The organism is Caulobacter sp. GW821-FHT12A07, assembly GCF_058807655.1.
In genome coordinates this window covers 470,263-583,440 of the sequence record NZ_JBXAQX010000001.1, presented here as the reverse complement: position 1 = coordinate 583,440, position 113,178 = coordinate 470,263, and the positions used below count along the sequence as shown (strand labels likewise).

Genomic DNA, 113,178 nt, shown 5'->3' with positions numbered 1-113,178 from the left:
GGTTCCTGGCCAGCCTGGAGGCGCTGTACGGCGGCACGCGGCTGGCGGCCCAGGAACTGGAGGGGATCGTCGTCGAGACCGACGGCGGCCTCTTCCGGGCCGAGGACCTGGCGCGGTGTCGCGGGGCGCCGCCGGCGCGGTTCGACCGGGTGGTGGTGGCGGTCGATCCGCCGGCCACGGCGCGCGGCGACGCCTGCGGGGTGGTGGTCGCGGGTCGCCGCGACGGCCGCGCCTATGTGCTGGCCGACCGCACGGCGCGCGGCCTGTCGCCCAACGGCTGGGCCAGCCTGGCGGTCGCGGCGGCGGTGGATTTCGACGCCGACGCCCTGGTGGCCGAGGCCAACCAGGGCGGCGAGATGGTCCGCTCGGTGTTGGCCCAGGCCGCGCCGCCGTGTCCGATCAAGCTGGTGCGGGCCTCGGTGGGCAAACGGGCGCGGGCCGAACCGGTGGCGGCTCTCTACGAGCAGGGCCGGGTGGTGCACTGCGGGGCGTTTCCGGCGCTGGAGGAGGAGCTGATGGGGCTGGGCGACGGGGATCTCGGGCACAGTCCGGACCGGGCGGATGCGTTGGTCTGGGCGCTCAGTGAACTGATGCTGGGCGGGGGGAAGGAGCCGAGGCTCAGGGTGGTTTAGGTGTTTTAGTCACTCCCCCCACCGGCCCTTCGGGCCGCCTCCCCCACAGGGGGAGGTTCGATTCCAGGAAACCTCCCCCTGTGGGGGAGGCGACCGCGCAGCGGTCGGTGGGGGGGAGGTTCGCGCGGATCGTCGCGACCACGTCGTCCACCGACTTGAGCACCTCGGCGGCGGGTATCCGCAGCGTTCGTATGCCGTACCCGGCCATGTAGTCGTCGCGGATCGCGTCACGGCGTGGACGGTCTCCGGTTTCGTGGGCGTAGCTGTCGACTTCGACGGCGAGCTTGAAGGCCGGGCAGTAGAAGTCGAGCACGTAACGGCCGAACGGGTGCTGGCGGCGGAAGCGCAGCCCATCCAGCTGGCTGCCGCGCAGGGCTTTCCAGAGCATCATTTCCGGCAGGGACATGTCCTTGCGCAGAGCGCGGGCGCGTCTGACGAGCGGGTTTTCGTCGGGCATCGGTTGTCGCTCCCCCCACCGATCGCTTCGCGATCGCCTCCCCCACAGGGGGAGGTTTCCTGATTTCGGCTTCGCCTTCACTCTACAATGTTCTCTATTTGTTCTCAACCCTCACGGGAGCGGCCATGCCCCTCTTCGCATCCCGGCGCGCGCCGGAAATCAAGGACTCCCGCGCCGCCAGGCTGGTCGCCCTGACCAGCGGCGGGCGGGCGCAGTGGACGCCTCGGGACTATGGGGCGTTGGCGGCGGAGGGGTTCGGGAAGAACCCCGTGGCCTATCGCTGCGTGCGGATGATCGCCGAGGCGGCCGCCGCCGTGCCGCTGGTGGTGTTCCATGACGGGCGGCGCAGCGACGATCATCCGCTGGCGAGGCTCTTGGCCCGGCCCAATCCCGAGCAGGGCGGGCCGGATCTGATGGAGCAGTTCTTCGGGCATCTGCAGGTGGCGGGGAACGGCTATCTGGAGGCGGCTGGGGATCAGCCGGAGGAACTCTATGCGCTCAGGCCCGACCGGATGGCGGTGGTTCCGGGGCCGCGCGGCTGGCCGGCGGCCTATGACTATCAGGCCGGCGGGCGGACGGCGCGGATCGCGCGCGACGCCGACGGCTGGCTGCCGGTGCTGCATCTGAAGCTGTTCAACCCGACCAGCGACCACTACGGGGCCTCGCCGCTGGAAGCCGCGGCCTTCGCCATCGACGTGCACAACGCCTCGGGGGCGTGGAACAAGGCGCTGCTGGATAACGCCGCGCGGCCTTCGGGGGCGCTCGTTTATGGCGGGCGCGACGGGGATCGGCTCTCCGAGGAGCAGTTCGAGCGGCTGAAGGCCGAGCTGGCGGGCGCCCACGCCGGCGCCGACAACGCCGGGCGGCCGCTGCTGCTGGAGGGCGGGCTGGAGTGGAAGCCGATGTCGCTGACGCCGGCGGACCTGGACTTCGTCGAGGGCAAGCACGCCGCGGCGCGGGAGATCGCCCTGGCGTTCGGGGTTCCGCCGCAGCTCCTGGGCATTCCTGGCGACAACACCTACGCCAACTATCGCGAGGCCAACGGCGCGTTCTGGCGGCACACGGTCGCGCCCCTGGCCGAGCGGGCGGCGCGGGCGCTGACGGCGTGGCTGGGGGTGAAGTTCCCCGGCGCGCGGGTGGCCTGCGACCTGGACGCCGTGCCGGCGCTGTCGGCCGAGCGGGACGCCCTGTGGGCGCGGCTGGAGGCGGCGAGTTTTCTCACCGACGCGGAGCGGAGAAGGCTGGCGGGGGTCGGGATCTAGAGAACCTCCCCCTGTGGGGGAGGCGATCGCGCAGCGATCGGAGGGGGGCGTGGGACGAAGCCGGCCGCTGCCTCGAAAGCTGAAAACGGCCCCCCACCGGCCTTCGGCCGCCTCCCCCACAGGGGGAGGTTTCTGAAAACTGGAGACTTCATGACCACGACAAACCGCTGGCGGCTGGACCGCCAGATCTCGGCCGCCGTGCTGGTGGCGGTGGTGCTGCAGGCGGCGGCCGCCCTGATGTGGGCCGGGCGGGCCAGCGCGCGGATCGACGATCTGACGCGGCGGCTGGAGGCCCAGGCGCCGGTGGCCGAGCGGCTGGCGCGGCTGGAAGCCCAGGCCGACGCCACGCGCGCGGCCCTGGTGCGCATCGAGGCCAAGCTGGATGGAGGCGAGCGATGACGGATCTCCGCATCGAGGGCTATGCGTCCCTCTTCTGGACCCGCGACCTCAATGACGACGTCACCGCCGCCGGGGCCTTCAGGGCGAGCCTGGAAGGCGGAGCGGGCGCGATCCGCATGCTGCACCAGCACGACGAGGCCGAGCCGGTGGGCGTGTGGGACGAGGCTTCTGAGGACACGCGCGGTCTCTTCGTCCGCGGCCGGATCATTACCGCGACGCCGCGCGGGCGGCTGGTGGCGGCGCTGGTCTCGGCGGGCGCTCTGGACGGGCTGTCGATCGGCTTCCGGCAGGTCAAGGCGCGGACGGACGGGCCCCTGCGGGTGCTCAGCCGGGTGGACCTCTGGGAGGTGTCGATCGTCACCTTCCCGATGCTGCCGGGGGCGCGGCTGAAGGTGGTTTGAGATCTCCCTTCCCCCTTGATGGGGGAAGGGCCGGGGTTGGGGGTGGAGCGGCCTTTCCGCGCCCCTGACGGCCGACGGCTTCGGGGGCGGACGCGCCGCGTCACCCCCATCCCAAACCCTTCCCCCATCAAGGGGGAAGGGCTTCTCACGGAGAACTCCATGAAGGAAACCAAACAGGTTCCGGCCCCGCCGGAGGCCAGGGCGGCGTTTGCCGAGGTGCTGGCGGCGTTCGAGGGCTTCAAGGCGGCCAACGACCAGCGGCTGGCCGCGATCGAGGCCAAGAGCGCCGACGTGCTGCTGGAGGAGAAGGCCGCGCGCATCGACGCGGCCCTGACCAGCGCCCAGGACCGGCTGGACCGCATCCTGGCCGAGAGCCGGCGTCCGGCCCTGGCCGGCGAGGCCCCGGCCGCGCGGGTGGACGAGCGCAAGGCCGCCTTCGACCGCTATGTGAAGACCGGCGAGACGGCGGGTCTGCTCGAGGCCAAAGGGCTGTCGGAGGGGACGGCCACGGCCGGCGGCTATGTGGCCCCGCCGGAGCTGGAGCGGCAGATCCTGCGACGCCTGGCGGCCACCAGCCCGATGCGCGAGATCTGCCAGGTGCGCACGATCGGCGGCGGGACGTTCCGCAAGCCGGTGAGCCCCGCCGGCCTGGCGGCCGCCTGGGTGGCCGAGACGGCCGCCCGTCCGGAGACCACGGCCCCGACGCTGGACGTCATCGACTTCCCGGCCGGCGAGCTCTACGCCAGCCCGGCCGCGACCCAGGCCCTGCTCGACGACGCCTATGTCAGCATCGACGAATGGCTGGCCGAGGAGGTGCAGGACGCCTTCGCCGCCCAGGAGACCAGCGCCTTCGTCTCGGGCGACGGGGTCAACAAGCCCAAGGGCCTGCTGTCCTACACGGCCGCGGCGGACGCTTCGTACACCTGGGGTCAGCTGGGGTACCTCGCCACCGGCGTGGCCGGCGCCTGGCCGGCCAGCAACCCGACCGACAAGCTGATCGACCTGATCTACGCGGCCAAGACCCAGTACCGCCAGAACGGCCGCTTCGTGATGAACCGCCGCACGGTCAGCGCCGTGCGCAAGTTCAAGGACGCGCAGGGCAACTACATCTGGAACGCGGCCCTGCAGCCGGGGCAGTCGGCCAGCCTGCTGGGCTTCCCGGTGACCGAGATCGAGGCCATGCCGGATGTGGCCGCCAATAGCCTGGCGGTGGCGTTCGGCGACTTCGAGAAGGGCTACCTGATCGTCGACCGGGCCGGGGTGCGGGTGCTGCGCGACCCCTATTCGGCCAAGCCGCACGTGCTGTTCTACACCACCAAGCGCGTCGGCGGCGGGGTGCAGAACTTCGACGCGGTGAAGCTGCTGAAGTTCGCGGCGAGCTGACCGCCGGGCCGCCCCTCGCGGGGCGGCCCCCTCCGGCCCTCCGGGCCACCTCCCCCAGAGGGGGAGGATTTAGCCGAGCTGATGCTCCCCCTCTGGGGGAGCTGTCGCGGAGCGACTGAGGGGGTCTTCCCCTCGCATTTCATCGAGAAAACCCATGCCCAATTCCGTGACCCTGGCCGAGGCCAAGGGGTTTCTGCGCGTGGGCGGGAGCGGCGAGGACGCGCTGGTTTCCCTGCTGATCGACGCCGCCGAGGCGCGGGTCGGGCAGGCGGCCGGCGTGGCGTTGACCTCCGCCTCGCCCGCGCCGCTGCGCCTGGCCGTGCTGGTCCTGGCCTGCCACGCCTATGAGCATCGCGACGGTGAAAAGCCGCCGCCGCTGTCGCTGGTCGAGCCCTGGCTCGCGCCCTATCGGGGAGCTCGGCTGTGAGCGGCCTCGAGAGCGATCTGGCCGCCGCCCTGGCCGGGGCGCTGGCGGCCGCGCCGGCGGTGAGCGCCATCGTCGGCGGGCGCATCCACGCCGATCCGCCGCGCATGCTGACCTATCCCTGCATCAGCGTGGGCCGGATCGAGAGCCGGCCGGTGGGCGAGGACCTGCTGGAGCACGTGGTCACCATCACCTGCGCCTCGCGGTTCGGCGGGCCGGAGGAGGCGCGGGCGATGACGGCGGCGGCGCGGCTGGCGCTGCACGACGCCGCGCTGAGCGCGCCGGGGCGCCGGCTGGCCTCTTGCCGGGTGCGCTACGCCGACGTGTTCGCCGCCTCGGACGAGGAGCTGACGCTGGGGATCCTGCGCGTGCGGGCCGTCAGCGAGCCGGCCTGACCCTTTCCTTTTCTCAAACGATGGAGGCGTCCATGGCCGCGCAAGCCGGCAAGGACATGCTGCTGAAGATCGGCGACGGCGGATCGCCCCAGACCTTCGTGACGGTGGCGGGGCTGCGGGCCCGGACCATCAGCCTGAACGCCCGCACGGTCGACGCCACCGACGGGGACAGCGCCGGCCGCTGGCGCGAGCTGCTGGCCGGGGCGGGCGTGCGCTCGGCTTCAGTGTCGGGCTCGGGCGTGTTCCGCGACGCGGCCTCGGACGCGGCGGTGCGCGACAGCTTCTTTTCCCAGACCGCCAGGACCTGGCGGCTGGTGATCCCCGACTTCGCCCAGCTGGAGGGGCCGTTCCTGGTCTCGGCGCTGGAATACGCCGGCCAGCACGACGGTGAGGCGGCCTTCGCCCTGACCCTGGCCTCGGCCGGGCAGGTGAGCTTCACGGCGATCTAGGGAGGGAACTGAAGATGACCATGCACAATCCGGGGCGCGGCGAAGTCACCGCCGTGCTGGCCGGGACGACGCGGACGCTGTGCCTGACCCTGGGCGCCCTGGCGCGGATCGAGGAGGCGCTGGGACTGGAGGACTGGAGCCAGCTGCCGGGGCGCATCGCCAGGATGTCGGCCCGCGACCTGCTGGCGGTGCTGCAGGCGCTGCTGGACGAGGACGGCCCGCCGCTGGACGTGGCGCGCCTGGACGTGCGCGAGGCCGCCGCCGCGGTGGCCAAGGCGCTGGCGGCCGCGGCGTGACCGGCTGGAGCGAGATGCTGGCCCGGGCGGCGCGGGAGTTCTGCGTGCCGCCGGCGGCGTTCTGGCGGCTGTCGCTGCCGGAGTGGCGGGCGCTGGCCGGTCCGCCGGCCTCGCCCGCCCTGCCGCGTCCGGCGCTGGAGGCGCTGATGGCGCGGTTTCCCGATGAGGAGGACGCGGCGTGAGCGGCTTCGACGACATGACGATCCAGGCGGGCGAGGCGGGGCAGGCCCTGGCGGCGCTGGAGGCCCCGGCGCGGGCGGCGGCGCGCTCGATCGAGGACGCCTTTTCGGCGGCGGGGACGAGTCTGGCCCGCTCGCTGGCGAGGGCCGCGGCCGACGGCGAGGTGTCGCTGGCCGAACTGGCGCGGGCGGTGCTGGCGGCCGTGCAGGCGGCGGCCGGCGGAAGCAGCGGCGGGGGCGGCCTGGGCGAGGCGCTGGGGACGGCGCTGACCTCGGCCTTCTCGGGCGCGCGGGCCGACGGCGGCGCGGTGACCGGCGGCGGCGCCTATCTGGTCGGCGAGCGCGGGCCGGAGGTGTTCCGTCCGGCGGGCGCGGGGACGGTGGAGCCGCTGGGCGGCGGCGGCATGAGCGTGACGGTGCAGGTCAGCGGCGGCGACGTCGGCGGCCTGGCGCGGTCGGACGCACAGCTGGCGCAGGCCCTGGCGCGGGCGGTGAGTTTGGGGGCGCGGCGGCTTTAAAATCCCTCTCTCATAGAGAGAGGGAGGGGCCCGCCGCGAAGCGGTGGGAGGGTGAGAGGTTTCACCGCCGGCCGGTTCGCAGAGCGGTCAGGATGTCGTCGGTTGTCCCGCCGGGGTCTGCCAGAACTCGCGCGTTGGAGAACCTCAGGACGGTGTATCCGAACAACTCCAGCACCTGGGTGCGGCGTTCGTCGTAGTCCTCGTGGTCCTCATGCATGGCGCCGTCCAGTTCGACGATCAGCTTGCCGGTCTCGCAGACGAAGTCGGCGAAGTAGCGATCGATCGAAACCTGGCGCAGGAACCGGAAGCCGCCGAGGCGGCGATTGCGGACCAGCGCCCAGAGCGCCTTCTCGGCCAGCGTCTGGTTACGGCGAAGGCGGCGGGCGTTGGTGGTCGGGTCCATGGCGGAAGCCGGACATGGCCCGTGGAAATACGCAAAGGAAGGAATGGGGGTTTTCCGGTGAGGGTGAAACCTCTCACCCTCCCACGCCTTCGGCGCGGGCCCCTCCCTCTCTCTATGAGAGAGGGGTCACGCGAAAGGCCCGCCGATTGCTCGGCGGGCCTCGGGATCCTTAGACGGCCAAAGCATGCAGGGGCGGGTCGCCCCAGCGGTTGTCGCGGGTCTGGCCTTCGGCGCAGCCGACCCAGAGGGTGAAGCCGACCGTGACCAGGAAGCCGAGGACGGCCGCGACGACCATGCCGCCGACGCTGGCCAGGGCGAAGATCTCCGGGTCGCCGCCGCCCAGGGCGATGGCGGCCGAGCCGAACACCAGCCACATCACCGAGCCCATCAGCAGCACGGGGCCGAGCAGGATCGGCAGCAGCTGCCACCAGGCGCTCTTGCCCATGTCGTGCAGGCGCTTGGCGTAGATGCAGACGAAACAGAACAGCGTGACCAGCGAGGCGGCCCATCCGATGAAGGGGATCCAGCCGGCGACCACGTTGACGCCCAGCAGCATCAGCCAGGCGATCCAGAACGCCTGACGACCGATGCGGCCGTCGGCGGTGAACATCAGGGTTTTCCAGTCCATGTCTTTTCAGTCTCCCAACCTTGAGGAGGAGACTAGGCCCGGCGGGCTCGCGCTTTAAGTGAAATGGGCGTCATGACAAGGGTTTAACCCGGCTCGGTGTGAAACCCAGCCAGGCCAGGAAGCCCAGCCAGATCAGGGCCATGGTCGGCAGGGCGATCAGGAAGGGCGTGATGACGGCCATGCCGTCGAGCCCGGCCATCCAGGCGCGGCCGCCGCCCTGCAGGGCGAGGTTGGCCAGCCAGACGGCGATCAGCACCCAGGGGCCGCGGCCCATGTCGCGCAGCCGCTTGAGGCAGAGCACGCCGCTGATCCAGGCCTGGAACAGCATCATCACCGCGCCCGTCCCCCAGACCTCGACGAGGCCGGGCAGGGCGGCGTCGGCGTCCATGTCGCCGAACCAGGGGCCGAGCACCGGGGCGGCGAAGAAGGCCCGCGCGCCGTAGGGCATGGCGGCCAGGCCCATGGCCGCGTCGATCGCCGCCAGCAGGAACAGCCCCAGCCAGAAGTCGCGGCGGCCGACGGCGCCGCGCGGCGACAGGAGCAGGGCGAGAAGGGGCACGGGCGGTCTCCGATCAAATGTAAGTAAGTGATCACTCACATTCCATATCCTTGTCAAGGAGGGCTCGGATGAGCGCCTTTCACGAGACGCGCCTGCCGCTGCGCCTGGCCTTCGGCGGGACCAGCGGGATCGAGCGGCGGACCGAGGTGGTCGGCCTGGCGTCCGGCTTCGAGCGGCGGTCGAGCCCCTGGGCGCAGGGGCGGCGGCGCTACCTGATCGGCACGGCCAGCCGCAGCCTGGACGAGGCGGCCGAGCTGGTGGCGTTCTTCGAGGCGCGGCGGGGGCGGCTGCATGGGTTCCGGTTCCGGGATCCGGCCGACTTCAAGTCGTGCGCGCCGTCGCTGGCGCCGGCGCCGACCGATCAGATGCTGGGAACCGGCGACGGGACGCGGACGGCGTTCCAGCTGGTCAAGGCCTATGGAAGCGGTGAGACGGCGGTGGTCCGCACGATCGCCAAGCCGCAGGCCGGAACCGTGCGGGTGGCGGTGGCGGGCGTCGAGCAGGCGGCCGGGGCCTTCGCGGTGGATGCGGCGAGCGGCGTCGTGACCCTGGCGGCCGCGCCGGCGGCGGGGGCGACAGTGAGCGCCGGCTTCCTGTTCGACACCCCGGTGCGCTTCGACCTCGACCGGCTGGACGTGACCCTGGAGGGGTTCGGCGCGGCCAGGGTCGGGGCGGTGTCGCTGGTCGAGGTGCGGGTCTGATGCGCGCCGTGCCGGAGGCGCTGGCCCAGCGCATCGAGAGCGGGGCGGCGAGCCTGTGCCACGCCTGGGTGCTGACCCGGGCGGACGGCGTGGTGCTGGGCTTCACCGACCATGACCGGGACCTGGTGGCGGAAGGCGCGGCCTGCCGGGCCGCAAGCGGCTGGAGCGCCGGGGCGGTCGAGGACGAGGCGGGTTTCGCGCCGGGCCTGGCGGCGGCGCTGGGGGCGTTCGACGACGCGGCGATCACGGCGGCGGATGTCGAGGCCGGGCTCTATGACGGGGCGATCGTGGCCTGCCTGCGGGTGGACTGGAGCGCGCCGGCGCTTTTCGTCGAGCTGTGGCGGGCCAGGGTGGCGCGGGTGTCGTGGACGGGCGGGGCCTTCACCGCCGAACTGGAGGGGCCGGCGGCGGCGCTGGAGCGGGTGGTCGGGCGGACCTACGCCCGCAGCTGCGACGCCAGCCTGGGCGATGCGCGCTGCGGCATGGATCTGGCGGCCTTGCCGGGCGCGACCTGCGACCGGCGGTGGGCGACCTGCCGCGAGGTGTTTTCCAACGGCGTCAACTTCCGGGGCTTTCCGAGCCTGCCGGGCGAGGACTTCCTGACGCTGTATCCAGTCGAGGGCGACCAGAACGACGGGGGGCGGCGATGAGCGCGCGCGGCTCCATGGGCGACCTCGTACTCGCCGAGGCGCGGGGCTGGATCGGCACGCCCTATCAGCATCAGGCCAGTCTCAAGGGCGTCGGCTGCGACTGCCTGGGGCTGGTGCGCGGGGTGTGGCGGGGGCTGGGCGGGGCCGAGATCACGCCGCCGCCCTATCGCCCGGACTGGGCCGAACTGGGCGAGGGCGAGCCGCTGCTGGCGGGGCTGGCGAGCGTGCTGATCCCGCTCGAGCCGACGGCGGCGCGGCCCGGCGACGTGCTGGTGTTCCGCATGGCGCGGGGCGTTTCGGCCAAGCACTGCGCGATCCTTTCAGGTGAAGGGACGCGGATGATCCACGCCTATTGGGGCCGGGCCTGCGTCGAGACCTGGCTGGGCGCCTGGTGGCGGCCCCGGCTGGCGGCCGCCTTTTCCTTTCCGGAGCATGTCTGATGGCCCAGATGATCCTGCAGTCGGTCGGCTCGCAGTTCGGCCCGGCCGGGAGCGCCATCGGCGCGACGATCGGGGCGGCGATCGACCAGAGCCTGATCGCCTCGCTGAGCCCGGCCCGGCAGGTCGGGCCGCGGATCTCGGAGCTGAAGCTGACGGCGGCGGCCGAGGGCGCGGCCATGCCGTGCGTGTTCGGCCGCGCGCGCGTGGCGGGGCAGGTGATCTGGGCGGCGCGGTTTCGCGAGCATCGCACGACCAGCGGCAGCAAGGCCGGGCGGACGCGGTCGTACGGCTACAGCCTGTCGTTCGCCCTGGCCGTGGGCGAGGGGCCGATCGACGGGATCGGGCGGGTGTGGGCCGACGGCAAGGCGCTGGACATGGACGGGGTGACGATGCGGGTGCATCGCGGAACCGAGGACCAGCTTGCCGATCCGCTGATCGTGGCGGTGGAGGGCGAGGACGCCGCGCCGGCCTTCCGGGGCGTCGCCTATGTGGTGTTCGAGGACCTGATGCTGGACGACTTCGGCGGGCGGCCGCCGCAGCTGTCGTTCGAGGTGTTCCGTCGGCCGGCGGGCGACGGGAGCGCGCTGGAGGACCGGCTGGAAAGCGTCTGCCTGATCCCGGGGGCGGGCGAGTTCGTGCTGGCGACCGACGTGGTGCTGCGGCGCTCGGGCCTGACGCGGACCAGCGCGGAGAACCTCAACAACGCCGAGGGGCGGGCCGATCTGCTGGTGTCGCTGGACCAGCTGCAGGCGCAGCTGCCGAAGGTGAGGCGCGTGAACCTGGTGGTGGCCTGGTTCGGGACCGACCTGCGCTGCGGGTCGTGCGAGATCCGGCCGGGCGTGGAGCTGGCCGACAAGCCGACCGAGCCGATGGCCTGGAGCGTGGCGGGCGTCGAGCGGGGCGCGGCGCGCCTGATCTCGTCGAGCGACGGCGGGGTGGCCTATGGCGGCACGCCGGCCGACGCGGCGGTGGTGCAGGCGATCGTCGAGCTGAAGCGGCGGGGTCTGGCGGTGACGCTCTATCCGTTCGTGCTGATGGACGTGCCGGCCGGCAACGGGCTGCCGGATCCGTACGGCGGCGCCGAGCAGGCGGCCTATCCGTGGCGGGGGCGGATCACCTGCCATCCGGGGCCGGGGCGGCGGGGGACGGCGCACAAGACGGCGGCGGCGACGACCCAGGTGAGCGCCTTCTTCGACGGGCCGTGGGGCTATGGGCGGTTCGTGCGGCACTATGCGGCCCTGGCGGCGCAGGCCGGCGGGGTGGACGGCTTCCTGATCGGCTCGGAGCTGGTCGGGCTGACGCGGCTGCGGGACGCGGCGGGCTTTCCGGCGGTCAGCGCGCTGAAGACGCTGGCCGGGCAGGTGCGGGCGCTGGTCGGACCGGCGACCAAGGTCGGCTACGCGGCCGACTGGAGCGAGTATTTCGGCAGCCAGCCGGCCGACGGCTCGGGCGACGTGCACTTCCATCTCGACCCGTTGTGGGCCGATGCGAACATCGATTTCGTGGGGATCGACTACTATCCGCCGATCACCGACTGGCGGGACGGGATGGATCATCTGGACGCCGTCGCCGGCTGGGGCGGGCCGCATGACTGGGCCTATCTGCGTCACGGGCTGACGGGCGGCGAGGGCTTCGACTGGTTCTACGCCTCCGACGCGGCGCGGGCCGCGCAGGCGCGCACGCCGATCACCGACGGGGCGCATGGCGAGGCCTGGGTGTTCCGGCCCAAGGACCTGCTGGCCTGGTGGAGCCATTCGCATCACGACCGGCCGCTGGGCGTGCGCTCGGTTAGCCCGACGGCCTGGGTTCCGATGTCCAAGCCGATCCGGTTGATCGAGTTCGGCTGCGGGGCGGTGGACAAGGGGGGCAACGCCCCGAACCTGTTCATCGATGCGAAAAGCGCCGAGAGCGCCCTGCCGCCGTTCTCGGACGGAACGCGCGACGAGTTGGGGCAGAGGCGGGCGCTGGAGGCGGTGCTGGGCTGGATCGCCGAGCCGGCGGCCAATCCGGTGTCGCCGGTCTATGGCGGGCCGATGATCGAGCAGGCCTGCGCGTGGTGCTGGGACGCGCGGCCGTTTCCGGACTTTCCGGCGCGGTCGGGCGTGTGGGCGGATGCGGGCAACTGGAGCCTGGGCCACTGGCTGAACGGCCGGGCGGGATCGATGGGCGTGGGTGAACTGGCTCTGGCGGTGGCGGCGCGGGGCGGGGTCGAGATCGATCCGGGCGAGGCCTCGGGCCTGGTCGCCGGCTATGTGATCGACCGGCCGATGCGCCTGCGGGATGCGCTGGCGCCGCTGACCGAGGCCTTCGGGCTGGACGTGGTGGAGCGCGGCGGGGGCGTGCGGCTGGTATCGCGCTCGGGGCCGGCCTTGGGCGCGCTGGCGGGTGACGACCTGGCCTGGCCGGAGGATCGCGAGGCGGCGCAGAGCGCGGCGCGGATCCTGGAGCCGGCGGCCGGCGCGGTGCGGCTGCGGTTCGTCGACCTGGCGCGCGACTATCAGGCCGGGGCGCTGATCGTGCGCCGGAATGGTGACGGCGAGACCCTGGACGTCGATGCGCCGCTGGTGCTGACGGCGGCCGAGGCGGCGGTGGTCGCCGGGCGGCGGCTGGACGCGGAGGCGGCCGTGCGGCGCGAGCGGATCGTGCACCTGTCGCCGCTGGCGGCGCTGCGCTGGCGGGCCGGGGATCGGCTGGCGCTGGACGGCGAGGCCTGGCGCGCAGCGCGGGTCGATATGGACGAGCGGCCGCGGGCGCGCCTGCTGCCGGTCCTGCCCGAGGCGGGCGCGGCAGGGGCGATCGACTGGACGCCGGCGCCGGCCGCGTCGGTGACCGGGCCGCCGGCCCTGGTGGTGCTGGACCTGCCGCCGCTGCCGGAGGCGGAGGACGATGCGCGGCCGCTGGTGGCGGTGTCGGCCCAGCCCTGGCGGGCTTTCGACGTGCATGCCGGCGTGGCGGTGGACGCGCTGCGCGTGCGGGCCAATGCGAGCGCGCCGGCGGTGGTGGGCGTGACCTTGAGCGACCTGCCGGCCGGACCGCGCCATCGCTTCGATCGGGGAACGCGGCTGGTCGTGCGGCTGGAGGGCGGCGTTCCACAGAGCCGTAGCCGGGCGGCGGTGCTGGCCGGCGAGAACCTGCTGGCGGTTCGGAACGGGGAGGGCTGGGAGCTCTTGCAGTTCCTGACCACCGAGGCGGTGGGGAGCGAGGTCTTCGCCCTGGGCGGCCTGCTGCGCGGGCAGGGCGGCTCGGACGTGGCGGACCTCGTTCCGGCGGGCGCCGAGGTGGTGCTGGTCGATGAGGCGCTGGTCCGCGCTGACCTGGGGTCGGCCGAGCGGGGGCTGCCGCTGGTCTGGCGGGCGGCGCCGGCCGGCGGTCCGGCGGCGGGGACGGCGATGGCGCAGGCGGCGGCGACGTGGCGGGGGCTGGCCCTGCGGCCGTGGTCGCCGGCGCATCTGCGGGCCAGGACGGTGGACGGCGATGTGCGGCTGTCGTGGATCGCCCGCGCGCGGATCGGCGGCGACAGCTGGGAGGCCGAGGTTCCGGCCGGCGAGGCGCTGTGGCGGGTCGAGATCCTGGCCGGCGAGACCGTGGTGCGGGCGGCCGATGTCGAGGCGGGGGGCTTCGTCTGGACGGCGGCGATGCGGGCGCAGGACCTGCCGTCAGGACCGTCCGGCGCCCTGTCGGCGCGGGTGAGGCAGGGCTCGGCGAGCTGGGGCTGGGGCGCGCCTGCGGCAACGGGTCTGTGATATTAATGCAACATTTGGCTTGCGCCCGGCGCGGAACGGCCTAAGTGAGGGGCTTCGGCTTTTATCCCTAGTCCTTCGAGGGCCTTCCTTGGCGCGCGACCCCTACCTGGAGCTTGGTGTTTCCCGCGGCGCGAGCGCCGATGAGATCCGCAAGGCGTTCCGCAAGCTGGCCAAGCAGTATCACCCCGACACCAACCCGGGGGACAAGAAGGCCGAGGACAAGTTCAAGCTGGTCAGCGCGGCCTTCGACATCCTCGGCGACGCCGAGAAGAAGAAGAAGTTCGACGCCGGCGAGATCGACGCCGACGGGCGCGAGACCATGCGCGGCTTCGGCGGGGCGGGCGGCAATCCGTTCGGCGGCGGCGGCTTCAACCGGGGCGGCGGTTTCGGTCGCGGCGGCGAGGGGCCCGAAGTCGACCTCAACGACCTGTTCGGCGACATCCTGGGCCGCAATCGCGGCGGCGGCGGTGGTTTTGGCGGCGGCTTCTCGGCCAAGGGCGCGGACGTGCGCGCCAAGCTGGAGATCGACCTGGAAGAGGCGATCAAGGGCGGCAAGAAGCGCGTGGCCTTCTCCGACGGCCGCACCATCGACGTGACCATCCCGACCGGCGCCCAGGAAGGCCAGACGCTTCGCCTGAAGGGGCAAGGCAGCCCGGGACGCGGCGGTCCGGGCGACGCCCTGATCGAACTGGCGGTCAAGGCCCACCCGATCTACCGCAAGGAAGGCGAGCACCTGGTCATGGACCTGCCCGTGTCGATCCCCGACGCGGTGCTGGGCGGCAAGGTCGAGGCCCCGACGCCCGACGGCCCGGTGAACGTCACCGTGCCCAAGGGCGCCAACAGCGGTTCGAAGCTGCGGCTGAAGGGGCGGGGCCTGTCGGACGCCAAGGGCCACCGCGGCGACCTCTACGCCCGGCTCATCGTCACCCTGCCCGAGACCATCGACGAGGACCTGGAAAAGTTCGCCCAGGCCTGGCGGGATCAGAAGCCTTACACGCCGAAGCGGCGGTAGGGCCTGGACCCCTCCCTCTATCCTCCGGAACTGCGCGCCAGGATCCTGAACGTCTGGCGCGCCCGGTCGCTGTTCTGGTGCTTCCGCGCGTCGCACGGCCTGGACCGGCGGCGGCCGCACACGGTTGAGGTGCGCCTCGACCTGCCCGCCGAGACGATCGCTGCGCTGACGCAGCCCAAAGGCTGGCGGATCGCCCGCGCCGACATCGAGCGCGAGATGCTGTTCCTGCGGCGCGAGCAACCCCTGACCAACCGCGCCCTGCGGCTGATGTTCCGCGAGGCGCTGGTGCTGGCGGATGCGCACGGCGGGCGGCTGCACTCGTGGCTGCACGCGCCGGGGCTGACCGAGTGGGAGGCGGCGCTGGGAGGTCCTTCTCCCCTTGCGGGAGAAGGTGGCGGCGAAGCCGACGGATGAGGGGTTTCTCAGATTTTGGACGCCGCGACAGCTGATCGGCTGTCGCGGCGTTTTGCGTTTGAGAGACCCCTCACCCTCCCATGCTGCGCATGGGCCCCTCCCTCTCCCGCAAGGGGAGAGGGATCAGAGTTGCGCCCGCGCCGCCTTGGCCGCCGCGACCATGTTGGCCAGGGCCGGCTCCACCTCTTCCCAGCGACGGGTCTTCAGGCCGCAGTCGGGGTTGACCCAGAGCTGCGACGACGACAGGCGCTGGCCGGCTTTTTCCAGGAGGTCGAGCATCTCGGCGGCCGCGGGGCTGCGGGGGGCGTGGATGTCGTAGACGCCGGGGCCGATCTGGGCCGGGTAGGCGTAGGCCTCGAAGGCGTCGAGGAGCTCCATCTTCGAGCGGGCGGTCTCGATGGAGATGACGTCGGCGTCCATGGCGCCGATGGCGGCGATGATGTCGTTGAACTCCGAATAGCACATGTGGGTGTGGACCTGGGTCTGGGGCTCCACGCCCGAGGCGGCGATGCGGAAGGCCTCGACGGCCCAGGCGAGATAGGCGTCCCAGTCGCCGCGGCGCAGGGGCAGGCCCTCGCGCAGGGCGGCTTCGTCGATCTGGATGATCTTGGCGCCGGCGGCTTCGAGGTCGACGACCTCGTCGCGGACGGCCAGAGCGATCTGGCGGCAGGTCTCAGAGCGGGGGATGTCGTCGCGGACGAACGACCACTGGAGGATGGTGACCGGGCCGGTCAGCATGCCCTTCATCGGGCGGGGGGTGAGGGATTGGGCGTAGGCCCACCACTCGACCGTCATGGGCGCGGGGCGCGAGACGTCGCCGTAGAGGATCGGCGGGCGCACGCAGCGCGAGCCGTAGGACTGGACCCAGGCGTGCTTGGTGAAGGTGAAGCCGGTCAGGCGCTCGCCGAAATACTGCACCATGTCGTTGCGTTCGAACTCGCCGTGGACCAGCACGTCGAGGCCGATCTCCTGCTGCCAGGCCACCGCGCGGGCGGTCTCGGCGCGCAGGAAGGCCTGGTAGTCGGCGTCGGGCAGCTGGCCCTTGGCGTGGGCGGCGCGGGCCTGGCGGACGGCGGCGGTTTGCGGGAACGAGCCGATGGTGGTGGTCGGCAGGGGCGGCAGGGCGAGCCTGGCCTGCTGCAGGGCGATGCGCTCGGCGAAGGGCGTGGCGCGGGTCGCGTCGGCCGGGGTCAGCGCGGCGGCGCGGGCCTGGACGGCGGCGTCGTGGATCAGCGGCGAGGTGCGGCGCGAGGCGACGGCGGCGCTGGAGGCGGCGAGCTGGTCGCGGACGGCGGCGCGACCCTGGTTGAGGGCCTTGGCCAGGACGGCCAGCTCCTCCAGCTTCTGGACGGCGAAGGCCAGCCACTGGCTGACTTGCGGGTCGAGGCTGGTCTCGATGGCGAGATCGAGCGGGGTGTGCAGCAGCGAGCAGGACGGGGCCAGGATCACGCGGTCGGGGCCACGGGCGGAGACGACGGGCTCGACGCGGTCGAGGATGGCCTCGAGGTCGGCGCGCCAGACGTTGCGGCCGTCGACGACGCCCAGCGACAGGACGAGGCTGTCGCGGGCCAGGGCGAGGACGGCGTCGAGGTCGCCCGGGGCGCGGACGAGATCCAGGTGCAGGCCCTCGACCGGCAGGTTGGCGGCGGTGGCGAGGTTGTCGCCATAGGTCCCGAAATAGCTGGCCAGCAGGATGCTGATGCGCGGGGCGGCATGGGTCAGGGCGCCGTAGGCGCGGCGGATCTCGGCGCGTTCGAAGTCGGTGAGGTCGAGCGCCAGGCAGGGCTCGTCGATCTGCACCCAGTCGGCGCCGGCGGCGGCCAGGCGCTGGAGGAGGTCGGCATAGACCGGCAGCAGGGTGCTGAGCAGCGATAGCGGCTGGAAGTGGCGATCCTTCGACTTGGCCAGCTTGAGGAAGGTGACGGGGCCGAGGATGACCGGGCGGGTGTGGATCCCTTGCGCCTTGGCCTCGAGGAAGGCGTCGATGATCTTGGTCGAGGCCAGGGTGAAGGCCTGGCCGGGGACCAGCTCAGGCGCGAGGTAGTGGTAGTTGGTGTCGAACCACTTGGTCATCTCGAGCGCCGGCAGGCCGGTTCCGGTCTGATGCGAGCAGCCGTGGTTGCAGGTCTCGGGCGCGCCTTGCGTCCCGCCACCTTGCGTCCCGCGCGCCATGGCGAAGTAGAGCGGCAGGTCGACCGGGCCGCTGGTCCAGCCGTAGGCGGCCGGGATCGCGCCGACCATGACGGCCGTGTCGAGCACGTGGTCGTAGAGCGAGAAGTCGCCGCTGGGGACGTGGTCGACGCCGAGGTCGGCCTGGCGGCGCCAGGCGAGAGCACGCAGGGCGGCGGCTTCGGTTTCCAGCCCCTCGGCGTCGAGGCGGCCGGCCCAGTGGGCTTCGAGGGCGGTCTTCAGGCGGCGCTGGGGGCCGATGCGGGGAAAGCCGAGGGCGGCGACGGTGACGGTCATTTCTTAGCCTCTGTCTCGATGGTGACGGAGGCTGGACGGGGCGCAGGCATAGGCGCGCGAACGGGCTGGCCGACCCGCGCCTGGAGCTAGCGACCAGACCGGGCACCCCGCCGGAGGACGTTATCTGTCGAGGCAGGTCTCCTGGCTCGCGGGTCGACGCCGCCGTCCTGGCCTTCCCGATGCGCCACCGAGTCGAGTTCGGCGCATCAGTGACACGTATCGGACGGCCGCTCGCCGCTTACAGTTGCGGGGGCAGCGCCGGTTTCACACCGGCTTCCCTCTTAGCTTTGGACGCAAAACGTCCGCAGACCACGACCCGCTTATCAAGCCTGGGCCGGTCTGCGTTGTCAACAAGGACATAAAGATATCTTTATGTGATTTCAGATTGTGGTCGAGCGGGGCTTGGCCCGTGACAGGACGTCGCACACCGTTCATAAACCCCGCGTTCAGTCTCCATTCAGCCGTGCTCCTCTAAACCGGACGACATGAAGCCGATCCGCGCCATACTCGCCGCAGCCGCCATCGTCGCCGCCCTCCCGGGCGCGGCTCTGGCCCAGCGCGGCCCGGACTCGCTGGGCGCCGACTGGCGCGCCCGGCAGGACCAGGCGCGTGGCGGCGTGCAGTCGGGCCGCCTGGTGCCGCTGAGCGCGGTCATCGACAGCATCGCCCGCCGCACCCCCGGCCGCCTGCTCGACGCAGGGCTGGAAGGTCGCAACTACCGCATCCGCTGGGCGACCACGGACGGCCGCCGCATCGACTTCATCGTCGACGCCGAGAGCGGCCGGATCCTCAGCGGCGGGTAGGGCGTGACGGCTGAGACCATGAGCGATTTCGGCGTTCGTCACGCTCCACCTTTTGATTGCGAGCCTGTTTATCCGGTTCGGACGGGACCGTCCGAACCGGACAGGCTCTAGGGAGTTCCCCGAGACATGCGCATCCTGCTCGTCGAAGACGATCCCGACCTGTCGCGCCAGCTGAAGCTGGCCCTCTCCGACGCGGGCTACGCCGTCGACCACGCCGCCGACGGCGAGGAGGCCCAGTTCCTGGGCGAGACCGAGCCCTATGACGCGGTGATCCTGGATCTTGGCCTGCCCAAGGTGGACGGGGTGTCGGTGCTGGAGCGCTGGCGGCGCGGCAATGTCGCCACGCCGGTGCTGATCCTGACCGCCCGCGGCGCCTGGAGCGAGAAGGTCGCCGGCTTCGACGCCGGGGCCGACGACTACCTGACCAAGCCCTTCCACACCGAGGAACTGCTGGCGCGCCTGCGGGCGCTGCTGCGGCGCTCGGCCGGCCACGCCGCCCCGAGCCTGACCTGCGGCGGCCTGCGCCTGGATCCGCGCGCGGCGCGGGCCAGCGTCAACGGCGAGCCGCTGCGCCTGACCTCGCTGGAATACCGCCTGCTGCACTACATGATGATGCACCAGGGCCGGGTGATCGGCCGCACCGAGCTGGTCGAGCACCTGTACGACCAGGACTTCGACCGCGACAGCAACACCATCGAGGTGTTCATCGGCCGGCTGCGCAAGAAGCTGGGCGCCGACCGCATCGAGACGGTGCGGGGCCTCGGCTACCGCCTGATCCCGCTGGAAGGCGAGACCGCGGGGTGATCGCGCGCGGGGGCGAGGCTTGATGCTCGACTTCCGCAAGCGCTCGCTCGTCCGGCGGCTGGTGCTGCTGGCGGCGATCTGGACGCTGTTCGTGCTGCTGGCGGCCGGGGCCTTCCTGACCGCCCAGTTCCGCGACGCGGCCATCCGCCGCTTCGACCAGTCGCTGGCGGTGCTGACCGACGACCTCTATGCCGGCTCGACGGTGGAGGACGGGGTGGTCAAGGCGCCGTTCCTGACCGACATCCGCGCCACGCGGGCCTATTCCGGCCGCTACTGGGCGATCTTCGCCCAGAAGAGCGGCGGCGGGCTCTCGGCGATCGAGCGCTCGCGCTCGCTGTTCGACAGCGATCTCATGCTCTCGACCGCCCAGATCGACCGGCTGACGGCCGACCCGGGCAAGACCCTCTATTTCGACATGCGCGGGCCGCAGGACAAGCCGCTGCGGGCGGCGGCGATCCTGACGCGGCTGCCGGGGCATCCGGCGCCGGTGGTGTTCATCGCCGCCGAGGACCGATCCCCGATCGACGACGACGCCGACCGCTTTGGCCGGATCACGGCTTTCGCCCTGCTGCTGCTGGGCGTGGGCCTGATCGTGGCCATCGTCGTCCAGGTGCGCTTTGGCCTGCAGCCGATCTTCCGCCTGCGTCGCGAGATCGCCGGGGTGCGCAGCGGCAAGGCCGAAAGGCTGGTCGGGCCCTATCCGGAGGAGCTGGAGCCGCTGGCCGGCGAGCTGAACGGCCTGCTGGCCCACAACCAGGAAGTCGTCGAGCGCCAGCGCACCCACGTCGGCAACCTGGCCCACGCCCTGAAGACGCCGCTGTCGGTGATGCTGACCGAGGCCAGCCAGCAGGGCGGGGCGCTGGCGGAAGTCGTCGAGCGCCAGGCCCAGACCATGCGCGAGCAGGTCGACCACCATCTGCGCCGGGCGCGGGCGGCGGCGCGTTCGCAGACCAGCGGCGAGCGCACGCCGGTGGAGCCGATCCTCGACGAACTGGCCGTGACCCTGGAGCGGATCTTCCAGGACAAGAACGACGGGCGGGGCGTGGAGATCGACTGGCGCTGTCCGGAAGACCTGTGCTTCCAGGGCGAGCGGCAGGACTTCATGGAGCTGGCCGGCAACGTCATGGAGAACGCCGGCAAGTGGTCGAAGGCCCGCATCCGCGCCGAGGCCAAGGCGGACGGCGAGGGCCGCATGCTGCTGACCGTCGACGACGACGGCCCGGGCATTCCGGCCGAGCAGCGGGCCCAGGCGCTGAAGCGCGGTCAGCGGATGGACGAGCACACGCCGGGCACCGGGCTTGGCCTGTCGATCGTCGACGAACTGGCGCGGGCCTATGGCGGCTCGGTGACCCTGGACGATTCGCCGCTGGGCGGCCTGCGGGTGGTGCTGTCGCTGCCGCGCGCGGAGGGTTAACGCTACCGCGCGCCACTCTGGCGATAGCGCGCTGTCGTCAAGGTGGAGCTTTCGGCGCCGCGACACTTCGCCTTGCCTTGCGGTGTTGAAAAAGCAGCGGTTTCGGAAAGTCTTAACCTCGTTGGCAACATGGTTGACGCTGCCTGGACATGTCCCGTCCCCGGCGGAGATCGATGCCCGCAATCGCCGCGCACAAACTGCAGATCCTCAGGACGCTGGTCGAGACCGCGCCCGATGCGGCCCTGCGCAGTCTCGAGCTCGCCCTGGCCAACGCCGGCGGGCAGGGGGCGCTGGCGACCGTGCGGGCCATGGTCGAGGACGAGACCGCCGATCGCTACGTCCGCAACACCATTCTTTCCCCCATCGCGCCGCTGTGCCAGCCGCGCGCCGAGGACCTGCCGCAGTTTCCGCGCCGGGCGCTGGCCCTGCTGTGGAAGGCGCTGAAGGTCGAGGCGCCGCGCCAGGTCGCCGAGGGCGCGGCGCGCTGCAATCCCTGGGATCTCGACAACGGCGCGCCCGACGTCTTCAACGAGCTGTGCAAGATCGCCGCCCGAGGCCTGCGCGCGGCCGAGCGGCCCGAGTACGAAGCGATCGCCCAGATCTGCGACGCCGACGAGCTGGCCGACTATCTCGACCTGTCGGTGATCGTCCGCAACGCCCTGCCGCGACTGTCGGAATGGGTCAGCCGGATGAGCGGCGAGCGCGCGGCGGCCGCGCGCCTGGCCTATCGCGACGCCTGCGCGATCAGCGACGACGCCGGTCCGCGGATGTTCGAGATGCTGGCGGCGCACCTTCCCGAGCCCTGGCGGATCCTGCGGGTGATCTCGGCGGTGATGGACCGTCCCAACGACCGCTACCTGGCCTCGTCGGAGGTCAAGGAATTCGGCGAGCGGATGCTGGCCGACATCGAGGCCAGCATCGAGCACGTGCGCGGCTTCGACCTGGAGGGCGGCGAGGCCTCGGGCCGTTCGGCGGCGGCCTCGGCCCAGCGCATCGCCCACCAGTTGACCGAGTTCGAGCAGGCCGTGGACGTGGCCAAGGACGGCCCGTGGGGCAAGCGCCTGGCCAAGTTCAAGCAGGCCGCGGCCCAGGCGGCCGAGACGCGGATGAACGCTGCCGACAAGGAGCTGGGCCTGGCCTTGCCGCTGCGGCCGATCTCGATGATGGGCAAGATGGGCGGCGGCAAGGGCGTGCCGAAGCTGGAAGAGGCGCCGGACGCGGCCCTGGTGCGCCGCGCCGCCTCGGCCCTGGCCTTCATCGAGGACCTGCGGCCCTGCGCGGCCCAGGCCGGCTATGGCTCGACCCGCGCCAAGGTGCTGGAGAAGCTGAACCAGCGGCTGGACCAGTACATCGAAGACAGCCTGCACGTGGCCCGCACCGGCGAGGGCGGCGACCCGCAGGTGGCCCGCGCCTATCTCGAGATCGCCGCCGCCTACATCGCCCACACCCGCGACGAGAAGACCGCCGAGATCGTCCGCCGACGGGCCGTCGCGGCGATGGCGGCTTAGCGCTTCCGCGCAATCTGCGCCTTACGTGCTTTTTTCACTGACGCGCAGGTCGATCTGCGGCTAACAGCGAACCATGATCGGTTTCTGGATCGCCGCCGCGGGTCTGTCCGCCGCCGCCGCCGCCCTGGTGCTGCGGGGCGCCGCGCACGGGCTCGCGCCCGCTGGCGACGACCCGGCCCTGGCCGTCCACCGCCGGCAGCTTTCCGAGATCGACGACCTGGCCGAGCGCGGCCTGCTGGCCGACAGCGAGCTGAAGGCCGCCCGCGCCGAGGCCGGCCGCCGCCTGCTGGCCGCCGCCGACCAGGGCGCGGCCGACTGGCCCCAGGACGGTAAAGGCCCGCGCCGCGCGGTGGTGGCCGTCGCCGCGATCGCCGCCCTGCTGGCCGTGGTGGTCTATGTGCTGGTGGGCGCGCCCGGCGCGGCCGACCAGCCGTTCGCCCGCCGGGTGGCCGAGTGGAAGTCTACCGACCCGTCGATGCTGGACCCGCCGCGCATCGCCGCTGTGCTGGAGCAGGCGGCCAAGACCCGACCCAACGATCCCGAGCTCTATCGCAACCTCGCCCTGGTGCGCATCGCCGGCGGCGACGCCGTCGGGGCCGGCGAGGCCCTGCGCCGCGCCGTGCGGCTGGCCCCGCAGCGCGCCGACCTGTGGACCGCCCTGGGCGAGACCTTCGTGGCCGGCGACAACGGCCAGGTCGGTCCCGACGCCCGCATGGCCTTCGCCGAGGCGCTGAAGCGCGACCCGAGCGACCTTTCCGCCCGCTATCACCTGTCCAAGGCCCTGATCGCCGACGGCAAGCTGGACGAGGGCCTGGCCGGCTGGCGGGCGCTGCTGGCCTCGCTGCCGCCGGCCGACGAGCGCCGCGCGATCCTGGCCGGCGAGATCGATCGCACGGCCAAGGCCGGCCGGCTGGTCGAGCCGAATTCGCAGGCCGCCCAGGCCGCCGCTGACGGCGGCGTCACCCCCGAGATGATCCAGGGCATGGTCGACAGCCTGGCCGCCAAGCTGGCCGCCGATCCCGACAACGCCGACGGCTGGGTGCGGCTGGTGCGCGCCTATGGCGTGCTGGGCGACGTCGCCCGCCGCGACGCCGCCCTGAAGACCGCGACCGAGCGCTTCAAGGATCAGCCGCGCGTGCTGGCCGCCCTGCGCCAGGCCGCCGATGCGCCCGCCGCCACTTCGGTTCCCCGATGAGCTTCCTGCCCAAGTCCCGCAAGGCGCGCCGGCGTCTGACCATCCTGCTGGCGATCGCGCCGGTCGCCGCCCTGGCGGCGGGCCTAGCCCTGTACGGCATGCGGGACTCGATCTCGCTGTTCTACACCCCGGCCCAGGCCCAGGAGGCCCACGTGCCGGCCGGCCGCAAGGTGCAGTTGGGCGGGCTGGTCCAGGCCGGCAGCGTGGTCAAGCACCCGAACGGCCTGGTGGAGTTCGTCGTCGCCGACCAGAAGGCGACCAGCAAGGTGCGCTACCAGGGCGACCTGCCCGACCTGTTCCGCGAAGGGCAGGGGATCGTCGCCTCCGGATCGTTCGACGAAGGCGGCGTCTTCGTCGCCAAGCAGGTGCTGGCCAAGCACGACGAGCGCTACATGCCGCGCGAGGTGGCCAAGGCCATCAAGGAGCAGGGCGAGTGGCGCGGCGAGGGCGCGGCTCCGCCGTCCTACGGTGAGGGAAAGACCGCCCGATGATCGTCGAGTTCGGCGCGTTCGCCCTGGTCCTGGCCCTGGTGCTGTCGGTCGCCCAGAGCGGCCTTTCCGCCGTCGGGGCGATGCGGCGGTCGGGCGCGCTGGCGGGGGCGGGACGCGGCGCGGCCGTGGCGACCTTCGCGGCCCTGGCCTGCGCCTTCGCCGCCCTGATCTACGCCTTCGTGACCTCCGACTTCTCGGTGGCCAACGTCGCGGCCAATTCCCACACCGCCAAGCCGCTGCTCTACAAGGTGGCCGGCGCCTGGGGCAGCCACGAGGGCTCGATGCTGCTGTGGTGCCTCGTCCTGACCGGCTACGGCGCGGCCATGGCGGTGTTCGGCGAGCGCCTGCCGCCGCGCCTGCGGGCCTGGGCCATCGCGGTGCAGGGCGCGCTGGGCGTGCTGTTCCTGGCCTACACCGTCTTCGCCTCGAACCCGATGACCCGCCTGCCGGACCCGCCGGTGGAGGGCCGCTCGCTCAATCCGCTGCTGCAGGACTGGGCCCTGGCCGTGCATCCGCCGTTCCTCTATTCGGGCTATGTCGGCTTTTCGGTGGTGTTCTCGCTGGCGATCGCCGCCCTGATCGAGGGCCGGGTCGATGCGGCCTTCGCCCGCTGGGTGCGGCCCTGGACCCTGGCGGCCTGGAGCCTGCTGACCGTCGGCATCACGCTCGGCGCCTTCTGGGCCTATTACGAGCTGGGCTGGGGCGGCTGGTGGTTCTGGGACCCGGTCGAGAACGCCAGCTTCATGCCCTGGCTGATCGGGGCGGCCCTCCTGCACTCGGCCATCGTGCTGGAGAAGCGCGGCGCCCTGCCGGGCTGGACGGTGTTCCTGGCCCTGGCGGCCTTCGGCTTTTCGATGCTGGGGGCGTTCCTGGTGCGCTCGGGCGTGCTGACCAGCGTCCACGCCTTCGCCGTCGATCCGACGCGGGGCGTGCTGCTGCTGTCGATCATGGGGATCGCGGCCGGCTTCGGCTTCGTGCTGTTCGCCATCCGCGCGCCGAGCCTGAACGCCGGCGGCCTGTTCGCGCCGGTCAGCCGCGAGAGCGCCATCGTGCTCAACAACATCATCCTGTCGGCGGCGACGGCGACGGTGCTGCTGGGCACGCTCTATCCGCTGATCCGCGAGGCCCTGGACGGCGAGGCCGTTTCGGTCGGGCCGCCGTTCTTCAACCTGACCTTCACGCCGCTGCTGGTGCTGGCCCTGGCCATCCTGCCGGCCGGACCGTTGCTGGCCTGGAAGCGCGGCGACGCGCGGCTGGTGGTGCGGCGGCTGTGGCTGGCGCTGGTGATCGCCGCGGTGCTGGGTCTTGCCGCCTACGCCCTGGTCACCCCGCGCAAGGCGCTGGCGAGCCTGGGCCTGGTGCTGGGCTTCTGGCTGATCGGCGGCGCGCTGGCCGAACTGGCCGAGCGGGTTAAGGCCTTCCGCGCCCCCTGGGCCGAGGTGCGCCGGCGCCTCTCGGGCCTGCCGCGCGGGGCCTGGGGCATGACCATCGCCCATGCCGGCCTTGGCCTCTTCGCGCTGGGCGCCAGCTTCGAGACCGCCTGGCGGGTCGAGAGCGCCCAGGCCCTGGGCGTCGGCGGCAAGATCGAGCTGGGCGCCTATGTGCTGACCCTGACCGACGTCGGCACGCTGGACGGTCCCAACTACCTGGCCGAGCGCGGCGTGGTGCGGATCGAGAAGAAGGCCGGTGGTTTCGTCTGCACGGCCGAGCCCGAGCGGCGGTTCTTCCCGGTCGGCGGCCAGACGACCTCGGAGGTGGCGCTGTGCCCGCGCGGCCTGGACGACCTCTACGTGGTCATCGGCGAGCGCCGGGCGGGTCCGGCGGGCGAGCCGGCCTGGCTGGTGCGGGCCTATGTCAATCCGTGGGTGCGGCTGATCTTCCTGGGACCGCTGATCATGGCCCTGGGCGGGGCGGTGTCGCTGTCGGATCGCCGGCTGCGGCTGGGTGTCGGACGGAAGGCCAAGGGAGCGCAGGTGTGAGTGTGCTCCAAGCGATCCTTCTCCCCTTGCGGGAGAAGGTGGCCCGCGCAGCGGGTCGGATGAGGGGTCTCTCAGAACCCTCCGTGCGACCCCTCATCCGTCGGCTTCGCCGACACCTTCTCCCGCAAGGGGAGAAGGGGCGCGTGTTGATGATCACCCTGGCCGCCGTCGCCTGCATGGCCGCGGCCTCCGACCCGTCCGAGCGGCTGGCCGATCCGGGGCAGGAGGCCAGGGCGCGAGAAATCTTCAAGCAGGTGCGGTGCCTGGTCTGCCAGAACGAGTCGATCGACGATTCCGAGGCCGATCTGGCCCGCGACCTGCGGGTGTTGGTGCGCGACCAAGTGAAGCAGGGCCGGAGCGACGGCGAGATCCGTGCGTTCCTGACGGAGCGCTACGGCGAGTTCGTGCTGCTGAAGCCGCCGTTCTCGCCCGGCAACGCCGTGCTGTGGCTGACGCCGCTGGCGGTTCTGCTGGCCGGCGGCGGGCTGATGGTCGCGCTGCTGCGGCGCCGGCGGGAGACGGAGGCGCCGCCCGAGGCGCTGTCGGCCGAGGAGGAAGCGCGGCTGCGCGGTCTGCTCGGGAAAGAATGACACGATTGCGCCGCGATGACGCCGCAAGAAGCGCCGCGTGGGTGAAGGAAAGATAATCCTGGAACCGTTGCACGAATTGCTGGTGCGACTAGGTTCTGTTCGACAGAACCCGGCGCAAAGCGCCGTGGGTTGAGGAAAGACGAAAGATGGCTGCTCGGAAGTCAGGATTCATTGTTGGCGCCGTCGCGGGGGCGGGCGTCGCGTGCGCCGCCCTGGCGGGCGTGGGCATGCGGATGGGACCGGCCGGCGCCGCGGAGCAGGAGCCGCAGCTGGTGCGCGCCTCGGCCACCGCCGCCCCGATGTTCGCCCCGCCGCCCGGCGCGCCGCTGTCCTTCGCCGACATCTTCGAGAAGGTTTCGCCGGCCGTCGTGCAGATCGACGTGACGTCCAAGGCCGATCCCAAGGCCCGCCTGCGCATTCCGGGCCTGGAAGGCCTGCCGTTCGACATCGTGCCCAAGGGCCAGAAGCCGGGCGAGGACGGCGACGACGCCGCCCAGGCGCCCAAGCAGCAGTCCTCGGGCTCGGGCTTCTTCATCTCGGCCGACGGCTACATCGTCACCAATAACCACGTGGTCGCCGACGCCGACACCGACGGCATCAACGTCGTCATGAAGGACGGTCGCGAACTGAAGGCCACCATCGTCGGCCGCGACGAAAGCACCGACCTGGCGGTGATCAAGGTCATCGATCCCAAGGCCAAGGGCGCGGCGTTCCCGTTCGTGAACTTCGAGAACCAGGCCCGCCCGCGGGTCGGCGACTGGGTGATCACCATCGGCAACCCGTTCGGCCTGGGCGGCACCGCCACGGCCGGCATCATCTCGGCCTATGGCCGCGACCTGGGCGACAACTCCTCGCAGTTCGTCGACTACATCCAGATCGACGCCCCCATCAACCGCGGCAACTCGGGCGGTCCGTCGTTCGACATCTACGGCCGGGTGATCGGCGTGAACACGGCGATCTTCTCGCCGACCGGCGGCTCGGTGGGTATCGGCTTCGCGATCCCGGCCGACGTGGCCGAGGCCACCGCCAAGCAGCTGATCAACGGCGGCAAGGTGGTGCGCGGCTATATCGGCGCCCAGATCCAGCCCTTCACCAGCGAGATGGCCGAAGCCCAGGGCCTGGCCGACGTCAAGGGCGCCATCGTCGCCGACCTGGTGCCGGGCGGCCCCGCCCAGCGCGGCGGCCTGATGCCGGAAGACGTGGTCACCTCGGTCAACGGCGTGGCCATCAAGAGCGGTTCGGAACTGACCCGCGAAGTCGCCAAGGCCCGTCCGGGCGAGGTGATCAAGCTGGCCGTCCTGCGTGGCGGCAAGCCCCGCACGGTCGAGATCCGTTCGGGCGTGCGCCCGACCGAGAAGGAACTGGCCGACAACGACAACGAGGACGGCGGCGATCAGGCCGCTCCGGCCAAGCCGGCGGCTCCCAAGGTCGAGGCCCTGGGCATGAGCCTGTCGCCTCTCGATGACGCGGCCCGCAAGGCCAACGGCATCGACACCGCCGTGAAGGGTCTGCTGATCGACAGCGTCAAGGCTTCGTCCGACGCCGGCGAGAAGGGCCTGCGCAAGGGCGACGTGGTGACCAGCGTCAACGGCGAGCCGGTCGCGACCGTCGCCGAGGTCAACGCCGCGGTCGAGGCGGCCAAGAAGCTGCAGCGTCCGAGCGTCAACCTGCGCATCGTCCGCGCCGGCCGCCCGACCATCGTGCCGCTGAAGATCGCGCCGTAAGCGTTCTCCCAGCGTCAACCGATCGATCCCGCCCCGGAAACCTCCGGGGCGGGATTTTTCGTATGTGACCAAGGTTTAAGGTACGCTCGCGCGTAAAGCCGGTATCAGACCGCTCGCTATCGCTCCGGTCGACAGAATCGGGAGAACGTGGGTTGTTTCTCCATCCGGACGGCGCACGAGGGGTTGGCTGATGCGTATTCTGATCATCGAGGACGATCTGGAGGCCGCCGCCGCCATGTCCCACGGCCTGACCGAGGCCGGCTATCAATGCGTCCACGCGCCGGATGGCGAGGCGGGCCTGACCGAGGCCGGCAAGGGCGGCTTCGACGTGCTGATCGTCGACCGGATGATGCCCAAGAAGAACGGCGTCGAGGTGGTCTCGACCCTGCGCCGCGAGGGCGACCAGACGCCGGTGCTGTTCCTGTCGGCCCTGGGCGAGGTGGGCGACCGGGTCGACGGCCTGAAGGCCGGCGCCGACGACTATCTGGTCAAGCCCTATGCCTTCCCCGAGTTGATCGCCCGCGTCGAGGCCCTGTCGCGTCGCCGCGAGACGGGCGCGGTGGCCACCACCCTGAAGGTGGGCGAGCTCGAGATGAACCTCATCAACCGCACGGTCCATCGCCAGGGCAAGGAGATCGACCTCCAGCCCCGGGAGTTCCAGCTTCTGGAATTCATGATGCGCCACGCCGGCCAGTCGGTGACCCGCACCATGCTGCTGGAGAAGGTGTGGGAATACCACTTCGACCCGCAGACCAACGTCATCGACGTGCACATCTCCCGCCTGCGTTCGAAGATCGACAAGGGGTTCGACCGGGCCATGCTGCAGACCGTGCGCGGGGCGGGCTACCGGCTCGATCCGTAGGCGGCCTGCCGGACCCGTGTTAGGCTGAGCGCCATGAACAAGCCGTCCAAGCCCGTTGCGAAAGGCGCTCCCGTTGATCCGGAGCTTTCCGGAGCGGATCTGGACGCCTGGCTGTCGCGCAATGGCGATGCGCTGGAAGTGCTCGTCGCGGAGGCGGACGCCCAGGACGGTGAGCGCTCGGTGCTCGACGTGGAAAAGCTGATCGCAGAGGAAACCTCGCGGTTTCTTCAAGTCCAGCGCAAGGCCTGACCCGTCCACCGTGCCGCCGCGTTTCGTCACCACGGCCAAGGCTGAGGCGGACCTGCGCGACATCTTTCGTCAGGTCGTCGCCGACAACGGGCTTTCGGCCGCATCGTCGGTGCTGAGGAGACTGGAGGCGGCCTTGCCAAACCTGGCGGCTTTTCCGCACCTTGGCCGGGCCACACGCCGCGGCGCGCGCGTTCACAGCGTCAAGCCGTGGATCATCGTTTATCGTCCGATATCGGGCGGCGTCGAGGTGCTGCGGGTCCTGGATGGCCGGCGCGACCTCGACGTTCTGATCGGCAAGAAGACCTGAAGCCATGCGCCTGCCGCGCCTCGTCCGATCCACGCCGTTCAGGCTGACCCTGCTGTTCCTGGCCCTGTTCGCGGCCGCGGCGACGGCCTTCCTCGGCTATATCTACATCGCCACCGCCGGCGAGGTGGACCGCCGCGCCGACGCCGAGATCACCCGCGAGATGGAGAGCCTGGAGGCGGCCTATCGCCAGGGCGGGGTCAACGCCCTGAACCAGACCCTGGTCGAGCGGGCCATCGGCGAGCGGCCGTTCCTCTATTACCTGGCCGGTAAGGACGGCAAGCGGATCACCGGCTCGATCGAGGAGTCGCCGATCGACGACTTCACCGGCACGGGGCCGACCTGGCGCACCTTCACCCTGACCGAGACCGACCTCGACGGCGCCACCGTGCGGCGCTCGGCGCGCGGGGTGCAGGAGCGATTGAGCGGCGGCGAGATCCTGTTCGTCGGGGCCGATGTCGCCGAGTCCCAGGGCTATGTGATGAAGATCGTCCGGGCCCTGTGGGGCGCCGGCGCGCTGGTCATCATCCTTGGCTTGGCCGGCGGGGTGCTGATCAGCCGCAATGTCAGCCGCAGCATGCAGGGCCTGGTGGACGTCGTGAACGCCGTGCGCTCGGGCGACCTGCACGCCCGCGCCAAGCTGCGCGGCACGCGCGACGAGTATGACGAGTTGGCCGAGGGCCTGAACGACATGCTCGACCGCATCGAGCGGCTGATGGGCGGCCTGCGCCACGCCGGCGACGCCATCGCCCACGACCTGCGTTCGCCCCTGACCCGCCTGCGCGCCCGCATGGAGGTGGCCCTGATCGACGCCGAGAACGGCAAGGGCGATCCGGTGGCGGCGCTGGAGACGGCGCTGATGGACGCCGACGGCGTGCTCAAGACCTTCAACGCCGTGCTGGCCATCGCCCGCCTGCAGGCCGCCGGCCAGGCCCCCGACCAGAAGCCCTTCGACGCCAGCGAACTGGCGACCGACATGTCCGAGCTCTACGAGCTGTCGTGCGAGGACAAGGGCCTGGACTTCAAGTCCGAGGTGACGCCGGCCCTCAGCTTGCGGGGCAATCGCGAGTTCATCGCCCAGGCCCTGGCCAACCTGCTCGACAACGCCATCAAGTACACGCCCGAGGGCGGGGCGATCATGATGCGCCTGCGCCGGCGCTCGTCGGGCGAACTGGAGTTCTCGGTCACCGACACCGGCCCCGGCGTGCCCGAGGCCGACCGCGCCCGCGTCGTCCAGCGCTTCGTGCGCCTGGAGAACAGCCGCAGCGAGCCGGGGGCGGGCCTTGGCCTGTCGCTGGTGCAGGCGGTGGCCGCCTCGCACGGCGGCCGCCTGGAACTGGCCGAGGGGCCGGGCGAATACAACGGCATGGGCCCCGGCCTGCGGGTGGCCCTGGTGCTGCCCCGGGTGGAGTAGGGGGCGCCTAGGCGGCCGCCTCGCAGGCCGCCAGCGCTTCGGCGGCGAGCTGGTCGATATAGGGCTCGTCGGACGGCTCGGCCCAGACCTTCAGATCCGCGATCAGCGAGGGATGGGCGCAGAGCGCGGCCGCCTCGAACAGCGGCAGGGCCGCGGCCTCGCCGGCCAGCGCTTCCCGCACCAAGGGCAGGGCGAGACCCGTATCGCGTTGCGCCAGACCCAGCATCGCCTCGGCCCGGACGACCCCGTCGTCGTCATGCCGCGCAGCCTGCAACAGCGCCTCGCGCACGGCGGGGGTGTCGATCTCCGCCTGGGCCAGCAGGAAGACCGCCCAGTCGCGGTTCGACGCGTCGGCGTCGCCCGTCAGATCGACGACCCGGCGCAGGTTTTCCTCCGCCGTCGCATCGCCCAGGAGCGGGGCGGTCTCGGCGATGACCGCCTTCAGGAAATCGGACGCGGGTTCGCAGGCTTCACGCATGGGCCGATCGTGGCCGAGCAGCGCCCGCTAGGCAAGCCGACGTCGAAGCGCGTTCGTCCCAGGCGTCGCCCGATATGTTCAAGCCCGCTCCCGGGCCGTGGGCCACTGTGCGCCTCGTTCGGGGAGGCGACGACGCGCCGTCCCGACTATTCGATCCAGAGGGGCGACCGATGACCAATCCTTCCACCGACGACGGCGCCTCCCGCCGCGACGTGCTGACCGCGGGCCTTGGCCTGGCGGCCTTCGCGCTCGCGCCGCCCTTCGCCGCGGCCACGGCCGCGCCTCTTTCCTCCCATGGAGCCATGACCATGAGCAGCGGTTACGTCACGACCAAGGACGGCGTGCAGATCTACTACAAGGACTGGGGTCCCAAGACCGCCCAGCCGATCGTGTTCCACCACGGCTGGCCGCTGAGCGCCGACGACTGGGACAACCAGATGATGTTCTTCTACGCCAAGGGCTACCGGGTGATCGCCCATGATCGCCGGGGCCATGGCCGCTCGACCCAGACCGACGACGGCAACGAGATGGACACCTACGCCGCCGACGTCGCGGCCCTGACCGACCACCTCGACCTGAAGAACGCCATCCACGTCGGCCACTCGACCGGCGGCGGCGAGGTGATCCACTACGTCGCCCGCGCCAAGCCGGGCCGCGTGGCCAAGGCCGTGCTGATCGGCGCGGTGCCGCCGATCATGGTCAAGAGCGACAAGAACCCGGGCGGCCTGCCGCTGGAGGTGTTCGACGGCTTCCGCGCCGCCACCGCCGCCAACCGCGCCCAGTTCTTCTTCGACGTGCCGGCCGGCCCGTTCTACGGCTACAACCGTCCGGGCGCGAAGGTCGACCAGGGCGTGATCTGGAACTGGTGGCGCCAGGGCATGGCGGGCGGCATCAAGGCCCACTACGACTGCATCAAAGCCTTCTCCGAGACCGACTTCACGGAAGACCTCAAGAAGGTCGACGTGCCGGTGCTGGTGATGCACGGCGACGACGACCAGATCGTGCCCTACGCCGACAGCGCTCCGCTTTCGGCCAAGCTGCTCAAGAAGGGCGAGCTGAAGACCTACAAGGGCCTGCCGCACGGCATGTGCACGACCCACCCGGAGATCGTGAACCCCGACCTGCTGGCCTTCTTCAAGGCGTGACGAAAAAGGGGCGGCCGCAACGCGCGGTCGCCCTTTCCACGGTCAAGGCCACGCTCTAGCGTCGGTTTCGCAAATCAGCGAGGCGACCGGATGCGTGGACTGACGATTTCGACCCTGGCGGTCGCCCTGGCGCTGAGCGCGAGCCTCGCGCAGGCGGCCGAGACCAAGGTCGTCACCGCCGCGCGGCTGCTCGACGTCGCCAGCGGGCGCTATGTCGAGAACCCGGTGGTGCTGGTGGTCGGCGGCCGGATCACCGCCGTCGGCAAGGCGGGCGAAGTGGCGATCCCGCAGGGCGCCGAGACCGTCGACCTGCCGGGCGCGACCCTGCTGCCGGGCCTGATCGACATGCACGTGCACCTGGACGCCTCGCCCGTCTACGGCGGCTACAACAGCCTGCAGTTCAGCGACGCCTTCTGGAGCGTGACCCAGACCGCCAACGCCAAGGCCACGCTGAACGCTGGCTTCACCACCGTGCGCAACGTCGGCGCCGATCGCTTCAACGACGTGGGCCTGCGCGAGGCGATCGACGAGGGCATCGTGCCCGGGCCGCGCGTGGTGACGGCCACCTACGCCATCGGGGCCACCGGCGGGCACTGCGACAGCACCTTCTTCCCGCCCTCGATGGACCAGAAGGCCCCCTACAACATCGACAGCCCCGACCAGGCCCGCAAGGCGGTGCGGACCCTGAAGAAGTACGGCGCCCAGGTGATCAAGATCTGCGCCACGGGCGGGGTGTTCTCGCACGGCGACGAGCCGGGCCAGCAGCAGCTGACCCTGGCCGAGATGACCGCCGTGGCCGACGAGGCCCACATGGCCGGCCTCAAGGTCGCCGCCCACGCCCACGGCGCGGCCGGCATCAAGGACGCCATCCGCGCCGGCATCGACACCATCGAGCACGCCAGCCTCGTCGACGACGAGGGCATCAAGCTGGCCGTCCAGAAGGGCGCCTGGTTCTCGATGGACATCTACAACACCGACTACACCCAGGCCGAGGGCGCCAAGAACGGCGTGCTGGAGGACAATCTGCGCAAGGACCGCGACATCGCCGAGGTCCAGCGCGAGAACTTCCGCAAGGCCCTGAAGGCCGGGGTGAAGATGATCTACGGCACCGACGCCGGGGTCTATCCGCACGGCGACAACGCCCGGCAGTTCGCCGTCATGGTCCGCTATGGCGCGACGCCCTTGCAGGCGATCCAGGCCGCCACGGTCAACGCCGCCCAGGCCCTGGGTCGCGAGAAGGACGTCGGCCAGGCGACCCCCGGCCACTACGCCGACCTGATCGCCGTCTCGGGCGACCCGCTGGCCGACGTCACCGTGCTGGAGCATCCGGTGTTCGTGATGAAGGGCGGCCAGGTGGTGCGGAAGTAGACGCCGGGCCCGGCCCACTTTTCCCGCAGCAGGGGCTGTTGCGGAAAAAGTGTCATCAACCTGTGAAATAGACGCGGCGCTGAAAACAAACGGCGCTGGGGGCACGAGTCTCGTGGCGGCGCCGTCACGGGGGATGCCTAGATGCTGCAACGGTCCGCTAGCGCGATCGCGATCGCCGCCTGTCTCATGCTCGCCGCTCAGGCGCACGCGGCCGACGTCCCCGCAGCCGACGCCGCTCCGGCGGCCGCCGACAGCAGCGAACTGGACGGCGTCATCGTCGTCGGCGCCGGCCAGACCCGCTCGGTCACCACCCTGACGCCGGCCAGCCTGGAAGTCCTGCCGCCCGGCACCAGCGTGCAGAAGGCCCTGAACTTCCTGCCCGGCGTCAGCGCCCAGTCGATCGACGCCCTGGGCGTCAACGAGCAGTCGCTGACCCTGCAGGTGCGCGGCTTCAACACCACCCACCTGGGCTACACCCTGGACGGCATGCCGCTCGGCGACGGCGCCTACAACAACTATAACGGCCTGACGATCAGCCGGGCGCTGATCTCGGAAAACCTGGGCCGCGCCGACCTGGCGACCGGCATCGCCGGCCTCTCGATCCCCTCGACCAGCAATCTCGGCGGCGCGCTGATCTACGTCTCCAGCGACCCGAAGAAGCAGATGGGCCTGTCGGTCAGCCAGAGCTTCGGCAGCGAGGACACCGCCCGCACCTTCATCCGCTTCGACACCGGCGAGCACAACGGCTGGTCGGCCTATGTCTCGGGCCAGTACAGCGAGCAGAACCTGTTCGTGAACCAGGCCGCCTACAACACCTCCACCGGCAAGCAGTTCAACGGCAAGCTGACCTATACGGGCGAGCGCGGCCAGCTGACGGCCTTCGCCGACATCTCGCGCACCAACCAGGCCGACGACGCCTATCTGTCGAAGGACATGCAGAGCCGCCTGGGCTGGGACTGGGCCGGCTACGCGCCCAACTGGGACGCCTATGTCTCCCGCGCGGCCTGCTCGGTGGCCTCGCTGGCCTCCAAGTGCGTGACCTCGACCGCGCCCGAGAAGCTGTCGGACGTGACCTTCACCAACGGCCAGATCCTGCGCGACGACAACCTGTTCTACATCGCCGGCGACTTCGACATCACCTCGAGCCTCAAGGCCCACGCGCAGGTCTACAAGCACGAGAACAAGGGCGCCGGGAACAACTTCATCACCGGCCTGTCGAACCAGGGCACGACCTCGACGGCCGACGACCTGCCGGTGCAGATCCGCGACACCCGCTACACCATCGACCGCGACGGCGTGGTGGCGAACCTGGCCTGGACCTACGGCTTCAACCACCTGCAGGCCGGCCTCTGGCTGGAGCAGAACACCAGCAGCGCCGCCCGCTATATCTGGACCACCGTCACCGGCCCCATCGACCTGGCCCAGTACCTGAAGGGCCGCCCGGACACCGCCCAGTGGGTGCAGAAGACCGACTGGAACACCCAGCAGTTCTACGTGCAGGACACCATCACCCTGCTGGACGACGCGCTGAGCATCGACTTCGGCTTCAAGAGCACCAACGCCAAGTCGAACGCCACGGCCCTGCCGGGCATCGCCAAGACCGCCGCGGCGGCCTCGACCCAGTTCGCGACCGGCTCGCTGAAGGCTTCGGACAGCTTCCTGCCGGAAGCCGGCGCCCGCTGGCGGATCGCCCCCGGGCACGAGGTGTTCGCCAGCTACGCCGAGAACATGGCGATGTTCCAGGGCGGCTTCAAACTGGGTCCGCAATCGGTGTCGCAGACCGTCTGGGACGCCCAGGGCAAGTACCTGAAGCCCGAGACCTCCAAGAGCGTGGACGTCGGCTATCGCTATGTGGGCGAGGCCCTGCAGGTCTCGGTGTCGGCCTATGAGGTCGATTTCGACAACCGCCTGCTGCAGTACAATCCCTGCCCGACCAACCAGCAGCAGAACCCGGGCTGCGGCAACTCCTTCCACAACGCCGGCAGCGTCACCAGCAAGGGCGCCGAGATCGGGGTGCTGTGGAAGCCGCTGTCGTGGCTGAACTGGTACAACTCGGCCTCGTACAACGAGTCCACCTACGACGAGGACCTGAACTGGTGCACGACCACCTGCGTGGTCAAGAAGACGGCCGGCAAGCAGCAGGTCGATACGCCCAAGGAGATGTTCTCCAGCGTGGTCAGCTTCAAGCGCGGCGGCTTCTCGGCCTCGCTGCAGGGCAAGTACACCGGCCGCCGCTACTACACCTACACCAACGACCAGAGCTTCGGCGCCTACACCACCTTCGACCTGGGCCTGGGCTATCGCTTCAGCGAGGAAGGCTTCGTGAAGGGCGCGAAGGTGGCGCTGAACGTCACCAACCTGACCAACAAGCGCTACGCCTCGAACTTCGACAGCAGCGTGTTCGCGCCGGACGACGCGACGGGCAGCATCGTGGTGTTCCACTCGTCGGCGCCGCGCCAGATCTTCGCGACGATCGGCTTCGACTTCTAAGCCCAGTCGCCTGACGCAGACCTCTCAACGGCGGGCGGCCCGGGGCCGTCCGCCGATCGACCCCGGGAACATCACGATGCGCCGTTCGATCCTGCTGGCCCTCGCCGCCCAGACCCTGGCCGCTGGGACCCTCGCCGGCGCCGCTCACGCCCAGTCCCAGACCCATGTGGTCAAGCACTGGAGCGAGGCGGCCGGCGACGAGACCGTCGTCTTCGAGGGGCGGACCTTCGTCAATCACGGCCTGGTCGCCGTCGGGCGGCTGGACGCGGCGACGCGAGACTTCAAGGGCGACACCCTGGGCTCGTTCTCCGGCATGGCCCTGCGGTCGTGGCGGCGCCTGCCGGACGGGACCTACGAGGGCGAGCTGCTGACCCTGCCGGACCGCGGCCCCAACAGCGTCGGCTCGGTGGCCGGCACGCTCGACTACGCCAACCGCCTGCACGCCCATCGCCTGACCCTGGCCGACGGCAAGCTGACGATCACGCCCACGGGCGGCTTCCTGCTGAAGGACCAGACCGGCCAGCCGTTCACCGGCAAGGACCCGGGGTCCAACGTGCTGACCCGCAAGGACATCCGCTATCCCTCGCCCGAGGCGGGGGAGGGCGCGGGTAAGATCAGCCTGGATTCCGAGGCCGTGGCCTATCTGCCGGACGGGTCGTTCTACGTCTCAGACGAGTACGCGGCGGGGATCTATCTGTTCGACGCCTCGGGCCGCCAGATCGGCGCGATCCAGGCTCCGCCGGCCCTGCTGCCGACGCGCGACGGCCAGGCGGACTTCACCGCCGAGAGCGCGCCCGCCACGGGTCGGCGCAACAACCAGGGCCTGGAGGCCCTGGCGGTCAGCCCCGACGGCAAGCGCCTGATCGCCATCCTGCAGAGCGCCACGATGCAGGACAGCGCCGGGGCCAGCGCCGCCGCCCGCAACAACACCCGCGTTCTGGTCTACGACATCAGCAAGACCCGCACGCCCACGGCGCCGATCGGCCACTACGTGCTGCAGCTGCCGACCGTGCGCGAGGCCGGCGATGGTCAGCCGGCCAACGTCACCGCCGCCCAGTCGGAGATGGTGGCCCTGAACGACCACCAGTTCCTGGTGCTGTCGCGCGACGCCAACGGCCGGGGCAAGGGCTCGACCAAGGCGCCGGTGTTCAAGAGCGTGCTGCTGGTCGACACCGACGGCGCGACCAATCTCGCCGGAACGCCCTACGAACAGGCCGCGACGTCGCTGGCCAAGGACGGGGCGCTGGTCGCCGGCCTGACGCCTGTCCGGCAGGCCGAGCTGGTCAATCTGCTCAATCCCGTCCAGCTGGCGAAGTTCGGCATGAACCTGTCGACCGCGCCGTCCGACCGCTTCAGCCTGTCGGAGAAGTGGGAGGCCATGGCGCTGGCCCCGGCGCTCGATCCGGCCGCGCCGAACGACGTCTTCCTGCTGGTCGGCAACGACAATGACTTCGCCACCGCCGACGGCCACGTCAACGGCCAGGCCTTCGACGCCGGCCTGACCAACGACAAGGGCGCCGGCGCGGGCGACAACGACAGCGTCATCCTGGTCTATCGCCTGACCCTGCCGGCGGGCGCCTCGGGACGGAACTGACGGGCAGGAACGATCGCCGATATCCCAGTCAGGCTCGATTTTTCGTTCACCTGAGCCGTTCGTACGCCTATTGCTGCCCCTTCCTGAGAGTTCCGGGGGCTTCATGTTCGATACGCGTTTCCGTCGCCGCGCCGCGGCCCTGGCTTCGACCGCCGTCCTTGCGGCCCTGATCTGTGGCGGGTCCGCCCTGGCCGGCGAGGCCTATCGCACGCCGCCGGCGCCGATCGCCCAGATCCTCGACGCCGCCCCGACCCCCGGCGTGACCCTGAGCCCCGAGCGCAAGACCCTGGCCATACTGGGCCGCGAGAACCTGCCGCCGATCCGGGCCGTGGCCGATCCGATCCTGCGCCTGGGCGGCTATCGCCTGAACCCGCGCACCAACGGCCCGATCGAGGCGCGCACCACCTGGATGAACAGCCTGTCGTTCGAGGACGTGAAGACCGGCGCGGTGCGCAAGGTCGCCCTGCCCGAAGGCGCGCGCTTCATCGAGACCCGCTGGTCGACCAATGGCCAGAACCTGGCCTTCGTGATGGAGGCCCCCACGGGCCTGGAGCTGTGGGTCGCCGACCTGAAGACGGCCACGGCGCGCAAGCTGACCGGGCCGGTGCTGAACGCCGCCTTCGGGGCCGGCTACGACTGGCTGCCCGACGACAGCGGCTTCCTGGTCCGCCAGATCCCGGCCGGCCGTGGCGCGGCCCCCGCCGAGCCGGCCGCGCCGGAAGGCCCGATCGTGCAGCAGGCCGCCGGCCGCACCGCCGCCATCCGCACCTATCAGGACCTGCTGGCCGACGCCCATGACGAGGCGCTGTTCGACCACTACTTCACCAGTCAGCTGACCCGCGTGGCCCTGGCCGACGGCGCGGCGACCCCGGTGGGCGCGCCCGGCGTGATCAACGGCTTCTCCACCTCGCCCGACGGCCGCTATCTCTTGGTCACCCGCTTGAAGCGTCCCTACAGCTACCTGGTGCCGGCCAGCCGCTTCCCCACGCAGATCCAGGTGCTGGACGCGACCGACGGCAAGCTGGTCAAGACCCTGGCCGACCGTCCGCTGGCCGATAACCTGTCGTCGGCCTTCGACGCGGTGGTCGCCGGTCCGCGCAGCGCCGAGTGGCGCGCCGACGCGCCGGCCACCCTGGTCTGGGCCGAGGCCCAGGACGGCGGCGATCCGAAGAAGAAGGTCGAGATCCACGACCGGGTGCTGATGCAGGCCGCGCCGTTCGACGCCGCCCCGGCCACCCTGATCGACCTTGATCTGCGCTACGCCGGCATCGACTGGGGTCGCGGCGACTTCGCCCTGGTCACCAGCCGCTGGTTCGACAACCGCAAGGAAAAGCGCCTGGCGGTCGATCCGTCCAAGCCCGGCGCCGGCCGCCTGCTGCTGGAGCGCAACTACCAGGACCGCTACGGCGATCCGGGCGACGCGGTCAGCCGCCGCAACGCCCAGGGCGAGGCGGTGCTGCACTTCACCCCTGACGGCAAGGGCGTGCTCGTCACCGGCGCCGGGGCGACGGCCAAGGGCGAATATCCGTTCGTCGGCGTGATGAACCTTGCCGACGGCAAGACCGCGCGCCTGTGGCAGGCCAAGGCCCCGTACTACGAGGCGCCGGTCGCCCTGGCCGACGAGGCCGGCAAGACCCTGATCACCCGCCGCGAGAGCAAGGACGAGGTTCCCAACTACTTCGTCAAACCCCTGAAGGGTGGAAACGGCAAGGCCCTCACCCAGTTCGCCGACCGCGCCCCGCAGTTCGCCGGCGTCACCAAGCAGACCATCACCTACAGCCGCCCCGACGGGGTGAAGCTGTCGGGCGACCTCTATCTGCCGGCCGGCTATGACAAGGCCAAGGACGGCCCGCTGCCGATGCTGATGTGGGCCTATCCCGAAGAGTTCACCGACGCCTCGGTGGCCGGCCAGACGGTGGACGCGGGCAACCGCTTCACCCGTCCGGGCGGCGCCAGCCCGCTGTTCCTGCTGACCCAGGGCTATGCGGTGCTCGACGGTCCGGGCATGCCGATCATCGGCAAGGACGGGGCCGAACCCAACGACAGCTATGTGGAACAGCTTGTAGCCGACGCCAAGGCGGCGGTGGACGCGGTGGTGGCCCTGGGCGTCGCCGACCGCGACCGCATCGCCGTGGGCGGCCACAGCTACGGCGCGTTCATGACCGCCAACCTGCTGGCTCACACCGACCTCTTCCGGGCCGGCATCGCCCGCTCGGGCGCCTACAACCGCACCCTGACGCCGTTCGGCTTCCAGTCGGAGCAGCGCACCTACTGGCAGGCGACCGACACCTATACGAAGATGAGCCCGTTCACCTACGTGAAGCAGATCAACGAGCCGATCCTGCTGATCCACGGCCAGGCGGACGACAATTCCGGCACCTTCCCGATCCAGAGCGAGCGCTTCTACGCCGCCCTGAAGGGGGCTGGGGCCACCGTGCGCTACACCGTGCTGCCCTACGAGGCCCACGGCTATCGCGCCCGGGAGTCGGTGATGCATACCCTGTGGGAGATGACCGACTGGATGGACCGCTACGTCAAGAACGCCCCGCCGCGCGCCGCGGCGCCCGCCGCCGCCCAGTAAGGACCAACCGCCGGTGATCCGTTTCGACTCCGTCTCCAAGACCTACGCCGCCTCGCGCGGCGCTTCCGGTCATGCGGCCCTGCGCGAGGCCTCGCTGGAGGTCGCCCAGGGCGAGGTGTTCGGGGTCATCGGCGCCTCGGGGGCCGGCAAGTCGACCCTGATCCGCCTGATCAACGGCCTGGAGCTGCCCACCGGCGGCAAGGTCGTGGTCGACGGCGACGACGTGGCCGCGCTGGACGTCGCCGGCCTGCGGGCGCTGCGCCGGCGGGTGGGGATGATCTTCCAGCACTTCAACCTGCTGTCGTCCAAGACCGTCGAGCAGAACGTCGCCTTCCCGCTGAAGCTGGCCGGTCGCGCGCCCGCCGAGATCAAGGCCCGCACGGCCGAGCTGCTGGCGCGGGTGGGGCTGTCGGACCACGCCACGAAATATCCGGCCCAGCTGTCGGGCGGCCAGAAGCAGCGGGTCGGCATCGCCCGCGCCCTGGCGACGGGGCCGAAGATCCTGCTCTGCGACGAGGCCACCAGCGCGCTGGACCCGGAGACCACCGAGCAGATCCTGGCCCTGATCTCCGACCTCAATCGCGAACTGGGCCTGACCATCGTGCTGATCACCCACGAGATGGACGTGGTGCGCCGCGTCTGCGACCGGGTGGCGGTGCTGGAGGCCGGCCGCGTGGTCGAGGAAGGGCCGGTGGAGGAGGTGTTCCTGCATCCGGCCAGCGGCACGGCCCGCCGCTTCGTCGGCGAGGCGGAGGAGGCCTCCGAGGTCGCCCTGCCGGCCGGGGTGCTGGTGCGACTGACCTTCAAGGGCGAGGCCACCTACAAGCCGGTGCTGGGGGCGGTGGCCCGCGAGACCGGCGTCGACTACTCGATCCTCGGCGGCCGCATCCACAAGCTGCGCGACGCCCCCTACGGCCAGCTGACCCTGGCTTTGACCGGCGGCGACATCGAGGCCGCCATCGCCCGCTTCGAGGCCGCCGACGTGCGCGTGGATCGCCTGGAGGACGCCCGATGAACCTGTTCGCCAACATCGACTGGAGCGACATCGGCTTCGCCACGCTCGACACCCTGAACATGCTCGGCGGCTCGATGGCCCTGACCGTGATCCTGGGCCTGCCGCTGGGCGTGATCCTGTTCCTGACCGGCAAGGGCCAGATGCTGGAAAACAAGGCCGCGCACACGGTGCTGGGCCTGCTGGTCAACATCCTGCGCTCGGTGCCGTTCGTGATTCTGCTGATCGTGATGATCCCGCTGACCGTGCTGCTGGTCGGCACCTCGCTGGGCGTGGCCGGGGCCATCCCGCCGCTGGTGGTGGGCGCCGCGCCGTTCTACGCCCGCCTGGTCGAGACCGCCCTGCGCGAGGTCGACAAGGGCGTGGTCGAGGCCAGCTTCGCGCTTGGCGGTTCGCGCCGGCAGGTGGTGCTGGGCGCGCTGCTTCCGGAAGCCATGCCCGGGATCATCGCCGGGGCGACGGTGACGGCCATCGCGCTGGTTTCCTACACCGCCATGGCCGGGGTGGTCGGGGCCGGCGGCCTCGGCGATCTGGCCATCCGCTTCGGCTACCAGCGCTTCCAGACCGACGTGATGGTGGTGACCGTGGTGGTGCTGCTGATCCTGGTGCAGGTGCTGCAGATGGTCGGCGACGCGGTGGTGCGGCGGGTCTCGCACCGGTGAGCACGCTCGTGATCAGGCCCGCCGTCGAAGACGACATCCCGGTCCTGGTCGCGCTGAACGCCGTGGTCCAGGCCCTGCACGCGGCGCTGTCGCCCGAGATCTTCAAGCCGAAGGTCGACCCGGTCGAGCTGGCCGCCTTCCTGCGCGGGCTTCTCGACCAGCCGAGCCATCGCCTGCGGGTGGCGGCCTTGGACGGCGCGACGGTCGGCTATGCCTGGGCCGAGGTCCAGGACCGGCCCGAGACGCCGTTCGCCCTGGCCCGCCGGCGGCTCTACCTGCATCACCTGTCGGTGGATCCGGCGGTTCGCCGCCAGGGCGTCGCCTCGGCCCTGCTGGCGTCTATCGAGGAAGAGGCCCGCGCGGCGGGGCTGGCCAGCGTGGTCCTCGACGCCTGGGCCGACAACGCGGACGCCCAGGCCTTCTTCGCCGCCGCCGGCTACGGGCCGCTGAACATCACGCGCGCCAAGCGGCTGGGGTGATTGCGGCGGCCGTTCCGGGCGCCTAAAACCCCCAATATGAGCGACGACATCATCCTTCCCGCCCCGCCGCCCGAGCACTGGGACGAGGCCATGGCGCAAACCATGCCGGGCAAGACCATCCTGGTGGGCCTGACCTTCCTCGACGCCGACGGCGAGATCGAAGCGGTCGAGCAGTTCCACGGCGTCATCCTGTCGGCCGAGGCCGACGAGGGCATATTGGTCGACCTGCTGGGCGAGGAGGACGACGGCGACACCTATCTGCTGCCGCCCCAGACCTCGAACATCCAGGTCGCCCAGCCGGGCACCTACACCCTGGCCAATGGCGAGGTGCTGGAGAACCCCGACTTCGTGTCGAACTGGACGATCCAGGGACCCGAGGATCCGGCCAACGAGGCCTGAGGCCGGTCAGGTTCCGAAGCAGCGCCGCACGGTCAGTTCGATCAGGCGGCGTCGCTCGAGCATCGTGCCGACGGCGTCCCGAGCGCCTTCGACAGCGACGTCGCCCACCATGTCGTCGTGGCAGACCAGCGCGCGCTGGGTGACGCCCTCCGTCGACAGCGTGCAGACCCCGCCATAGATCTTGCCGGCGTGTTGGCTGGTGGTGCTGGTCGGCATGGAAAAGCCGGCGTCGCAGTCGGTGACCGTGGTCGTCAGCTTATTGAAGGTCATGCCGCCCTGCAGCGCTCGGGTCACCTCATCCAGAGCCGGACCTTCGGCCCAGTCGATGGGGTAGTTGTCCTCGCCAATGCGCACCGTCTGCATGTCCCGCGCGATGCGCACGGGGCCGTCCACGGCTAGGGCGGCGCTGGCCGTCGCCATCGTGGCGATAATGGCGATGGCGTAAAGGCGGGGCGTCTTCATCGGCCGTACTTATGACTGCAAGGAGCCGGTTCGCAACCCATGGTCAAGCTGCCGCCGCGCCAGCCACGTCACCCTCTTCCCCGCCTCAGGAAAACTGATTCCGCCCCGGCGGCGTTTTCGCGCAATACCCATCCGGAATTATCGACTTACCGGAGCCGTTCATGGTCGCCCGCCGCGCCGCCCTCCTCAGCCTCGCCGCTCTCGCCCTGCTGGCCGCCTGCAGCCGCCAGCCCGCGCCGTCGGCCGCCGACACCCTGGTGGTCGGCGCCACCGCCGTGCCGCACGCCGAGGTGCTGGAGTTCATCAAGCCGAAGCTGGCGGCCGAAGGCCTGAAGATCGACGTCAAGGTGTTCAACGACTACGTCCAGCCCAACACCCAGCTGGCCGAGAAGCATCTGGACGTGAACTACTTCCAGACCGGTCCCTATCTCGACACCGTCAACGCCGACCACGGCTGGGGTCTGGTGAAGGTCGCCGGCGTGCACATCGAGCCGCTGGGCGCCTATTCCTCGAAGATCAAGGCCATCGCCGACCTGCCGGCCGGCGCGACCGTGGCCATCCCCAACGAGCCCAGCAACGGCGGCCGCGCCCTGCTGCTGCTGGCCCGCAACGGCCTGATCACCCTGAAGGATCTCAAGAACCCCGTCTCGACCCTGAAGGACATCACCGCCAACCCCAAGAACCTGAAGTTCAAGGAGCTGGAATCGGCGACCCTGCCGCGCGTGCTGAACCAGGTGGATCTGGCGGTGATCAACACCAACTACGCGCTGGACGCCAAGCTCGACCCGTCCAAGGACGCCCTGCTGATCGAGGACAAGACCAGCCCCTATGTGAACTTCCTGGTCGCCCGCCCGGACAACGCCAGCGACCCGCGCGTGCAGAAGCTGGCCAAGGCCCTGACCTCGCCCGAGGTGAAGGCGTTCCTGGCCGAGAAGTACAAGGGCGCGGTGGTTCCGGCGTTCTGATTTCGCTTCTCTAGGCCCTCAGAGGTCGCCATCCCGGAAAGCCCGCAGGGCTTATCCGGGACCCAGGGGACTGGGCTCGGCGTCGAGGTCGTCCACCCAGGCGGTCGCCGGCGCTGTGCGACGGCCCCTGGGTCCCGGCTCTGCCGCCCGCTTTCGCGGGCGTTCGGCCGGGATGACGGCTGTTGATGCGGGGCGAATGACGCCCTCTCGACAACTCCAGATTGCTAAGCTCTAATCCTTCCCTCGCAAGGGGGTGCGATGGTCAGCGGCAAGTCCTTGAAGGTGTCGGAGGCCGCGCCGCGTGCGCCCAAGGCTCCGGCCAAAACGGCGCCTGTCCACCAGACCGGCCATCGCGAGCGCCTGCGGGAGCGGGCCAGGGCCGCGGGCCTGGCCGCGCTGCCCGACTACGAACTCCTCGAGCTCTACCTCTTCCGCAGCCTGCCGCGCGGCGACGTCAAACCGTTGGCCAAGGCCCTGCTGGCCCGGTTCGGCTCGTTCGCCGGGGTGCTGGGGGCGAGCGTCGAGGAGCTGAAGACCGTCTCCGGCGTGGGCGAGACCGCCGCCGTCGAGCTGAAGATCCTGCACGAGGCGACCTTGCGCGCCGGCCGCGAGACCATCGCCAAGCGGCCGGTGATCTCGTCGTGGACGGCGCTGCTGGGCTATGTGCGCGTCGCTCTGGCCAACGAGTCCCGCGAGCAGTTCCGGGTGCTGTTCCTCGACAAGAAAAACCAGCTGATCGCCGACGAGGTGATGAACCACGGCACGGTCGACCATGCGCCGGTCTATCCGCGCGAGGTGATGCGCCGGGCGCTGGAGCTGGCCAGCTCCAACATCATCCTGCTGCACAACCACCCCAGCGGCGACCCCACGCCCTCGCGGCCCGACATCGAGATGACCAAGCAGATCATCACCGCCGGCAAGGCGCTCAGCATCGTCGTGCACGACCACCTGGTGGTCGGCCGCGACGGGGTGGCCAGCTTCAAGGCGCTGGGGCTGATCTGACGCTCACTCGCGAAAAGTGGGCGCGAAGAAAATCTAATATCCTTGACGCCGGGCGCGGCGCCCCCGAGCTTGACCGGATCAGCTGTTCCGGAGTGTCCCATGCGTCGTCTGCTGTCAGTCCTGCTCGCCTCGACCGCCCTGCTGGGCGCTTCCGCCAACGCCGCCGACGCGCCCAAGAATGAGGGGGGCAAGAGCGAGGTCTCCAAGGCCGATCGGGCCCTGCACGAGCGCATCCTGACGCTGGACACCCACCTCGACACGCCCGAGCACTTCTCGCGTCCCGGCTGGAGCATGACCGACCGCCACACGGTGGGGCAGGACTTCACCCAGGTGGACCTGCCGCGGATGAACGACGGGGGCCTGGATGGCGGGTTCTTCGTCATCTACACCGGCCAGGGCGACCTGACGGCCGAGGGCTATCGCTACGCCCGCGACTTCGCCCTGACCCGGGCCACCGAGATCCGCGAGATGGTGGCGGCCCACAGCGACAAGTTCGAGCTGGCCTACACGCCGGAAGACGCCGTCCGCATCAACAAGGCCGGCAAGAAGTTCGTCTTCCAGAGCATCGAGAACAGCTGGCCGATCGGCGAAGACCTGACCCTGCTGCAGACCTTCTACAGGACCGGCGTGCGCATGGCCGGGCCGGTGCACTTCCGCAACAACCAGTTCGCCGACAGCTCGACCGATCCCAAGGGCAAGATCTGGAACGGCTTCTCGCCGCTGGGCCTGCGCTGGATCGCCGAGGCCAACCGCCTGGGCATACTGATCGACGTCAGCCACGCCTCCGACGACGTGGTCGACCAGGCCGTGGCCCTGTCGAAGGTTCCGATCATCGCCTCGCACTCGGGCGCCAAGGCCGTCTTCGACCACCCGCGCAATCTCGACGACGCCCACATCAAGCGTATCGCCGAGAGCGGCGGGGCGATCTGCATCAACTCGGTCTATCTGAAGGCCGCGCCGCCCAGCGCCGAGCGCAAGGCCGCCCTGGAAGCCCTGGGCAAGCCGCCGCGCGACGAGGCGACCCAGGCCGAGGTCGTGGCCTACGCCAAGAAGCGCGGTGAACTCGACAAACAGTACCCGCCGATCCGCGCCAACTTCGACATCTTCATGGACAGCATGACCCACGTCCTGAAGATCGGCGGCGCCAAGGCCGTCTGCGTCGGCGCCGACTGGGATGGCGGCGGCGGGGTGGAAGGCTTCGAGGACGTGGCCGATCTGCCCAAGATCACCGCGCGCCTGAAGGCGGCCGGCTATTCGGACGCCGACGTCGAGGCGATCTGGAGCGGGAACGTGCTGCGGCTGCTCGGGCAGGCGCAGGCCTATGCGAAGACGGCGGCGAAGTAGCCGCTCCCGCCTTTCAGGATCCTCCCCCTCTGGGGGAGGTGGCCCGGAGGGCCGGAGGGGGGACGTTTTCAGCTTCCGAGGAGGTTGAAGCTACGCCCCCCACCGATCGCTGCGCGATCGCCTCCCCCATAGGGGGAGGTTCCTATTTGGCGGTCGCCTTCCGCCAAACCCGCCACCCCAGCAGCACCGCCAGGATGCCCGCATAGACCAGCGGCGGCCGATGGTCCGCCTTCACCAGCAGGTAGTAGTGGGCCACGCCCAGGGGCACGATCACATAGATCAGCCAGTGCAGCCGGCTCCACGCCGCGCGGCCCATCCGCACCACCCAGCCGTTGGTCGAGGTCACCGCCAGCGGGATCAGCAGGGCGAACGCCGCCATCCCCAGGGTGATGAACGGCCGCTTGAGGATGTCCTTCACCAGCTGGCCGAAGTCGAAGAACAGATCGACGCCGATGTAGCTGGAGAGGTGCAGCGTGACATAGGCGAAGGCGAACAGGCCGATGGTGCGGCGAAAGCGGACCAGGCGCGGCTTCCTCAGGATCACCGCCGCCGGCGTGATCGCCAGGCCGACCAGCAGCAGCCGCAGGCCCCAGACGCCCAGCTGCCGCACCAGGGTCTCGATCGGATTGACCCCCAGGTCGCCGGTGAAGGCACGGAAGGCCAGCCAGGCCAGCGGCGCGGCGCAGGCCAGCCAGACGGCGGCGTAGACGAGGTTGTCGCGGGTGCGGGAGGGGCGTTTCTTCCTTGCTCCTCCCCCGCGCGCGGGGGAGGGGGACCCCGAAGGGGTGGAGGGGGCGTGACCGGGCGCGGCGCTCTGTCCCTCGCCCCCTCCGTCACGCTGCGTATCCGCAGCGCGCCACCTCCCCCGTTTCACGGGGGAGGAGCGGGTGGCTTTTTCGCCGTCCATCATCAGAAGTTCCGCTTCAAATCCATGCCGCGGTACAGGTCCGCCACCCACTCGCCATAGCCGTTGAAGGCCAGGGTCTCCCGGCGCCGGAACTCGCCGATCCTGCGTTCGGAGGCCTGCGACCAGCGGGGGTGGTCCACGGCCGGATTGACGTTGGAATAGAAGCCGTATTCGCGCGGCGCCGACAGGTTCCAGGCGGTCGGCGGCTGGCGCTCGACCAGGCTGATGCGGGTGATCGACTTGATGCTCTTGAAGCCGTACTTCCACGGCACGACCAGCCGCAGCGGCGCGCCGTTCTGGTTGGGCAGGGTCTCGCCGTAGAGGCCGACGGCGATCAGGGCCAGGGGATGGGTCGCCTCGTCGATGCGCAGGCCCTCGCGATAGGGCCATTGCAGCACGTCCCAGCGCTGGCCGGTCATTTCCGAGGGCCGCATCAGGGTCTCGAAGGCGACGAACTTGGCTTTGGAGGTCGGCTTGACCGCCGCGATCAGGTCCTTCAGCGGAAAGCCGACCCAGGGGATGACCATCGACCAGCCCTCGACGCAGCGCAGGCGATAGATGCGCTCCTCCAGCTTCTGGCCCTTGATCAGCTCGTCGATGTCGAAGGTGCGGGGGGCCTCGCAGGCGCCGTCGACGCGGACGGTCCAGGGGCGGGTCTTCAGCTTGCCGGCGTTTTCGGCCGGGTCGGACTTGTCGACGCCGAATTCGTAGAAGTTGTTGTAGCTGGTGACGTCGTCCTTCGGCGTCGGCTTTTCCTGGGTGGAGAAGCCCTTGGTGAAGGCCAGGGGCGCGGCGGCCGCCGCTCCGCCCAGCCCTGCCAGCCCAAGCCCCGCCGCGCCGGCGATGAATTCCCGCCGTCGCAGATAGAGGCCCCGGTCGGTGACGTCGTTCTCGGTCAGGTCGGGGCGGTGGCGGATCAGCATCGCGGGGTCTCCGGGCTTGGCCTGGAAGATACGTATGGGACGAGGCCAAGGTTTACGAGGCCGCGCGCCTTTTTCACGACCGTTTCGCGCGAAGGTCGTTACGGTGCAGCTTCAAATGGTTATCTTGTGAATGCGCGCACAGATTGTGTTTCCCTTGGCGCGTATCGATGCCGCCGTCGCCCAGCGAGGCGATCAACAACCAGAGGAGACACGTGATGGGTTTCTATGGTCCCGAACCTTTCGACACCGCCGAGGCGACCTACGTCTGGACCGGCCTGCGCACGCCGGGCTTCTTCAGCGTCAAGGTCCAGGGCGCGGCGCCGAACTACACCAGCGGCATCCAGCTGGTCCGCGACAACGAGTTCGTCGGCGGCCTGGCCATCGAGGTCATGGGCTGGACCGGCCCCCTGGCCCCGGGCGCGACGCCCTACGCCGTGCAGAACACGTTCAAGGGCTTCTACCTGCCCAAGATCCTGATCGTCGGCTCCAACAAGAGCGTGCTGATCGACGTGAAGGAGATCCCCTTCACCACCGACGAGGCCTATCTGGCCCTCGTGAAGGGCGACGCGAAACAACCCGAGCCGGCGTACTGATCCTCCCTGCTCCTCCCCCGTGAAACGGGGGAGGGGGACCGCGAAGCGGTGGAGGGGGCGGCGGCGCGCACCGCGCTTGAACTCGCCCCCTCCGTCACGGCGCTGATAGCGCCGCGCCACCTCCCCCGCTTCGCGAGGGAGGAGCTTGTCGATCACTTCACGACCGCCTCGAACGCCGCCCGCGCCTCGGCCTTGGCCTTCAGCAGCTTGGCCTTCAGCGAGCGGAACTGGGTCACGTGGCCCGCCCGGGCCAGAAGCGCCCGGAAGGCCTTGGGCTCGCTTTCCGGATCGCCGCCGTCCTCCAGCGCCACCTTGATCAGTTGCGACAGGTCCTGCTCCAGCCGCCAGGCCGACAGGGCCGCGTTGAGCGAGGTCTTGTCGGCGAGGCCCGCCGCGATCAGGGCCGACAGCGCCTCGCCGGTGTTCTGCGCCAGGGGGCCGCCGTCTGGTCCGTGGGCCAGTTGCAGGAACTGGGCGATGAACTCGATGTCGACCAGGCCGCCGGGCTCCAGCTTGAGATCCCACGGCCCCTTGCCCGGCCGCTCGCGCTCCATCAGGTCGCGCATGTCGAGCACGTCGGCGGCGGTCTTGGCCACGTCGCGCGGCCGGCGCAGGGCCGCCTCGATCGCGCCTTCGGCCCGCGCCTTGAACTCGGGCGAACTGGCCCAGATCACCCGGGCGCGGGTCAGGGCCAAGAGCTCCCAGGTCTCGGACTCTCGCTCGTAATAGTCCTCGAAGGCGGTGAAGCTGACGGCCACCGGCCCCTTGCTGCCCGAGGGGCGCAGCTTCAAATCGACCTCGTAGAGCGTGCCCTCGGCGGTCGGGGCCGACAGGGCCGAGGTCAGGCGCTGGGTGAAGCGGGCGTAGAAGACATCGGCGCTCCAGCCTTTGATCTCGGAGGCGCCGGCCGGATCGTCGGCCGCGTAGAGCGTCATCAGGTCGAGATCGGACTTGGCGGTCATCTCGCGCGAGCCGGCCTTGCCCAGGGCGACGACGGCCACCTGTCCGGGGAAGGCGCCGCCCAGCCGCTCGACCTCGGCCAGGGCGGCCGGCGCCAGGCCGCCGACGATCAGGTCGCCCAGGTCGGCGAAGGCGCGGCCCACGTCGCGGGCGTCGGCCGTGCCGCTCATCACCCGCACCCCGATCCGGAACGACTGGTCGCGGAAGAGGCGCCGGGCCGCGTCCATCGACGGCTCGAACTCGGCCGGATCCCACGGGATGTCGGCGGGAACCTCCATCGGGCCGAAGAAGGCCGGGTCGAGCAGGGCGTCCAGCGCCGTCGGCCGGCGGGCCAGGGTGGTCGCCAGGCGCGGGGCGAAGGCCATGACCTGCACCACCAGTTCGAACAGCCGCGGCTGGGCCAGGAACAGCGACTGGATCTGCACGCCCGAACTCAGCGACGAGAAGAAATCGCCGAAGCGGTTGAAGGCCGCGTCCGGCGCGCCCGTGGCGTTGGCCGCGTCCAGCAGGCGGGGGGCCAGGCGCGTGAACAGCTCGCGGCTGCGCTCGGTGCGGGTGGCCGCGATATGGCCGTGGTGCCAGCCCCGGATGGTGGCGGCGACGCGATCGGGCGCCGAGAAACCCATGCGCTTGAGGGTGGCCAGGGTCTCCGGATCGTCCTCGACGCCGGTGAAGACCAGACTGCCGAACCGCGACGACAGCTCCTCCTCGCCCTTGAACAGGGCGCCGTAGCGCTGGTTGACGCCCTTCAGCATCTTGCCGACCGCGGCGTCGAAGCTGCGCAGGTTGCCGTGGTCCCACAGGGCGGCGACCTTTTTCCGGTCGGCGTCGGACTCCGGCAGCTTGTGGGTCTGGTCGTCGGCGATCATCTGGGCCCGATGCTCCAGGGCGCGCAGGTCGTGATAGGCGGCGGTCAGGTAGGCGCAGTCCTCCGGCGTCACGTGGCCGGCGTCGCGCAGGGCGGCCAGGGCGTCCAGGGTGCGCGGGCTGCGCAGGTCCGGGTGGCGACCGCCCAGGATCAGCTGCTGGGTTTGCACGAAGAACTCGATCTCGCGGATGCCGCCCCGGCCGAGCTTCAGGTCCGCGCCCTTGGCCTCCAGCCGCTCGTCCACCTTGTAGGCGTGGATCTGGCGCTTGATCGAATGGATGTCGGCGATGGCGGCGAAGTCGAGGTTGCGCCGCCAGATGAAGGGCTGCAGCTCGGCCAGGAAGGCCTCGCCGCGGGCGAGGTCGCCGGCCGCGATGCGGGCCTTGATGTGGGCCGCCCGCTCCCAGTTCTGGCCGACGCTCTCGTAATAATCGAGGGCCGCGTCGATCGGCATGGCCGGCGGGGTCGAGGACGGGTCGGGGCGCAGGCGCAGGTCGATGCGGAAGACGTAGCCGTCGGCGGTGCGCTCGGCCAGCATCCGGCCCAGGTGCTGGGTCAGGCGCACGGCCACGCTCTGCGGCTCGGTCCCCTCGCTGACCGGCAGGGCCTCGGGCGCGTAGAAGATCGAAAAATCGATGTCGCTGGAATAGTTCAGCTCATGGGCGCCGTGCTTGCCCATGGCGATGCAGAAGAGGCCCGGGATCGGGCCGTCTTCGCCGTCTCCCACATGGGTGAGCGCACCGCGCGCCACCTCGACCCGGGCGGCCTGGGCCAGGGCGGCGTGCAGGCTGGCGTCGGCGAAGCGGGTGAGGGCGCCGGTCACCGCGTCCAGGTCCCAGACGCCGCCGAGGTCGGCGAGGGCGGTCAGCAGGTGCAGGTCGGCCTTCAGCTCACGGAGGGTTTTTCGGGCGGTCTCGAAATCGGGCTCGGCGGCGACGGCCTCTGTGGCGGCCAGGATGTCCGACAGGCGGGCCTGAGGATCGCTCTCCAGGATCAGCGGCAGGCGCGCGCCGTCGCGACGGGCCAAGCCCGCCAGATAGGGCGAGGCGGCGAACACCGGGGCCAGGGCCGGCCAGGCGGCGTCGACCGTGGCCAGCTTCTCGCCGGCGCGGCGGGCGATGCCCTCGTGGGCCCGCTCGGCGGCCTTGGGATCGACGATCGGGCCGCAGGGGGCGAGGCGGTCGAGTAGGGGAGCGAGGGGGCGAGTCATGGCCGCACTCTTACCCGGTCGTCCACGTCCGCCAAGCATCGCTTGACGATGTCATTTACGGGCGTAATCATTCCCGCAACAGAGTAGCGGGCCGTCATGAGCATCACCCAAGCCGAAAGCCACGTCATGGAGGCGCTCTGGACCCAGAGCCCTCTGACCGTCGAGGAGATCCTCGAGGCCGTCGCCGCCCCGCAGAGCTGGGGCGAGGCCACGGTCAAGACGCTGATCAACCGCCTGCTCAAGCGCAAGGCCATCGAGTCGCGTCGCATCGACGGCCGCGTGCGCTATGTGCCGATCGTCAGCCGGGCCGAATATCTGCAGAGCGAGAGCCAGGGCCTGCTGGACCGGTTGTTCGACGGCCGGCTCACCCCGCTGGTGGCGCATTTCGCCAAGCACCGCTCGCTGTCGCCCGACGAGGTCAAGCAGCTGAAACAGCTGATCGCGGAGCTGGACGATGCTGGTTGATCTGCTGGCCCTGACCCTGCTGCGCGTTCAGTTCGCCGCCGCCGCCGGGGTGCTGCTGGTCCTGGCGCTGCGGGTTCCGGTGCGCCGCCTGGTCGGCCCTGAGGCGGTCTACAAGCTGTGGCGCCTGGCGCCGATCGCGGCCCTGGTCAGCATCTTCCCTAGCCTGTCGGAAGCGCTGAAGGCGGGCGCGGCGGCCCAGCCGCCCGAGCGCCTGCTGGCCGTGGCCATGCTGACGGTGTGGGTCGTCGGGGTCGTCGGCCTGGCCGGCCTGATCGCCCTGGCCGAGCGCGCCTTCCGCGCCCGCGCCCGCGCCGGGCTGGAGGGGCCGGCGGTGATGGGCGTCTTCTGCCCGCGCCTGGTCATTCCCCACGACTTCGCCAAGCGGTTCGACGCGGCCGAGCGCGAGCTGGTTCTGGCCCACGAGCGCGCCCACATGCGGCGCGGCGACCCGCGCGGCAACCTGATCATCACCGCCTGCCAGGTGCTGGGCTGGCTGAACCCCTTCGTCCATCTGGGCGCGGCCATCGCCCGCCTGGACCAGGAGATCGCCTGCGACGCCGACGTCGTGGCCCTGACGCCCAAGGCCCGCAAGCGCTACGCCGAGACCCTGATGAAGGCCCACGCCTGCACGGCCGCCTCGCCCCTGGCCTGCGCCTTCGGCCGCCACCCGCTGGTCGCCCGCGTGCGGGTGCTGGCCGGGCCCGGTCCGGTCGCCGCCGAGGGACTGACGGTCACCATCGCCGCGCTGACGGCGGTGACCATCCTGGCGGTCTGGACCCTGACGCCGCGCGGCCTGGACGTGCCGCCCTTCCGCGTGCCCGGCGGCGAAGCCCGCGTGTTCGTCGACGGCGTCACCCCGCCGCCGCTGAGCCGTCATGTCGAGGCGTTGGCGCAGTAGGGCGTCACGACGATGCGGGGTTGCATAGAATAAAACTACATGTGTAATCTTTCCTTGTCCCCAAGGAGAGCTCGCCCGTGTCGTTCGTCCTGCCCGTCCCCGACGCCAATGCGGGCCGCAAGCGCGCCGTCCTGGCCTGGCGCATTCTCGGCGCGGCGCTGGCCGTGAGCCTGCTGGCCGCCCTGGCCTACGCCGTCTTCGACTTCATCCGCTTCGAGCGGGCCATGGGCGCGCTGCCGCCGGCCAAGGGCGAGGCGCTGGAACCGGCGCGGGCGCAGGCCATGCGGCGCTGGTCGGTGGTGCATCCGGCCCTGGTGGCGCGGCTGAAGCAGTCTCGGGACCTGGAGTTCGGCGGGGTGTGGATGATGCGCGGCGGCCGGGTCTGCGGCGTGGTCAACGGCAAGACCAGCTTCGGCGGCTTCACCGGCATGACCCGGTTCTACACCGACGGCGATACGCCGGTGTTCGCCTATGACGACCGCGGGGCGTTCCGCGAGCAGTGGCATCAGTGCGATCGCGACCGCTGGGCGGTGATCCGTCAGGGCTCGGACGAGACGGGCTTCTGCGCCACGAAGTTCGGGGCGACGCGGTGCCATGTGGTGCGCCGGCAGGCGACGACGATGCCGCGGTAGTTCTTCTCCCTTCCCCCTTGATGGGGGAAGGGTCGGGGATGGGGGTGACCTGCTGAGCTGGCGGCCGTGCGCGGCCTCAACCGCCGTAGTCACCCCCACCCCTGCCCCTCCCCCATCGAGGGGGAGGAGTTCAGATCAATTCACCGCGCGAACGGGAACGGCGTCACCGACTTGGACGCCTCCTCCACCAGCAGCGTCCGGTTGATCGGTGCGGCCGCGCGCTGGGGGCAGGCGGGGCGTTCGCAGATGCGGCAGGAGGGGCCGATCTCGACGGTCACCGGCGAGGCGATGTCGAGGCCCCGGGCATAGACCAGCTTGGCCGCGTATTTCAGCTCGCAGCCCAGGCCGATGACCAGTTCGTCCTCCAGCCCCGCCTGCAGGCCCGACACCCGCCGCACGGTGCGCGACAGGGTGAAGTAGCGGGCGCCGTCCGGGGTCTCGATCACCTGGGTGACGATGCGGCCGGGGGTCTTGAAGCTGTCGTGCACGTTCCAGCGCGGACAGGCGCCGCCGAAGCGCGAGAACGGGAAGGGGCCGGCGGCGAAGCGCTTGGAGATGTTCCCCGCCGCGTCCAGCCGCATCATGAAGAACGGCACGCCCCGCGCGCCGGGCCGGCTGAGCGTGGTCAGCCGCTGGGCGGCCTGCTCATAGCTGACGCCGAACCGCGAGCGGGCCCGCTCGATGTCGTAGCCGGTGGCTTCCATGGCCGCGTGGAACGGCTCGTAGGGCATCATGATCGCGGCGGCGAGGTAGTTGTCGAGGAACACCTTCAGCAGCTGGCGCGTGGCCCGATCGGGGGCGGCGAAGCGGTCGGCCAGGCGGGTCAGGGCGTCCGGCGCCTCCATCAGGCCTAGCTGGTAGCACATGGCGAAGATGCGGCTGGCCGGGGCCAGGGTCTCCGACACCATCAGCCGCTTGCGGTGGTGGTCGTAGCGGCGCAGCGAGCCGGACATCACCTCGACCGGCATGACCCGCACCTGGATCCCGAACCGTTCCAGCAGGCGTTCGCGCACGGCGGGGCCGAGGTCCTGCGGGTCGGCGCCGAGCGCCGTGACGATGGCCTCGGCCGCCGTCTCCAGCTCGGCGAAGTGGTTGCGCTGCGAACCCACGAGGTCGCGCACCCAGTCGGTGGGCGAGGACGACACCGCCGGCGTTCCGTCCGGCCGCTCGAAGGCGCCCAGGTCGATCATCCGGCCGCGGTCGAGATAGGCGCGGTAGAGGCGGGCCACGGCCTCGGCCAGACCCGGCGACAGCTCGGCCACCTCGGCGGCCTCGTGGCGGCCGATGCCGAGGTCGGCGAACATCTTGTCGGCCAGCACCTCTTCCAGGCCCGCCCCGCCGCCGGGATCGTCGGCCGACAGGGTGCGCAGGTCCAGATCGTAGGCTTCCGCCAGCCGCAGCAGCATCTGGGCGGTGACCGGCCGCTGGTTGCGTTCCAGCAGGTTCAGGTAGCTGGGCGAGACGCCCAGCTCCTCGGCCATGCGGGCCTGGGTGACGCCGATGTCGCGCCGCAGCCGCTTGAGCCGGCCGCCCAGGAAAAGCTTCTTGTCCGTCGTCGTGACCATGGATGTCACGTTGTCATGGATTTACAAATTACACAAAGTCAATTCGTGACAAATCGTCTTCAATAGGTTCGACCGTATCGGCCCCGCCGCGTTAGCTCCCCAAGACGAAATCACGCCCGCCTCCCAATCAGCGGGCCCCGAACGGGGAAGTACGACGACCATGCGCAAGACCTACGCCGAGCACCGCCAGGACCTCCTCGCCCGCTACCCGCAGGGCCTGACGCCGGGCGGCGTCGCCATCGACGACATCATCCAGCTGAAGCTGCAGAACACCTATTCGACCCACCTCGACATCGCCCGCGACATGGCGACCGTCATGCGCGCCGACATGGCCGCCTATGACAAGGACAGCAGCCAGTTCACCCAGTCGCTGGGCTGCTGGTCGGGCTTCCACGCCCAGCAGATGATCAAGTCGGTCAAGCGCCTGCGCGGCACCACCAAGGGCGCCTATGTCTATCTGTCGGGCTGGATGGTCGCCGGCCTGCGCAACCGCTTCGGCCACCTGCCGGATCAGTCGATGCACGAGAAGACCTCGGTCGTCGATCTGATCGAAGAGATCTACGTCTCGCTGCGCCAGGCCGACGAAGTGGCGATCAACGACCTCTTCAAGGCCCTGACCGCCGCCCGCAAGGCCGGCGACCAGGTCGCCGAACAGGCCGCGATCAAGGCCATCGACGGCTTCGAGACCCACGTCGTTCCGATCATCGCCGACATCGACGCCGGCTTCGGCAACGAGAACGCCACCTACCTGCTGGCCAAGGAGATGATCAAGGCCGGCGCCTGCTGCCTGCAGATCGAGAACCAGGTTTCCGACGCCAAGCAGTGCGGCCACCAGGACGGCAAGGTCACCGTGCCGCGCGAGGACTTCATCGAGAAGCTGCGCGCCTGCCGCCTGGCCTTCGAGGAACTGGGCGTCGACGAGGGCGTCATCGTCGCCCGCACCGACAGCCTGGGCGCGGGCCTGACCCAGAAGATCCCGGTCAGCCAGGAGCCGGGCGACCTGGCTTCGGACTACATCAAGTGGCTGAAGACCGAGGCGATCACGCCGGAAAACCCGATCCAGCCGGGCGAGCTGGCCCTGTATCGCGACGGCGAGTTCCAGAAGCCGGTGCGCATGCCCAACGGCCTGTTCGCCTTCCAGGACGGCACCGGCCGGGCCCGCGTCATCGAGGACTGCATCGCCTCGCTCACCCAGGGCGGCGCCGACCTGCTGTGGATCGAGACCGACACCCCCAATGTCGACGAGATCGCCTCGATGGTGGCCGAGGTCCGCAAGGCCGTGCCGAACGCCAAGCTGACCTACAACAACTCGCCGTCGTTCAACTGGACGCTCAATCTGCGCAAGCAGGTGCGCGACCAGTGGATCGCCGAGGGCAAGATCCACGCGGACAGCTATCCGGAAGGCGCGGCCCTGATGTCGGCCGACCTGGACGACAGCGACCTGGGTCGTGAGACCGACGAGCGCCTGGCGCGCTTCCAGGTCGACATCGCCGCCCGGGCCGGGGTGTTCCACAACCTGATCACCCTGCCGACCTTCCACCTGACCGCCAAGAGCATGGACGAGCTGTCGCGCGGCTACTTCGGCGAGGGCCGCATGCGGGCCTACGTCAACACGGTGCAGCGCGAGGAAATCCGCCGCGGCGTGTCGGCCGTGAAGCACCAGCACGAGGTCGGCTCCGACCTCGGCGACAGCTTCAAGGAAATGGTCGCCGGCGAGCGCGCCCTGAAGGCCGGCGGCGGCGCCAACACCATGAACCAGTTCGCCGCCGAATAGCGGCGAGCTTCAAACCCCTCCCGTCCCCCAAAAGCCCGAACTGAGGAGAAACGTCATGACCAACGTCACGCAATTCGCTCCCGCCGCCATGCCGGATTCGTCGGCCCAGGACCGCGCCGTGGACCGTCTCGCCGAGGCCTCTCACCGCCTCAACGAAGCCGTCCGCCGCGCCATCGAGGCCGGCTACTCGGTCGAACTGGTGCGCACCTCGCGCCACCACGACGGTTCGGGCAACTGGGGCGACCAGATCGTCCCGACCATCCGGGCCACTGAAAAGAGCGCGTAAGACGCTCGATGCTCCCTGGGGCGCTTCCCCGGGGCGCTAGGGGGTGAGGGGAGGCGCCTGCTTCCTCCTCTCACCCGCCACTCTCCAGACGTCATCCCGGAAGCGCGCAGCGCCCATCCGGGACCCAGGGGCCGCCGCATTGTCGTCGAGGCTTCTTCGCGGTGGCCGGCGCAGCGCGGTGGCCCCTGGGTATCCGGCTCTTCCGCCCGCCTCCGCGGGCGTACGACCGGGATGACGAGCATTGGGTGCGCCCTGCGCATCCGATAAACCTTCCAAAGTCCGCGTCACCACACCACGGAACACGCCATGCCCCTCGACATCGCCGCCAACGTCCAGATCCTCGGTCCGATCGAGGGTCGCGCGGTAGAGATCCTCACCCCCGAGGCCGTGGCCTTCGTGGCTGACCTGCACCGCCGCTTCGACGCCCGCCGCCGCGCCCTGCTGGCGGCCCGCGAGGCCCGGCAGGTCCGGTTCGACGCCGGCGAACTGCCCGATTTCCTGGCCGAGACCTCGCATGTCCGCGCCGCCGACTGGACCGTCGCGCCGATCCCGGCCGACCTCCAGGACCGCCGCGTCGAGATCACCGGTCCGGTCGACCGCAAGATGATCATCAACGCCCTCAACTGCGGGGCCAAGGTGTTCATGGCCGACTTCGAAGACGCCACGGCCCCCACCTGGGCCAATGTCGTCGAGGGTCAGGTCAACCTGAAGGACCGCTGGAACGGCGTCTTGGACCACGTCGATCCGAAGTCCGGAAAGGCTTACGCGCTGGGAGCCAACCCGGCCGTCCTGAAGGTCCGGCCGCGCGGCTGGCACCTTCCCGAACGCCACCTCGAAGTCGACGGCGCGCCTGTCGCCGGCGCGCTGTTCGACTTCGGCCTCTATGTCTTCCACAACGCCCACGCCGCGATCGCCAAGGGCTCGGGCCCGTACTTCTACCTGCCCAAGCTGGAGAGCCATCTCGAGGCCCGGCTGTGGAACGAGGTGTTCGTCCGCGCCCAGGAGGCGCTCGGCCTGCCCGTCGGGACCTTCAAGGCCACGGTGCTGATCGAGACGATCCCGGCCGCCTTCGAGATGGACGAGATCCTGTTCGAGCTGAAGGACCACATCGTCGGCCTCAACTGCGGCCGCTGGGACTACATCTTCTCGTTCATCAAGCGCCTGGGCCGCCGGTCTGAGTTCCTGACGCCGGACCGCTCGGCCATGGTGATGGGCAAGGCGTTCCTGGGCGCCTATTCGCTGAAGCTGATCCAGACCTGCCACCGTCGCGGCGCGTTCGCCATGGGCGGCATGGCCGCCCAGATTCCGGTCAAGGGCGACGAGGCCGCCAACCAGGCCGCCTTCGCCAAGGTCCGCGCCGACAAGGAGCGCGAGGCCGGGGCCGGCCACGACGGCACCTGGGTCGCTCACCCCGACCTGGTGCCGGTGGCCATGGAGGTCTTCGACCGCCTGATGCCGGCCCCCAACCAGCTCGGCAAGACGCTGGAGGGTCTGGAGATCACGCAGAGCCAGATGCTGGAGCTGCATGACGGCGCCCGCACCGAGACCGGCGTGCGCGAGGCCATTCGCGTCGGCGTCCGCTACACCCAGGCCTGGCTGGAAGGCCGGGGCGCGGTGCCGCTCTACAACCTGATGGAGGACGCGGCGACCGCCGAGATCTGCCGCACCCAGCTGTGGCAGTGGGTGCGCCTGGCCGCCGAACTCGACGACGGCCGCGTGCTGACCTCGGAGCTGTTCATCGGCCTGTTCACCCAGGAGATGGGCGACCTGCGCCGCGAGCACGGCTCGCCGAAGCTGGAGGAAGCCGCGCACCTCTTCACCCGCATGGTGCTGGAGGAGGGGATGGAGGAGTTCCTGACCCTGCCGGCGTACGAGCTGATCGCCTGACGTTATCCTTCTCCCCTTGCGGGAGAAGGTGTCGCCGAAAGGCGACGGATGAGGGGTCTCTCAAATCTGAACGGTTGCGTCCGGTCGGGCCGGACTGGCGCGGCGGATCTTTCTGAGAGACCCCTCACCCGACCTCCTTCGGAGGCCGCCCCCTCCCGCAAGGGGAGAGGGGCCCAGCTATCGACACAGCCCCTTCGGATCCACCGGCTTGCTCAGCGGCGGCGGTAGGGCCGACAGGTCGACGCCGGTGTTGCGGGCCGTGCGCTCCATGATGCCGTCGCCGCCGAGCCACTGCTCGGCCTGGGCATAGGCCGGATCCTTCTGAGCCTGTTCCAAAGTCACGTAGTGGGCGCCGGCCGCATCAAGGCGGTCGAGCACCTGCGGCAGCATCCGCGCCGACCAGCCGCCGACGTGGGTCAGCAGCACCTGCGGGATCACCCGGCCGTAGACCTTCAGCGAGACGGCCCGCATCCGCACCAGGGCGTCGTCGACGCCCTTGAGGTACTGGTCTTCCATCAGCTTGATCGCGGCGGTGTCGCCCTTGGCGGCGCAGCGGGCGTAGGCGTCGGTATAGGCCCAGTCGTCGAACGAGACGCTGACGTGAGCGACCTTGTAGCCGTGGGCCTTCAACCAGGCCGCCGCGCCGTCGTGGCGCTCGCGCGTCGCGCCGGTCGAAAGGTTGGGAAACCTCAGATACCGCCAATCCTGGCCCGGCATCCGCGAGGCCACGGCCGGCTCGCCGGCTTGCAGGTCGGCGATCCAGGCGTCGAGGCTGGCGGCCTTGTCGATGTTGAGGTGGGTGGCGGTGTGGTTGCCCAGCGGATGGCCGGCGGCGCGCCAGGCGTCGAACGCGGCGAGGCTGTCGGGATCGTCGGCGTTGGCGCCGTTGACGAAGCCGAAGGCCTCGACCACGCCGTGGGCCTTGAAGAGGGCCATGTGGTCCCGGGTGATCGACAGCCGCGTCATGCCGGGTGGCAGGGCGCCGTGGTCGGGCAGGTCGTCGACCGTGACGGCGACGTCGAAGCGTTCAGGCGGAGCGGCGAGGGCGGGGGCGGCGACCAGGGCCAGCAGCAACGGCAAGGCGGTCGCGATCTCGCGCACGATCTGGCGGCGGCTGGGCGTCATGAAGCTTCCCCCGGACTGTCCTGGGCTCCGTCCCTATCAGGTCGCCAGCGGCCTTGGCCAGGGCGATGGGGCGCGATGCGTTCAATTGGTATGGCCAATTGTCCGCAGGTTGCATCGCTCCGTCAGGCGCGGTGAAGCCGGTGCATGTCGTCGCGCCGCAGCCCGCCGATCGCGGCGGCGACGCTGGCGGCGAAGGCGCTGGTCAAGGCGCCTATGCCCAAAAACAGCGAGATCTGCGCGGCGATCTGGCCAGCGCGCATCACCTCGGCCGGGGCCAGGGTGTCGGGCGGGCTCACCGGCGGCGAGGCGGTCAGGGCGCCGAGCAGCAGCAGGGCCACGACGCTGGTCGCCCAGGCCAGCAGGCCGTGGGCGGTGTCGCGGAAATGCACCTCGTGGTCATGGACGTGCAGCCACTTGGTCCGCAGCCGGCCGGCCAGGTAACCGCCGAGCATGCTGGCCACCACCTGGCAGGCGACGAAGACCGCGCCGACCAGCGGGGTGAAGTCGGCCGCGGTCAGCCCGGTCGGCCAGCGCGGGGCCATCTTCAGGCCAAGGCCGGCGGCCAGCGACACCAGCACGAACAGCAGGGCCACGCTCGCCGCGGCGCCGGCCAGGACGGCGTCCCAGCTGACGGCGGATTGGTGCTCTTCGGGGACGAGGTCCGACATCCGATCTGCTCCCGCCGGCTCAGAAGTGATGCGTGCAGAAGGCGAGCAACAGGATGATCGGCAGGGGCACGCCGAGCAGCATCAGAAGGATCGATCGCATGGCCGGGTCATCCCTGCGCGAGGTGAGGGCGAGGCCCCTTTCGAGGCGGCGCCTGTTGCTCGCTGAACGGCCCCGGTCGGCCAATCGTTCCGGCCCCGCCGCGCGGGGCTGGCCTCAGGTGTAGCGGTCGCGGGTGGCGGCGATGCGGGCCTTGGCCTCTTCCAGCTCCTGCACCTCGGTCGCCGCCAGCAGCGAGTTGAGCACGCGGGTGAGGTGGCGGCGCATGGCGTCGCGGGCGTCTTCCGAAGAGCCGGCGCGCAGGGCGGTGACGATGGCCATGTGCTCGTCGATGCGCGGGATCACCCCGGCGGCGTGGGCCTTCTGGCCCATCAGCTTGGTCTGGGGCGAGCGGGCGCGGGCTTCCCACAGCATCTCGACGGCGGCGATCATGGCGCTGTTCTGGGTCGAGGAGGCGATCAGCATGTGGAAGCGGCGGTCGGCGTCTTCGGCGCGGTCGACGTCGCGGGCGTTCTCGGCCTGCATCTCGATCACGAGGCGGTCGAGTTCGTCGAGGGCCTCGTCGTCGATGCGCTTGGCGGCCATGGCGCAGGCCTCGGCCTCGATGGCGCGGCGGGCCTCCAGCAGCTCGAACGGGCCGATGTCAGTGTCGCCGGCCTGACCCTGGGCGGGAAGCTGGGCCTTGACGTAGACGCCCGAGCCCAGCCGCACCTCGACCAGCCCGTCCAGCTCCAGCGCGATGATGGCTTCGCGGATGGTCGGGCGGGACACCGAATAGGTCTGGGCCAGGTCGCGCTCGGACGGCAGGCGCTGACCGACGGCGTAGCGGCCCTCGGCGATCTGGCCGGCCAGATCGCGGGCGACGCGTTCGTAAAGACGGCCTTCGACCTTGGTGGACATAAGCGACCTTATAAATTGGTCAGGCCAATATGGACAGGCCGAACCGCTGGGACTATTGAACTCCCATGGAAGACCACGGGAATCTCGACGTGCATACTAGTCAAACCCAGCCGTTCAAGGCAGCCGGTCTGCCGCCGCTGCGAATTACGGCGGCGCGGGTGATCGTCACCTCGCCCGGCCGCAACTTCGTCACCCTGAAGATCGAGACCGACCAGGGCGTCTACGGCATCGGCGACGCCACCCTGAACGGGCGCGAGAAGGCGGTGGTTTCCTATCTGGAAGACCACGTGATCCCGGTGCTGATCGGCCGCGACGCGCGCCGCATCGAGGACATCTGGCAGTATCTCTATCGCGGGGCCTACTGGCGTCGCGGTCCGGTGACCATGCGGGCCATCGCCGCCGTCGACGTGGCCCTGTGGGACATCAAGGCGAAAGCGCTGGGCGCGCCGCTGTACGACCTGCTGGGCGGGCGTTCGCGCGACGGCGTGCTGGTCTACGGCCACGCCAACGGCAGCGACCTGGAAGACACCGTCGAGGCCGTCGGCCGCTATATCGACGCCGGCTACAAGGCCGTGCGCGCCCAGTCGGGCGTGCCGGGCCTGGATCTCGCCTACGGCGTGGGCCGCGGCGACATGTACTACGAGCCGGCCGACGCCACCCTGCCGACCGAGACCACCTGGGACACCCGCAAGTACCTGCGCTACCTGCCGACCCTGTTCGAGGCGCTGCGCAAGGAGCACGGCTTCGACGTCGCTTTGCTGCACGACGGCCACCACCGGATGACCCCGCGCGAGGCGGCCCAGTTGGGCAAGAGCCTGGAGCCCTACGACCTCTTCTGGCTGGAGGACTCCACCCCGGCCGAGAACCAGGAGGCCTTCCGCCTGATCCGCCAGCACACCACCACGCCGCTGGCCGTGGGCGAGGTGTTCAACACGATCTGGGACGCCAAGGACCTGATCCAGGAACAGCTGATCGACTACATCCGCACGACCATCGTCGGGGCCGGCGGCCTGACCCACCTGCGCCGCATCGCCGACTTCGCCTCGCTGTGGCAGGTGCGCACCGGCTGCCACGGGGCCACCGACCTGTCGCCGGTGACCATGGGAACCGCGCTGCACTTCGATACCTGGGTTCCGAACTTCGGCATCCAGGAATACATGCGCCACTCGCCCGAGACCGACGCGGTGTTCCCGCACGACTACCGCTTCGACAAGGGCTTGCTCTACGTCGGCGACACCCCCGGCCACGGCGTCGACATCGACGAGGCCCTGGCGGCCAAGTACCCTTACGAGCCGCGCCAGCTGCCGGTGGCGCGCCTGGAAGACGGGACGATGTGGAACTGGTGATCCCTAGACCCCTCTCTCTTTGAGAGAGGGAGGGACCCACGCCGCAGGCGTGGGAGGGTGAGAGGTTACACTCTCTCCGAATGAGGCGCGGACCTGAGCAGATCCGCCTCCCCTGATCTTAAGCCTGGGAATAAGGGGCCGTCCCGAAAGGGGCGGCCCTTTTTGCGATTACCGGAAGCGGTGAAACCTCTCACCCTCCCACCGCTTCGCGGCGGGCCCCGCCCTCTCTCTCAGAGAGAGGGGTCAGGCCGTGGGCCGTCGCCGCTGCATCCGCGTCAGGTCCAGCGGCTCCAGGATCCGCAGCAGCAGGTCGCGCATGGCGGCTTCGGCGTCGGCGGGGCGGCGGGCCAGGATGGCGTCGGCGATGCGGGCGTGGGCGGGCAGGTGCTGGTCGGCCTGCTGCTCGATCCCCGGCCGCTGGGCGCCGAAGCGCAGGGCCGCCTCGATGACGTCGCGCATGTGGCGGTGGAAGCGGTTGCCGCTGGCCTCCAGCACGGCCACGTGGAAGGCGATGTCGGCCGTCAGCGGATCCTCGTCGCCCTGCTCGGCGGCGGCCATGCGGGCCAGGGCCTGCTCGATCCCGGCCCGGCGGGGGGCGTCGGCCTCGCGCGCGGCCAGAGCGGCGGCCGTCGGCTCGACGCTGAGCCGCAACTGGGTGAACTCGATCAGCAGGTCCAGCGAGAACTTCCGTGTACGGATCCACGACAGGATGTCGGGGTCCAGCAGGTTCCAGTCGTCCTCGGCGTTGACCGTGGTGCCGCGCCGCGCGCGGCTGGCCACCAGGCCCTTGGCGATCAGCATCTTCACCGCCTCGCGCACGACGGTGCGGGAGGTCTGGTAGCGATCGCAGATCTCGGTCTCGGTCGGGAAGGCCCGCACGGCGAAGGCGCCGGTGACGATCAGCTGGCCCAGGTCGTTGGCCAGGGTCTGGCTGAGGGTTCCCGCCGTGGTCAGCGAACGCGTCACGAGCGGGCTCCGTAGATGGGCGATTGGCGGGGCGAGGGCAGGGAGGGGCGCGGCGTCGGCGCGCCCACCGCCTTGACGGTCAGGTCGTCGAACCACGGCGTGGACAGGCGGGTCTTGTCGGCGCCGGCCAGCAGGCCCGCCATGCCGGCGGGGTAGAGCGTGTTCTCGGCGGTCAGCACCGGGGCGTCGTTGACCAGGCCCGTGATGCGCGGCCCCTGGAAGCGCAAGGCCAGCCGCAGCCAGCGGCCCGGTCCGGCGCCGGCCAGGACGGTGTCGCCCAGCACCAGCTCGCCGCCCTCGCCCTCGAACCTGCCGGCCTTGATCAGGGCCTGCTGCTCGGCGTCGCCCACGGCCTTCTTCGGATCCTTCTTGCCCCGGATGGCGACGAGCCGGCAGCGGCCGTCGTGGGCCAGCTCCAGGAAATAGCCCTTGGGCGTGAAGCCGTAGCCCGTGCCGACATGGTTGATCCTGCCCATCACGGCGGCGGTGTCGCCGGGGTTCAGCCAGACGGCGGCCGAGACCTCGTAGTCGGTCCAGTCGGCGTCGCCGAGGATGGTGTAGGGCCGCCAGTCCGGGGCCCAGGAGATGGTCGGGATCGGAACCACCTGGCGCAGGCAGCGGCCGGCCTTGCCGTCCGGCCGGTCGGCCAGTTCGAAGGCGCCGGCGATGTCGGCGGTGTAGCGCGGCAGCCAGCCGTGGGCGGCGGGACGGGCGTAGCCGGCGAAGGTCTCGCGATAGGGGAACGGGAAGCGGGCGGGCGGCGGCGCGGCCTCGAACGATCCCTTGCGCTGGCCGCGCGTGGTCGACAGCGAATAGATGGCGTTCGGGGTCAGGGTGATCGTGACGGCGCCGTTCTCGACGGCGAGGTCGTCCTGGCGGATGAATTGCTCGGCCGCGTCGCTGCGCCAGACGCACAGGGGCTGGTCGGAAAGCCCGCCGCCGACGGCGATGCGCAGCGTCTGCGGACCCTGCGCGTCCTTGGTCTCGACGATCAGGCTCCAGTCCTCGCCCGGCGACTTCAGCGTCACGTAGGAGCCGTCCCGAGGCAGCATGCCGCAGCCACCGGCGAGATAGGTCCAGCCGACCTGGCTGAACTGGCCGTAGTGGGCGTAGCCCCACAGCGCCTCGCGCACCTTGTAGTGGCCGCTCCACGGCTGGTGGGCGAGGACGGCGGCGGGGTCTTCCGGATAGGGCTCGATCGGATAGACGCCGGCGATGTCGTACCAGTTGACCACCTTGGTCGCGCCGCTGAGGACGAAGTTGTGGTTGAAGGCGCGGACGATGCCGATCGTGCAGTCGAAGCCCTTCAGATAGACGTGGTCCTCGGTGTTCCAGATCGGCTTGCCCATCGCTTTCGCCATGGCCTGCACCTCGGCCGAGGCGTGGCCGTTGGCGTAGAAGACGTGGGCGCCGATGACGTCGATGGCGTCGCGCAGCTGCGGGTCGGCGGCCATGTCGGCGACGAAGTCGAGCTTGTCCTTGGGCCAGTTGTCGAAGGCGTGCAGCTTGACCTTGGCGAAGCCGCGCTGGTTCAGCGCCTGGCGGAAGGCCTTCACGAACGGATAGTCGGCGCCCTTCTCGTTGCGGCAGCCGACGGCGTCCATCTCCAGGCCGTGGACCGAGCGCAGCCCCTCCAGCCACGTGATGTAGTAGTCGATGGTGTCGGCCGACCAGAACTGGCCGCCGCCCAGCCAGCCGGGCGCGCTCCAGGCCGCGCCGTCGAGGCTCAGGGCGGGGTTGCGCTTCCTGGCTTCACGCAGGATCCACCACGTGTAGCCGCGCTCGTAGCTGAGGTCGCCGCGGGCATGCATGTGGCTGGGCATCGAGCCTTGGGTGGAGTTGCCGTCGCCGGGGATCTCGACCAGCAGGGCGCTGACCGAGGCGCCGAATTTCGGCTTGTAGAGCAGGTCGAGGATCTGGCCGCGCTGGGGCTCGGGATAGTCCTTCAGCAGCACCGAGGTGGCGCCGCCGCCATTGACCACGCCGATCCCGTCGAAGCGCGGGCCGCCGGCGTCGCCATGGAGCGTGATGGTGTGAGCGGCTGGCGCGGCGAGGGCGCGGCCGGCGAAGGCGTGGCAGAGGATCGAGGTCGCGCCCAGCAGGTGCAGGCGGCGCGAGAGGTCCGGTCGGCCGGACGGCGGGCGGGGCCCGCGAGACTTCCAGATCGCCATCGGTGAGCCCTGTCGGTCGCGGACCGGCGGGGGCCGGTCGCAGGTACAAGCAAAGGGGGCCCGGAGGGCTCCGCCCCGGCGCGGACGCCGGGGCGGAAGGCAGGCTTAGTTGCGGTAGGTGAAGCCCACCGCAACGCGGGCACCGCCGTAGGACACCGACCACGGGTTGGGCTTGCCGTCGAAGCCGCGGCTGTCCGAACCGACCGACAGGCGGGCGGCGTTCAGCATGTTGCGGGCTTCGGCGTAGATCTCGAAGTTGCGGTTCAGGCGACGCGAGATCTTGGCGTCGAGGTACTCGTACTTCTCCGAGTAGAAGGGCTCGCTCGGGTTGTACGGGAAGCCGACGAAGTTGCCGATGTTGGTGTTCGGCGCGTTACGCACCGGCGAGGCGCTGGTGTTGCCGCACGGCGAGATGCACGACAGCACCCGGTCGCGGGTCTGATAGGCGATGCGGGCCTTGGTGACGCCGTCGTCGTACCAGAACACCAGGTTGGCGAAGTACTTGGACTGGCCGATCGGATCGAGCGCCTCGCCGGTCAGCGGGTCCATGTAGGTGACCGAGTTGTTCGACTTGGTGGTCGAGACGTTGAAGTCCATCCCGGTCTTGCTGAACTTCCAGGGCAGGAAGGTGAAGGCGGTCTTGGCGACGAACTCCCAGCCCGACTGCACGTAGCCCGGACCGTTCTGGTAGGTGGTCATGGCGAAGTCGACGTCGGACAGCTGGCGGTCGGTGCCGGGCACCACCGTGTCGCTGCCGTCGAAGATCGTGCGGTTGTTCTTCAGCGGCACGGCGATGGCGCCGCCGACCCGGACCTTCTGGCGGTAGTAGGCGACGCTGAACGAGGTGTCCTTGTTGGGATACCACTCGAGCGAGGTGTTGTTCTTGGTCGCCTGGTAGGGCTTCAGGTCCGCGTTGCCGAAGGTGCCGCAGCTCATGTCCTGTGACGAGCCGTCGGTCTCGATGACGTCGAGGCGGCGTTCGTCATAGGTGCACGAGCCGCCCGGCCACAGGTACTTCATGGCCGGCGGGGCGACGGTCTTGGCCCAGCTGTAGCGCAGCGCGACCTTGTCCGGGATGGTCCAGAGGACGGCGTTGTACGACGGCAGCCAGCCCGTGTAGGACTTGTTGAGGGTCACCTGCTTGGTGATCGCGCCGGTGCTGACGCCCAGGGCGTTGTTCGGATCGGCCGGGTTGAAGTTGCTGTTCTTCAGCGTGTAGTTCAGCGTGACGTAGCCCGAACCGGCCACCTCGGTCTTGAACATCCGGCTGCCCAGGTTGCCCTTGAGCTCCATGCCGAACGGCAGGTCGTACGCCAGGTCGGCCATCCAGTACCACGAGCTCATGGTCTCTTCGGTGGCGTTGAAGGGCTGGTCGTAGACCTTGCCGTCGCTGGCCGTGCACGACTTGATGCAGCCCAGGTTGTAGTTGGCCGCGCTGGCCAGCTGCGAATAGGCCTTCGGCACGTCGATGCTGTCCCACAGCTCCAGGCCCGAAGTGCCCTCGTAGCCCTTCATGAACGGGCCCGAGTTCTCTTCCAGCGAGTTCTGGTAGATCGAGATCAGCTGCGCCTGGGTCAGGGTCTCGATGCCGTACAGGAAGTTCAGGCCCGTGGTCGGGTTCGGGGCGTAGCCGTAGACGCAGGCGTTGGCCGCGGTGGTGGTCGCCACGTTCTGACAGGCCCGCACGTCGCTGCGCAGGGTCAGGGTTGGCACGAAGACGCCGGTGGTGGGCGAGTAGCCGCCGTTGCCCCAGGATTCAGCCGTGGCGTTGCGGTACAGGGCGCCCACCTTGAAGCGGGTGAACAGCGGCATGTCCGGCAGGTAGGTCAGGTCGAACTTGACCTGGTCTTCGGCGCTTTCAACGAGGCGCGGCGTGAACGACAGGCGATAGGCGTTGCTGTACGACGGCATGCCGACCGCCGTGGGGTTCAGCATCTGCACGAAGTTCGACATGTTGGTCTCGTCGTACGAGGCCGGCGTGTCGATCGTCCAGATGCCGTTCTCCAGCACGCGCATCGTCGCGTTGCCGTAGTTGTAGGAGCGCGACAGGCGGATGTCCTGGCGGCTGTACTTGCTCTCGTTGTGGCCATAGGTCAGGTCGGCCGTGATCGGGCCGTGCTCGTACTTGGCGCCGCCCGACCAGTACTTGGTGTGCCAGTCCTGCTGGTTGTTGATGTGGTCGATATTGACCCCGGCGTTGGTGATGTCGAACTGGGTCAGGTGGTGGTTGCCGTCGACCTGGATCGAGCCCGGCACGATGTTGGCCGCCACGCCGTACAGCGGGAAGGCGTTGTTGGTGACCGCCGTGCCCGGCGTGGTGTCGATCGTGAAGGCGCTGGTCGGCAGGCCCGGCATGTAGATGTAGTAGCCGCCGCCGTTGACGGCGCTCAGCACGTTGGGCGTGCCGGCCGGATAGAAGGTGTTGGTGGTCAGCGAGGTGGTCGTCTGGCCGGTCGAGGCCCCGTACAGGGTGGCGATGCCGCCGCGGGTGCGCTGACGGTTCTCTTCCAGCTGGTCACGGTTGGAGACCTGGTACTTGGCGAAGATCGTCAGGTCGTCGTTGACGCGATAGTCCAGGCGGATGTCCCACGACAGGCGCTCTTCGTACTGCGACCAGTTCTGATCGCGCACCAGGTTGGGCGTGTAGTCGTTCCACTGGTTGAGGCAGCTGATCTGCGAGTTGATCTGGGCCTGCTGGGCCGCCAGGCGGTTGGCGCCGTTGGAGCCGGCGACGATCGTGCCGAGCTGGGCGTCGTTCAGCAGCGGGAAGGCGGCGAGACACTCGGCCTTGGTCTTGGCCGCGGCCGACTTGGTCAGCACGTCGACCGGGGTCGGGGCGTTCCAGAAGCCGCCGCCGGTCAGGGCCCACGAACCGATCGGATCGGTGGCGCCGGTGCCGTTGGCGGTGGCCGGGTTGTAGGTGAAGGTCTTGTCCGGCGAGTTGTCGAAGTCGGCGAAGCGCGTGTAGCCCTGGGCGTTGTTCGAGCCGCCGTTGTTCAGCGAGTGGCTGTCGTTCAGGCGCTTGCTGTAGCTGATGTTGGCGATGACGCCGAGGCGGTCGTCGAGGAACTTGCGCGAGGCGACGACGCCGATTTCCGGCGAGGCCTTCTGCGACAGGGTGTTGCCCGCGGCCGCGCCACGCACCGAGATGTAGGGCTTCTTGAAATCGAGGCCGGTGCGGGTCTGGATCTGGATCGTGGCGCCCAGGCCGCCCGGGGTCATGTCGGCCGTCTGGCCCTTGATGACGTCCAGGCTCTTGATCATTTCGGCGGGGAATTCGCGCAGGTCGGCGCTGCGGCCGTCGCCGCCGCCCACGGCCAGGTTGGCGCCCGAGGCGGCCACGCCCATGCCGTCCAGTTCCACGCGGGTCAGGTCGGCGCCGTTGCCGCGGACGACCACGCCGTCGCCTTCGCCCCAGCCGTTACGCTCGATGGCGACGCCGGCGATGCGCGACATGGCTTCGTTGACGTTGCCGTCGGGGAAGGAGCCGACGTCGTCGGCGACGATGGAGTCCTGGGCGGTGACGCTGCGCTTCTTGCGCGAGATCGACGACTGCTGCGAGGCGCGGGCGCCGACGACGATGGTCTCGACCTGCGTGGGCTCTTCCCGCTGCGCGGCGGTCGGGGCTCCGGCCGACGACGCGGTCTTGATGACTTCCTGCGCCCCGGCGATCTGCGGCGCGATAGCCGCGCTCAAGGCAATGACGGACACAGCAGCGGCCATCTGGCCGCGCGCGCTTAGGCGCTCCATTAGATTTCCTCCCGATGTATTTTATTTGGTCGAGGGCCCCTCAGCCCTCGCCGGACTTTGCAAGTCCGTTCATGCCCCCCGTGGTCACGCCTGCACGCGACCGGGCCGGCCTAGGGCGGTCCCGCCCTTGGTCTGAAAGCCATTGTTCCCTCTCCCCAGCCCTAGTGGGTGAACTTGGCCAGTCCCAATATGTTCGGGCCAGTTCCACTATGTGGCATGACCACTTCATTACATACCGGAGATATTTTGGCAAGAATTGATATTATCAATGTGACGAGAACTGTGGCCGAAAGGGCGCATTTTGGAGCGCCGTCGCCACAGGGCGTTGAGAGCTTTTCCGTTGAAAATTAGGGACTTGAGCGCTTGTGCGGAGCCGCCGCCCGGCGCGTTGCGCTACGCCAAGGCGGACGCGAAATCCGCCGCATTGTCGCCGCATGTTTCATGAACGCCACGTATTCGCGCCGCGCGGCACGACTCGCGGCCTGACCACCTGCGCCGCTGAAATCTTAGAGCGGAGCGACAAAGGGGAGGTGGCGGTCCAGGAGGGACTCGAACCCCCGACCTTCGCTTTAGGAAAGCGCTGCTCTATCCTGCTGAGCTACTGGACCGTGCGGCATGGCGCGGACCGGGTGCATAGCGCATGTTGCGGCGGGTGCGAAGCCCGGGCGAGGCGACGGCGCGGCTGATTGTCGCAAGTAGAGCGTGTGCGGGCGCCTGGCCTTGGCAAACGGTAGCGCTACAAAGCCTTGATCTCCCTCGGCTGTCGGTCGGCGCAAGGACTCTGTTAACCTTCCCGGCAACCGGGAGTAATCCTGTGCGGCGCCACGCCTCTTGTTGTTGTCCCCCCGACGCGTGCTAGGTTTGGGCGCAAGTAGCCCCGCGAGCGTCAAATCCTTATGCTGGACATGGCCGAACACGACTTGTCGGGCGGTGAAGACGATTCTGCGCTGCTGACTCTGGTCGAGACGATCGAGGAGCTGTCGGCGACGCGCACGATCGACGAGGTGGCCGCCGTGGTCCGCTCGTCCGCGCGCCGGATCTCCGGCGCGGACGGCGTGGCCTTCGTGCTGCGCGACAACGACTGCTGCTGGTACCTGGACGAAGACGCCATCGGCCCGCTGTGGAAGGGCAAGCGCTTCCCGCTGACCGCTTGCATCTCGGGCTGGGCGATGCTGAACCGCCAGACGGTGGTGATCCCCGACATCTACCAGGACGACCGGATCCCGCACGACGCCTACCGGCCGACCTTCGTCAAAAGCCTGGTGATGACGCCGGTGCGCACCCGCGATCCGATCGCGGCCCTGGGCGCTTACTGGGCCAAGGAACATACGCCGCCGCCGGAGATCGTCGCCAAGCTGCAGGTCATGGCCCGCGCCACGGCCGCGGCTCTGGAGAGCGGCCGGCTGCACGCCTCGCTCAACAAGGAGCTGGAGCGGCGCACCTTCCTGATGCGCGAGCTGGATCACCGGGTGAAGAACACCCTGGCCTCGGTGCAGTCGATCGCCAGCCAGACCCTGCGCACGGCGACCTCGCCGGCGGCGTTCAACGAGTCGTTCGAGTCGCGCCTGCTGGCCCTGTCGCAGGCCCACGAGCTGCTGACCAAGCAGGCCTGGGGCAAGGCCCACCTGCGCGAGATCCTGGCCGCCGCCATGCGCCCGTTCGGCGGGCTGGAGGACGGCCGTTTCGTGGTCGAGGGGCCGCCGATCGAGATCACGCCCGAGGCGGCCGTGGCCGTGCACATGACCCTGCACGAACTGATCGTCAACGCGGCCAAGTACGGGGCGCTGTCGGCTCCGGAAGGAAAGGTGTTCGTCTCCTGGCGCGTCGAGGACGCGGGCGGACTGCACCCGACCTTCGCCCTGGAATGGCGCGAGCGCGGCGGCCCGACCGTCGTGGCCCCGGCGCCCGGCGGCGAGGGCTTCGGCTCGCGGCTGATCCGGCGCGGCCTGTCGCGCGATCTGGGCGGTTCGGCGCTGCTGGACTTCGCCCCCGAAGGCCTGGTCTTCACCTTCCGCGCTCCGTTGTCGCAAAGGCTGGCGGCGGCATGAACGGGCGGCGGATCATGATCGTCGAGGACGAGGCCCTGGTGGCCATGATGGTCGAGGACCTGCTGACGGATCTCGGCTGCGAGGTTTCCGGCTCGTTCGGGGCCGTGGGCGAGGCCCTGGCCTATCTCGACGACGACAAGCCCAGCCTCGACGGCGCGGTGCTCGACATCAACATCGGCGGCGAGATGGTGTTTCCCGTGGCCGAGGCGCTGCGGGCCAAGGGCGTGCCCTTCGTCTTCGCCACCGGCTACGGCGCCCTGCCGCGCAAAGGCTTCGAAGACGTCACCGTGCTGGCCAAGCCGATCAATTTCGGTCACCTGCGCGACGCCGTGCACGGGTTCGGCCACGCGGCCTGACGCCGCCCCGAAAAAGCCGCGCTTGGGCGAGCCGATATCGCTCGCCATGACCCGCAAGATCCTTACCGCCGCCGTGATCGGCGCCCTGAGCATGGGCGTGCTCGCCGCTGAGGCCCAGCCGCTGCGCAACCACATGCGCGAGCGTATCGCCCAGCGCCTGCAGGAAAAGCGCGCGGAAGAGGAGCGGCCGGTCGACCTGCAGGCCATCGCGCCGGGCGCCCGCAAGCTCACCGAGGCCTATGGGACGGCCAAGGGCCAGGCGATCGACGTCTATATTCCGCCGGGCGCGCAGGACGCGCCGGTGATCGTCATGGTCCACGGCGGGGCGTGGAAGATCGGCGACAAGGCCAATGTCGGCTCGATCGAGAACAAGCTGAAATACTGGCTGCCCAAGGGCTACGTGTTCGTCAGCGTCAACTACCGCCTGTTGCCCGAGGCCATGGCCTACGAGCAGGCGCAGGACGTGGCGCTGGCCCTGCGGCGGGTGCAGGACCATGCCGTCGAGTGGGGCGCCAGCGACCGGCGGATCGTGCTGATGGGCCACTCGGCCGGGGCGCACATCGTGGCCCTGCTGTCGTCGAAGCCCGAGATGGTCGGCAAGCCCTGGGCCGGCACGGTGGTGCTGGACTCGGCGGCGATGAAGGTCGCGTCGGTGATGGACGGTCGCCACCCGGGTTTCTACGACGAGGCGTTCGGCAGCGATCCGGCCGGCTGGGCCAAGGTCTCGCCGATGGACCAGTGGACGCCGGCGGCCGTGCCGATGCTGGTGGTCTGCTCGACGAAGCGTCCCGACAAGCCCTGCGACGACGCCAGGGCGTTCCAGGCGCAGGTGGAGAAGGCCGGTCAGGCGATGCCGGTGTTGCCGCAGGACCTCAGCCACGCCGACGTCAACCGGACACTGGGCCTGCCGGGGGCTTATACGCAGGCGGTGGAGGCTTGGATCAAGCAGCGGGCGGGGCGCTGATGGTTCACCTTCTCCCAGAGGGAGAAGGAGGGGCCCGCGCCGCAGGCGTGGGAGGATGAGGGGTTACGAGGCCGGCCGGCGTGCCGGTTCGATCGCGGGCCATGCGATGAGGGTGTAACCCCTCACCCTCCCACCGCTTCGCGGCGGGCCCCTCCCTCTCCCTATGGGAGAGGTTTCTCTAGCCCGGCTCCCCGTAGACGATCCCGCGTCCGTCCGTGCCGACATAGACCCGGCCGTAGACGCGCATGTCGGCGGCCAGGCAGCGGAAGCGGCGGCCGTATTCGTGGCGGGGGTCGTTGACGCGGACCCAGCTCCTGCCTTCGTCGTCCGAGCGCCAGATGGCCTTCACCCCGTCCTTGCGGCCGATGGCGAAGAGAGCAGGCCAGGGCTTGCCGGGCGGCGAGGCGCCGAGGTCGAGCTGGTCGACCTGCACGCCGCCGTCGATCCGCGTGAAGCGCGCGCCGCCGTCGGTGGAGCGGAAGAGGCCCTGGGTGGAGACGAACCACAGATGGCCGGCCTGGCCGGGCGCGGCCTTCAGCGGCCAGGGGATCTCGCGCCAGGTCACCTGGTCGGCCGACAGGTCGGCGGGCAGGCCGCGCACCGGGGCTTCGACGAAGCTGGCGCCGGCGTCGGTGCTGAGGAAGCGCTTGCCGGTCTGAAGGTCGATGGCGGTGAAGCGCCTGGGATCGACGCGGTCGGGCACGGGGCGCACCCAGGCCGGCAGGCCCTTGCTGGCTTGCCAGGTCGCGCCTTGGTCGCGGGTGATCTGGGCCTGGGCGGTCATGACCATGAACACGCTCCCGTCGGCGTTGACGACGATGGCGGCGTCGTCGTGCGGGTCGGGACCGCGCCGGCCCTGGCCGGGCGGCGGCGGAGCGCTGCCGATGCGCGGCGCGGTCATCGGCGCCCAGCTGCGCCCGTGGTCGCCGGACCAGGCCAGGGTCGGGCCGCCGTGGCGCTGGTGCGGCGTGCCGCTACGGACGACGATGGCGGGTTTGCGGCCCGCGTAGTCGATGAAGTTGGTGTTGCCGAACACCGGGGTGGTGAACTGGTCGGTCGGCGAGACGGACAGGTCGTCGTGCACGAAGCCGGAGATGTCGCCGAAACCGCTGAGCAGTTGCGGACCTTCGGGCAGGCTGGCCAGGGTGATGATCGCCGTCTGCTCGATGCCCTCGACCCATGGGAACCAGGTGGTCGGGCGGCCGGCGGCGGCCTTGGTGAACTCGCGGGTGGCGTAGATGGTCGCGCCGGTGGTGTAGCAGGCGAAGTCGGGGTCGAACGGATCGATGGCCAGACCCGCCATCCACCAGCCGAAGTCGGCCTCCGGCTCGCCCCAGTGCAGGAAGGGCGTGGTCGTCACGTCGCGGCGGGCGTCGGGATAGAGGTCGGTCCAGGTCGCGCCGTGGTCGGTGGAGCGCCACAGGGTGTCGTGCGGGTTCCAGCGGTTGAGGCTGGTCACCGCCACCGCGCCGCCTCCGTCCACCGCCACGCCCATGAAGCCGCCGCCGCGCTGGGCCTGCGGCTTGGCGGGCGTGACCTCGGTCCAGGCGTTGTTCGCCGTGTCGAGCCGCCAGACCGCGCCGTCGGCCACGTTCGACGGGCCGATACCGCTGGAATAGGTGACGTAGAGCCGGCCCTCGCGATCCAGCGCCGCCTTGCAGGCCAGATAGGCGTGCGGGGCGGGGATCGGCTTCCAGCTGGCCCCACCGTCGTCGCTGCGCCACAGGTGATGCTCGGAGGGATCGGCGACGCCGACGAAGAGCGTTTTCGACCCCTGGCCCGGCTGGCCGCTGCGGGGATCGAAGATCACGAACGACAGGCCGCCGTGCGTGGGGGCGGGGCGGGCGTTGAGGCCCAGGCCCGGCAGCGGGAAGCTGGCGGACTTGCCCCAGGTCGCGCCCCGGTCGCGGCTGACCTGCAGGCCGTCGTGGCGCGAGGCGAAGTACAGGGTGCGGGTGTCGTTGGGATCAATGGCCAGGCGCTCGCCCAGGCCGCGGCCGTCCTCGTTGCCGCCCATGCGGAAGGGGACGGGGATCACGGTCCAGTCGGTCCCGCGGTTCTCCGAGCGCAGGATGGCGGCCGGATCGGGCCGGCCCATGCCGCAGGCCAGGTAGACGATGTTGGCGTCGAGCGGATCGGTCGCGACGCTCTCGACGCCCTGCCAGCTGCCCTGGGCCTGATCGTCGAGCAGCGGGATCCAGCGGCTTTCCGAGGCCTGCCAGCGATAGGCCCCGCCCATGTCGGAGCGCAGATAGGCCAGGCCCTTTTCGACCGGACTGAATACGACGCCGGGCACGAAGCCGCCGCCGCCGACCCGCACGTTGCGCCAGCGATAGGGCAGGGCGCGCGTCGCCGCGTGGGCGGCGGCTCCAAAAGGCAGCGCTGTCATCGCCGTGCCGAGAAGCAGGCCCTGGAGGGTTTCGCGGCGGCTCGGGGCTGAAGTGAACGACATGGCGACCCTAATGCGAAGCGTAGTTTTCCCGTGATCTCGCATGAGCCGAGACCGTTTCGCCAGCCACAATTGTTAGCGCTAACCAAGCTCTACCGACGCGCGCCGTGGCCGAAAGGACGCAGCCTGAATGCAAATGCGAATCCATTGCATCCTGAGGTTTGACAGCCCCGGACCCGGCGCCTATGCGCTCTTGCGACTTATTCTTGATTGCACGAGCGCCCCAGATGTCCCGATCCCTTCGCGCCTTCCTCCTCGCCGCGGCCATGAGCCCGGCCCTGCTGGCCGCCGCCCACGCGGCCGAGGCCCCGGCCGCCGACGGCGCGGCCGACAACCTGGACGGCGTGGTGGTGACCGGCGCCAAGACCCGCACCTCGGCGGTGACGGGCCTGGACATGAGCCTGCGTGAGACGCCGCAGTCGGTGACCATCATCGACGGCGCGACGATCCACGACTTCGCCCTGACCAACATCAACGACGTGCTGGCCCTGACCACCGGCGTCAACGTCGAGAAGGTCGAGACCGACCGCACCTATTACAACTCGCGCGGCTTCGACATCACCAACTTCCAGGTCGACGGCGTGGGGCTGCCGCTGATCTGGGGCATCCAGTTCGGCGAGCTCGACACCGTGCTGTTCGACCGCGTCGAAGTGGTGCGCGGCGCCAACAGCATGATGACCGGCACCGGCAACCCGTCGGCCACCGTCAACTACGTGCGCAAGCGCCCGACCGCCGAGTTCCAGGCCAACGCCGCCCTGCAGTACGGCTCGTGGGACTCCAAGCGCCTCGAGGCCGACGTCTCGGGTCCGCTGAACGAGAGCGGCACGCTGCGCGGCCGGCTGATCTACGCCAACGAGGACCGCGACTCCTATCTCGACCACTACAAGGTCAACCGGAACGTCTACGCCGCCCTGCTGGCCTGGGACGTGACCGACAACACCACGGCCACCTTCGGCTGGTCGATGCAGGACAACCGGGCGTCCGGCGTCCTGTGGGGCGCCCTGCCGCTGACCTACAGCGACGGCAGCCTGATCAATTACGACGTCTCGTCCTCGACCTCGGCCGACTGGACCTATTGGGACGTGCGCGACCAGACCGCCTTCGCCGAGGTCGAGCATCGCCTCGACAACGGCTGGCGCCTGAAGGCCATCGCCACGGCCAAGCGCTTCGAGGAGCACGCCAAGCTGCTCTACGCCTACACCGGCGCGGACGGCATCGACCCGACGACGGGCCTGGGCGTCTACGGCATGGCGGGCGTCTATCCGTCGATCTATGAGAGCTACACCCTGGACGCCTACGCCTCGGGTCCGTTCCAGGCCTTCGGCCGCGAGCACCAGCTGGTGGTCGGCGGCCAGGTCTCGCGTTCGGAAGGGCACGAGTACGAAGACTTCTCGAGCGACTCGATCGTCTATTCGTCGGTCTCGAGCTGGGGCTCGACCCAGCCGGCCGAGCCGAGCTTCCCCGGCGCCTATCTGTCGGCCAACGAGACCACCAAGCTGGCCCGCTTCTACGCCGGCGCCCATCTGAGCGTAACCGACAAGCTGAAGCTGGTGACCGGCTTCAACGCCCTGAAGCTGAAGGCCTACGGCTTCTCGTACGGGGCCGACATGGCCCGCGACGAAAGCAAGGTCAGCCCGTACCTCGGCGCGGTCTACGACCTGAACAAGAATGTCTCGCTCTACGCCAGCTACACCGACATTTTCAATCCGCAGTCGGAGGTCGACTCCACCCGCGCCAAGCTCGCCGCCGTGCACGGCAAGAGCTACGAGGCCGGGGTCAAGAGCGAGTGGTTCGACGGTCGCCTGTACGTGACCGGCTCGGTGTTCAAGGCCGTGCAGAACGGCCTGGCCGCCTGGGCCGGCTATTTCACCGACGGCAAGAGCTACTATTCGGCTCAGGACACCGAATCCAAGGGCTACGAGATCGAGGCCAGCGGCCGCATCACCGACAACTGGCGCGTCGGCGCCGGCTGGACGTCGCTGGAGATCGAGGACACGGCGACCGGCGCCGACGCCCGCATCTTCCTGCCGCGCAAGACGCTGAAGGCCTCGACCACCTACAGCGTGCGGTCGCTGCGCAACCTCAAGCTCGGCGCCGCCGTGCGCTGGCAGGACGAGATCACCACCGACGCCGCCGACGTCACCCAGGACGCCTATGCGGTGGTCGACCTGATGGCGGGCGTCGACGTCACCGACCGCATCCGCGGCACGCTGAACCTCAAGAACGTCGGCGACGAGAAGTACCTCAACAGCCTGATGTGGGGGCAGGCCTACTACGCCGCCCCGCGCAGCGTGTCGGTTCGCCTGGACTATCGCTTCTAATAATCGTTATTAAGAGAGGCGAGGCGGCCGGTCGATGGCCGCCTCGCCCTTGATGTTTGTTTTCGAGCCTTTCAGCCGCCTCGCATGGCGCGGAACCGAAGGGCTCCGGGAGGCCGGATGGACGCGCGCAATCTGGAAACACCTTACGCGCCGGACGTCACGCCGGTCCCGCAGCCGCCCGCGGCCTCGGTGGCCAAGGCCGTGCGCGCGGCCGTGCGGCCGACCCTGACCTTCGTCCACCGCTGGGTGGGCCTGTTCATCGCCGGCTTCCTGTTCATCTCGGGCGTCACCGGCGCGGTGATCTCGTGGGACCACGAGCTGGACGACGTCCTCAATCCGCACCTGATGCACGCCCGGACCGATGGTCCGGCCCTGCCGACCCTCGACATCGTCAAGCAGGTCGAGGCGCGCGATCCCCGGGTGATCGTCTCCTACTTCCCGCTGACCGCCGAGCCGGGCGAGACCCTGGCCATCGGCGTCGACGCCCGCCAGGACCCCAAGACCGGCAAGCACTACGAGCTGGGCTACAACCAGGTGTTCATCGACCCGGCGACCGGCGTCGAGCAGGGCCGGCGCGAGTGGGGCGCGGTGTGGCCGATCACCACCGAGACCTTCGTCTCGTTCCTCTACATCCTGCACTACACCCTGCACATTCCCGAGTTCTGGGGGATCGACCGCTGGGGCGTCTGGCTGCTGGGCGGGGTCGCGGTGCTGTGGACGCTGGACTGCTTCGTCGGCTTCTACCTGACCCTGCCGGCCAGCCCGACCAATGGCCGCAAGCCCGCCAAGAGCTTCTGGAGCCGCTGGAAGCCGGCCTGGCAGATCAAGACCAAGGCCAGCGCCTACCGGATCAATTTCGACATCCACCGGGCCTTCGGCCTGTGGCTGTGGGGCGTGCTGTTCGTGGTGGCCTTCACGGCCTTCTCGCTGAATCTCTACAGCGAGGTGTTCTATCCGGTGATGTCGAAGATCTCGAAGGTCTCTCCGACCCCGTTCGACACCCGCGTGCCGACCAGCCACGACAACCCGATCCTGCCCAAGCAGACCTATGAGGCGATCATCGCCAAGGCCAGGACGGACGCGGCCGCGCGCGGTTTCACCGCCCCGGTGGGCGGGGCGTTCTACTCGCCGCACTACGGCGTCTACGGCGTGGCCTTCCACAAGGTGGGCGACGACCACGGGGCCGGCGGCGTGGGCCCGCCCTACCTCTATTACGACGGCGCCGACGGCCGCTATCTGGGCGAGCGCCTGCCTTGGAAGGGCACGGCCGCGGACATCTTCGTCCAGGCCCAGTTCCCGCTGCACTCGGGCCGGATCCTCGGCCTGCCGGGCCGCATCCTGATCTCGCTGACCGGCCTGGTCGTGGCCGCGCTCAGCGTCACCGGCGTGGTCATCTGGCTGAAGAAGCGCCGGGCGCGGGTGCTGCGCAGGAAGCCGGCGTAAGGGTTCAGCAGGCCGTGTGGCCGCTCCGCGTCCAGGCGGCCGAGGCTTCGGCCAGGGCGCGGACGACCTCCAGGTCCACGTCGGCCAGGCGCTTGACGTAGATGCAGGAGACGGCGGAGCGGTGCTTGCCCAGCTTCGCCAGCAGGGCCTCGCGTTCGGGGAAGTCCGAGGCGAAATAGAGCACCAGCTCGGTCTTGCGCGGCGAGAAGCCGAGCAGAGGCCAGTCCATCGGCTTGGCGCCGCCGGTCGAATAGGACCCGAAGCCGACGATCGAAGGCCCCCACATCACCGCCGGCGCGCCGGCGACCTCGGCCAGCAGGGCGCGGATGGCCTGCGCGTCGGCCCGGCGTGCAGGCGGCGAAGCGGCCAGGAAGTCGTCGACGCTGGCGTCCGTCGGGCGGGTCTTGGGTTCGGCCATGGCGAAGACTCCGGTGCGGCCGATCGAGATTGAGCGCGATCGGATCTGCTGCCAAGCTGGCCATTAGGCGGAGCGGCAGGGGGAGCTTCATGCTGATGCGATTGGCGACTGTGGCGCTGGCCGGCCTGGTGCTTTCGGCGTGCGCCTCCGACGGCTGTCCGCCCGGACAGCGCAAGGCGAGCCGCATCGTCGGCTACGAGACGTTCGCGGACGACGGCGGCGCTACCATCGTCGCCAATATCTGCGTGCCCAAGCGCCCTGGTCCGGCCCCCAACGAAAAACGCCCCCGGTGAACCGGGGGCGTCTTCGAAGACGTCGTCGTTGAGGCGGAAGCCTCAGGCGGCGGTCTTGATCAGCGACTTGGTCAGGATGCCGATGGCGGCTTCGCGGTCGATGCGCTCGATGGCGGCGACTTCGCGGGCCATGCGGTCCAGGGCCGATTCATAGAGCTGACGCTCCGAATAGGACTGTTCCGGCTGGTTTTCGGCGCGGTGCAGGTCGCGGACCACCTCGGCGATCGACACCAGGTCGCCCGAGTTGATCTTGGCTTCGTATTCCTGGGCGCGACGCGACCACATGGTGCGCTTCACGCGGGCGCGGCCCTTCAGGGTGGTCAGGGCCTGATTGACGACGTCGCCTTCGGCCAGCGGGCGCAGGCCGGCGGCCTTGGCCTTCTTGGTCGGGACGCGCAGGGTCATCTTTTCGTGGTCGAAGGTGATGACGTAGACTTCGAGCGACATCCCGGCCACTTCCTGGGTCTCGATGCCCTGGATCGTCCCCACGCCGTGGGCGGGGTAGACGACGTGATCGCCGACCGAGAATTCCAGACCGCTCTTGCTCATTCGTTCGTCCTCATAAAATTGGGCTCGCGCCCAAAACGCCGTTTCCAAGCATCCCAAAAAGCGATAGCAACCCGTCCGTCGGAGAGGCGGGGCCAAGTCGGATCAGGATTTGGAGTGTCTCTTAAGTCACCCTTCGCCTTCGATCGGGCGAGCCGTTGAACGGCTGTCGTCTTCCACCAGACATGCGGGTGCGAGGGCGCATCCGTCACGTCGGAAGCGACAATAGCATAAAATTCAGCCTCATGAAAGGCTTGCGACCCGGCATGGGGTCGCGACGGCTGTAAACCGGCCTCTAGAGCCTGCCAGATTTGGATGGAAACCATCCAAATCTGATCAGCAGGCTCTAGATTCAAACATGTGGAGCGCGCCCGGGCGGGTTAGCCGCGCACACCTAACCCTGGCGCGCTCTGAAACGGGGATTCAGGCCCGGATCAGGAGCCCTTGCCGGGCTTTTCGCTGAAGTACTTCTCGAACTTGCCGGTCTCGCGCTCGAAGTCGGCGCGGTCGGCCGGCGGCTCGCCCTTGACGGTGATGTTCGGCCAGACCTTGGCGTAGTCGGAGTTGATCCGCAGCCACTTGCCGTCGGCCTCGTCCTCGGTGTCCGGCTTGATGGCGTCGACCGGGCATTCCGGCTCGCAGACGCCGCAGTCGATGCATTCGTCCGGATTGATCACGAGGGTGTTTTCGCCCTCGTAGAAGCAATCCACCGGGCACACCTCGACGCAGTCCATGAACTTGCAGCGGATGCAGGCGTCGGTGACGATGTAGGTCATCGGAACTTGGCGGCTTTCTGGGACGGACGGACGTAACGCGGCCGCGTTTTCGGAGCGACGGGCGTGAATGTCAATGCGGCGCGGTGCGCGGCGGGGCCAGGATTTCTGACGACGCCGACAGACGGGCGCCCGCGAGCGGCGCTTTGAGCACGCTTTGTCGGGCTTCCGACAATGAAGAACGGGGTTCGTCGAAAGATACCAATTCTTATGGAAGGCGTTTCACTGTGTAGTTGAGGATACGCCGCACAACAACGTCGGGAAGCCGACACCTGAATGACCAGCATGGCCCTGAAGACCGCTCCGCCGGCGAGCGCGGAGGACATCAATGCGCAGCTGCGGCTTCGAATGGCCTCGTTCGAGGCCTTCGTCGCGCATGCGCCGTTCGCGGCCGCGCTGATCGATCGTTCGGGCCGGCTGGCCGCCGTCAGCGCCGAGTGGCGCGACGAGGACCTGACCCCCGACCTGGCGCCGGGCGAGCCCTTCGCCCGCTGCCTGATGAACCTTGAGGACGTCGAGAGCCTGGAGCGCTGCCTGGCGTCCGGTGAGCCGTTCTCGCGCTACAGGGCCCAGGTGGTGGAGGGCGCCCAGCGGATCTGGCGCAGCGAGTTCGCCGCCTGCCGCAGCGACGAGGGCATCATCTTCGCCGTCATCGTCACCGCCCGCGACGTCACCGGCTACGCCCAGACCGCGCTGCGGGCCGAGCGCAACGAGCAGCGGCTGAAGCTGGCGCTCGAGCTCGACGACCTGATGGTGCGCGAGGTCGATCTGAAGACCGGCGAGGTCTACGTCTCGGGCACTTGCCCCGAGCTTGAGAAGTGGTGCCTGTTCGACGCCGATCCGCTGGAGATCGTGCACGAGGAGGACCGCGAGCGCATGGCCCAGATCATGCGCGCCCGCCGCGACGGCGAGGCGGCGGTGTTCGAGTTCCGGCTCAATCGCGACGACGGCATCGAGACCTGGGTGCGCTCGGTCGGCAAGCGCTTCGTCGGCGGCGACGGCAAGCCCGAGCGGCTGGTCAACCTGTTCAAGGACATCACCGACCGTCGCCGGCAGACCGAGGCCGTCGAGAACCTGGCCTTCCGCGACCCGCTGACCAGCCTGCCCAACCGCGCCTATTTCCAGCGCAAGTTCCAGGAGGCGGTCGACGCCTCGGAGATGGCCGGCGAAATCTTCGGCCTGATCATGATCGACGTCGATCACTTCAAGGACATCAACGACACCCTGGGCCACGACGCGGGCGACGCCCTGCTGCGGCGGTTGGCCGACGTGCTGCGCCACGCGTTCCGGGCCGGCGACACGGTGGCCCGCCTGGGCGGCGACGAGTTCGCGGTGATCCTGCGCGGCCTGCACGGCGAGGGCGACATGCTGCGGCCGATCAAGGCCCTGCAGGAGCTGCTGCGCCAGCCGATCCAGCACGCCGGCCGCAGCTTCTCGGTCAGCGCAAGCATCGGGGCGGCGCTGCACGGCGACCCGGACGCCGACCCCAGCCACATCTTCAAGAACGCCGACATCGCCCTCTATCGGGCCAAGGACGAGGGCCGCAACCGTTCGATCCTGTTCGACCCGTCGATGCGCTCGGCCCTGGAGCAGCGGCTGGAGCTGCTGCGCGACGTGCGCGCGGCGATCGAGGCCGACGAGTTCATCCTCTACTACCAGCCGGTGATCGACCTGGAGAGCGGCAGCGTGGCCGGCTTCGAGGCGCTGATGCGCTGGGCTCACCCCGAGCAGGGAATCCTCACGCCCGACCGCTTCATGCCGGCCTTCGAGGACCAGGATCTGTCGCTGAAACTGGGTGACGTGGCCTTCGAGACGGCGCTGAAGCAGATGCGGGCCTGGCTGGACGCCGGGATCGAGTTCGGCCGGGTGGCGGTCAACATCTCGGCGGCCCAGTTCCGCTCCGGCCGTCTGGCCGAGGAGGTGCAGGAGCGCCTGGCCCGCTGGGGCGTGCCGTGCGACCGCCTGACCATCGAGGTCACCGAGCACGTCTATATGGGCTGGGCCTCGGACGTGGTCAGCGACACGGTGCGCAAGCTGCACGCGGCCGGGGTGATGATCGCGCTCGACGATTTCGGCACCGGCTACGCCAGCCTGGCCAACCTGCGGCAGTTCCCGATCGACCGGCTGAAGATCGACAAGGGCTTCGTCCAGAACGCCGAGGACGCGGCGATCGTGAAGGCGGTGATCACCCTGGGTTCGTCGATGGGCATGAAGGTGGTGGCCGAGGGCGTCGAGGACCTGGCCCAGCTGGAAGCCCTGGCCACCTATGGCTGCGACCAGGTGCAGGGCTACCACTTCAGCCGCCCGATGCCGCCCGAGAAGGTGCCGGGCTTCGTGGACGGGTTTTCGATCTGAAGTTATCCACAGGGATGCGGTTTTCCCTTCTCCCATAGGGAGAAGGAGGGGCCCACGCCGCAGGCGTGGGAGGATGAGGGGTTTCAGCGGTTGAGGGTGTAACCCCTCACCCTCCCACCGCTTCGCGGCGGGCCCCTCCCTCTCCCTATGGGAGAGGTTATCCCCGTGGTTGACCGCTTCGGTCTCAATAAATTCAATCGCTTACAAGAAAACGCACGTTTCCTGTCCCCGGCCTTCGGACCGGCCTCATGCTGTTGGTCATGAGCGAACAGACCTCCCGCGCCTGGTGCGCGAAGATCCAGCAGCGGCTGATGGCGGCGATGGATGACCTGTGGGCGGCGATGGAGGACGGCCTCGATCGCGAGGCCTTCCGCAAGGCGTCGGAAAAGGTGCGGCTGCTGGGCCAGATGGCCGCGACGGTGCGCAAGATCGTCGTGGCCCTGCCGCCAGAGCGCGCGGCGCGGCCGACGGGCGGCTGGCCGCTCGTCATGGAGCCCGAGGCCGTCCCGCCGAGGCCCGAGCGCAAGATCGATGCGCTGAAAGGCGGCGCGCGCGGACGGCTATGAGATCCTCCCCCTCTGGGGGAGGTGGCCCGAAGGGCCGGAGGGGGGCCGTTTTCAGCTTCCGCAACGCTAGCCGGCTTCGCGCCGCTTCCCTCTCCGTCCGCTTCGCCGACACCTCTCCCTTCTGGGAGAGGGTTTCCAATCCTCATTTCTTGCCCAGGTCCATCTTGCTGATCCGGCCCTGGTCGACGGCCCAGACCTCGTTCGGCCCGGTGCCCACGGCGATGGGCAGCTTGTAGAGCAGGCTGAGGAAGGCGTGGGTCTCGACGGGCGTCGGGGAGACCAGATGGGTGGCGAAGACCATGACCGGCTGCTGGCCGGCCTTGGCCTTGGGCCGTTCCATCAGCAGGCACGACATCGACAGGGCGTCGACCCGGGTGACGGTCTTGCCGTCGGCGGCGACGCTGACGCGGTAGTGGCCGCCGACCGGGATCGCGCCCGCGGCCGGAGACGGCGCCAGCAGCCAGACGATGAAGCCGTCGCCCTGCGGATCGCGGACGATGGCGGTGTTGTAGCCGGGGCGGCAAGCGGCGGGCTGGGCGGCGATGGCGGCCGCGCGAGCCGAGAAGCTCAGGCGCTCTTCGTCGGTCAGCTTGCGGTCGGCCGGTTCGGTGACGGGGCCGGCGCCCTTGCCGTCGACCACCACGTCGTAGCCGATCTCCAGGCCGGCGCCCTTGTCGCGCAGGAAGCGGACCGTGGCCGTCTTGCCGTCGTCCTCGACCAGCCAGCCCTTGAGGCCCGCGCCCTGCAGGTCGGGCACTTTGTCGCCCAGGGCGTCGCTGGCCAGCCAGGCGGCGATGTCCTGGCGATAGATGGCGCGGCCGAAGGCCTCGATCTGCGGCAGGTCGAAGGCGCGGATCGGCGTCGGGGGCTTGGCGGGCTTGCCGGAGGGCGGGGCGGCGGGCTGGGCGTGGGCGACGCCGGTGAGCAACAGGGCCAGGCTGACGGCCACGGCCGAACGGAACGACGCCACGCGAATTACTCCCCCGGATGAAACTCCACCGAAGGTAGCGGATGCGTGGCCGGCGTCTATGGCGAAGGTTGGGGGCGTTGGTTTGATCCCTCTCTCTTTGAGAGAGGGAGGGGCCCACGCCTTAGGCGTGGGAGGGTGAGAGGTAACAAACTCACCGAATGGAACGCGGTCGCCCGGCGGTGGGCGGTGTGTATTCGGGGCTCGGCCAGAAAGCGCGGGCGAGCGTGCCCTGGATCTTCCTGCTGGCGGTGAAACCTCTCACCCTCCCACCGCTTCGCGGCGGGCCCCTCCCTCTCTCTATGAGAGAGGGGACGTTGAGCTACCCCTCCACCGCCTCGTACAGCCCCCGGGCCTCGGTCGCGGGGCCGCGGCGTTCGCCGCAGTCGAGGACGCGGACGTTCACCAGCCGGCCGCCGATGGCGAAGACCAGGACGTCGCCGGCCTTCAGCGTTCGGGAGGGCTTGTCGACGCGGGTTTCGGGCGAGCCGGCGCGGGTCAGGCGGATGCGGCCTTCGTCGACGAAGCGGGCGGCCATCGAGCGGGTCTTGAAGAAGCGGGCGCGCCACAGCCAGACGTCGGCGCGGCAATGCTCCGCATGGTGCTCCCCGTGATGGGCGTCGTGGTGCGCGTCGTTCATGAAGCGACCTGGTCGCGCGGGGCGGCGATCGCCGGCTTGCGGCGGCGGGGCTTCTTACGGCGCGCCGACGGAGCCGGAGGCGGCGGCTCGGTCAGCTTGGCCAGGGCGGCGAACGGCGAGTCCGGGCGGGCCTGGACCGGCTTGGGCTCCAGCCGCTGGGCGCCGCGGCGCTTCCAGACGATCGGGGCGTCGGGCTTGGCGCGCACGGCCGGGGTGTAGTCGAGCGAGCGCAGCACCGACGAGGCCTCGGCCGCGCTCCAGCCCAGGGTTTCGAGCGCGGCCGGGGTCAGCACCACGCCGCCTGGGCGCTGTTCGGCGCGCAGCAGGGCGTCGAGCTTTTCCAGGGTCTCGACCGGGACCAGGTGCTTGCCGGCGACGCGCAGGCCGCTGGCCGCCAGGGTGCGCGGCGGCGGCAGGGGCGAGGGCAGGGCGCTCAGGCCGACGAGCGGGCCGCGCCAGCCGCCGGGGTCCAGGGCGCGAGCGCAGGCGATGGCTTCCGAGCGCAGCACGCCCGGCGAATAGAGCGAGAAGGCGCCGATGCGGACGCCCAGGCTCTTGAGCGTGCGGCGCTCGGCCTGGCTGAGCGCCTTCAGTTCCGGATCGAGCGGACGCTTGTCGAGCACGCCGCCGGCCTCCAGCAGGCGGTGGGCGACGCCGCGCGGCAGGCCGCGCAGCTCGCCGCCGGCCAGAGCCTGCTGCAGCTTGCGCAGAGGCGCCAGATGCCGGTCGACCTCGGAGGCCAGGAAGGCGTCGAGCCGCCGTTCGGCCCGCTCGCGCGCCGGAAGAGGACCAAGCTCGCCCAGCAGGCGGGCGCGGGGCGACAGCAGGTCGCCGCCGGCGCGCACGGCCCCGGCCGCCTCGCCGCGCCACAGGATCATGCCGTCGGGCGTCAGGGCGAAGGCCTCGTCCGGCTCGGCGGCCAAGAGACCCAGGCGGCGGGCGATCTCCGGCCCCACCGCGCGCTGGGCGGCGTTGCGCAGGGCCTTCTCCTCCAGCGGACTGGAGCCCTTCTCGGCGATGAAGGTGACGCCGGTCAGCCGGCCGACCACATGGCCCTCGACGCTGATCTCGCCGTCGGCGGCGACGCCGGCCAGGATCGTCTCGCGCTCGCCCAGCTGCTTCATCAGCACGCTGGTGCGGCGGTCGATGAACCGCGCCATCAGCTTTTCGTGCAGGGTGTCGCTGATCTTGTCTTCCAGCTCGCGGGTGCGGCCCTGCCAGTGGACGGGATTGGCCAGCCAGTCGGGACGGTTGGCGATGTAGGACAGGGTGCGCACGCCCGACAGGCGCGCGGCCAGGCTGTCGATCTCGCCGTCGGTGCGGTCCAGCGCCTTGAACTGGCCGTTGATCCAGTCTTCCGGCAGGCGCTTGCGACCGGTGGTCAGGTCGTCGAACAGCGTCTTGACCATCCGCTGGTGGTCGTCGTCGGTGGTCTTGCGGAAGTCGGGGGTCTGGCAGACGTCCCACAGCTTCAGCAGGGCCGAGCGGTCGGACTTGCAGCGGGCGACGACGTCTTCATGGGTGGCCAGCTTGCGCAGGGTGCGCTCGTCCAGCGCTTCCTGGGAAAGGGTCAGGCCGTTGCGGTTCGGCGGTTCGGACAGCGAGCGCAGCAGGCCGGGCAGGTTGCCGAAGTCGAGCTTTGCGCTGCGCCACTCGGCGGCCATCACCGGCTGGAAGGCGTGCTCCTCGACGGCCTGGACCAGATCCTCGTCCATCTCCTCGCAGTCGCCCGTCACCCCGAAGGTGCCGTCGCGGGTGTAGCGGCCGGCGCGACCGGCGATCTGGCCCACCTCCTGCGGGTGCAGCCAGCGGGTGCGGCGGCCGTCGAACTTGCGCAGGCCGGCGAAGGCCACGTGGTCGACGTCCATGTTCAGGCCCATGCCGATGGCGTCGGTGGCGACCAGGAAGTCGACCTCGCCGCTCTGGTAGAGGGCGACCTGGGCGTTGCGGGTGCGGGGGCTCAAAGACCCCATGACCACGGCCGCCCCGCCCCGCTGGCGGCGGATCAGCTCGGCGATGGCGTAGACGGCGTCGGTGGAGAAGGCCACGACGGCGGTGCGTCGGGGCAGGCGGGTCAGCTTCTTGGAGCCGGCGTAGGACAGGTTGGAGAACCGCTCGCGGCCGACGATCTCGGCGTCGGGCAGCAGGCGGCGGACCAGCGGGGCCATGGTCGAGGCGCCCAGCAGCATGGTCTCGAACCGGCCCCGGGCGTGCAGCAGACGGTGGGTGAAGATGTGGCCGCGCTCGGGATCGGCGCACAGCTGGATCTCGTCGATGGCCACGAAGTCGACCTCGCGGCCCAGCGGCATGGCCTCGACCGTGCAGACGAAATAGGCCGCGCGCGGCGGGACGATCTTTTCCTCGCCGGTGATCAGGGCGACGCTGGCCTTGCCGCGCAGCTTGACGATGCGGTCGTAGATCTCGCGCGCCAGCAGGCGCAGCGGCAGGCCGATCATCCCCGAGGCGTGACCGAGCATGCGCTCGACCGCCAGGTGGGTCTTGCCGGTGTTGGTGGGCCCCAGGACCGCGGTGAGCCGCGACGGGGCGAGGCCGGTGGAACGGTCGCTCATGACCCCCCGAAAGTGGGACGGGATTCGGGGCGAGGCAAGCGTGGGCTTGGAATTGTGGGCGCGGCTATGCGCCCTACCCGGGGGCGACGAATTGTAGGATGAAAGAGGCGTTTCTCGGGGGAGGTGACGTGACCATGGTGTCTCGCCGCATGTTCATGGCCGGCTGCTGCGCGGCCTGCGCGCCGACGGCCTGGGCCGAAGGGGTGGGCAAGGGCGTCGCTCCGGCCAGAGGCCCGGCGCTGGAAACCTTCCCTTACGACCGCGTGCGGCTGGGGCCGGGGAAGATGCGCGACCAGCTGGACTGGCAGCACCGGCTGTTCATGGGGCTCGACGACGACCGGCTGCTGAAGCCGTTCCGCCAGCGGGCCGGCCTGCCCGCGCCGGGGGCGGACATGGGCGGCTGGTACGACGACAGCGCCGACTTCCACATCGACGTCAACGACTGGAGCACGGCTGACTGGCACGGCTACATCCCCGGCCACAGCTTCGGGCAGTACGTCTCGGGCCTGTCGCGCTATGTCGCCATCACCGACGATGCGGCCACGCGGGAAAAGGTGCGGGGGCTGGTCGTGAAGTACGCCCAGACGATCTCGCCGCGCTTCTTCGCCGGCTACACCCTGCCGGCCTACACCTACGACAAGGTGGTGATCGGCCTGATCGACGCCTATCGCTACGCCGGCGTGGCCGAGGCGGGGCCGGCGCTGGACAAGGTCACCGACGCCGTCCTGCCGGTGCTGCCGGAAAAGGCCCTGACGCGGGAAGAGCGCCGCCAGCGGCCCTATTCCAGCGAGGCCGAGATCTGGGACGAGCCCTACACCCTGCCAGAGAACCTGTTCCTGGCCTGGCGGCTGGGCCTGGGCGAGCGCTACCGCACGCTGGCCCTGCGTTACATGCAGGACGAGGCGCTGTTCGATCCGCTGGCGCGGGGGCAGAGCCCGCTGGCCGGCAAGCACGCCTACAGCCACGTCAACGCCCTGAACTCGGCGATCCAGGCCTGGTACGCGACAGGGCAGGACAAGTACCTGAAGGCCGCCCGCAACGGCTTCGACTTCGTGCTCGCCCAGTCGTTCGCCACCGGCGGCTGGGGTCCCAACGAGGAGCTGTTGGGCGCGGGCGACAGCGAGACCCTGCTGAAGTCGCTGACGCAAACCCATCGCAGCTTCGAGACGCCGTGCGGGGCCTACGGCCACTTCAAGATCGCCCGCTCGCTGCTGCAGATCACCAAGGACAGCCGCTACGGCGACAGCATGGAGCGGGTGCTCTACAACACCATCCTCGGCGCGCGCGATACGACGCCGAAGGGCGAGACCTTCTACTATTCCGACTACAGCGACGCGGCCTCGAAGTTCTATCGCGACGAGCTGTGGCCCTGCTGTTCGGGGACCTTCATCCAGCTGGCGGCCGACTACGGGATCAGCGCCTATCTGCAGGACGGGGCGAAGCTCTATGTGAACCTCTACGTCCCCTCGACCCTGTCGGCGAGCGTGGACGGGGCGGCGGTGTCGCTGCGCCAGGAGACCCGCTATCCGCTGGAGCCGACGATCGCGATCGCCGTCGATCCGGCCGCCCCGACGCGGCTTTCGCTGATGCTGCGGGTTCCGGAGTGGGTGGGGGCGGGAGCCCGCATCCTGGTCAACGGCCGTCCGGCGGAGGTGGCGGCGCGGCCGGGGACGTTCGTGGCGCTGGAGCGCCTGTGGCGGCCGGGCGACAAGGTCGAGATCGCCTTCGACATGACCCCGCGCCTGGAGCCGCTGAACGCCGCCCATCCCGAGGTGGTGGCGCTGCTGACCGGGCCGCTGGTGCTGCTGCCGATCGGTCCTGGCGAGGTGAAGCTGACGAAGGCCCAGTGGCTGGCGGCGCGCCGGCGGGGAGACGACTGGACGGCGGCTTCGGCGAGCGGCGAGGTGGTGTTCAAGCCGTTCATGGCCATCGGCGACGAGCGCTATCGGCTGTACGGGCGGCTGGCTTAGATGGTTGGTGGCTCAAGTCTAGAGGTTCGCCATCAAAGCAAACTGTCAGCGCTGTCGTCCCATAATCTGGATTATTTCCAAATATTTCCAGCCTTGTTCGATAAAAAGCCGAGGCGATTTCTCAATCTGGACTCGTGAATACGTATTGATCGCGCTCTGATCGTCCCATACGCTTTTAGGTGGCAAAGAACCAAAAGTGGAGGAATGGATGCGCGCGACCCTTCTGGCCCTGGCCGCCCTGGCGGCCGCTGGACCCGCCCTCGCCGAGCCGTGGGGCAAGCAGGACTGGTACGTGTTCGACGTGCCCTATTCGACCGAGCAGCTGCGGGTGCTGGACGCCCACGCCACCGGCTGGGCGCCGCCCAATCCCCTGCTGTCGGGGCCGACGCAGCACTATTCCGGCATCGGGCGCGCCGGGCGCTCCAAGGTCGCCGTGGACATCAACTCGATCGACCGCGTCGGCAAGGCGCTGCAGGTCCGCTACTTCGTGTGGTCGGACAGGGACTCGGGCCTCACCGAGGTGACCTCGCGGATCGACTGCTCGAAGACCGGCGAACTGGTCGTCCAGGCGCGCGACTTCGACAAGGACTTCACCCACCTGGGCACGGCCGACGGCAAGCTGCGCCGGGCCGACGCGGCGGCGATCGCCATCGCCGACCACGCCTGCCGCCTGCCCGGCGACCACCGGGTCAGCGGCCTGTCGCTGCCGGAACTCGTTCGTCGCGGGTCCTGACGGTCAAGGGGTGACCGGGATCCTCAGGAACAGGTTCCCGGCCGCGGTCGGCGCGGGCAGGGCGCCGGCGCGGATGTTCACCTGCAGGGACGGCAGGATCAGGGTCGGGGCCGGCAGGGTCGCGTCCCGCGCCGCGCGCAGGGCGACGAAGTCGTCCTCGGCCTTGCCGTCCCGGACATGGATGTTGCGGGCCCGCTCCTCGGCGACGGTGGTTTCCCAGCGATAGTCCGACCGGCCTTGCGGCAGGTAGTCGTGGCCGACGAAGACGCGGGTTTCCGGCGGCAGGGCCAGGACCTTGCGGATCGAGCGGTACAGGGTCCGCGCGTCGCCGCCGGGAAAGTCGGCGCGGGCGGTGCCGTAGTCGGGCATGAAGATCGTGTCGCCGACGAAGGCGGCGTCGCCGATCAGATAGGTCAGGCAGGCCGGGGTGTGGCCCGGCGTGTGCAGCGCGCCGATCGACAGGTCGCCCAGGGGCAGGACGTCGCCCTCGTTCATCAGCACGTCGAAGACCGCCCCGTCGGCGGCGAGTTCGGCCTCGAACACGGGGATGAAGGTCTTCTGCACCTCGACGATCCGCGCGCCGATGACGATCTTGGCGTCGCTGCGGCCGCGGATGTAGTCGGCGGCCGACAGGTGGTCGGCGTGGGCGTGGGTCTCCAGCACATAGGCCAGGGTCAGGCCCCGGGTCTCGACGGCGGCCAGCAGGGTGTCGGCCGAGCGGGTCGAGAGCTTGCCGGCCTTGGGTTCGAAATCCAGCACCGGATCGATGATCGCGGCCGTGCGCGTCGCCGGATCGGCGACGACGTAGCTGACGGTGAAGGTGGCGGGATCGAAAAACGCTTGAACGTCGGGTCGCATGGCTGGAGCCTCCGGTGGCAGGCGTTTTATATTAGTGCTTGCTAAATTAGATCAAGCTAATATATGGCGGTCATGTTCGATCTCTCGCGTTTCGACGTCAGCCAGTTCGAGGCCAGCGCCGCGCAGGCCGCCAAGCTCCTGCGCGCCCTGGCCAACGAGCGGCGGCTGATGATCCTGTGCCAGCTCGCGGACGGCGAACGGTCGGTGGGGCAGATCCAGCCCCTGGTCGGCCTGTCGCAGTCGGCCCTCTCGCAGCACCTGGCGGTGTTGCGCGAGGAGGGGATCGTGGCCGCGCGCCGCGAAGCCACGAGCCTCTGGTACCGGATCGCCGATCCGGCCGCCCTCAAGGTGGTCGGCACGCTCGCGGAGATCTTCTGCCCTCCAGCGGAGACCGCCGCCCATGACCACGATCCTCGATCCCCTGACGCCTGACGAGGCGGCCCGGCGCCTGGCGCAGGGCCGCGCCGTGCTGATCGACATCCGCGAACCCGACGAATTCGCCCGGCGGCGGGCCAGGGGCGCGCTGTCGCGCCCGCTGTCGACGCTGGACGCGGCGGGTCTCGACCCGGCCGACGGGCGCGAGGTGATCTTCACCTGCCGCTCGGGCCTGCGCACGGCCGCCAACGGCCAGCGCCTGGCGGCGGCCTGCGCGGGGGCGGCGCACGTGCTGGAGGGCGGCCTCGACGCCTGGGACCGGGCCGGCCTGCCCGTCGAGACCGACCGCAAGGCGCCGCTGGAGATGATGCGCCAGGTGCAGATCGTCGCCGGGCTGCTGGTGCTGTCGGGCGTGGTCCTGGGCCTGACCGTCTCGCCCTGGCTCCTGGGCGTGGCGGGCTTCGTCGGGGCGGGGCTGACCTTCGCCGGGGTCACCGGCTTCTGCGGCATGGCGAGACTCCTGGCCCTGGCGCCCTGGAACCGTCCGGCGTCGGCGTGAAGTCATGGACGCGAGCCTTGTCGCCGCCGCCCTCAGCGGGGCGGTGGTCGCGCTGCTGCTGACACTGTTCGGTGGCGGCGGTTCGGTGCTGGCCACGCCGTTGCTGCTCTATGTCGTCGGGGTGAGCGACGCCCATGTGGCGATCGGCACCTCGGCGGCGGCCGTGGCGGTCAACGCCGCCGTCGGCCTGGCCGCCCAGGCGCGGGCCGGCCGGGTGAAATGGCCCTGCGCCCTGACCTTCGGCGCGCCCGGCCTCGTCGGCTCGCTGGTCGGGGCCCATGTGGCCAAGGCCTTGCCGGGCGGCCACCTGCTGGCCTGGTTCGCCCTGGCCATGGCGGCCGTCGGGCTTTCGATGTTCCGCGCCCCGCGCTCGCCGGGCGATCCGGACGTCCGCATCGACCCAGGCAAGGCCGCGCGGCTGGTTCCGGCCGGGGCGGCGACCGGCCTGGCGGCGGGGTTCTTCGGCATCGGCGGCGGCTTCCTGATCGCGCCGGGCCTGATGGCGGCGGCCGGCATGACCCTGGCCAACGCCGCGGCCTCGTCCCTGGTGTCGGTGGCGTTGTTCGGCGCGGCGACCAGCGTCAGCTACGCCGCCTCGGGCCTCGTGGACGGGAGGCTGTTGCTGGCCCTGGTCGCGGGCGGCGCCGTCGGGGTGCTGGCGGGGACGCGCCTGGCGCCGCGCCTGGCCTCGCGGGTCCTGCTGGCGCGCCGGCTGTTCGCCGTCATGGTGGTGGCGACAGCCGGCTATGTGCTGTGGCGCGCGCTCGCCTGAATAGGCGAGCGGTCTTGGTGCGGCGCGTCTGGGTGGTGCACGATGGCGATCGTGAAAGATATCGCCGTTAGAAGACAAATATCGAAATCTTGAACATCGTTATTGTTGTGATCGCCGACAAGCTCGGCCGTATGTTCAAATACAAATCCGAGATCGATGTAACATCTTTGGAATGTGACGTTATTTTGCCTTCATTGCCTCGACTCATGTTGACAAAACCGTCGTCTCGATGAAGTTTTTCAGGGTCGCAGAGATCAAAGATCCGCGGCGCTATTGAAGATCGCTCGAACATTCGCCGTGGCGCGCAACCCCCGCGCCTTGGGCGACGACACCGAAACGCCGGCGCCGATCCATGGCGACCGTCGCCTGGCCTGAGGCCCGCCGCGCTTTCGCGCGGGGTCTTCGGCCCGGGTTTCTTCGGCGTCCCCTGCAAGCCCGCCCAGATCGTCTCGCCACGCCAGGTCGCTGGCCGTGACCGCCGCCGCGACGGGCTTGTCCGCATCTTCAGTCAACAAACCGCGGCCCATGCGCCGCGACGACAAGGGCGGTCACCGCCTGTCTCTCGGAGGGAAACCATGTCGACCAACCATAAAGCGCGCCGGGACAACCGGCTGCTGATCACCACGGGCCTGGCCGCCGCCATCCTGGGCTCGAGCTCGTCGATCGCCCTGGCGCAGGCAGCCCAGACGACCGAAACGGCCAAGGCCACGCCCGAGAGCACGGTCGAGAACAAGGTCGAGGAGATCGTGGTCGTCGGCACCCGCGCCAGCCTGCAGAGCGCCATGGGCCGCAAGAAGCGGGCGGGCACCATCTCGGACTCGATCGTCGCCGAGGACATCAGCCAGTTCCCAGACAAGAACGTCGGCGAGGCCCTGGGCCGGGTGACCGGCGTGCAGCTGGCCCGTGACTTCGGCGAAGGCAACGCGGTGTCGATCCGCGGCGTCGAGCCCGACCTCAACCGGGTCGAGATCAACGGCATGAGCACGCTGTCGACGGCCGGCAACATCAACGTCTATGGCGGCGGCGGCCGCGCCAACGACTTCCGCGAGCTGGCCTCCGAGCTGGTCAAGTCGATCGACGTCTTCAAGGGCTTCACGGCCGACATGACCGAGGGCGGCGTCGGCGGCACGGTCTCGGTGACCACCCGCAAGCCGCTGGACTTCAAGAAGCCGACCCTGTCGCTGACCGGTTCGATGCAGAACCTCGACACGGCCAAGGGCTGGAAGCCGCGCGGCAACCTGTTCGCCGCCACCCAGCTGTTCGACGGGCGCCTGGGCCTGATGGCCAACGTCACCTACGACAAGGTCAACACCCGGGGCGACTATGTCCGCAACTCGTCGTGGGGGCGGTTCGCCGACTTCGACGGTTCGACCGACAAGACGGTCGACTACTATTCGACCGCCTACAGCCAGGAGATCAACGACCTGGCCAGCGGCGTCAGCACCTATGCCGGCTGCTCCAGCCTGACCTCGCCCGACACCAGCCAGATCTCGACCAGCAACCTGCGCACCGCCTGCCAGAGCCAGTGGTACGACTACGCCCCGCGCGTGGCCCGCTACGGCGTCTGGACCCGCGAGGACGAGCGCCTGTCGGCCGAGTTCACGGTGCAGTACAAGGTCAGCGACCGGATCGACATCTGGGCCAGCTACAACCGCAATGAGCGCAGCCAGCGCCTGAACGACATCAACTACGGCACCGACTTCACCTCGGCGACCCGTCTGCGCAACACCGCCGCCAGCGGCACCTCGTGCTCGTCGACCGACACCACGGCCAGCTCGGTCGTGGTCGACAAGAACCACAACGTCATCCAGTACACCCTGGGCAACTGCCTCACCACGTCGGGCAGCGGCGGCTACAACGGCTTCAGCATCAGCTCGCGCGACTTCGCCTACGACTCGTCGAGCGACTACTACAATTTCGGCGGGACCTATCGCGGCGAGCGCCTGCAGATCGACTTCCAGGGCTCGAACGCCGAGACCTCGACGGTGTCGCAGACCAACAATGTCAGCGTCAGCTTCGACACCCCCGGCATGACGGTGACGCTGAACCCGACCACGGGCGCGCCGTCGTTCACTTTCGCGACGGGCTACAGCCCCTCGGACGCCTCGGCGATCCGCCAGTGGCAGATCCAGTACCGCCCGTCGAACTCGCAGTCGGAAGAAAAGCAGTACAAGCTGGACTTCGACTACGAGACCGACCTGCCGTTCCTCAAGAAGATCGAGTTCGGCGGCCGCGCCACGGACTTCTCGACCTCGGGCTACGGCTATGGCGGCTACATCATCGACGGCGGCGACAACCTCTATTCGACCACCGACGACGTCGTGATCTACAGCAACGCGGTGAACTCGACGGCGACGGTCAGCAACTCGGCCACGGCCGATCAGACGGCGGCGGCCGCCGCCTCGGCGGCCTACACCACCGGCTACTGGTCGACGACCGAGACCTGGTCGCGGGCGTTCTCCAACGCCGTGTTCGCCAACGCCATGACGGCCCTGCCCAGCGCCTTCTACTACGGCGGCGGCTCGCTGCCCTCGACCTGGCTCTATCCGAACTTCGCCAAGGTGGCGCAGTACCTCGACACCTCGCACTTCAACCTGAACAACCTGGTGAGCACCACCGGCAGCGACGGCAACACCTACGAGCAGATCCCCTATCGGATCGCCGAGCAGACCGACGCGCTGTACCTGAAGTTCAACTACGCCTTCCCGCTGTTCGACTACGACGTGAACGGCAACTTCGGCTGGCGCCGGGTGCACACCAAGACCGTGGCTTCGGGCGCCCAGACGCGCAGCGAGACCTATGCCTCGACCAACGGCGGCACCTCGACCACCTACGTGCTGAGCAACACCCAGGCCAGCATGGAGAAGGACTACACGGTCTGGCTTCCGAGCTTCAACATCGGCCTGTGGCTGCAGCCCAACAAGCTGTCGGCCCGCGCTGGCTTCGCCCAGCTGATGGCCCGTCCGCGCATGGACTACCTGATGCCGACGGTCAGCTGCACGACCGACAATTCGCCGGACGCCAACGGCGAGTATGACGAGCCGAGCTGCACGGCCGGCAACCCGAACCTGAAGCCCTACCGCGCCAACCAGTACGACCTGTCGTTCGAGTGGTATCCGAACAACGACACCCAGCTGTCGCTGGGCTTGTTCTACAAGGACATCAAGTCGTTCTACCTGTCGTCGCGGACCCTGATCGGCAAGGTCGACGTCTATGGCGACGGAGTGCTCTACAACTACAACACCTACATCAACGGCAACGGCGCCAAGATCTCGGGCGTCGAGCTGACCGGCAAGACGGCCCTGACCTGGCTGCCGGGGGTGTTCTCCGGCTTCGGCGTCGACGCCAACTACACCTATCAGGAAGCCAAGGACGTCGAGCTCTATTCGACCCTCGACGGCTCGCCGCTGCCGTTCCCGGGGCTGTCGAAGAGCAGCGCCAACCTGACGGTCTGGTACGACAAGGGCCCGGTGAACGCTCGCCTGGCCTACAACTACCGCTCCAAGTACCTGTCTTCGGCCGCCGACACCTCGGGCCAGCCGGTGTTCAAGGAGCCGACCGGTTACCTGGACGGCAAGATCACCTGGAAGCCGGGTCCGCAGGGCCTGCAGCTGTTCGTCGAAGGCAAGAACCTGACCAAGGAAGAAGAGGTCTCGACGGCCGGCGACATCCGCTTGATCGAGCAGGGCTATTTCGGCCGCCGCTTCTTCATGGGCTTCACCTACAAGTACTAGGGTTGGGCCAAGGCCGCTCCGCTCCGGCGGGGCGGCCTATTTCTCGAACGCCACCTTGCCGTCGACGATGGTCAGCAGGGCCTGCGCCTTGAGGATGTCGGCCGGGGCGATGGCCATCAGGTCGCGGTCGAAGACGGTGAGGTCGGCGGCCTTGCCGGCCTCCAGCACGCCGCGCTGCTGCTCGGCGAAGGCGGCGTAGGCGGGCGCCCAGGTCAGCATGCGCAGGGCCTGGTCGCGGCTGACGGCTTCTTCCAGGTGCCAGTCGGCGCCCGCGAAGCCCGAGAGGCTGTGGCGATAGACGGCGGCGTAGAACTCGATGCGCGGGTCGCCGACCTCGACGGGCGCGTCGGATCCTGCGGCGACGACCGCGCCGCTCTTGAGCATGTCGGCCCAGGCATAGGCGCCCTTCAGCCGGTCCTTGCCCAGGCGGGCGGGGGCGAAATAGAGGTCGCCGATGGCGTGGCTGGGCTGCATCGAGGCGATGATCCCCAGCCTGGAAAAGCGCGGCAGGTCGGCGGCGTCGACCACCTGGGCGTGCTCGATGCGCCAGCGGCGGTCGGCGTCCGACCCCAGCACCTCGCCGAACCAGTCCAGCACCATGCGGTTGCCGCGATCGCCGATGGCGTGCATGGCGACCTGGGCGTTCACGGCCTTGGCTCGTCGCATCAGGGCCAGGCCCTGGTCGTGCTCGGTGAGGATAAGCCCCTGGCCCTCGGCGTCGCTGTAGGGCGCCAGCAGGGCCGCGCCGCGCGAACCCAGGGCGCCGTCCATGTAGAGCTTGATCCCGCGCAGGCGGATCAGGCCGGTGGGGTCGGCGCTGGGACCGGTCTTCAGCACCTCGGCGGCGCCGGACGGGTCCATGTAGTTGTCGACGCGCAGGGAAAAGCGGCCCTCGGCGGCCAGCTGGCGCAGGATGTCCAGGTCCTCGGCGTCGACGCTCATATTGCCCAGGCCGGTCCAGCCGCGGCTGGCGTAGAGCCTGCCGGCGGTCTCCAGCGCCTGGCGCTTGAGGGCCGGGGAGGGCGGCGGGATGACGCCTTCGACCAGGGCCTGGGCGTGGTCGACCAGCATGCCGGTGGGCTCGCCAGTCTCGTCCTTGAGGATCTGGCCGCCGGCCGGGGCGGCGGTGTCGCGGGTGACGCCGGCCTTGGCCAGGGCGGCGCTGGAGGCGACCACGGCGTGGCCGTCGGCCCGGCCCAGCACGACGATGCGGCCGGGGGCGGCGCGATCGAGGTCGGCGCGGGCGGGGAAGCGCTTTTCCGGCCAGTGGGTTTCGATCCAGCCGCGGCCGTAGATGGGCGCATCGCCCGGATGGGCCTGGGCGTAGGCGCGGACGGCGGCGACCAGGGCCTCGACGGAGTCGGTCTGGTCGAGGTTGAGGGTCAGCTCGCGCAGGCCGATGCCGGTGAGGTGGGCGTGGGCGTCGACGAAGCCGGGATAGGCGGCGGCGCCCTTGAGGTCGATATCGCGGGCGCCGGGGGCGGCCTTGGCGCGGGCGGCGGCCAGCGGGCCGACGAAGGCGATGGTCCGGTCGCGGATGAGCACCGCCTCGGCGGTGGGCGCGGCGGCGACCCCGGTGTGGATCGGTCCGCCGTGCACCAGGATGTCGCCGGCGAAGGCTGCCTGGGCGAAGGCGGGACCGGCGGCGAGGAGCAGGGCGGCGGCGAGCGGGGCGAGGCGCAAGGGCGATCTCCGGAACCGGGGCGGGGAGAAGAGCGTGAGCGTGGAAAGGTAGAAGGCCCGGCTCGCAACCTGCAACAGCGGTGTTAATCTGTCGCCATGGGACAGGGCTTCATGCTTTTCGAGACGGCGATTGGCCGTTGCGGCCTGGCGTGGGCGGCGGGCGGGCTGATCGGCGTGCAACTGCCCGAGGCCGGCCCCGGCGCGACCTGGGCGCGGCTGCGCAAGCGCTATCCCGACGCCGCCGAAACCGCGCCGCCGCCCGAGATCGACCTCGTCGCCGACCGCATCATCGACCTGCTGGCCGGAGGTCGCGACGACCTGGCCGACGTGTCGCTGGACCTCACCGTCGTGCAGCCCTTCAACCGCCGGGTCTACGAGATCGCCCGCGCCATCCGGCCCGGCGAGACCTCGACCTACGGCCAGGTGGCCAAGGCCATGGGTGAGCCGGGGGCGATGCGGGCGGTGGGCAAGGCCCTGGGCGAGAACCCCTGGCCGATCGTGGTGCCCTGCCACCGGGTGCTGGGCGCCGACGGCCGGATGGGCGGCTTCAGCGCCGACGGCGGGGCCGAGACCAAGGCCCGGCTGCTGACCATCGAGCGGGCCCGCGTCAACGACGTGCCGACCCTGTTCGACCTGGAGTTCTCGGTGGCCCCGCCCAAGGGGCGCTGAGCGCGCCGGCCCATCGCCGACGATCGATTTCACTTCGCTCCAAATAAAAAGGCGGCGGATCCGAGGATCCGCCGCCCGATAGCTCATTCTATTCCGTGAGGATTAGAAGCTCTTCGACACGTTCAGGAAGAACTGACGGCCGATGTAGTCGTAGCCGCTGTACAGCGGGGAGTTGCCAACCCGGTTGTAGTAGCCCGACGAGATGACCGGCGGGTCCTTGTCCATCAGGTTGCGGACGCCGAAGGTGGCTTCCCACTCGTTCTTGGAGGTGTACTGGACCGACAGGCTGTGCAGGAAGTAATCCGGCACATCGAAGTCGTACTGGGTGGTCTGCTTGTTCACGCCCAGGTAGGCGTAGCTTTCCTGAGCAGCGATCCATTCCAGACCGTAGCGGAACTTGTAGGACTTCCAGGCGTAGGTGGCGTCGAAGGTGCCCGTGTATTCCGGCGAGTTAACGGTGCCGTTGTACTCGTCCATCTCGTCGTCGCTGAACAGCTTGGAGGCCTGCGACAGGTACTGGGTGACCTGGGCGTTCAGGGTCAGACGGCCCTCGCCGATGTCACGCTTGTAGCGGAAGTTGTAGTCCCAACCCTTCACGACCTGGATCGCGATGTTGGTGTAGCTGTCGTGCACCGTCAGGGCGTTGGTGCCCACGGCGCGCGTGTCGACGAAGCGGCAGAAGCCGCCGCCCGAACGGAACTGCGGGTCGTCGTAGCAGGCCTGCAGGATGTTGCTGGCGCCGAAGCGGGCGACACCGTTGTTGATCTTGATGTTGTAGTAGTCGATGGCCACCGACAGGCTGCCCCAGCCCGAGGGCAGTTCGGGCTGCAGGATGATGCCGCCGGTGTAGTTCTTCGAGGTTTCAGCCTCGAGGCCCTGATCGGCGCCGCCGGCCGTCAGCACCTTGACGCTTTGGGTCGAGGTGTAGGCGGTGTTGTTGAGTTCGGCGTTACAGTTCTTGTAGCGCTGCGAGGTGATGTCCTGGGCGCCGTAGTTGTCGCAGGGGTCGATGGTGTTCGACAGGAAGCCGCTGGTGGCGCCTTGGTACTGTTCGAACAGCGCCGGAGCGCGGAACGAGGTGCCGTAGGTGCCGCGGAACGACAGCCAGCCAACCGGCGTGTAGACGCCGCCGACCTTGTAGGTCTGATCCGAGCCGTACGACTTGTAGTCGGTGTGACGGCCCGACAGGTTCAGGGTCAGGTCCTTGACGAACGGCTGGTTGGCCAGCAGCGGGACTTCGACTTCGCCGAACACTTCCCAGACCTGGTCGTCGCCGCGGGTGATCGTCGACGAGGTCAGGTTGTAGAGGTTGCCGGTCTGGCTGTTGATGTCCGGAGTGTCGTCGATCTCGTTGCGGCGGATTTCGGCGCCGACCGAGGCCTTCACTTCACCGGCCGGCAGCTTGAACACCGGGCCGTCGAAGTTCACGGTGGCGACGGCTTCGTTGTAGTTCGTCTTACCGGTCACCTTCTGGAAGGTGTAGTCGATCCAGTCCTGCGGCAGCTTGCCACCGACGGTGTCGCTGGTCAGAGCCGGACCGGGAACGCAGCCGGCGGCCGAGTTCGTGGTGTTGACGCGGCAGGTGTAGCCGTTGCGGACGAACTGGGCGGGCGTGCCGGCCGGAGCCACCACGACGTCCATGGACGCGGCCAGACGGTCGGTCAGCCACGACTGCTGGGTGTAGGTCGAGTCCGAGTTCGAGTAGCTGGCCGAGAAGTCATAGCGCCAGTTCGGCAGGAAGGTCAGGTCGCCGCGGATGCCGCCGGTGGCCTTTTCGAACTTCACGACCTGGCTGCTGACGTCGTTGCCGAAGCCGATGAAGGCGCGCACGCCCGTGGCCTGGCCGTTGGTCATCGTGCTGCCGCCAGCGGCGAGGAACGTGCTGAAGGCCAGATTCGACGGGATGAGCGGGCTGCCCTTGGCGTAGTCGAGCGACAGCTGGCGGTAGCCGGTCTGTTGCGAACGACGCTGGTTGGCCAGCACTTCGAAGTAGACTTCGGCGTTGCCGAGGGCCTGCAGGTCGTAAGCGCCTTGACCGAAGGCGGTGTAGATCTTCACCGGCGAGATCAGCGAGCGCTTCAGCGTGCGCGGATCGAAGGTGTCGCGGACGTTCAGGTTGTTCGAACCGCCGCCAACGCCTTCCCAGCCGACCAGGCCGGTGGTGACGGCCGAGTTCGGACGCCAGCGGTTGAACGTGGTGCCGACCGAGCCGGCGGCGCCGACGCCCGTGGTCGAGGTGGTGCCGAGGGTGTTGATCGTCACGCCGTTCGAGCCGGTCGTGGTGATCGGGTAGCACTTCGGCGACTTGGTCAGCGGGTCGACGAAGTCGAGCGAGCCGCCCGAGGCGCGGTTGATGAAGCTGTCGGTGTTGCAGCGGGTCCAGTCGCGGTCGGCGAGGGTGAGGTCGCTGCGCTCGAGGTATTCCAGCGAGCCCGACAGGGTCCAGCGGTCGCCCGTGGCGCCGGCGACGACCGACAGGCGGTTGGTGTTGCCGCCGCCGTGAGCGGTCTTGTTGTACTGGTTCTCGACCGTGATGCCCTGGGCGTTCTGCTTGGTGATGATGTTCACCACGCCGGCGACGGCGTCAGAACCGTAGATCGACGAAGCGCCGTCCTTCAGGATTTCGACGCGGTCGATCATGGCGCTGGGCAGCACGTTCAGGTCGGCCGAGCCGACCGAACCGCGCGAGCCGGCCGGAGCGACGCGGCGGCCGTTCAGCAGGATCAGGGTGCGCGAGGCGCCCAGGCCGCGCAGCGACAGGGTGTTGGCGCCCGGGCCGCCGTTGGTGACGTAGCCGCCGAAGGCGTTGTTGATCTGAGCCGAACCGCCGGTGACGGCGGTGCCTTGCAGGGCCTCGGTCGTCGAGGCGAAGCCGGCCAGGGTCGATTCCTCGCGGGTGATCACTTGGACCGGCGAGGGCGAGTTGAAGGTGTCGCGACGGATGCGCGAACCAACGACAACGAGTTCTTCGACTTCGTTAGCGTCGGTCTTGGCCTTGTCTTGCGCGAAGGCCGGAGCCGCCATGGCGGCCATGCTCAGCATAACGCCGAGAGCAGACCCCGCACACAGCGCGGTCTTCATCGTCTTATCAATCATTCGAGTCCCCAAAAGTACCTGTCGCTGACGCCCCTCAGGGTCCGCGACCGCCGCACGCATAAGGCGCAGCCCCGGCGGACAGTAGCGGGCCGACACTCGGTCGCAACACTTTTGACGCAATTTCGACGCGAATGGAAAATGACGCGGTACGATGGTTGCTCAAATGGCACAATGAGGCAGTGAACGCGAAAATTTTCCCCCTTTCCGTGCACGAAGTCGCCCTTGTCGCCCTCTGAATGCGGTGGCAGCTTGCCAAGATTGCGCGGCGCGTCATGCACCTATGCGGGCATGGGGCGCCCTCCAGGGGTTGGGGATTGAAAGTTTATGCTTAGAAGTCTGGTGCTGGCGGCCATGGCCGTTTTCGGAGCGACTACGGCGATTGCGGCGCCGAAACCTCCCACGGTCGAGCAGCTCGCCGCATATCCGGCGGTGTCGAGTTTCTCACTTTCCCCCGACGGGAAGTATATCGCCGGTCTGCGAGGCCAGGGCGAAGATCGCGTCATACTGGTGTGGGAAGCCGCCGATCTGAAGAAGGCGCCAAAGGTCCTGGCGTCCAAGCAGATGAAGATTCAGTCGGTCCAGTTCATCAAGAACGACCTGCTGGCCGTCAGCCTGTGGAACCCGTACGACGACCTGCTCGGCGGCGGCGTGACCAAGACGTTCGCCGAGAAGCTGTTCTTCGTCGATGTCGACGGCAAGAACTGGCGCGAGCCGATGTACCAGGACGACGGCGGCAGCCAGGCGATGGCCGTGCTGATCAAGCGCTTCGGGCCGCAGGTGCTGGACAGCCTGCCCAACGATCCCGACCACGTCCTGGTCGTCTCGCAGGTGGGCACCAAGCGCGGCGACGTGTTCAAGGTGAACGTGAAGAACGGGCGTTCCGAGCGCATCCAGCGTACCGCCGACAACGTCTCGGGCTACTTCACCGATCTGGACGGCAAGCTGCGCGGCCGGGTCCGCGGCGACGTCGACGGCAAGGGCGCCTACACGACGACCGAACTGCGCACCGCTGACGGCGGCTGGGTGGAGCACTTCCGCACCTATGTGAAGGACCGCGACGTCACCAGCATCGTCGGCTTCACCAAGGATCCGAACGTCGCCCTGGTGCTCAGCAACGTCGGCCAGGACAAGGCCGTGATCTATGAATACGACATCGCCAAGCGCCAGATGGGCGAGGTGCTGTTCAAGCATCCCTATTTCGAGGCCAACGCGCCGCGGGTGTTCCGCTACGCCGGGCCGCGCTTCGGCGAGATCGTCGGGCTGAGCTATGACGGCCCGGTCGGCGGCGACGTGGTCTGGGTCGATCCGGACCTCAAGGCCCTCGACGCCGCCCTGCGCCAGGCGCTGAACATCACCCCGACGCCGACCACCTTCGTCGACGTGGAGACCGGCAAGAGCGCGGAAACCAAGTACTTCTCCGACAAGTACTATCGCATCATCGACTACTCGCCCGACCTGAAGACGGTGATCCTGTCGGTGGCCGGCGCGACGACGCCGCCGTCCTACTACCTGTTCAAGGATGGTGAGCTGCAGCTTCTGTCCAAGGCCTATCCGGACATCGACCCGGCCGCCCTGGGCACCCGCAAGCTGGTCTACTACAAGGCCCGCGACGGTCTCGACATCCCGGCCTTCCTGACCCTGCCGAACCCCGAGCTGTGCGGCCCGGCGCCGTATCGCACCGTCGTCCACCCGCACGGCGGTCCGTGGGCGCGCGACCACATGGGCTTCGACGGCTCGATGTGGACGCCGCTGATGGCCTCGCGCTGCATGGCCGTGCTGCAGCCGCAGTATCGCGGCTCGGACGGCTGGAGCCGCCGCCTGTGGAAGGCCGGCGACGCCGAGTGGGGTCAGAAGATGCAGGACGACAAGGACGACGGCGCCAAGTGGCTGATCGAGCAGAAGATCGCCCAGCCCGGCCACATCGCCATGTTCGGCTTCTCCTACGGCGGCTACGCCTCGATGGACGCCGCCGTGCGCCCGAACGGCCTCTACAAGTGCGCCATCGCCGGCGCCGGGGTGTCGGACATCCGCCGCATCTGGAAGGACTTCTACACCAACCCCTACTTCATGGACGCCCAAGGGCCGACCGTGAAGGGCGTCAGCCCGGTGGACTTCGCCGACCAGATCAAGATCCCGATCATGGTCTATCACGGCGAGCGCGACCGGACGGTGCCGATCGAGCAGTCGGAATGGTTCGTCAACAAGGCCAAGAAGTCGGGCCAGGTGGTCGAGTACCACGTGTTCGACGACTACGATCACGGCCGGGCCTGGACCCGCAAGATCATGGCCGACCAGCTGCGGATCATCGACGACTACTTCGCCAAGGGCTGCGCCGGCGGCCTGTAGGCGAGCCGGCTCGGGCGGGCGGCGTCAAGCCGCTCGCCCTTCCGCCGCCAGCCGGAAACGAGAACGCCCGCGCGATCGCATCGCGCGGGCGTTTTCTTGTCTGGAAACGTGGAGGGGTCAGACCACCTGGGCGGCCAGGCCTTCCAGCACGCGGCGCAGGTCGGCCTCACGGAACGGCTTCTGCAGCACCGCCGAGCCCTTGTGCGGCTCGGTCAGGCCGGCCTCGCCGTAGCCGCTGGCGAAGGCGAAGGGCACGCCGCGCGCCTTCAGGGCGTCGGCGACCGGGAAGATCGGGCGGCCGCCCAGATTGACGTCGAGCAGGGCCGCGTCGATCTCGGCCGAGCCGGCCAGGCGCAGGGCCTCCTCGATCTCGGCGGCGGGACCGACGACCTCGCAGCCGAGATCGCCGAGCATGTCCTCGACCAGCATCGAGACGAGGGCCTCGTCTTCGACCACCAGAACCTTCAGGGCGGCGAGGGTCTTCATCTGTTTCACGGCTCCAGGGCGGCCAAGGGCAGCGTCATCGCGCAGACCAGGCCAGATTGATCATAGGCGAGACGGACCACGCCGGACAACTCGCCGGCGAGGCCCTTCTCGAGAAGGCGGACGCCGAACCCGCGACGGGTCGGCGGCGGGACGGGCGGGCCGCCGCTTTCGGTCCAGCGCAGGCGCAGGCGGGCGGAGGTCTCGGGCGAGGCCGGCTCGGTCGACCAGGCGATGCTCACCCGGCCGCCGGGCGTCGACAGGGCCCCGTACTTGGCGGCGTTGGTGGCCAGCTCGTGCACGGCCATGCCGACGGCCACGGCGGCCTTGGGATTGAGCCGCAGGTCGCGAACATAGTCGAAGTCCAGCCGTTCGCGGCCGCCGAAGGCTTCCAGCTCGGCGTCGACGATCTCGCGCAGGCTGGCGCTTTCCCAGTTCTGCTCGGTCAGCAGGTTGTGGGTCTGGGAGAGGGCGATCAGCCGGGCCTCGAAGGCCTCGCGGAAAGCGTTCAGATCGCTGGCGGCGCGCAGGGTCTGGGCGGCCATCGACTGGACGGTGACCAGGGTGTTCTTGACGCGATGGTTCAGCTCGTTGAGCAGCAGGCGCTGGCGCTCCTCGGCGCGCTTGCGCTCGGTGACGTCCAGCGACACCCCGGCCATGCGCCGCACGCCGCCGCCGATCAGGGGTTCGTCCCGCACGGCGGCGCGGCCGCGGGCGTGCACCCAGCGGGTCTCGCCGTTGGGGACCACCACGCGGTACTCGATGTCGTATTCGCCGCCGGTGCGGATGGCCTCGTCCATCGCCGCCAGCATGCGGTCGCGGTCGCTGGCGTGGATGGTCGCCACCAGGTCGTCGAAGCCGAAGTCCTCTTCGGAGGTGCGGCCATAGTTCGACTTGCAGATGTCGGAGGCGTCGTAGGCGCGGGTCTCGACGTCGAGCTCCCACGAGCCCAGCCGACCCGAATCGAGGGCGAACTTCAGACGCTCTTCGGCGCGTCGGCGTTGGGTGAGTTCGCGGTCGCCGGCCTCGCCGGCGCGGTTCCATTCGATGGCGACGGCGGCCTGGGCGGCGAGGCCCACGATCACCGTCTCGGCCCGGGCGTCGAAGCGGCCCGGCTCGCGGTGGCCGAAGAGCAGCCCGCCCAGCACCAGGCCGTCGACCGTCTTGACCGGCGCGGCCAGATAGCTGCGCACCGGCAGGTGGCCCTCGGGCATGCCCTGGAGAGGCGCGTTCAGGCCGTAGCGCGGATCGACGGTGATGTCGTCGGCGCGAACCACCCCGACGCCGTCGAAGGTGGGGGCGAAGACCGCCGTCTTGCGCACCATGGGAAAGTGGGCGAAGGCCTGGGGCGGGGCGCCGGCCAGGGCGTAGAGCATGTAGTTTTCGCCCGTCTCATCGGCGACGGTGTAGAAAAAGGCTCCGAACTGGGCGCCGATCAGCTCGACGCCGCCGTCGATCACCGCCTGGACGGTCTCGCCCAGGCTCTGGTGCGCGCCGATGGCCGCCGCGATCCGGCTGAAGGCCTGGTTGCGACGCACTTCCTCGGCATGAGCTTGCTGGGCCTCGGCCAAGCGCCGGCGGAGATCGAAGATCTCCTCGGTCGCGGCGCGTGCGTCAGCCTCCAAAACGGTCACCCCTGGGCTCCCCCTAGACCCCACGCCGACAAAGCGGTGCGTCGTCGTCAACGCACCGGATGCGGACCGGTTCCGGTCCGTCGGCAGAAAGCTTGACCATTGTGCGGATGCGGCGCCAAGGGGGCGCCGAAGCGGGGACTGTGGACGAAACCGGACCAGTCGGTCAGCCGGCCGCGCCCTCGGCCACCAGGAAGGCGCGCAGCGGGGCCGGATCGACGCCCTTTGCGACGAACGCATCACCGATGGCGCGGACCAGCACGAAGGTCAGGGCGCCGCCCTCGGCCTTCTTGTCCTGGCCCATGTGGGCGATCAGGGCGTCGGCGTTGAAAGGTTCCGCGCGCACGTCCGACAGCCTGGTCGGCAGGCCGGCGGCCTTGATGGCGGCCTCGGCGCGAACGGCGTCCTGGGTCGAGCACAGGCCTTGCGAGGCCGAGAAGCGGAAGGCCTGGGCCATGCCGACGCCGACGGCCTCGCCGTGCTTGAGCGCGTCGCCGAAGCCCATCTCGGCCTCGATGGCGTGACCGAAGGTGTGGCCGAGGTTCAGCAGGGCGCGGCGACCGGCCTCCTTCTCGTCCTCGGCGACGATCTCGGCCTTCATCTCGACGCTGCGGCCGACGGCCCGGACCAGGGCCTCGGTGTCGCGCTCGAGCACGGCGTGGACGTGCTTTTCCAGCCACTCGAAGAACGGGAAGTCGCCCAGTAGGCCGTACTTGACCACCTCGGCATAGCCGCAGGCCAGCTCGCGGGCGGGCAGGGTGGCCAGGACGTCGAGGTCGGCCAAAACCAGGCGCGGCTGGTGGAAGGCGCCGATCAGGTTCTTGCCGCGCGGGGTGTCGATGGCGGTCTTGCCGCCGACCGAGCTGTCGACCTGGGCCAGCAGGGTGGTCGGGATCTGGATGAAGTCGACGCCGCGCTTGTAGATCGCCGCCGCGAAGCCGGCGAGGTCGCCGATCACGCCGCCGCCGAAGGCCACGATCATGTCGCCGCGGTCCAGCGCCAGGGCCAGCAGCTGGTCCGACAGGTGGGCAAGGCCCTCGAAGCTCTTGGTCTCCTCGCCCGGCGGCAGGACGATGACGTCGACCGCGGCGCCCGCCTTCTCCAGCGACACCGACAGCCGCTCGACATGGTGCTCGCCGACATTGGCGTCGGTGACCACGGCGCAGCGCTTGCGCTTGGACAGGAACGGCAGGACGTACTCGCCGGCCTTGTCGATCAGGCCCGTGCCGATGACGACGTCATAGGCGCGATCGCCCAGGCCCACGGGAACGGTGCGGATCACGGCTGTACTCTTTCAGAAGCGTCGCCAGCGGGAGCATCGCTGGCGGAAGCTGCGGCGAGGCGGCCCTGCAGGGCGGCGATGACGGCCTCGACGGCCACCATGTGGGGCGTGTCGCCGGTCTCGACGGTCAGGTGGGCCTCGCCATAGGCGGGATAGCGGGTGGTCGCCTGTTCGCGCAGCACGTCCATCGGGTCGCGGTTCTTCAGCAGCGGCCGGCCGTCCTTGCGGCCGACGCGGCGGGCCAGAAGTTCGAGATCGGCCTTCAGCCAGACGGCGATGGCCTTGTCCTTGATCAGGGCGCGGGTCTCGGCGTTGACGAAGGCCCCGCCGCCGGTGGCCAGCACGTGGGGCGGATCCTCGAGCAGGCGGGCGATCACCCGCCGCTCGCCGTCGCGGAAGGCGGCCTCGCCCATCTCGGCGAAGATCTCGGGAATGCCGCGACCGGCGGCGCGCTCGACCTCGTTGTCGGCGTCGCGGAACGGCAGGTCGAGGGTCTGGGCCAGGCGGCGGCCGACGCTGGACTTGCCCACGCCCATCAATCCGACCAGCACGATGGTCTGGTCACGGAGCTCTGGATAGCGCGGCGGGGCGAGGTCGGCGGTCATGGTCGATCCCCCCGATACACGACCCGGGCCGCCGCCGCCACGCCCCGGGTTCCGCTTATTCCTGGGGCGGGCGTTAGTTTTGCGGCAGGGGAGGCTGGATGGGCGGGTGGTTTTCGCCGCCCGACGCTCTTGTCGGATGCCCGGCGCGACACCCCTCTCTCCATGAGAGAGGGGATCAAAACCCGCTTCCCCCCTTTGGGGACGCCGCCCCTCAGAACTGCGCCTTGATCTGCGCCCCCACCGCCAGGGCGTTGGGCGTGTCGCGATAGCTGAAGGCGCCGGGGTCGATGATGTACTGCACGTCGGGGCGCACGATCAGCCAGCGGGTCGCCTGCCAGCCGTAGCTGAGCTCGATCGCGGTCTCGCCGGCCGGCAGCGAGGCGTAGTCGACCAGGGTCGGCGAGGCGTCCGCATAGGCCTGCCTCAGGCGCGGATTGAGCTCTGCGTGCACCACGCCCAGCGCGAGGGTGTCGGCGTCGCGGCCTGGGAAGGTTCCGGTCTGGACGAAGCCCGCCTCGTACCAGCGGGTGATCGGGGCCGAGGCCTTGGGATTGAGCGTGACCTGGCCGAACAGCGACAGGCCCCGGCCGCCGCTCCCTTGGCGCCAGACCATCTGGTCGGCCAGCAGGTAGACGCCGTAGCGGCCCTTCACCTTGCCGGTCTCGCCCTGCCGCGTGACGCGCGAGCTGTCGTAATAGGCGCCGAGCTTGTAGTGGCCGGACTTCCCCCCGCCCGCGCCGCGGTCGTACTCGACCTCCAGCGGCAGCATCACCCCGGTCGAGCCCGAGGCGAACGGCTTGTAGGCGTTGGCCTTGTCGTTCAGCGACGGGTTCACCTGGTAGGCGCCGGTGCGCACCAGCAGGTTCGGTCGCACGGCGTAGCGCACGGCCAGGCCCCAGCGGGCGTTGGGGTAGTTGTACCAGCCGCTGTCGCCCGACATCGACAGCGGGTGGGCGCAGAAGGCGGCGTTGACCAGGTTGCAGCCAATGGCCATGCCGCCCAGGTCGTTGCCCATGGCGAAATAGCCGGCCCGCAGGTTCAGCCGCCCGCCGTCCAGCTTCTGTTCGATGGAAAGCTCGGTCAGCCGCGAATACTGGCCGCCATAGGCTTCCTGGATCGGCAGGCGGTTGCCGACCACGTCGGACGACACGCCCTTGCCGCGCCGGTCGTTGAAGGTCAGGTGGGCGATGGCGCCCGACCAGCCCGACAGCTTCTCCAGGTCGAAGTCGGCGCCGACGCGGATCTGCTGGGTGTAGCCGCCGCCGCGCCGCAGGCCGCCGTCGATGGCGCTGAAGGTCTCCGAGACGTAGTCGCCCCGGAAGGCGATCCCGTCTTCGGCGAGGTCGGTGCGGACGCCGCCCCAGTCGCCGGTCAGGGTCGTGCGCTCTTCGGCCTGAGCCGACGAGACGAGGGCGGACGAGACGAGAGCCGACGAGGCGAGGAGCGCCGCCGCCAGACCGGCGGCGGCGCTAAGCCGTTCGAGACGCCCGCTCATTTCAGGGCGTAGGCGATGACGTAGTCGCCGCGGTCGGGCGACTGGCGGGCGCCGCCGGCGGTGATGACGACGTACTGCTTGCCGGTCTTGGGCGAGCGGTAGCTCATCGGGCCGCCCTGGCTGCCGACCGGCAGGCGGGCCTTCCACACTTCCTTGCCCGTCGCCGAGCTGAAGGCCCGCAGATAGTAGTCCTGCGTGCCGGCGAAGAAGACGAGGCCGCCCTGGGTGGCCAGGCTGCCGCCCAGGGTGGGCAGGCCGATCGGCATGGGCAGGCCCATCTTGATCCCCAGCGGACCGGTGTCGCGCACCGTGCCGACCGGCACCTGCCACTTGATCTTCTGGGTCTTCATGTCGATGGCGGTCATGGTGCCGTAGGGCGGGGCCTGGCAGGGGATGCCCAGCACCGACAGGAAGCGGTTCTTGTTCACCGAATAGGGCGTGCCCTTCAGGGGGACGGCGCCCATGCCGGTGTTGACCGCCTCGCCGCCGGCGGCGGCCGTGGCCTTGGCGGCCTGCGGCGTCATCTCCACCCAGAGGCCCAGGCGCATGTCGTTGACGAAGATGGTGTTGGTGGTCGGGTCGGTCGACAGCCCGCCCCAGTTCATGCCGCCCAGCGAGCCGGGGAAGCTCAGCGACTTGTCCGTACCGGGGGCGGTGTAGAGCCCCTCGTAGCGCATGCCCTTGAAGGCGATGCGGCACAGCAGCTGGTCGAAGGGCGTGGCGCCCCACATGTCGGCTTCCTTCAGGGTCTGGGACCCGATCTGCGGCATGCCGACCGACTTGGGCTGGGTGAGGGCGTAGGGCTCGCCGGGGATGTTGGCGGCCTTGACCGGGACGTTCTCGACCTTGGTCAGCGGCTTGCCGGTGGCGCGGTCGAGCACATAGAGCTGGCCGGCCTTGGTGCCGAAGACCAGGGCGGGGACGTTGCCGCCGCCGGCCTTGGGGAAGTCGATGAAGCTGGGCTGCATCGGCACGTCGAAGTCCCACAGGTCGTTGTGGACGGTCTGGAACACCCACTTCTCGCGGCCCGTGGTGGCGTCGAGCGCCAGCATCGAGGCGCCGTAGCGGTGGTCGAGCGCGCTGCGGGTGACGCCATA

At 69.8% G+C, this 113,178-nt stretch carries 98 protein-coding genes, 1 tRNA gene, 2 pseudogenes and 1 riboswitch (2 of these 102 cut by a window edge); of the genes and pseudogenes, 66 read left to right on the top strand and 35 right to left on the bottom strand.

The features are described from left to right. Window positions 1-632: the 3' portion of a DNA-packaging protein gene (locus AC1RRS_RS02760; protein WP_492853834.1), read on the top strand. The gene continues 583 nt to the left of window position 1, outside the view; 632 of the gene's 1,215 nt are visible here — the last part of the coding sequence; the start codon falls outside the window, past its left edge; the stop codon is at window positions 630-632. Here AC1RRS_RS02760 and AC1RRS_RS02755 read toward each other — a convergent pair. Beyond that, window positions 619-1,089: an endonuclease domain-containing protein gene (locus AC1RRS_RS02755; protein ID WP_492853833.1), complete on the bottom strand. Its 471-nt coding sequence runs from the start codon at window positions 1,087-1,089 to the stop codon at window positions 619-621. The genes AC1RRS_RS02760 and AC1RRS_RS02755 overlap by 14 nt on opposite strands. On the opposite strand from AC1RRS_RS02755, the pseudogene AC1RRS_RS02750 reads away from it, so the two are divergent. The 10 genes and pseudogenes from AC1RRS_RS02750 (at window position 1,088) to AC1RRS_RS02705 (ending at window position 6,795) form a co-directional block, all read left to right on the top strand. After that, a pseudogene (locus AC1RRS_RS02750) lies at window positions 1,088-2,351 on the top strand (phage portal protein). The gene AC1RRS_RS02755 and the pseudogene AC1RRS_RS02750 overlap by 2 nt on opposite strands. A gap of 150 nt (window positions 2,352-2,501) precedes the next feature. Further along, window positions 2,502-2,750 carry a hypothetical protein gene (locus tag AC1RRS_RS02745; protein ID WP_492853832.1) on the top strand — a complete coding sequence of 83 codons (249 nt, stop codon included), beginning with the start codon at window positions 2,502-2,504 and terminating at the stop codon, window positions 2,748-2,750. Then, a complete protein-coding gene (locus AC1RRS_RS02740) occupies window positions 2,747-3,151 on the top strand; it encodes an HK97 family phage prohead protease (RefSeq protein WP_492853831.1) in 405 nt (134 codons plus the stop codon). Before AC1RRS_RS02745 ends, AC1RRS_RS02740 begins: the two co-directional genes overlap by 4 nt. A gap of 159 nt (window positions 3,152-3,310) precedes the next feature. Beyond that, window positions 3,311-4,534 (top strand): phage major capsid protein, encoded by a 1,224-nt coding sequence (locus AC1RRS_RS02735; protein WP_492853830.1) that lies wholly within the window; start codon window positions 3,311-3,313, stop codon window positions 4,532-4,534. Between the two features lie 154 nt (window positions 4,535-4,688). Next, complete coding sequence (locus AC1RRS_RS02730; protein WP_492853829.1) at window positions 4,689-4,961, top strand: head-tail connector protein; 273 nt, start codon at window positions 4,689-4,691, stop codon at window positions 4,959-4,961. Continuing rightward, window positions 4,958-5,353, top strand: coding sequence for a DUF3168 domain-containing protein (locus tag AC1RRS_RS02725; RefSeq protein WP_492853828.1), 396 nt, complete (start codon window positions 4,958-4,960; stop codon window positions 5,351-5,353). Before AC1RRS_RS02730 ends, AC1RRS_RS02725 begins: the two co-directional genes overlap by 4 nt. Before the next feature lie 32 nt (window positions 5,354-5,385). Beyond that, window positions 5,386-5,802, top strand: coding sequence for a phage major tail protein, TP901-1 family (locus AC1RRS_RS02720; RefSeq protein ID WP_487287960.1), 417 nt, complete (start codon window positions 5,386-5,388; stop codon window positions 5,800-5,802). A gap of 14 nt (window positions 5,803-5,816) precedes the next feature. Continuing rightward, the gene (locus tag AC1RRS_RS02715) at window positions 5,817-6,098 is read left to right on the top strand and encodes a GTA-gp10 family protein (protein ID WP_492853827.1); all 282 of its coding nucleotides are present in this window, start codon (window positions 5,817-5,819) and stop codon (window positions 6,096-6,098) included. Beyond that, the gene (locus tag AC1RRS_RS02710) at window positions 6,095-6,280 is read left to right on the top strand and encodes a phage tail assembly chaperone (protein WP_492853826.1); all 186 of its coding nucleotides are present in this window, start codon (window positions 6,095-6,097) and stop codon (window positions 6,278-6,280) included. The genes AC1RRS_RS02715 and AC1RRS_RS02710 overlap by 4 nt, the downstream gene beginning before the upstream one ends. Window positions 6,281-6,294: 14 nt before the next feature. Next, entirely contained in the window at window positions 6,295-6,795 is a 501-nt protein-coding gene (locus tag AC1RRS_RS02705) for a phage tail tape measure protein (protein WP_492854000.1), read from the top strand. A gap of 61 nt (window positions 6,796-6,856) precedes the next feature. Here AC1RRS_RS02705 and AC1RRS_RS02700 read toward each other — a convergent pair whose 3' ends face one another. The 3 genes from AC1RRS_RS02700 to AC1RRS_RS02690 form a co-directional block, all read right to left on the bottom strand. Beyond that, complete coding sequence (locus tag AC1RRS_RS02700; RefSeq protein WP_492853825.1) at window positions 6,857-7,198, bottom strand: endonuclease domain-containing protein; 342 nt, start codon at window positions 7,196-7,198, stop codon at window positions 6,857-6,859. Between the two features lie 169 nt (window positions 7,199-7,367). After that, on the bottom strand, window positions 7,368-7,826 hold the full coding sequence (locus AC1RRS_RS02695; RefSeq protein ID WP_492853824.1) for a DUF805 domain-containing protein: 459 nt from the start codon (window positions 7,824-7,826) through the stop codon (window positions 7,368-7,370). Window positions 7,827-7,896: 70 nt separating this feature from the next. Beyond that, the gene (locus tag AC1RRS_RS02690; protein WP_492853823.1) at window positions 7,897-8,385 is read right to left on the bottom strand and encodes a hypothetical protein; all 489 of its coding nucleotides are present in this window, start codon (window positions 8,383-8,385) and stop codon (window positions 7,897-7,899) included. A 68-nt stretch (window positions 8,386-8,453) separates the two neighbouring features. On the opposite strand from AC1RRS_RS02690, the gene AC1RRS_RS02685 reads away from it, so the two are divergent. The 6 genes from AC1RRS_RS02685 to AC1RRS_RS02660 all read left to right on the top strand — a co-directional run bounded on the left by AC1RRS_RS02685 (window position 8,454) and on the right by AC1RRS_RS02660 (window position 15,345). After that, window positions 8,454-9,086 (top strand): phage distal tail protein, Rcc01695 family, encoded by a 633-nt coding sequence (locus AC1RRS_RS02685; protein ID WP_492853822.1) that lies wholly within the window; start codon window positions 8,454-8,456, stop codon window positions 9,084-9,086. After that, window positions 9,086-9,736, top strand: a complete 651-nt coding sequence (locus AC1RRS_RS02680; RefSeq protein ID WP_492853821.1) for a phage/gene transfer agent baseplate hub protein — start codon at window positions 9,086-9,088, stop codon at window positions 9,734-9,736. Before AC1RRS_RS02685 ends, AC1RRS_RS02680 begins: the two co-directional genes overlap by 1 nt. After that, window positions 9,733-10,176: an NlpC/P60 family protein gene (locus AC1RRS_RS02675; RefSeq protein ID WP_492853820.1), complete on the top strand. Its 444-nt coding sequence runs from the start codon at window positions 9,733-9,735 to the stop codon at window positions 10,174-10,176. The genes AC1RRS_RS02680 and AC1RRS_RS02675 overlap by 4 nt, the downstream gene beginning before the upstream one ends. Next, window positions 10,176-13,919: a baseplate multidomain protein megatron gene (locus AC1RRS_RS02670; protein ID WP_492853819.1), complete on the top strand. Its 3,744-nt coding sequence runs from the start codon at window positions 10,176-10,178 to the stop codon at window positions 13,917-13,919. The genes AC1RRS_RS02675 and AC1RRS_RS02670 overlap by 1 nt, the downstream gene beginning before the upstream one ends. An 88-nt stretch (window positions 13,920-14,007) precedes the next feature. Next, entirely contained in the window at window positions 14,008-14,931 is a 924-nt protein-coding gene (locus tag AC1RRS_RS02665; protein ID WP_492853818.1) for a DnaJ C-terminal domain-containing protein, read from the top strand. 129 nt (window positions 14,932-15,060) lie between these two features. Beyond that, complete coding sequence (locus AC1RRS_RS02660; protein ID WP_492853817.1) at window positions 15,061-15,345, top strand: hypothetical protein; 285 nt, start codon at window positions 15,061-15,063, stop codon at window positions 15,343-15,345. Between the two features lie 123 nt (window positions 15,346-15,468). On the opposite strand, the gene metE is transcribed toward AC1RRS_RS02660, so the two are convergent. Further along, window positions 15,469-17,811, bottom strand: coding sequence for a 5-methyltetrahydropteroyltriglutamate--homocysteine S-methyltransferase (gene metE / locus AC1RRS_RS02655; RefSeq protein WP_492853816.1), 2,343 nt, complete (start codon window positions 17,809-17,811; stop codon window positions 15,469-15,471). A gap of 114 nt (window positions 17,812-17,925) precedes the next feature. Beyond that, window positions 17,926-18,140, bottom strand: a riboswitch (cobalamin riboswitch). 156 nt (window positions 18,141-18,296) lie between these two features. Between metE and AC1RRS_RS02650 the strand changes: the two genes are divergently transcribed. From AC1RRS_RS02650 to AC1RRS_RS02620, 7 genes are all read left to right on the top strand, one after another. Next, the gene (locus tag AC1RRS_RS02650; protein ID WP_110133196.1) at window positions 18,297-18,614 is read left to right on the top strand and encodes a PepSY domain-containing protein; all 318 of its coding nucleotides are present in this window, start codon (window positions 18,297-18,299) and stop codon (window positions 18,612-18,614) included. A gap of 126 nt (window positions 18,615-18,740) precedes the next feature. Further along, window positions 18,741-19,418, top strand: coding sequence for a response regulator transcription factor (locus AC1RRS_RS02645; protein WP_487287973.1), 678 nt, complete (start codon window positions 18,741-18,743; stop codon window positions 19,416-19,418). Between the two features lie 22 nt (window positions 19,419-19,440). After that, window positions 19,441-20,832: a sensor histidine kinase gene (locus AC1RRS_RS02640; protein ID WP_492853815.1), complete on the top strand. Its 1,392-nt coding sequence runs from the start codon at window positions 19,441-19,443 to the stop codon at window positions 20,830-20,832. Between the two features lie 173 nt (window positions 20,833-21,005). After that, window positions 21,006-22,340: a hypothetical protein gene (locus AC1RRS_RS02635; protein WP_492853814.1), complete on the top strand. Its 1,335-nt coding sequence runs from the start codon at window positions 21,006-21,008 to the stop codon at window positions 22,338-22,340. Window positions 22,341-22,413: 73 nt separating this feature from the next. Beyond that, on the top strand, window positions 22,414-23,535 hold the full coding sequence (ccmI, locus tag AC1RRS_RS02630) for a c-type cytochrome biogenesis protein CcmI (protein ID WP_492853813.1): 1,122 nt from the start codon (window positions 22,414-22,416) through the stop codon (window positions 23,533-23,535). Next, window positions 23,532-24,026 (top strand): cytochrome c maturation protein CcmE, encoded by a 495-nt coding sequence (gene ccmE, locus AC1RRS_RS02625; RefSeq protein ID WP_492853812.1) that lies wholly within the window; start codon window positions 23,532-23,534, stop codon window positions 24,024-24,026. Before ccmI ends, ccmE begins: the two co-directional genes overlap by 4 nt. After that, window positions 24,023-26,005: a heme lyase CcmF/NrfE family subunit gene (locus AC1RRS_RS02620; protein WP_492853811.1), complete on the top strand. Its 1,983-nt coding sequence runs from the start codon at window positions 24,023-24,025 to the stop codon at window positions 26,003-26,005. The genes ccmE and AC1RRS_RS02620 overlap by 4 nt, the downstream gene beginning before the upstream one ends. On the opposite strand, the pseudogene AC1RRS_RS02615 reads toward AC1RRS_RS02620, so the two are convergent. Beyond that, window positions 26,003-26,133, bottom strand: a pseudogene (locus AC1RRS_RS02615) (hypothetical protein); the annotation flags it as partial. The gene AC1RRS_RS02620 and the pseudogene AC1RRS_RS02615 sit on opposite strands and share 3 nt — an antisense overlap. Before the next feature lie 21 nt (window positions 26,134-26,154). Between AC1RRS_RS02615 and AC1RRS_RS02610 the strand changes: the two are divergent. From AC1RRS_RS02610 to AC1RRS_RS02585, 6 genes are all read left to right on the top strand, one after another. Next, a complete protein-coding gene (locus AC1RRS_RS02610; RefSeq protein WP_492853999.1) occupies window positions 26,155-26,595 on the top strand; it encodes a cytochrome c-type biogenesis protein in 441 nt (146 codons plus the stop codon). A gap of 146 nt (window positions 26,596-26,741) precedes the next feature. Then, complete coding sequence (locus AC1RRS_RS02605; protein WP_487287980.1) at window positions 26,742-28,319, top strand: Do family serine endopeptidase; 1,578 nt, start codon at window positions 26,742-26,744, stop codon at window positions 28,317-28,319. Between the two features lie 190 nt (window positions 28,320-28,509). Further along, complete coding sequence (locus tag AC1RRS_RS02600; RefSeq protein WP_487287981.1) at window positions 28,510-29,181, top strand: response regulator transcription factor; 672 nt, start codon at window positions 28,510-28,512, stop codon at window positions 29,179-29,181. A gap of 33 nt (window positions 29,182-29,214) precedes the next feature. After that, entirely contained in the window at window positions 29,215-29,430 is a 216-nt protein-coding gene (locus AC1RRS_RS02595) for a hypothetical protein (protein ID WP_492853810.1), read from the top strand. 10 nt (window positions 29,431-29,440) lie between these two features. Next, a complete protein-coding gene (locus AC1RRS_RS02590) occupies window positions 29,441-29,737 on the top strand; it encodes a type II toxin-antitoxin system RelE/ParE family toxin (protein WP_492853809.1) in 297 nt (98 codons plus the stop codon). A 4-nt stretch (window positions 29,738-29,741) separates the two neighbouring features. Then, window positions 29,742-31,148 carry a sensor histidine kinase gene (locus AC1RRS_RS02585; RefSeq protein WP_492853808.1) on the top strand — a complete coding sequence of 469 codons (1,407 nt, stop codon included), beginning with the start codon at window positions 29,742-29,744 and terminating at the stop codon, window positions 31,146-31,148. Window positions 31,149-31,155: 7 nt separating this feature from the next. On the opposite strand, the gene AC1RRS_RS02580 is transcribed toward AC1RRS_RS02585, so the two are convergent. After that, complete coding sequence (locus AC1RRS_RS02580; RefSeq protein ID WP_492853807.1) at window positions 31,156-31,626, bottom strand: hypothetical protein; 471 nt, start codon at window positions 31,624-31,626, stop codon at window positions 31,156-31,158. A gap of 308 nt (window positions 31,627-31,934) precedes the next feature. Here AC1RRS_RS02580 and AC1RRS_RS02575 point away from each other — a divergent pair, with 308 nt between their 5' ends. The 9 genes from AC1RRS_RS02575 (at window position 31,935) to AC1RRS_RS02535 (ending at window position 43,356) form a co-directional block, all read left to right on the top strand. Then, window positions 31,935-32,771, top strand: a complete 837-nt coding sequence (locus AC1RRS_RS02575; protein WP_487288178.1) for an alpha/beta fold hydrolase — start codon at window positions 31,935-31,937, stop codon at window positions 32,769-32,771. Between the two features lie 90 nt (window positions 32,772-32,861). Then, window positions 32,862-34,139 (top strand): Xaa-Pro dipeptidase, encoded by a 1,278-nt coding sequence (locus AC1RRS_RS02570; protein WP_492853806.1) that lies wholly within the window; start codon window positions 32,862-32,864, stop codon window positions 34,137-34,139. A 141-nt stretch (window positions 34,140-34,280) separates the two neighbouring features. Continuing rightward, entirely contained in the window at window positions 34,281-36,629 is a 2,349-nt protein-coding gene (locus tag AC1RRS_RS02565; protein WP_492853805.1) for a TonB-dependent receptor, read from the top strand. Window positions 36,630-36,705: 76 nt separating this feature from the next. Further along, on the top strand, window positions 36,706-38,223 hold the full coding sequence (locus AC1RRS_RS02560) for an esterase-like activity of phytase family protein (RefSeq protein WP_492853804.1): 1,518 nt from the start codon (window positions 36,706-36,708) through the stop codon (window positions 38,221-38,223). Between the two features lie 103 nt (window positions 38,224-38,326). Beyond that, a complete protein-coding gene (locus AC1RRS_RS02555; protein ID WP_492853803.1) occupies window positions 38,327-40,804 on the top strand; it encodes a S9 family peptidase in 2,478 nt (825 codons plus the stop codon). A 13-nt stretch (window positions 40,805-40,817) separates the two neighbouring features. After that, window positions 40,818-41,819, top strand: coding sequence for a methionine ABC transporter ATP-binding protein (locus AC1RRS_RS02550; protein ID WP_492853802.1), 1,002 nt, complete (start codon window positions 40,818-40,820; stop codon window positions 41,817-41,819). Next, window positions 41,816-42,478 (top strand): methionine ABC transporter permease, encoded by a 663-nt coding sequence (locus tag AC1RRS_RS02545; protein ID WP_492853801.1) that lies wholly within the window; start codon window positions 41,816-41,818, stop codon window positions 42,476-42,478. Before AC1RRS_RS02550 ends, AC1RRS_RS02545 begins: the two co-directional genes overlap by 4 nt. 8 nt (window positions 42,479-42,486) lie before the next feature. Further along, window positions 42,487-42,957: a GNAT family N-acetyltransferase gene (locus AC1RRS_RS02540; RefSeq protein ID WP_492853800.1), complete on the top strand. Its 471-nt coding sequence runs from the start codon at window positions 42,487-42,489 to the stop codon at window positions 42,955-42,957. A 36-nt stretch (window positions 42,958-42,993) separates the two neighbouring features. Next, window positions 42,994-43,356, top strand: coding sequence for a hypothetical protein (locus AC1RRS_RS02535; protein ID WP_492853799.1), 363 nt, complete (start codon window positions 42,994-42,996; stop codon window positions 43,354-43,356). A 6-nt stretch (window positions 43,357-43,362) separates the two neighbouring features. Here the strand turns inward: AC1RRS_RS02535 and AC1RRS_RS02530 are convergent, their stop codons facing one another. Beyond that, window positions 43,363-43,776, bottom strand: a complete 414-nt coding sequence (locus tag AC1RRS_RS02530; protein WP_492853798.1) for a hypothetical protein — start codon at window positions 43,774-43,776, stop codon at window positions 43,363-43,365. Window positions 43,777-43,979: 203 nt separating this feature from the next. Between AC1RRS_RS02530 and AC1RRS_RS02525 the strand changes: the two genes are divergently transcribed. From AC1RRS_RS02525 to AC1RRS_RS02515, 3 genes are all read left to right on the top strand, one after another. Further along, window positions 43,980-44,783 (top strand): MetQ/NlpA family ABC transporter substrate-binding protein, encoded by an 804-nt coding sequence (locus AC1RRS_RS02525; protein WP_492853797.1) that lies wholly within the window; start codon window positions 43,980-43,982, stop codon window positions 44,781-44,783. 258 nt (window positions 44,784-45,041) lie between these two features. After that, complete coding sequence (gene radC, locus AC1RRS_RS02520; protein ID WP_492853796.1) at window positions 45,042-45,785, top strand: RadC family protein; 744 nt, start codon at window positions 45,042-45,044, stop codon at window positions 45,783-45,785. Between the two features lie 99 nt (window positions 45,786-45,884). Continuing rightward, window positions 45,885-47,129, top strand: a complete 1,245-nt coding sequence (locus AC1RRS_RS02515) for a dipeptidase (RefSeq protein WP_492853795.1) — start codon at window positions 45,885-45,887, stop codon at window positions 47,127-47,129. A 142-nt stretch (window positions 47,130-47,271) separates the two neighbouring features. Here AC1RRS_RS02515 and msrQ read toward each other — a convergent pair whose 3' ends face one another. Together msrQ and msrP are read right to left on the bottom strand one after the other, a co-directional pair. Beyond that, a complete protein-coding gene (msrQ, locus tag AC1RRS_RS02510; RefSeq protein ID WP_492853998.1) occupies window positions 47,272-47,820 on the bottom strand; it encodes a protein-methionine-sulfoxide reductase heme-binding subunit MsrQ in 549 nt (182 codons plus the stop codon). Between the two features lie 218 nt (window positions 47,821-48,038). Further along, window positions 48,039-48,959 (bottom strand): protein-methionine-sulfoxide reductase catalytic subunit MsrP, encoded by a 921-nt coding sequence (msrP, locus tag AC1RRS_RS02505; protein WP_492853794.1) that lies wholly within the window; start codon window positions 48,957-48,959, stop codon window positions 48,039-48,041. A gap of 215 nt (window positions 48,960-49,174) precedes the next feature. Between msrP and AC1RRS_RS02500 the strand changes: the two genes are divergently transcribed. Then, window positions 49,175-49,552: a hypothetical protein gene (locus AC1RRS_RS02500; RefSeq protein WP_110120714.1), complete on the top strand. Its 378-nt coding sequence runs from the start codon at window positions 49,175-49,177 to the stop codon at window positions 49,550-49,552. Window positions 49,553-49,704: 152 nt separating this feature from the next. On the opposite strand, the gene AC1RRS_RS02495 is transcribed toward AC1RRS_RS02500, so the two are convergent. After that, complete coding sequence (locus AC1RRS_RS02495) at window positions 49,705-52,590, bottom strand: bifunctional [glutamine synthetase] adenylyltransferase/[glutamine synthetase]-adenylyl-L-tyrosine phosphorylase (protein WP_492853793.1); 2,886 nt, start codon at window positions 52,588-52,590, stop codon at window positions 49,705-49,707. A gap of 96 nt (window positions 52,591-52,686) precedes the next feature. Here AC1RRS_RS02495 and AC1RRS_RS02490 point away from each other — a divergent pair, with 96 nt between their 5' ends. The 3 genes from AC1RRS_RS02490 to AC1RRS_RS02480 all read left to right on the top strand — a co-directional run bounded on the left by AC1RRS_RS02490 (window position 52,687) and on the right by AC1RRS_RS02480 (window position 54,585). Beyond that, on the top strand, window positions 52,687-53,055 hold the full coding sequence (locus AC1RRS_RS02490) for a BlaI/MecI/CopY family transcriptional regulator (protein WP_110120712.1): 369 nt from the start codon (window positions 52,687-52,689) through the stop codon (window positions 53,053-53,055). Further along, on the top strand, window positions 53,045-53,953 hold the full coding sequence (locus AC1RRS_RS02485) for a M56 family metallopeptidase (RefSeq protein ID WP_487288000.1): 909 nt from the start codon (window positions 53,045-53,047) through the stop codon (window positions 53,951-53,953). Before AC1RRS_RS02490 ends, AC1RRS_RS02485 begins: the two co-directional genes overlap by 11 nt. A gap of 77 nt (window positions 53,954-54,030) precedes the next feature. After that, the gene (locus tag AC1RRS_RS02480) at window positions 54,031-54,585 is read left to right on the top strand and encodes a hypothetical protein (protein WP_492853792.1); all 555 of its coding nucleotides are present in this window, start codon (window positions 54,031-54,033) and stop codon (window positions 54,583-54,585) included. A gap of 140 nt (window positions 54,586-54,725) precedes the next feature. Here the strand turns inward: AC1RRS_RS02480 and AC1RRS_RS02475 are convergent, their stop codons facing one another. Beyond that, window positions 54,726-56,150 carry a helix-turn-helix domain-containing protein gene (locus AC1RRS_RS02475; protein WP_492853791.1) on the bottom strand — a complete coding sequence of 475 codons (1,425 nt, stop codon included), beginning with the start codon at window positions 56,148-56,150 and terminating at the stop codon, window positions 54,726-54,728. Between the two features lie 160 nt (window positions 56,151-56,310). Here AC1RRS_RS02475 and AC1RRS_RS02470 point away from each other — a divergent pair, with 160 nt between their 5' ends. From AC1RRS_RS02470 to aceB, 3 genes are all read left to right on the top strand, one after another. After that, window positions 56,311-57,924: an isocitrate lyase gene (locus AC1RRS_RS02470; RefSeq protein ID WP_487288003.1), complete on the top strand. Its 1,614-nt coding sequence runs from the start codon at window positions 56,311-56,313 to the stop codon at window positions 57,922-57,924. Between the two features lie 55 nt (window positions 57,925-57,979). Further along, on the top strand, window positions 57,980-58,210 hold the full coding sequence (locus AC1RRS_RS02465; RefSeq protein WP_408611073.1) for a hypothetical protein: 231 nt from the start codon (window positions 57,980-57,982) through the stop codon (window positions 58,208-58,210). 306 nt (window positions 58,211-58,516) lie between these two features. Beyond that, window positions 58,517-60,097, top strand: coding sequence for a malate synthase A (aceB, locus tag AC1RRS_RS02460; protein ID WP_492853790.1), 1,581 nt, complete (start codon window positions 58,517-58,519; stop codon window positions 60,095-60,097). Window positions 60,098-60,274: 177 nt separating this feature from the next. On the opposite strand, the gene AC1RRS_RS02455 is transcribed toward aceB, so the two are convergent. From AC1RRS_RS02455 to AC1RRS_RS02445, 3 genes are all read right to left on the bottom strand, one after another. Then, entirely contained in the window at window positions 60,275-61,222 is a 948-nt protein-coding gene (locus AC1RRS_RS02455; protein ID WP_492853789.1) for a polysaccharide deacetylase family protein, read from the bottom strand. A 122-nt stretch (window positions 61,223-61,344) separates the two neighbouring features. After that, the gene (locus AC1RRS_RS02450; RefSeq protein WP_492853788.1) at window positions 61,345-61,890 is read right to left on the bottom strand and encodes a hypothetical protein; all 546 of its coding nucleotides are present in this window, start codon (window positions 61,888-61,890) and stop codon (window positions 61,345-61,347) included. Window positions 61,891-62,104: 214 nt separating this feature from the next. Further along, window positions 62,105-62,848 carry a FadR/GntR family transcriptional regulator gene (locus AC1RRS_RS02445; protein WP_492853787.1) on the bottom strand — a complete coding sequence of 248 codons (744 nt, stop codon included), beginning with the start codon at window positions 62,846-62,848 and terminating at the stop codon, window positions 62,105-62,107. 137 nt (window positions 62,849-62,985) lie between these two features. Between AC1RRS_RS02445 and manD the strand changes: the two genes are divergently transcribed. Next, window positions 62,986-64,194: a D-mannonate dehydratase ManD gene (manD, locus tag AC1RRS_RS02440; protein ID WP_487288180.1), complete on the top strand. Its 1,209-nt coding sequence runs from the start codon at window positions 62,986-62,988 to the stop codon at window positions 64,192-64,194. Window positions 64,195-64,437: 243 nt separating this feature from the next. Here manD and AC1RRS_RS02435 read toward each other — a convergent pair whose 3' ends face one another. From AC1RRS_RS02435 to AC1RRS_RS02420, 4 genes are all read right to left on the bottom strand, one after another. Then, window positions 64,438-65,160 (bottom strand): FadR/GntR family transcriptional regulator, encoded by a 723-nt coding sequence (locus AC1RRS_RS02435; RefSeq protein ID WP_492853786.1) that lies wholly within the window; start codon window positions 65,158-65,160, stop codon window positions 64,438-64,440. Continuing rightward, window positions 65,157-67,331, bottom strand: a complete 2,175-nt coding sequence (locus tag AC1RRS_RS02430; RefSeq protein WP_492853785.1) for a galactocerebrosidase — start codon at window positions 67,329-67,331, stop codon at window positions 65,157-65,159. The genes AC1RRS_RS02435 and AC1RRS_RS02430 overlap by 4 nt, the downstream gene beginning before the upstream one ends. A gap of 105 nt (window positions 67,332-67,436) precedes the next feature. Continuing rightward, window positions 67,437-71,027, bottom strand: coding sequence for a TonB-dependent receptor (locus AC1RRS_RS02425; RefSeq protein WP_492853784.1), 3,591 nt, complete (start codon window positions 71,025-71,027; stop codon window positions 67,437-67,439). A gap of 585 nt (window positions 71,028-71,612) precedes the next feature. Further along, a tRNA-Arg gene (locus AC1RRS_RS02420) sits at window positions 71,613-71,689 on the bottom strand. Between the two features lie 297 nt (window positions 71,690-71,986). Here AC1RRS_RS02420 and AC1RRS_RS02415 point away from each other — a divergent pair. Genes AC1RRS_RS02415 through AC1RRS_RS02405 form a run of 3 tightly spaced genes read left to right on the top strand, consistent with a single transcriptional unit; the run spans window position 71,987 to window position 74,449 of the window. Then, window positions 71,987-73,129, top strand: coding sequence for a sensor histidine kinase (locus AC1RRS_RS02415; protein ID WP_487288010.1), 1,143 nt, complete (start codon window positions 71,987-71,989; stop codon window positions 73,127-73,129). Further along, a complete protein-coding gene (locus AC1RRS_RS02410; protein ID WP_058349276.1) occupies window positions 73,126-73,485 on the top strand; it encodes a response regulator in 360 nt (119 codons plus the stop codon). The genes AC1RRS_RS02415 and AC1RRS_RS02410 overlap by 4 nt, the downstream gene beginning before the upstream one ends. 46 nt (window positions 73,486-73,531) lie before the next feature. Next, a complete protein-coding gene (locus tag AC1RRS_RS02405; protein ID WP_492853783.1) occupies window positions 73,532-74,449 on the top strand; it encodes an alpha/beta hydrolase in 918 nt (305 codons plus the stop codon). A gap of 178 nt (window positions 74,450-74,627) precedes the next feature. On the opposite strand, the gene AC1RRS_RS02400 is transcribed toward AC1RRS_RS02405, so the two are convergent. Then, window positions 74,628-76,901: a WD40/YVTN/BNR-like repeat-containing protein gene (locus AC1RRS_RS02400; protein ID WP_492853782.1), complete on the bottom strand. Its 2,274-nt coding sequence runs from the start codon at window positions 76,899-76,901 to the stop codon at window positions 74,628-74,630. A 224-nt stretch (window positions 76,902-77,125) separates the two neighbouring features. On the opposite strand from AC1RRS_RS02400, the gene AC1RRS_RS02395 reads away from it, so the two are divergent. Both AC1RRS_RS02395 and AC1RRS_RS02390 read left to right on the top strand, forming a co-directional pair. After that, window positions 77,126-79,219, top strand: coding sequence for a TonB-dependent siderophore receptor (locus AC1RRS_RS02395; protein ID WP_492853781.1), 2,094 nt, complete (start codon window positions 77,126-77,128; stop codon window positions 79,217-79,219). Between the two features lie 117 nt (window positions 79,220-79,336). Continuing rightward, window positions 79,337-80,662, top strand: a complete 1,326-nt coding sequence (locus AC1RRS_RS02390) for a PepSY-associated TM helix domain-containing protein (RefSeq protein WP_492853780.1) — start codon at window positions 79,337-79,339, stop codon at window positions 80,660-80,662. 4 nt (window positions 80,663-80,666) lie between these two features. On the opposite strand, the gene AC1RRS_RS02385 is transcribed toward AC1RRS_RS02390, so the two are convergent. Further along, complete coding sequence (locus AC1RRS_RS02385; RefSeq protein WP_492853779.1) at window positions 80,667-81,080, bottom strand: DUF1801 domain-containing protein; 414 nt, start codon at window positions 81,078-81,080, stop codon at window positions 80,667-80,669. Between the two features lie 95 nt (window positions 81,081-81,175). Between AC1RRS_RS02385 and AC1RRS_RS02380 the strand changes: the two genes are divergently transcribed. Next, window positions 81,176-81,373, top strand: coding sequence for a hypothetical protein (locus tag AC1RRS_RS02380; RefSeq protein WP_492853778.1), 198 nt, complete (start codon window positions 81,176-81,178; stop codon window positions 81,371-81,373). A gap of 42 nt (window positions 81,374-81,415) precedes the next feature. Here AC1RRS_RS02380 and AC1RRS_RS02375 read toward each other — a convergent pair whose 3' ends face one another. Further along, on the bottom strand, window positions 81,416-81,922 hold the full coding sequence (locus AC1RRS_RS02375; protein WP_487288017.1) for a CarD family transcriptional regulator: 507 nt from the start codon (window positions 81,920-81,922) through the stop codon (window positions 81,416-81,418). Between the two features lie 431 nt (window positions 81,923-82,353). Continuing rightward, window positions 82,354-82,695, bottom strand: coding sequence for a ferredoxin FdxA (fdxA, locus tag AC1RRS_RS02370; RefSeq protein WP_487288018.1), 342 nt, complete (start codon window positions 82,693-82,695; stop codon window positions 82,354-82,356). 273 nt (window positions 82,696-82,968) lie between these two features. Between fdxA and AC1RRS_RS02365 the strand changes: the two genes are divergently transcribed. Both AC1RRS_RS02365 and AC1RRS_RS02360 read left to right on the top strand, forming a co-directional pair. Continuing rightward, window positions 82,969-85,047 (top strand): putative bifunctional diguanylate cyclase/phosphodiesterase, encoded by a 2,079-nt coding sequence (locus AC1RRS_RS02365; RefSeq protein WP_492853777.1) that lies wholly within the window; start codon window positions 82,969-82,971, stop codon window positions 85,045-85,047. A 248-nt stretch (window positions 85,048-85,295) separates the two neighbouring features. Continuing rightward, the gene (locus AC1RRS_RS02360) at window positions 85,296-85,613 is read left to right on the top strand and encodes a hypothetical protein (RefSeq protein WP_492853776.1); all 318 of its coding nucleotides are present in this window, start codon (window positions 85,296-85,298) and stop codon (window positions 85,611-85,613) included. A 142-nt stretch (window positions 85,614-85,755) separates the two neighbouring features. Here AC1RRS_RS02360 and AC1RRS_RS02355 read toward each other — a convergent pair whose 3' ends face one another. The 3 genes from AC1RRS_RS02355 to AC1RRS_RS02345 form a co-directional block, all read right to left on the bottom strand. Continuing rightward, window positions 85,756-86,583, bottom strand: coding sequence for a hypothetical protein (locus tag AC1RRS_RS02355; RefSeq protein WP_492853775.1), 828 nt, complete (start codon window positions 86,581-86,583; stop codon window positions 85,756-85,758). A gap of 319 nt (window positions 86,584-86,902) precedes the next feature. Beyond that, entirely contained in the window at window positions 86,903-87,220 is a 318-nt protein-coding gene (locus AC1RRS_RS02350; RefSeq protein ID WP_492853774.1) for an RNA-binding S4 domain-containing protein, read from the bottom strand. Continuing rightward, window positions 87,217-89,790, bottom strand: a complete 2,574-nt coding sequence (locus tag AC1RRS_RS02345; protein ID WP_492853773.1) for a helicase-related protein — start codon at window positions 89,788-89,790, stop codon at window positions 87,217-87,219. The genes AC1RRS_RS02350 and AC1RRS_RS02345 overlap by 4 nt, the downstream gene beginning before the upstream one ends. Window positions 89,791-89,924: 134 nt before the next feature. Here AC1RRS_RS02345 and AC1RRS_RS02340 point away from each other — a divergent pair, with 134 nt between their 5' ends. Both AC1RRS_RS02340 and AC1RRS_RS02335 read left to right on the top strand, forming a co-directional pair. Then, window positions 89,925-91,760, top strand: a complete 1,836-nt coding sequence (locus AC1RRS_RS02340) for a beta-L-arabinofuranosidase domain-containing protein (RefSeq protein ID WP_492853997.1) — start codon at window positions 89,925-89,927, stop codon at window positions 91,758-91,760. A 208-nt stretch (window positions 91,761-91,968) separates the two neighbouring features. After that, window positions 91,969-92,493 (top strand): hypothetical protein, encoded by a 525-nt coding sequence (locus AC1RRS_RS02335; protein ID WP_492853772.1) that lies wholly within the window; start codon window positions 91,969-91,971, stop codon window positions 92,491-92,493. Window positions 92,494-92,496: 3 nt separating this feature from the next. Here the strand turns inward: AC1RRS_RS02335 and AC1RRS_RS02330 are convergent, their stop codons facing one another. Continuing rightward, window positions 92,497-93,351, bottom strand: coding sequence for an MBL fold metallo-hydrolase (locus tag AC1RRS_RS02330; protein WP_492853771.1), 855 nt, complete (start codon window positions 93,349-93,351; stop codon window positions 92,497-92,499). Between the two features lie 72 nt (window positions 93,352-93,423). On the opposite strand from AC1RRS_RS02330, the gene AC1RRS_RS02325 reads away from it, so the two are divergent. The 4 genes from AC1RRS_RS02325 (at window position 93,424) to AC1RRS_RS02310 (ending at window position 98,791) form a co-directional block, all read left to right on the top strand. After that, a complete protein-coding gene (locus tag AC1RRS_RS02325; RefSeq protein WP_199228528.1) occupies window positions 93,424-93,783 on the top strand; it encodes an ArsR/SmtB family transcription factor in 360 nt (119 codons plus the stop codon). Beyond that, window positions 93,752-94,285 (top strand): rhodanese family protein, encoded by a 534-nt coding sequence (locus tag AC1RRS_RS02320; protein ID WP_492853770.1) that lies wholly within the window; start codon window positions 93,752-93,754, stop codon window positions 94,283-94,285. The genes AC1RRS_RS02325 and AC1RRS_RS02320 overlap by 32 nt, the downstream gene beginning before the upstream one ends. Window positions 94,286-94,289: 4 nt before the next feature. Beyond that, window positions 94,290-95,057, top strand: a complete 768-nt coding sequence (locus AC1RRS_RS02315) for a sulfite exporter TauE/SafE family protein (protein WP_492853769.1) — start codon at window positions 94,290-94,292, stop codon at window positions 95,055-95,057. Between the two features lie 575 nt (window positions 95,058-95,632). After that, on the top strand, window positions 95,633-98,791 hold the full coding sequence (locus AC1RRS_RS02310; protein WP_492853768.1) for a TonB-dependent receptor: 3,159 nt from the start codon (window positions 95,633-95,635) through the stop codon (window positions 98,789-98,791). A gap of 36 nt (window positions 98,792-98,827) precedes the next feature. Here the strand turns inward: AC1RRS_RS02310 and AC1RRS_RS02305 are convergent, their stop codons facing one another. Next, complete coding sequence (locus tag AC1RRS_RS02305; RefSeq protein WP_492853767.1) at window positions 98,828-100,474, bottom strand: amidohydrolase; 1,647 nt, start codon at window positions 100,472-100,474, stop codon at window positions 98,828-98,830. 96 nt (window positions 100,475-100,570) lie between these two features. Between AC1RRS_RS02305 and AC1RRS_RS02300 the strand changes: the two genes are divergently transcribed. Next, a complete protein-coding gene (locus AC1RRS_RS02300) occupies window positions 100,571-101,143 on the top strand; it encodes a methylated-DNA--[protein]-cysteine S-methyltransferase (RefSeq protein ID WP_487288030.1) in 573 nt (190 codons plus the stop codon). Window positions 101,144-101,245: 102 nt separating this feature from the next. Here the strand turns inward: AC1RRS_RS02300 and AC1RRS_RS02295 are convergent, their stop codons facing one another. After that, window positions 101,246-104,239 (bottom strand): TonB-dependent receptor domain-containing protein, encoded by a 2,994-nt coding sequence (locus AC1RRS_RS02295; RefSeq protein WP_492853766.1) that lies wholly within the window; start codon window positions 104,237-104,239, stop codon window positions 101,246-101,248. A 324-nt stretch (window positions 104,240-104,563) separates the two neighbouring features. Between AC1RRS_RS02295 and AC1RRS_RS02290 the strand changes: the two genes are divergently transcribed. Further along, window positions 104,564-106,585 (top strand): alpha/beta hydrolase family protein, encoded by a 2,022-nt coding sequence (locus tag AC1RRS_RS02290; protein WP_492853765.1) that lies wholly within the window; start codon window positions 104,564-104,566, stop codon window positions 106,583-106,585. Between the two features lie 117 nt (window positions 106,586-106,702). Here the strand turns inward: AC1RRS_RS02290 and AC1RRS_RS02285 are convergent, their stop codons facing one another. The 6 genes from AC1RRS_RS02285 to AC1RRS_RS02260 form a co-directional block, all read right to left on the bottom strand. Then, window positions 106,703-107,071: a response regulator gene (locus tag AC1RRS_RS02285; protein ID WP_101718306.1), complete on the bottom strand. Its 369-nt coding sequence runs from the start codon at window positions 107,069-107,071 to the stop codon at window positions 106,703-106,705. 5 nt (window positions 107,072-107,076) lie between these two features. Further along, window positions 107,077-108,702, bottom strand: a complete 1,626-nt coding sequence (locus AC1RRS_RS02280; RefSeq protein WP_492853764.1) for a sensor histidine kinase — start codon at window positions 108,700-108,702, stop codon at window positions 107,077-107,079. Window positions 108,703-108,865: 163 nt separating this feature from the next. After that, entirely contained in the window at window positions 108,866-109,981 is a 1,116-nt protein-coding gene (aroB, locus tag AC1RRS_RS02275) for a 3-dehydroquinate synthase (RefSeq protein WP_492853763.1), read from the bottom strand. Continuing rightward, the gene (locus tag AC1RRS_RS02270; RefSeq protein ID WP_492853762.1) at window positions 109,978-110,586 is read right to left on the bottom strand and encodes a shikimate kinase; all 609 of its coding nucleotides are present in this window, start codon (window positions 110,584-110,586) and stop codon (window positions 109,978-109,980) included. Before AC1RRS_RS02270 ends, aroB begins: the two co-directional genes overlap by 4 nt. A gap of 211 nt (window positions 110,587-110,797) precedes the next feature. Beyond that, on the bottom strand, window positions 110,798-112,081 hold the full coding sequence (locus AC1RRS_RS02265; RefSeq protein ID WP_492853761.1) for a carbohydrate porin: 1,284 nt from the start codon (window positions 112,079-112,081) through the stop codon (window positions 110,798-110,800). Then, window positions 112,078-113,178 carry the final stretch of a membrane-bound PQQ-dependent dehydrogenase, glucose/quinate/shikimate family gene (locus AC1RRS_RS02260; RefSeq protein WP_492853760.1) on the bottom strand. The gene runs 1,329 nt beyond the window's last position, so only the last 1,101 of its 2,430 coding nucleotides appear in the window; the start codon falls outside the window, past its right edge; the stop codon is at window positions 112,078-112,080. The genes AC1RRS_RS02265 and AC1RRS_RS02260 overlap by 4 nt, the downstream gene beginning before the upstream one ends.

Coding starts and splice junctions, on each gene's coding strand:
- AC1RRS_RS02720 (WP_487287960.1), top strand. CDS start 5,386: ATGGCCGCGCAAGCCGGCAAGGACATGCTGCTGAAGATCGGCGACGGC.
- AC1RRS_RS02740 (WP_492853831.1), top strand. CDS start 2,747: ATGACGGATCTCCGCATCGAGGGCTATGCGTCCCTCTTCTGGACCCGC.
- AC1RRS_RS02685 (WP_492853822.1), top strand. CDS start 8,454: ATGAGCGCCTTTCACGAGACGCGCCTGCCGCTGCGCCTGGCCTTCGGC.
- AC1RRS_RS02265 (WP_492853761.1), bottom strand. CDS start 112,081: ATGAGCGGGCGTCTCGAACGGCTTAGCGCCGCCGCCGGTCTGGCGGCG.
- AC1RRS_RS02545 (WP_492853801.1), top strand. CDS start 41,816: ATGAACCTGTTCGCCAACATCGACTGGAGCGACATCGGCTTCGCCACG.
- AC1RRS_RS02365 (WP_492853777.1), top strand. CDS start 82,969: ATGACCAGCATGGCCCTGAAGACCGCTCCGCCGGCGAGCGCGGAGGAC.
- AC1RRS_RS02465 (WP_408611073.1), top strand. CDS start 57,980: ATGACCAACGTCACGCAATTCGCTCCCGCCGCCATGCCGGATTCGTCG.
- metE (WP_492853816.1), bottom strand. CDS start 17,811: ATGACCGTCACCGTCGCCGCCCTCGGCTTTCCCCGCATCGGCCCCCAG.
- AC1RRS_RS02500 (WP_110120714.1), top strand. CDS start 49,175: ATGGGTTTCTATGGTCCCGAACCTTTCGACACCGCCGAGGCGACCTAC.
- AC1RRS_RS02640 (WP_492853815.1), top strand. CDS start 19,441: ATGCTCGACTTCCGCAAGCGCTCGCTCGTCCGGCGGCTGGTGCTGCTG.
- AC1RRS_RS02610 (WP_492853999.1), top strand. CDS start 26,155: ATGATCACCCTGGCCGCCGTCGCCTGCATGGCCGCGGCCTCCGACCCG.
- AC1RRS_RS02495 (WP_492853793.1), bottom strand. CDS start 52,590: ATGACTCGCCCCCTCGCTCCCCTACTCGACCGCCTCGCCCCCTGCGGC.
- AC1RRS_RS02605 (WP_487287980.1), top strand. CDS start 26,742: ATGGCTGCTCGGAAGTCAGGATTCATTGTTGGCGCCGTCGCGGGGGCG.
- AC1RRS_RS02470 (WP_487288003.1), top strand. CDS start 56,311: ATGCGCAAGACCTACGCCGAGCACCGCCAGGACCTCCTCGCCCGCTAC.
- ccmE (WP_492853812.1), top strand. CDS start 23,532: ATGAGCTTCCTGCCCAAGTCCCGCAAGGCGCGCCGGCGTCTGACCATC.
- AC1RRS_RS02400 (WP_492853782.1), bottom strand. CDS start 76,901: ATGTCGTTCACTTCAGCCCCGAGCCGCCGCGAAACCCTCCAGGGCCTG.
- AC1RRS_RS02445 (WP_492853787.1), bottom strand. CDS start 62,848: ATGTCCACCAAGGTCGAAGGCCGTCTTTACGAACGCGTCGCCCGCGAT.
- AC1RRS_RS02315 (WP_492853769.1), top strand. CDS start 94,290: ATGGACGCGAGCCTTGTCGCCGCCGCCCTCAGCGGGGCGGTGGTCGCG.
- AC1RRS_RS02335 (WP_492853772.1), top strand. CDS start 91,969: ATGCGCGCGACCCTTCTGGCCCTGGCCGCCCTGGCGGCCGCTGGACCC.
- AC1RRS_RS02285 (WP_101718306.1), bottom strand. CDS start 107,071: ATGAAGACCCTCGCCGCCCTGAAGGTTCTGGTGGTCGAAGACGAGGCC.
- AC1RRS_RS02475 (WP_492853791.1), bottom strand. CDS start 56,150: ATGGTCACGACGACGGACAAGAAGCTTTTCCTGGGCGGCCGGCTCAAG.
- ccmI (WP_492853813.1), top strand. CDS start 22,414: ATGATCGGTTTCTGGATCGCCGCCGCGGGTCTGTCCGCCGCCGCCGCC.
- AC1RRS_RS02565 (WP_492853805.1), top strand. CDS start 34,281: ATGCTGCAACGGTCCGCTAGCGCGATCGCGATCGCCGCCTGTCTCATG.
- AC1RRS_RS02390 (WP_492853780.1), top strand. CDS start 79,337: ATGGACGCGCGCAATCTGGAAACACCTTACGCGCCGGACGTCACGCCG.
- AC1RRS_RS02450 (WP_492853788.1), bottom strand. CDS start 61,890: ATGTCGGACCTCGTCCCCGAAGAGCACCAATCCGCCGTCAGCTGGGAC.
- fdxA (WP_487288018.1), bottom strand. CDS start 82,695: ATGACCTACATCGTCACCGACGCCTGCATCCGCTGCAAGTTCATGGAC.
- AC1RRS_RS02755 (WP_492853833.1), bottom strand. CDS start 1,089: ATGCCCGACGAAAACCCGCTCGTCAGACGCGCCCGCGCTCTGCGCAAG.
- AC1RRS_RS02650 (WP_110133196.1), top strand. CDS start 18,297: ATGAAGCCGATCCGCGCCATACTCGCCGCAGCCGCCATCGTCGCCGCC.
- AC1RRS_RS02700 (WP_492853825.1), bottom strand. CDS start 7,198: ATGGACCCGACCACCAACGCCCGCCGCCTTCGCCGTAACCAGACGCTG.
- AC1RRS_RS02535 (WP_492853799.1), top strand. CDS start 42,994: ATGAGCGACGACATCATCCTTCCCGCCCCGCCGCCCGAGCACTGGGAC.
- AC1RRS_RS02485 (WP_487288000.1), top strand. CDS start 53,045: ATGCTGGTTGATCTGCTGGCCCTGACCCTGCTGCGCGTTCAGTTCGCC.
- radC (WP_492853796.1), top strand. CDS start 45,042: ATGGTCAGCGGCAAGTCCTTGAAGGTGTCGGAGGCCGCGCCGCGTGCG.
- AC1RRS_RS02300 (WP_487288030.1), top strand. CDS start 100,571: ATGGGACAGGGCTTCATGCTTTTCGAGACGGCGATTGGCCGTTGCGGC.
- AC1RRS_RS02490 (WP_110120712.1), top strand. CDS start 52,687: ATGAGCATCACCCAAGCCGAAAGCCACGTCATGGAGGCGCTCTGGACC.
- AC1RRS_RS02715 (WP_492853827.1), top strand. CDS start 5,817: ATGACCATGCACAATCCGGGGCGCGGCGAAGTCACCGCCGTGCTGGCC.
- AC1RRS_RS02345 (WP_492853773.1), bottom strand. CDS start 89,790: ATGAGCGACCGTTCCACCGGCCTCGCCCCGTCGCGGCTCACCGCGGTC.
- AC1RRS_RS02675 (WP_492853820.1), top strand. CDS start 9,733: ATGAGCGCGCGCGGCTCCATGGGCGACCTCGTACTCGCCGAGGCGCGG.
- AC1RRS_RS02455 (WP_492853789.1), bottom strand. CDS start 61,222: ATGACGCCCAGCCGCCGCCAGATCGTGCGCGAGATCGCGACCGCCTTG.
- msrP (WP_492853794.1), bottom strand. CDS start 48,959: ATGCTGATCCGCCACCGCCCCGACCTGACCGAGAACGACGTCACCGAC.
- AC1RRS_RS02555 (WP_492853803.1), top strand. CDS start 38,327: ATGTTCGATACGCGTTTCCGTCGCCGCGCCGCGGCCCTGGCTTCGACC.
- AC1RRS_RS02395 (WP_492853781.1), top strand. CDS start 77,126: ATGTCCCGATCCCTTCGCGCCTTCCTCCTCGCCGCGGCCATGAGCCCG.
- AC1RRS_RS02320 (WP_492853770.1), top strand. CDS start 93,752: ATGACCACGATCCTCGATCCCCTGACGCCTGACGAGGCGGCCCGGCGC.
- AC1RRS_RS02350 (WP_492853774.1), bottom strand. CDS start 87,220: ATGAACGACGCGCACCACGACGCCCATCACGGGGAGCACCATGCGGAG.
- AC1RRS_RS02600 (WP_487287981.1), top strand. CDS start 28,510: ATGCGTATTCTGATCATCGAGGACGATCTGGAGGCCGCCGCCGCCATG.
- AC1RRS_RS02360 (WP_492853776.1), top strand. CDS start 85,296: ATGCTGTTGGTCATGAGCGAACAGACCTCCCGCGCCTGGTGCGCGAAG.
- AC1RRS_RS02745 (WP_492853832.1), top strand. CDS start 2,502: ATGACCACGACAAACCGCTGGCGGCTGGACCGCCAGATCTCGGCCGCC.
- AC1RRS_RS02340 (WP_492853997.1), top strand. CDS start 89,925: ATGGTGTCTCGCCGCATGTTCATGGCCGGCTGCTGCGCGGCCTGCGCG.
- AC1RRS_RS02635 (WP_492853814.1), top strand. CDS start 21,006: ATGCCCGCAATCGCCGCGCACAAACTGCAGATCCTCAGGACGCTGGTC.
- AC1RRS_RS02380 (WP_492853778.1), top strand. CDS start 81,176: ATGCGATTGGCGACTGTGGCGCTGGCCGGCCTGGTGCTTTCGGCGTGC.
- AC1RRS_RS02415 (WP_487288010.1), top strand. CDS start 71,987: ATGGCCGAACACGACTTGTCGGGCGGTGAAGACGATTCTGCGCTGCTG.
- AC1RRS_RS02330 (WP_492853771.1), bottom strand. CDS start 93,351: ATGCGACCCGACGTTCAAGCGTTTTTCGATCCCGCCACCTTCACCGTC.
- AC1RRS_RS02405 (WP_492853783.1), top strand. CDS start 73,532: ATGACCCGCAAGATCCTTACCGCCGCCGTGATCGGCGCCCTGAGCATG.
- AC1RRS_RS02645 (WP_487287973.1), top strand. CDS start 18,741: ATGCGCATCCTGCTCGTCGAAGACGATCCCGACCTGTCGCGCCAGCTG.
- AC1RRS_RS02705 (WP_492854000.1), top strand. CDS start 6,295: ATGACGATCCAGGCGGGCGAGGCGGGGCAGGCCCTGGCGGCGCTGGAG.
- AC1RRS_RS02670 (WP_492853819.1), top strand. CDS start 10,176: ATGGCCCAGATGATCCTGCAGTCGGTCGGCTCGCAGTTCGGCCCGGCC.
- AC1RRS_RS02385 (WP_492853779.1), bottom strand. CDS start 81,080: ATGGCCGAACCCAAGACCCGCCCGACGGACGCCAGCGTCGACGACTTC.
- aceB (WP_492853790.1), top strand. CDS start 58,517: ATGCCCCTCGACATCGCCGCCAACGTCCAGATCCTCGGTCCGATCGAG.
- AC1RRS_RS02595 (WP_492853810.1), top strand. CDS start 29,215: ATGAACAAGCCGTCCAAGCCCGTTGCGAAAGGCGCTCCCGTTGATCCG.
- AC1RRS_RS02680 (WP_492853821.1), top strand. CDS start 9,086: ATGCGCGCCGTGCCGGAGGCGCTGGCCCAGCGCATCGAGAGCGGGGCG.
- AC1RRS_RS02270 (WP_492853762.1), bottom strand. CDS start 110,586: ATGACCGCCGACCTCGCCCCGCCGCGCTATCCAGAGCTCCGTGACCAG.
- AC1RRS_RS02530 (WP_492853798.1), bottom strand. CDS start 43,776: ATGGCGACGGCCAGCGCCGCCCTAGCCGTGGACGGCCCCGTGCGCATC.
- AC1RRS_RS02570 (WP_492853806.1), top strand. CDS start 32,862: ATGCGTGGACTGACGATTTCGACCCTGGCGGTCGCCCTGGCGCTGAGC.
- AC1RRS_RS02375 (WP_487288017.1), bottom strand. CDS start 81,922: ATGAGCAAGAGCGGTCTGGAATTCTCGGTCGGCGATCACGTCGTCTAC.
- AC1RRS_RS02620 (WP_492853811.1), top strand. CDS start 24,023: ATGATCGTCGAGTTCGGCGCGTTCGCCCTGGTCCTGGCCCTGGTGCTG.
- AC1RRS_RS02410 (WP_058349276.1), top strand. CDS start 73,126: ATGAACGGGCGGCGGATCATGATCGTCGAGGACGAGGCCCTGGTGGCC.
- AC1RRS_RS02560 (WP_492853804.1), top strand. CDS start 36,706: ATGCGCCGTTCGATCCTGCTGGCCCTCGCCGCCCAGACCCTGGCCGCT.
- AC1RRS_RS02585 (WP_492853808.1), top strand. CDS start 29,742: ATGCGCCTGCCGCGCCTCGTCCGATCCACGCCGTTCAGGCTGACCCTG.
- AC1RRS_RS02290 (WP_492853765.1), top strand. CDS start 104,564: ATGCTTAGAAGTCTGGTGCTGGCGGCCATGGCCGTTTTCGGAGCGACT.
- AC1RRS_RS02325 (WP_199228528.1), top strand. CDS start 93,424: ATGTTCGATCTCTCGCGTTTCGACGTCAGCCAGTTCGAGGCCAGCGCC.
- AC1RRS_RS02295 (WP_492853766.1), bottom strand. CDS start 104,239: ATGATTGATAAGACGATGAAGACCGCGCTGTGTGCGGGGTCTGCTCTC.
- AC1RRS_RS02575 (WP_487288178.1), top strand. CDS start 31,935: ATGAGCAGCGGTTACGTCACGACCAAGGACGGCGTGCAGATCTACTAC.
- AC1RRS_RS02735 (WP_492853830.1), top strand. CDS start 3,311: ATGAAGGAAACCAAACAGGTTCCGGCCCCGCCGGAGGCCAGGGCGGCG.
- AC1RRS_RS02580 (WP_492853807.1), bottom strand. CDS start 31,626: ATGCGTGAAGCCTGCGAACCCGCGTCCGATTTCCTGAAGGCGGTCATC.
- AC1RRS_RS02525 (WP_492853797.1), top strand. CDS start 43,980: ATGGTCGCCCGCCGCGCCGCCCTCCTCAGCCTCGCCGCTCTCGCCCTG.
- AC1RRS_RS02695 (WP_492853824.1), bottom strand. CDS start 7,826: ATGGACTGGAAAACCCTGATGTTCACCGCCGACGGCCGCATCGGTCGT.
- AC1RRS_RS02310 (WP_492853768.1), top strand. CDS start 95,633: ATGTCGACCAACCATAAAGCGCGCCGGGACAACCGGCTGCTGATCACC.
- AC1RRS_RS02430 (WP_492853785.1), bottom strand. CDS start 67,331: ATGGCGATCTGGAAGTCTCGCGGGCCCCGCCCGCCGTCCGGCCGACCG.
- AC1RRS_RS02730 (WP_492853829.1), top strand. CDS start 4,689: ATGCCCAATTCCGTGACCCTGGCCGAGGCCAAGGGGTTTCTGCGCGTG.
- AC1RRS_RS02515 (WP_492853795.1), top strand. CDS start 45,885: ATGCGTCGTCTGCTGTCAGTCCTGCTCGCCTCGACCGCCCTGCTGGGC.